Source organism: uncultured Caulobacter sp. (genome assembly GCF_947036865.1).
Classification (GTDB): domain Bacteria; phylum Pseudomonadota; class Alphaproteobacteria; order Caulobacterales; family Caulobacteraceae; genus Caulobacter.
On the sequence record NZ_CAMQSF010000002.1, the window covers coordinates 1 to 108,882 of the forward strand.

Consider the following 108,882-nt stretch of genomic DNA (forward strand, 5'->3'; position numbering starts at 1 on the left):
TGTTCGCCGACGACCTGTCGCACCTGAAGGACCGGCTGGCTCCCTTCCCGCTCGCCGAGGCGCGGGCCGAGATCGCCCGCAATCTCGGCAAGCCGCTGGAGGCGATCTTCGCCGAGATCGGCGAGCCGGTCGCCGCCGCCTCGCTGGCCCAGGCCCATCCGGCGACGCTGGTCGACGGGCGCAAGGTCGCGGTCAAGGTGCTGCGCCCGGGGATCGAGCGTCAGGTCGAACGCGACAGCGCGGTGCTGCGTCTGGCCGCGCGGCTGGCCGAAACCCTGGCTCCCGCCTCGCGCCGCCTGCGGCCCACGGCCTTCGTCGAGGTGGTGATCAGGGCGCTGGCGCTGGAAATGGACCTGAGGTTCGAGGCCGCCGGCTGCGCCGAGCTGGGCGAGGCCATGGCGGCCGATCCCTATATGCGCGCGCCCCGGGTCTGCTGGGAGGGCGTCGGCAAGCGGGTGCTGACCCTGACCTGGGCCGAGGGCGTTCCGCTGTCCGATCCGGCCGCCCTTGAGCTGCCTGGCCTCGACCGCAAGGCGCTGGCCGAGAACGTCACCCGGGGCTTCCTGGCCCAGGCCCTGGACCATGGCCTGTTCCACGCCGACCTGCACGAGGGCAATCTGTTCGTGGCCGCGCCGGCCTCGATCGTCGCCGTCGACTACGGCATCGTCGGGCGCCTCGGCCCCGGCGAGCGGCGCTATCTGGCCGAAATCCTGTACGGCTTTCTCAATCGCGACTACGCCCGGATCGCCAAGATCCATTTCGACGCCGGCTACGTGCCGGCCCACCAGGACATGGACGCCTTCGCCCAGGCCCTGCGCGCCGTCGGCGAGCCGGTGTTCGGCCGGGACGCCCGCGAGGTCTCGATGGGCCGGCTGCTGGCCCAGCTGTTCGAGATCACCGCCCTGTTCGACATGGCGCTGCGCCCCGAACTGGTGCTGCTGCAGAAGACCATGGTCACGGTCGAGGGCGTCGCCCGCCGCATCGACCCCGCCCACGACCTCTGGGCCGCCGCCGACCCGGTGGTGCGCCGCTGGATCGCCCGCGAACTGTCGCCCGCCGCCAAGGCCCGCGACTTCGCCGAGGAGGCCCTGCGCGCGATCAAGGCCCTGGCCCGGCTGGCGGAAGCGCCGCCGACGCCCGCCGTGGTCGTCGAGCGCGCCCACACCGGGCCGCTGCTTTGGTTCCTGGTCGGCGCGGCGGCCGCCGGCGCGGCCTTCGTGACAGGCCTGCTGCTGGCGCGCTGACGCCGATCAGCCGGCCGCCGGCGCCGGCCCCCCCGCCCGGGCGGAGGTCGGGCGCGACACCTCGGCCGCGAAGTTTCGACGATCGCCTCGAGCAGCGCCTCCGGAGGACCCGTCCCGGGGCCGCTCGGAGCCCGTCTGCTTCAAATGGGCTCATTCGAAACAGATGAACAGGCTCGATTTCTTACATTCAGAGCGTGCTAGCCGCCGAAGCCGCTCACACTTTCGGCTACCACGCTCTAACCGTCCGCCTGGTCACGGCGCTTCGCGGCGGTCGCCCGTTTGGCCTCGCGGGCCTTCTGCTCGTCCCAGTAGGCCGCGCCCTCGTCCGGCTTGAACATCGTACGCGGCGCGCCCTCGCGCGAGACCACCGCGAAGACATTGCTCTTGGGATCATAGATCAGCAGGTCGCCATTGGGCCGCTTCAGGGTCTCGGCGCCCTTGGGCGGATCGCTGATGAAGGCGTGGACCTTGGCGACATAGTCGTCGGCGCTGCGCGCTCCGAAGGTCCGGCCGTTGCGCTCGAACGATCGCTGGGCGTTCTCCTCGGCCGAGCGGGTGCGGTTGGCCGCCCAATAGGGCTTGCCGCCCACCAGCTTGACCGGCGCGTCGCGCGGGTCGTCGCGATCGCGCCCGCGCTCGGCCGTGGCGGGCTCGCTCCCCGGCCCCGAGGTCGAGACGCCGGCCTCCGCGCGCTCGCCGGCTTTCGGCGCCTTGACCGCCGAGCCGCCGTTGTCGCACGCGGCCAGACCCGCCAGCAGCAGAACCGCCGCCGCGCCGACCGAAACTCGTCTTACAATCTTCATGATCGTATTGGCTCCTCTTCTCTACCTGTGCGTTTATTGAACGAAAGCGGAACAAGAGTCGAGTCCCGATCTTTGCCTCTGGCGCTTTGCCGCGCGGGTAGGCATCTGCTGGGGTCGAGAGCGCCAGACGCGGAGCGGAAAGTGGCCGAGAAACGGGTTCTTCTGATCGTCGGCGGCGGGGTGGCGGCCTACAAGGCGCTGCTGCTGACCCGCCTGCTGCGCAAGGCCGGGATCGGCGTGCGGCCGATCCTGACCAAGGCCGGGGCCGAGTTCGTCACGCCGCTGTCCCTGGCCGCCCTGGCCGAGGACAAGGTCTATCAGGACCTCTTCTCGCTGACCGACGAGCACGAGATGGGCCATATCGAGCTGTCGCGCTCTGCCGACCTGATCGTCGTGGTTCCGGCCACGGCCGACCTGATCGCCAAGGCGGCCCAGGGCCTGGCCGGCGACCTGGCCTCGACCACCCTCCTGGCCACCGACAAGCCGGTGCTGATGGCGCCGGCGATGAACGTGCGCATGTGGCTGCATCCGGCCACGCAACGCAATATCGCGACGCTGAAGGCCGACGGCGTGACCTTCGTCGGCCCCGAGGAGGGCGCCATGGCCTGCGGCGAGTTCGGGCCCGGACGCCTGGCCGAGCCGGAAGCGATCTTCGCGGCGATCACGGCGATGCTGGCGGGTCCGGCGGCGCGGCGGCTGGCCGGCAAGCGGGCCCTGGTCACCGCCGGGCCGACCTTCGAGCCGATCGATCCGGTGCGCGGGATCACCAACCGCTCCAGCGGCAAGCAGGGTTTCGCGATCGCCGAAGCCCTGGCCAGGCTGGGCGCCGAGGTCACCCTGGTCGCCGGACCGGTCGCCCTGCCGACGCCGCTCGGCGTTAGCCGCGTCGATGTCGAGACGGCGCGGGAGATGCTGGCCGCCAGCCAGGCCGCCCTGCCCGCCGACGTCGGGGTCTTCGTGGCCGCCGTCGCCGACTGGCGCGTGGACGAGGCCTTCGGGACCAAGCTGAAGAAGGAAAAGGGCGGTCCGCCGGCCCTGACCTTCGTCGAGAACCCCGACATCCTGGCGACCCTGTCGGCCAGCGGGCCTCGTCGCCCCAAGCTGGTCGTCGGCTTCGCGGCCGAGACCGACCATGTCGAGGACCACGCCCGCGCCAAGCTGGCCCGCAAGGGCTGCGACTGGATCATCGCCAACGACGTCAGCCAGCCCGGCGTGATGGGTGGGTCGGAGAACGCCGTGCTGCTGATCACCCGGGACAAGACCGAACGGTGGGAGCGCGCGGCCAAGGACGAGGTCGCCGATCGGATCGCCGAGCGGATCGCGACGGCGTTGGCTTAAGGGCGGCGACAACCACGGAAAACGGCCAGGCGACGCCTGGCCGTTCCCACAGGTGTCGAAGACGGAACGCCTAGTACTTGATCTTCAGCCGCGCGTACCAGAATCCGCCGTTCATGCCGAACGGACCGCCCGAGCGCGGATAGATCTGGCCGTCCGCCGTGCTGCCGGTCAGGGCGTAGATCGGGTTGGCCGTGGTCGGCGCCAGCTTGTCCGGGTAGTTGTCGAACAGGTTGTTGGCGCCGAGCGTCAGCGTGTACTTGTCGGCGAGCGTGTAGCTGACGTCGAAGTCGGCGGTGACCTCCGAGCCGAAGATCTGGCCCGGATAGTCCTGCTCGGTGCTCCAGCTGCTGTAGTAATTGCCGCGGGCGTTGAGCGTGAAGCCGCCGACCGAATAGCTGGCCGACAGGTTGGCGCGATGCTTGGGCGTGATGTTCTCGATGTCGTAGATCCGATCCGCGCCGATGGCGGCCGGGTCGAACTTGGTCACGGTGCTCTTGTTGTAGCTGTAGGCCAGGGTGAGACTCAGCGGGTTGCTCAGCAGCTCGGTCCTGTAGCTGGCCACCGCGTCGACGCCCTTGGTCTTGGTGTCGAAGCCGTTGGTGAAATAGGCCACCGCGCCCCCGACCCCGACCGCCGAAAGGGCGGGCTGAGCGACGATGTCGGCGGACGTGACATCGAAGGTGCTGGTGATGCTGATGCGGTCCCTCACCTTGATCATGTAGCCGTCGACGGTGACCGTGAGGTTGCTGAGCGGATTGAGGATGAACCCGACGCCAAGGTTGGTGGACTTTTCCGGGGTCAGGGTCTTGGCGCCGAAATACTGGGCGATGGCGCTGGTCACCGGATAGGTGCCGGTCTGAACCTGTTCGCCGCCGGGGGCGAAGGCGGTCGTCAGGATCTCGGTGTTGCTCTGGCCGGGCGACGGGGCGTGGAAGCCGGTGCCCACGGTGCCGCGCAGCGAGACCGTGTCGGAGAGCTTGTAGAGGGCGTTGACCTTGCCCACCACCGTGTCGCCGAAGGTGTTGTACTTCTCGTAGCGGCCCGCGACGCCGACCGTGAAGGCCTTGGTGACGTCGGTCTCGGCGCCCAGATAGACGCCGAAATTGCTCTGGGTGGAAGTCTTGGCCGAGGCGGGGCTGGTGCCGCCATAGCCGCTGGCGCCGGGCGACTTGGTGGCCGATTCCGGCGCGCCATTGACGATCGAGCGCGTATAGACGCCGGGCGAGACCTGCACATAGAGCGGCTGCACGGCGTAGGGGCCGGCGGCGTAGGACTGCAAGTCCCCGGCCGTGGCCTCGTACTCCTCGTGCCGGTATTCGCCGCCGCCCGACAGGGTGACCGGACTCGCGAGGCCAAGCTCCAGCGGATAGGTCAGGTCGAGGTTCAGGTTGACCTCGCGCTGGATCAGCTTGCCGAACTTGAACTCCGTCTGGCTCTTGGGGCCGAACGAGGCGTTCAGCGACTGGGTCATGGCCAGATCGAGCGAGTTCTTGGCCACCGTGCCGGACAGGTCGTAGGTCAGGCCGCTGTCGGCCTTACCCTTCACGCCCATCGTGCCGTAGAACTGTTCGACGACGCCCTGGAAACGCGGGGTGAAACCCGCCGGATACAGTGTGGTGAAGCTGTAGGTGTTGGAGTCCTTGACGAACCCGCCCGCCGGGCAGGTCGCGTTGCCGGTCGGGCACGGGGTCAGATAGATCGGCGCGAAGGCGCCGTTGCGACCCGGTGAGCCCGTGGCCGGCTTGCCAGTGCCGTTGTCGATGGCCAGCGGCGTCGGGGCCGAGATCGGCGAGCGATAGTTGAAGCTCTGGTCGGCGTCGCGGTGGCCGACATTGGCCGTCAGATAAAGGCTGGTGTTCTCGTTGACGTCGTAGCCGGCGTTCAAGAACAGCTTGTAGCCGTTGGTCGGCGACGTGCCCCAGATCTGAGCGGGACCCGGATAGTTGGGGATTTTCGACGCCAGGCTGGGGTTGGTGGCCGCCAGAACCGCCGCTATGGGCCGGGTCGCGCCGCGGCTGGTCTGACCGTCGTCGAAATACTCGCCCGACACATTGACGAAGCCGGAGTCGAACAGCTTGAAGCCGGCGTTGACGGCGAACTGATAGCTGCGGCCGTCGCCGGCATAGGTCTTTCCATAGCGCGCCTGCGCCTCGAGGCCGCTGTCGCTGTCGCGCAGGCTGTAATTGATCACGCCGCCGATGGCGTCGGAACCGTACTGCGCGGTCGCGCCGTCCCGCAGGATCTGCAGATCCTTGATCGCGATCGACGGAATCATCGACAGATCGACCGCCTGGGCGCCCAGCGACAGGGCGGTGTCGCCGCCGGTGACGACCTGAACCAGCGCCGAGCGGTTGTAGCGCTTGCCGTTGATCATCACGAGCACCTGGTCCGCGCCGAGGCCGCGCAACGACGGCGCGCGCACGAAGGTCGAAGCGTCCGAGATGGTGTTCTGCGGCACGTAGAACGACGGGACGATGTTCTTGACCACGTCCAGCATGTCGGCCGCCGGCTGACGGGCGAGCTCCTCGCCGCCGAAGACATCGATCGGGGACGGCGAGTCCGCCACCGACCGGTCGGTTCTCCGTGTCCCGAGAATGATGACCTTTTCGACCTCGGTGTTGCCCTGTTCGGCGGTGGCGATGGGTTTATCCGGCTCTGCGGGTAAACCCGCCGCCTGGGCCACATCCGTGAAAGTCAGGCTAAGAGAGAAAGCAGAGATACTCGAAAGCAGTACAGTTCGTAAGCACTTGGTCATGCCAACCCCCTCTTTGCGCTATTTCGCGCGGTTGCTATGACTCTGTTTTGTTCCCGACGTGATTTTGTTGTTCTTTAATAAGATAGTTGGCGACGCATTCGCATGACGCCGCCTGGGAACATTTCGTCAGTCGCAAAAGGTTCGCAATGGTTACGGCGCCTGTCGGGTTGTAACCGGGCGTTGAAGGGCGCGGGCGCCCCTTTGCGCGGCGCCTTGTCCTGGACTTCGCCGCGCGATGACCATGATTGTGGCGCCCGGACCCCTGACCCGGCGATCCGCGTCGGTGGCGGCGCTCGCGAGGAGTCGGCGTCAAGCCCTGGCCCCGAACCGGCCAAATCGGCTACAGGCGGCCTGTCGCCAGAACAGGAACGTCCGCATGTCCGCCATCCCCGCCGGCCTCGCCATTCGCTTCAAGCGTTGGGACGGCAACGCCGATCTGCCGATCCCCGCCTATGCCAGCGCCGGCGCGGCCGGATTCGACCTCAGAGCGCATGTGCCCGACGAGGCGCCGCTGACCCTGAAGCCCGGCGCGCGCGCCATGGTGCCGACCGGGTTTTCGGTGGCGGTTCCGGACGGCTACGAGATGCAGGTGCGCCCGCGCTCGGGCCTGGCCTTCAAGAACGGGGTGACGGTGGTCAACGCGCCGGGCACCGTGGACAGCGACTATCGCGGCCAGGTCTGCGTGCTGCTGATCAATCTGGGCGAGGAGGACTTCACGATCCGCCGAGGCGACCGCGTCGCCCAGGGAGTCATCGCCGCGGCCCCGCAATGGCCGCTGGTCGAGGTCGAGGATCTGGACGAGACCGACCGCGGCGCCGGCGGGTTCGGCTCGACCGGCGTCTAGGCCTGTCTGGTTCGAATGGAGTCGTTCGAAACAGATAAACAGGCTCGATCTCAAGCCTTCAGAGCGTGCTAGCCGCCGAAACCGCTCACATTTTCGGCAAGCACGCTCTAGTTCACGGCCGGGTGGATCGCCCGCAGGCCCAGCATCAGATAGCCGCCAAAACCGGCGGCGAAGGCGGCCGCGGCCATCCACAGGATGGGCCGGATCATGTCCAGGGGCGTCTCGCCGATCGGGGGATGGGTCTTCATCGGAACCTCCTGCAGCCTCGGGGCGGAACCGGCGGACACTGAACGCCGGAGGAGATACGCGCTCCCGAGCCGTTGGTTGCGATGGGGAGCGGCTAATACTCTGTCGTGATTCCGACGCAAGCGGAAATTGTGGCGTGGTGTCGCATGGCGAAGCTTCGCGATCACCGTGGCCGCGCGGACACGTCCGGCGGCGGGAACTTCCCCGGCGGTATTGATTTCTGGACGGGTGCGTCCATTTATCCCTTGAAGGGCGAGCCGGACCTTTGTATCCGGCGCGCTCGAAACCTCTCGACATGGGTCCGTCATGGCGTCGTCGGAAAATTCCGCGGATAAGAAGCGTAAAATCGTGCCGATGGTGGCCGGTGGCGTGATCCTGGCCGGCGTGGCCGTGGGCGGCGCCTTGTGGTTCCTCGACAAGCAGCACTTCGAGACGACCGACAACGCCTTCGTCCAGGCCGACACGGTCGCGGTCAGCCCGCAGGTGTCGGGCTATGTGGCCGAGGTGCTGGTGACCGACAACCAGCGCGTCCAGGCGGGCCAGGTGCTGGCCAAGATCGATCCGGCGACGTTCCAGGCGCGGGTCGATCAGGCGATCGCCAACGCCGGCGCGGCCGACGCGGCGATCCGGGCCATCGACGACAAGTCGAGCCTGGAACAGGCGATGATCGCCCAGAAGGCCGCCGGCGTGACCAGCGCCCAGGCCGACGCCAGCCGCGCCAAGGCCGACCTCGACCGCTACAACAGTCTGGCCACTCAGGGCTGGGTCTCGCAGCAGAAGGTGCAGACCACCCGGGCCGCCGCCACCCAGTCGGCCGCCGGCGTCAGCAGCGCGCAAGCCGCGCTGGAAGCCGAACGGCGCGCCGCCCAGTCGCTGGGCTCGGCCAAGGCCCAGGCCGTGGCCCAGGCCGCCGCCGCCCACGCCGCCGTCGAACAGGCCAAGCTCGACCTGGAGCGCACGGTGATCCGCGCGCCGGTCGCCGGCGTGGTCGGCGCCCGCTCGGTCCGTCCGGGCCAGCTGGTTCAGCCGGGCGTGGCCCTGATGTCGGTCGTGCCGCTGGGCCAGGCCTATATCGTCGCCAACTTCAAGGAGACCCAGGTCGCCCGCATCCGGGTCGGCCAGCCGGTCGAGATCAAGGCCGACGCGTTCGGCAAGCAGAAGATCGTCGGCAAGGTCGACAGCTTCGCCCCCGCCACCGGCCAGGAGTTCGCCCTGATCCCGGTCGAGAACGCCGTGGGCAACTTCACCAAGATCACCCAGCGTCTGCCGGTCAAGATCGCCGTCGACCGCAGCCAGCTCGGCGCGGCCCTGCGTCCCGGCCTGTCGGTCGAGATCAAGGTCGATGTCCGCGACCGCTCGGGTCCGTCGTTCGCCGAGGCCGCCCAGGTGGCGCCGCAGGTCGCCCGCCAGGGCGTGGACCGCTAGGCGGCGGCGCGTCATGACCGACGCCGCCCTGCCCGCCGCCGCCGCCGTTGCTCCGCCCAAGCCCGAAGTCGATTGGGGCAAGCTGTTCCTCGGCTTCGGGGCCATGGTCATCGGCCAGTTCATGGCCATCCTGGACATTCAGATCGTCGCGGCCTCGCTGCCGCAGATCCAGGCCGGCGTCGGCGCCAGCACCGACCAGGTCAGCTGGATCCAGACCGCCTATCTGATCCCCGAGGTCGTGATGATCCCGCTGTCGGGATATCTGTCGCGGCTGTGGGGGACCCAGCGCCTCTATCTCGCCTCGTGCACCGGCTTCATCGTCATGAGCGTGCTGACGGGCCTCAGCTCGTCGATCGACATGATGATCCTGACGCGCGCCCTGCAGGGCTTCATCGGCGGGGCGATGATCCCGACGGTGTTCGCCGTGGCCTTCACGGCCTTTCCGCCCGAGCGGCGCGTGACGGCCAGCGTGATCATGGGCCTGATCGTCACCCTGGCCCCGACCGTCGGCCCGACCCTGGGCGGCCACCTGACCGAGGCGCTGTCCTGGCGCTGGCTGTTCTTCATCAACGTCCCGACCGGTCTGCTGGTGCTGTTCGGCGTCGCCCGCTGGGGCGCTTTCGACAAGGGCGATCCGAGCCTCGCCAAGGGCTTCGACTGGTTCGGCCTGGCGGTGATGGCCGTCTTCCTGATGAGCATGCAGTTCGTGCTGGAGGAAGGCGCCAAGAACGACTGGTTCGACGACGCCGGCATCCTCTGGCTCACCGTGCTGGCCGCGATCGGCGGCATCGTCTTCGTCTGGCGGCAGCTGACCTACAGCAACCCGATCGTCGAGCTTCGGGCCTTCGCCAACCGCAACTTCTCGGTCGGGGTGGCGATGACCGCCGTTTCCGGCGCCAGCCTGTTCGGCGGCACCTTCCTGCTGCCGCAGTTCCTGGGCCGCGTGCGGCACTATTCGGCGTCGGAGGTCGGCACGACGATGATCGTCTCGGGCCTGTCGATGTTCATGACCGGACCGCTCGCCGGTCGTCTGGTGCGCAAGACCGACCCGCGCATTCCGATGTTCGTCGGCTTCCTGCTGGCGGGCTTTGGCATGTACATGGCGCACGGCGTGACAGCCAACTGGGGCTTCTGGGAGTTCGCGGGCGTCCAGGCCTGCCGCGGCGTCGGCGTGATGATCGCCATGATCGCCACCCAGCAGATCACCATGAGCACCCTGCCGCCGCAGATGGTCAAGAACGCCTCGGGCCTCGTGAACCTGGCGCGCAACACGGGCGGGGCCATCGGCCTGGCCCTGCTGGCCACCTCGATCAGCCAGCAGACCGCGCTCTATTACGACGACCTGACCTCGAAGGTGACCCAAGGCAGCGCCGCGGCCGGCATGATGGCGGGTCTGCACGAGCGCATGATGCAGCTGGGCGTTTCCGACCCCGGCGGCGCGGCGCGCAAGGCGATCGGCGGCATGCTGCAGCAGCAGGCGACCGTGCTGGCCTTCGGCGACAGCTTCACCCTGCTGGCGATCGGCTGTTTCCTGGCCGCGTTCGTCTCGCTGTTCGCGCGGCCGGCCAAGAACGCCCCGCCACCGCCGTCGGACGCCCACTGATGCCCGGGTTCCGCTGATGCCGAGGGTTCCGGGACAGATCGACGTCGTCAAGACCGAGGCCATTCTCGACGCCGCCGTCGAGGTGATCGGCGAGCGCGGCCTGGCCGCGCCCATGGAGGCGATCGCCCGCCGCGCGGGGGTCTCCAAGCAGACGGTCTACAACCATTATGGCTCGAAGGCCGAGCTGATGCGGGCGCTGATGCAGCGGCGGGTCGAGGCGATCACCTCGGCGCTGCGCGAGCCCGGCGCCATGGACAATCCGGCCGAGGCCTTGGAAGCCTATGCCCGCTCGATGCTGGAGACCGTGACCACCGGCAAGAGCTATTCGATGATGCGCGTGGTGATGCTGGGCGCGGGCGAGATGCCGGACGTGGCCCAGGAGGTGTTCGAGTCGGGACCCCGCGCCGCCCGCCGGCAGCTGGCGGAGTTCCTGCGGATGGAAACCGAGCTGGGCCGTCTGAGGGTCGAGAATTTCGAGCAGGCGGCGGAGTTCTTCACCGGCATGGTCATGGGCCACAGCCAGATGCGCTCGCTGCTTCGCCTGCCGTCGGAAAAGACCGTCGAGGAGTACGGCCGCTTCGCTAAGGAAGCGGCCGAAAGGTTCATCCGGGCCTACGCGCCGTAGGGCCTGTCTGTGCTAGCCGCCGAAACGCTCGCACTTTCGGCTATCACGCTCCCAGGATCACGCCTCTTCCTGATCCGGCATGCCCATCATATGGAAGCCGGCGTCGACGTGGACGACCTCGCCGGTGGTCGACTTGCCGAGGTCCGAGGCCAGCCACAGGGCGCAGCCGGCGACGCCTTCCATCGAGGTGTCTTCCTTCATCGCCGAGAACGCGCGGCCCTGGGCGATCATGCTGCGGCCGCCCGAAATGCCGGCCAGGGCCAGGGTGCGCATGGCCCCCGCCGAGATGGCGTTGGCGCGGATGCCCTTGGGACCCAGGTCGCGAGCGATATAGCGGGTCGCCGCTTCCAGCGCCGCCTTGGCCACGCCCATGGTGTTGTAGTTCGGGATGGTCCGCTCGGATCCCAGATAGGTCATGGTGATCAGCGAACCGCCGTTCGGCATCAGCTTCGACGCGCGCTTGGCGACGTCCACGAAGCTGAAGGCCGAGATGTTCATGGCCAGCAGGAAGCCTTCGCGGGTGGTGTTGTCGACGAACGAGCCCTTCAGCTCGTTCTTGTTGGCGAAGGCCACCGAGTGGACGACGAAGTCGATCGTGCCGAATACCTTCTCGATCTCGGCGAAGGCCGCGTCCATCGAGGCGTCGTCGGTGACGTCGGCGGGGATCATCGTCTTGACGCCGATGCTCTCGGCCAGCGGCCGCACGCGGCGCTCCAGTTCCTCGCCCTGATAGGTGAAGGCCATCTGCGCGCCCTGGGCGGCCAGTTGGCTGGCGATGCCCCAGGCGATCGAGTTGTGATTGGCCACGCCCATCACGAGGCCCTTCTTGCCCCGCATCAGCTCGCCCTTGGGGAACGCGTAATCGTCGGCCATGTGTGGGCCCTCTTTGGCAAATCGTTGTCCGCTGGTTAGCAGGGGCCGGCGCGGGGCGGAACCCTTCAGCGACCTTTCGGCCCCGGGGCGAGCCGGGCATAGACCGCCTCCAGCGACCGGGCGAAGGCCACGGGATCGAACAGGGTCGAGGCCCGCACGGCCTCGGAGACGCGACGCTTCAGGCCTGGCTCCCCCGCCAGGGCGAGCGCCTTGGCGACATAGTCGGCCTCCGAACCCGCGATCAGCTCGGTCAGGCCAAGGGCGGTCAGGAGACTGGCCCCGACCCGGCTGGCGAAGCTTTTTCCCGGCAGGGTCAGCACCGGCAGGCCCATCCGCAGCGCGTCGCTGGCGGTGGTGTGGGCGCCGTAGGGCCAGGTGTCGAGGACGAGGTCCGCCAGGGCGTGCCGCGCCAGGTGCCGATCGTTCGGAACGGGCTCGGCGAAGATCAGGCGGGCCGGATCGATCCCCGCCTCGCCCGCGTGGACGCGAAGATTGTCCGCGGCCCCCGGCGCCCCGGCATAGAGCCAGAGCACGCTGTTCGGCTCGGCTCGCAGGATCGCCATCCACACGGCGAACACCTCCGGCGTGATCTTGGCCGGGTTGTTGAAGCAGCAGAACACCGCCGCGCCCTCCGGCAGACCGGCCTCCGCGCGGCTCGGCGGCGGCGGTAATACCGAGCCGAGGCTGTCGTTGGGCTGGTAGCGCGGCAGGCGCGCCACCGTCTCGGACCAGTCGGCCTCCGCGCCGGCCGGGAGGGTGACGGAGTCGGCGAGGACGATATCGGCGTGGGTCCCGAGGGTTCCGGGGTAGCCCAGCCAGCTGACCTGCACGGGCGCGGCGTGATGGGCCAGGATCCCCGGACGGCTGTCCTGGGTGTAGCCCTTCAGGTCCACCGCGATATCGACGCCCAAGGCGCGGCACGTCTGGGCGATCGCCGCGTCCGACAGAGGCCTCGCGTCTAGCCAGTGCTCGCAGGCCGCGCGCAGTCGCGCTTGCATCGGTCCGCCGGTCTGGGGTCCGTACGAGACCGCGTGGACCTCGACCCTTGACCGGTCGTGGGCTTCCAGAACGCCGGCCAGCAGCCGCGCCGTGGCGTGCTCGTGAAAGTCCGAGGACAGATAGGCGATCCGGATCCGCTCGCCGGCGGGTCTGACCGGCCATACCGGCTCGGGGCCCCTCGGCGGCGCGGCCAGTTCGGCGCAGCGGCGGTGCAGGGCCGGATCGTCGAACACGGCCAGGGCCGCGAACGGGGCGATGGCCAGGACGCCGGACCGCAGCGCCGCCTCGACCCGCCCCTTCAGCTCGGCGTCGTCGCGCCAGTCGCAGGTCTGGCGGCGCGCCCACAGGAGATCGCCGATCGCGCGGGGATGGCGCGGATCGATCGCGATCACGCGCGCCCAGTCGCTGGCCGCCTCGGCCGGGCGGTTCAGGAGCGACAGAAGGACGGCGCGGTTGGCCGACGGCCCCGCCTCCCCCGGCGCCGTCAGAACCGCGCGATCGGCCGCCGCCAGGGCCCCCTCGAACTGGCCCAGACGGCGCAGCGAGACGGCCAGCGCGTTGAAGACGGGCGGGTTGTCCGGATCGGCCGCCAAGGCCGCCCGCGCCGCCGCGACGGCCTCGTCGTCGCGATCGAGCGCCGTCAGGGCCAGGGCTCGCGCCGAGAGAAGTCCGGGCCGACGGGGGTCGAGGGCCAGGCCCGCCTCCAGCGCGTCGAGGGCCGCCTGGGCCTGGTTCAGGCCCAGCCGAGACACGCCGAGCAGGTGCCAAGCCTCGACCGTCGGCGTGACCTCGACCAACCGCTCGCACAGGGCGGCGGCTTCGGCCAGCCGGCCGGCGCGATAGAGGGCGAAGGCCTCGCGGGCGGTCGCCAAGCTCGCCTTAGTCGACGCGGCTGAAAATCAGCGTGCCGTTGGTGCCGCCAAAGCCGAAGCTGTTGGACATCACCGTCTCCAGCGGCTTGTCGACGCGCTGGCGCAGGATCGGCAGGTCGGCGAACTCCGGGTCCAGCTCCTCGATATGGGCGCTCTCGGCGGCGAAGCCGTTCTTCAGCATCAGCAGCGAATAGATCGCCTCCTGCGCCCCGGCCGCGCCGAGGCTGTGGCCGGTCAGGGACTTGGTCGAGGAGATCATCGGCGCCTTGTCGCCGAACACCTCGCGCACCGCGCCCATCTCCTTGCTGTCGCCAACCGGCGTCGAGGTGCCGTGCGGGTTCAGATAGTCGATGGTCCGGTTGCCGGCCTCGGCCATGGCCAGCCTCATGCAGCGCACGGCGCCCTCGCCCGACGGCGCGACCATGTCGTAGCCGTCCGAATTGGCGGCGTAGCCCACCAGTTCTGCATAGATCTTGGCGCCCCGCGCCTTGGCGTGCTCGTACTCTTCCAGCACCACGATGCCGGCGCCGCCGGCGATCACGAAGCCGTCGCGGGCCTTGTCATAGGCGCGGCTGGCCACGGCCGGGCGGTCGTTGAAGTTGCTGCTCATGGCGCCCATGGCGTCGAACAGGTTCGACAGGGTCCAGTCCAGCTCCTCGCAGCCGCCGGCGAAGATGATGTCCTGCTTGCCCAGCTGGATCTGCTCGGCGGCCGCGCCGATGCAGTGGGCGCTGGTCGCGCAGGCCGAGCTGATCGAATAGTTGATCCCGCGGATCTTGAACCAGGTCGACAGCACCGCCGACGGGCCCGAGCTCATCGCCTTGGGCACCGCGAACGGGCCGATGCGCTTGGGACCCTTCTCCAGGGTGGTGGCGGCGGCCTGGACGATGACGCTGGTCGAGGGGCCGCCCGCGCCGACGATCAGGCCGGTGCGCTCGTGCGAGATCTCGCTCTCGGCGAGACCCGAGTCGGCGATGGCCTGCTCCATGGCCACGTGGGCGTAGGCCAGGCCCGGCGACAGAAAGCGCGCCGCCCGGCGGTCGACCAGGCTTTCCCAGTCGATCTGGGGCGCGGCGTGGACCTGGCAGCGGAACCCCCGCTCGGCGTAGTCCGGGGCTGCGACCACGCCCGACTTGGCTTCCCGCAGGGACGCCAACACCTCATTGGCGTTGTTGCCGATGGACGAGACGATTCCCAGTCCGGTGACGACGACGCGACGCATGCCTCTAATTCCTCTTCTCCCCCCAAAACCCGTCAGGGGCCGGCTCTTTCGATGCTGGAGGGACGCTGAAACCGGTCTCGATTTTCAGCGACTGCCCTCCAAGTAACGACCGGTCTCGTCTAACGGATCAACCCATCTGCTCGGCGGTGAACAACCCGACCTTCAAGTCCTTGGTTTCGTAGATGACCTTGCCGTCGGCTTCCATCACCCCATCGCCGATTCCCATGACGAGCTTACGCATGATCACCCGCTTCAGGTCGATCTTGTAGACGACCTTCTGGATGTCCGGCGTGACCTGACCGGTGAACTTGACCTCGCCGACGCCGAGGGCGCGGCCTCGGCCCGGCGCGCCGGACCAGCCCAGGAAGAAGCCGACCAGCTGCCACATGGCGTCCAGCCCCAGGCACCCCGGCATGACCGGGTCGCCGATGAAGTGGCAGGCGAAGAACCAGAGGTCGGGCTTGATGTCGAATTCCGCCTCGACATAGCCCTTGCCGTACTTGCCGCCCTCCGCCTCGATCCGGACGATCCGGTCGAACATCAGCATCGGCGGCACGGGCAGCTGGGCGTTGCCGGGGCCGAACATCTCGCCGCGGCCGCAGGCCAGGAGTTCTTCGAAGGTGTAGGCGTTCTTCTGCATGAGGACGCCCTAGCACGGCGGCGGGGCGGGCCTCAACGGTTCCTGTCGCGGCGCGTTCAGGCCCGACCTACCCCGCGTGACATTGGACGGCGGGATCGGCGCCCCAGATGTCGCTCTCCCGCGCCCAACCGGCCGAGCCGTCGGCGCGCAGCTTGCACCAGCCCTTCTCGCATTTGTCGAGCCCGGCCACCGCGCGGGCCTTCAGATAGGCGCTGACCTTGGCCCCCGGCTTGGGGGCGGCCAGCAGCGGCAGGGCCGTCGGCTGCGCCCGCATGGCCGTCCGGCGGCCGTCGGTGGTGCGCTTGTGCACCCAGGCCAGGCCGCCCTCCGGATCGCAGATCCGTCGCCACTCGCGCGTTTCGGCCACCACCTGCACCGGCAGCCCCTTGGCGTGATAGATCCACAGCAGCTGGTGCGCCTCGTCCGGGCCGTTGCGGGCGTTGACCTCGGCGTATTTCAGCGAGACGTAGCGCGGCACGTCCAGGCCCGAGGGCGTGATCCTCGGCCCCTCCGCCCGCGCCGGTCCCGTCGCGATCAGAAGCGAGAGAGCGACCAGAAGCGCGCCTTGTTTCAAATTCGACGGCATGTTGCTTGGCCCCCTCGGGCCCCTTTGATACAGCTTTTCAAACGCCCGTCAGAGAGAGCTTTTCAAACGCCCATGGCCGCCCGCAAGCTCAAAGTCATCGTCACCCGCAAGCTCCCCGATCCGGTCGAGACGCGGATGTGCGAACTGTTCGACACCGAACTGAACGTCTCCGACAAACCCTTGACGGCGGATGAACTGGTCGACGCGATGGGCCGCGCCGACGTGCTGGTGCCGACGATCACCGATCGAATCGACTCGCGTCTTCTGTCGCGATCCGGCGATCGGCTCAAGCTGATCGCCAATTTCGGAGCCGGGGTCGACAATATCGACGTCGCCACGGCCAACGCCCGCGGCATCATCGTGACCAACACCCCCGGCGTGCTGACCGAGGACACCGCCGACCTGACCATGACCCTGATCATGGCCGCCTCGCGCCGGATCGTCGAGGGCGCCGAGGTGGTCAAGGCCGGCGGCTTCCACGGCTGGTCGCCGACCTGGATGCTGGGCCGCCGCCTGTGGGGCAAGCGCCTGGGGATCATCGGCATGGGCCGCATCGGCCAGGCCGTCGCCCGCCGCGCCAAGGCCTTCGGCATGCAGGTGCACTATCACAACCGAAAGCCCGTCAGCCCCCGCATCGCCGAGGAGTTGGGCTGCACCTACTGGGAAAGTCTCGACCAGATGCTGGCCCGGATGGACTTCGTCTCGGTCAACTGCCCGCACACGCCGGCCACCTACCACCTGTTGTCGGCCCGGCGCCTGAAGCTGCTGCGTCCGCACGCGGTGCTGGTCAATACCGCCCGGGGCGAGGTGATCGACGAAGGCGCCCTGGCCAACATGCTGGCCAAGGGCGAGATCGCCGGCGCCGGTCTCGACGTCTACGAGCACGAGCCGGCCATCAACCCCAAGCTCCTGAAGCTGCCCAACGTGGTGCTACTGCCGCACATGGGCTCGGCCACGGTCGAGGGCCGCGTCGACATGGGCGAAAAGGTCATCGTCAACGTCAAGACCTTCATGGACGGGCATAGGCCGCCGGATCGGGTGATCCCGGCGATGCTTTAAGGCGTAGCCGTCGCCGGCGGATGCGCCGCCAGCCAGGCCATCAGGTCGGCCGCGGAGCGGTCCGGAATCTGCTCCATCGGCACATGGCCGACGCCCGGATAGAGGATCAGGGTCGCGCCGGGGATGGCCTTGTGGAACTTCGCTCCGTCGGCGGCCGGGATGATCTTGTCCTCCTGACCGACCATGACGAGGGTCGGGACGTGGATCCGCGACAGGTCCTCGGCGGTCGCGATCCGGCGGGCGCGCTGGCCCAACAGGATGTCGCGGTGGCCGGGCGCGCGCGCCAGGTCGACATAGCGATCGACCAGGGCCGGGGTCACCAGCCTGGGATCGACATAGCCCGCGTGCAGACCCTGCCGCGCCAGCGGCCGGATCTCGATGTCGCGCAGCAGGCGGCGGCCGAGCGGGTTGCCGAGGATGTTGAACACCGCCGCGCCGCTCTTGCGCGTCGAGGGCCAGCCGGCGGCGTCGACCAGAACCAAGCGCTCGACCCGTTCGGGATGATCGAGGGCGTAGGTCCAGGCGACCTGCCCGCCCATCGAATTGCCGGCCAGGGTGAACCGCGAGACGCCGAGCCGCGCGGTGAGCGTATCGACCACCGCCTCGAAGCCGTTGGCCGGCAGGACATAGCCTGGCGGCGTCCGCGTCAGGCCGTGGCCCGGCAGGTCCAGCACGATGACGCGATACGAGCCCGACAGCGCCTTGACCCAGCCGTCCCAGGCCTGGACCGAGGCCGCGAAGCCGTGGACCAGTACGATCGCCGGCGCGTCGCGGGGGCCAAGGTCGCGATAATGGACCCGCGGCCCGCCCGGCAAGTCCATGTAACGGGAGTCCGGATAGGCGTAGCGCGCCTCCAGCGTCGCGTAGGGGATGTCCGGCCGCTGCAGCAGAAACCAGGCGCCCGCCGTCAGCGCGACGATCACGCCCAGAGCGATCAGCAGACCGCGACCCAGCCTTTTCATGCGTCTCCCCCGATCTCGAACGATCGTATGAGGGATAACGAACGGCGTTAGCCCAGCGGCGTCAAGCGCAGGCGGGACAATGCGGGTCCGCGCCGATCCGCACCGTGCGGGTCTCGGCGGCGAGGGCGTCGTAGATCAGCAGCTTGCCGGACAACGGTTCGCCCGCGCCGGCGATCAGCTTGACCGCTTCCAGCGCCATCATCGCGCCAATCACGCCCGCGAGCGCTCCAACGACGCCGACCAGGGCGCAGGTCTCGGCGTCCGGCGGAACCTCGGGCACCAGGCAGCGGTAGCAGGGCTGGCCGTGGAACACGCCGACCTGACCGGTCCAGCGACCCAGCGCCCCGCTGACCAGGGGCTTGCCGTGCGCCAGACAGGCGTCGCTGACCGCGAAGCGGGTGGAAAAGTCGTCGGTCCCGTCCAGCACCAGGTCATACCGGGCGACCAGGGCGCCAGCGTTGGCGGCGTCCAGCCATACCGGATGGGCTTCGACAGCCAGGTGCGGGTTCAGCGCGATCAGCCGCTCGGCCGCCGCCTCGACCTTGGGGCGGCCGACGTCTGTCGTGGCGTACAGCACCTGGCGCTGCAGGTTCGACAGCGAAACGGCGTCGGGATCGACGAGCCCCAGGGTTCCGACCCCGGCCGCGGCCAGGTAGAGCGCGGCCGGCGCGCCCAGCCCGCCCGCGCCGATCATCAGCACGCGGGCGGCCTTCAGCTTCTGCTGGCCCGGGCCGCCGATCTCGCGGAGCACCAGATGGCGGGCGTAGCGCTCGACCTCGCTGTCCGAAAAACTCACGGCGCTTGACCCTCCGGTCCGGCCTCGCCACATGCGAGGGCATGCAAAACAACAGCTCTTCGTTTCCGGACTGGCACGGCACGACCATTCTGGCGGTGCGCAAGAACGGCTCGACCGTGATCGCCGGCGACGGACAGGTCTCCATGGGCCCAACCGTCGTCAAGGGCAACGCCCGCAAGGTGCGTCGCCTGGCGGGCGGCAAGGTGGTGGCGGGCTTCGCCGGGGCCACGGCCGACGCCTTCACGCTCATCGAGCGGCTCGAGGCCAAGCTGGAGCAATATCCCGACCAGCTGGCCCGCGCCTGCGTCGACCTGGCCAAGGACTGGCGCACCGACCGTTATCTGCGGCGCCTGGAGGCCATGCTCTTGGTCGCCGACAAGACCGCCATCTACACCGTCACCGGCGTCGGCGACGTGCTGGAGCCGGGCGAGAGCCCGGGCGGCGCGGCCGTGGCGGCGATCGGCTCGGGCGGCAACTACGCCCTGGCAGCCGGCAAGGCGCTGATCGACCAGGATCTTTCCGCCGAGGAGATCGCCCGTAGAGCCATGGGCATCGCCGCCGAGATCTGCGTCTATACGAACGGTAACCTGACCGTCGAAAGCTTGTAGGCTTTACTCCCGCCGGGAGGATTTCCGCATGCTCAAGACCGTTCTCGGCATCGGCCTGACGGCCATGCTCGTCGCCTCGGCGCAGGCCGCCCCCAAGCGCGTTCAGACGCCCGCCGCCGAGGTCGAGGCCGCCGAGCGCGCTTTCGCCGCCGACGGCTTGGCGCTGGGCGTTCGGGACTCGTTCCTCAAGCACATGGCCGACGACGCGATCGTCTTCGCCCCTGGTCCGGTCAGCGCCAAGGCGCTCTACCAGAAGCGCCCCTCCCGCAAGACGCCGAAGCTCGAATGGTGGCCGCGACGCATCGTGGCGGCGCGGTCGGGCGACCTAGCCTTGTCGGTCGGTCCGTGGGCGCTCAACGACAAGCGCGGCGGCTACTACGCCACGATCTGGCGGCGTGAGCCGAGCGGCGCTTGGAAGTGGATCTATGACGGCGGGGCGGCGGCCGATCCGAGCCCCGCGCCGGGCCCGGAAGCCCGCACCCTTCTGGACGCGGCCGCCAGGACCGGAGAAGCCTCGGCGGCCATGGCCTTCGACAAGGTTCGCGCCAGCGAAGCGCGCCTCGCCGAGGCGGCCGCGCAGGACCCGCCCGGCGCCTATCGCGCCGTCCTCGCCGCGGACGCTTGGCTGCTGGGCCCCGAGGGAACCGAAGGCCTCACGCCGAATGTCGTCGCCAAAAGGCTCGAGGCCCGCCCCGAGCGCCTGGTCCTGACCCTGCGCGGCGGCGGCGCGTCGCGAGGCGGCGACTTGGTCTGGACCCACGGCGAGGCCGGTTGGGTCAACCACGCGGAAACGATCGAACACGCGCACTATATGCATGTCTGGCAGAAGCGCCCCGAAGGGTGGCGCCTGATCTTCGAGGCCCTGATCAACGACCCATGACCGAGTTTTCCCCCCGAGAGATCGTCTCCGAACTCGACCGCTACATCGTCGGCCATACCGAGGCCAAGAAGGCCGTCGCCGTGGCCCTGCGCAACCGCTGGCGCCGCCGCCGCGTCCCGGCCGATCTGCGCGACGAGGTGACGCCCAAGAACATCCTGCTGATCGGCCCCACCGGCGTCGGAAAGACCGAGATCGCCCGGCGCCTGGCCAAGCTGGCCCAGGCTCCGTTCCTGAAGGTCGAGGCCACCAAGTTCACCGAGGTCGGCTATGTCGGCCGCGACGTCGACCAGATCGTCCGCGACCTGGTGGAAAGCGCGCTCGCCATGGTCCGCGACAAGCGCCGCGCCGCCGTGCCCGCCAAGGCCGAGGCCGCGGCCGAGGACCGCATCCTCGACGCCCTGACCGGTCCCGGCTCGACCGCCGCCCGCGACGCCTTCCGCAAGAAGCTGCGGGCCGGCGAGCTGGAGGACAAGGAGATCGAGCTTCAGCTGGCCGACACCGGCGGCCAGAGCTTCGAGATCCCCGGCCAGCCCGGCGCGGCGGTGTTCAACCTGTCGGAAATGATGAAGTCGTTCGGCGGCGGCCGCACCAAGACCCACAAGACCACGGTCGCCGGCGCCTGGGCGCCGCTGATCGCCGAGGAAAGCGACAAGCTGCTGGACCAGGAGGCCCTGACCCAGGAGGCCCTGGAGCTGGCCGAGAACCACGGCATCGTCTTTCTGGACGAGATCGACAAGGTGGCCAGCTCGTCGCAGCGCTCCGGCGCCGACGTCAGCCGCGAGGGCGTGCAGCGCGATCTGCTGCCGCTGATCGAGGGCACGACGGTCTCGACCAAGCACGGGCCGGTCAAGACCGACCACATCCTGTTCATCGCCTCGGGCGCCTTCCACGTCGCCAAGCCCAGCGACCTCTTGCCCGAGCTGCAGGGCCGGCTGCCGATCCGGGTCGAGCTGAAGGGTCTGTCGCGCGACGACATGCGCCGCATCCTCACCGAGCCGGAAGCCAATCTGATCCGCCAGCACCAGGCGCTGATGGCCACCGAGGGCTTGACCCTGGCCTTCACCGACGAGGCGATCGACGCCCTGGCCGACGCGGCCGTCGCCGTCAACGGCTCGGTCGAGAACATCGGCGCGCGCCGCCTGCAGACCATTCTGGAAAAGGTCGTCGAGGAGATCAGCTTCACCGCCGCCGACCGGAGCGGCGAAACGGTGACCGTCGACGCGGCCTATGTGAACGAGCGGGTCGGCGCCCTGGCGGCGAACACGGATCTGAGCCGGTTTATTTTGTGATCTAGAAATCCTCTCCCCGAGGGAGAAGATTTTTGCTCACCCCGCCGCCGCCACCGCCTCCATTCCCAAGATCGCCGCCTTGCGGGCCAGGCCCCAGTGGTAGCCGGTGAGCCGGCCGCTCTTGGCGATGGCGCGGTGGCAGGGGATCAGCAGCGAGATCGGATTGGCCCCGATCGCGCCGCCGGTGGCCTGGAAGGCGCCCGGCTTGCCGGCCCAGGCCGCGACCTGGGCATAGGTCGCCGTCTCGCCGGCCGGGATCCGCAGCAGCGCCTTCCACACCTGGACGTGGAACGGCGAGCCGATCAGCACGACCGGCAGGGGTCCGTCCCCGCCCGCGAAGGCGCGCAGGGCCATGGCCTTGGCCGCCGCATCCTCTCGCGTCCAGTCGGCGGCGGGAAAACGGCGGTGCATGTCGGCGAAGGTCGCCGCGTCGTCGCCGTCCGAGAAGGCCAGGCCCGCCAGGCCCCGCTCGGCGATCACGAACAGGCCCCGGCCGAACGGCGTCGGCGCCCAGCCCCAGGAGAGCTTCATGCCCGCCCCGCGCCGGCGCACCTCGCCCGGCGTGACCGCTTCCTGGGCGATGAAGAGGTCGTGCAGGCGCGAGGGGCCCGAGAGGCCCGCGTCGAAGGCCGCGTCCAGCACCGTGCCGCCGGCCTCCAGCGAGCGGCGGGCCTCGGCGTGGGCGATGGCCGCCACGAAGGCCTTGGGGCTGACCCCGGCCCAGCGGGTGAAGATCCGCTGGAAGTGGAACGGCGACAGACCCACGGCCTGGGCGGCTTCGTCCAGCGACGGATGGTCGGACCACCGCTCGGCCAGCCAATCGAGGGCCCTCGCCATGCGCTGGTAGTCGGTCGAGCGCTCGGCGAGACGGACCAGCGCCTGGCTCGCCTCGTCGGAGATCGAAATGGGGGATGCGTCGTAGGCCATGCTCATAGGCTAGGACCTTCGCCCCAGGCCGTCCGCCCGGTTCTTGCGGTTCCGGTCACGACCACCGCTCGTTACGCGCCGCGCGGATGGCGTCGCGCAGGGCGTCGGCGAACTTCATCCGTTCGTCGGGACTGAGCGCCCGGCCCACGGTCAGGCGGCGGCGATGGATCATCAGCCGCACGCGGGTCTCGTGCTCGCCCGGCTGCTCGACGTCGACGCGGGTGAAGGCGGTCGGCGAGGTCCAGATCGTGCGCGCGCCGCGCTCGTCCTCGCGGCTGACGGTGACGGCCTCGGCGGTGACGTGGACCCGCTCGGCCCGGCGCGCGGCGCGGGCGCTGGCCCGCAGCGCCAGCCACACGGCCAGCACGTCGAGGCCCAGGAACGGCAGCACCGGCGGCGCGCCCAGCACCAGCAGGAACACCGCGATCACCAGGTTGAAGGCGATGACCACGCCCAGCACGACCTTCATGCCCCGATCGCTCAGCGAGCGGTTCGGCTGGATCAGGGCGTCCATGTAGATCGGCATGGCCATGGCTGGGCAATCTAGGCGGCGCGCCCCCGCTTTGCGAGCCTCCGCCGTTGGCGACCCCCACGGATCGGGGCATATGCTCCGGACCATGGCCAAACCCGCCTCCGTCAAGAAGAAGCCCGCCGTCAAACGGATCAGCGCGGTCCAACGCGCGCGGGTCCAGGCGTTGTTCGAGCGGTTCGAGAGCCTGGAGCTTCGGCCCAAGACCGAGCTCCATTACGCCAATCCCTATGAGCTGGTCACCGCCGTGGCGCTCTCGGCCCAGGCCACCGATGTCAGCGTCAACAAGGCCACCGACAGGCTGTTCAAGGTCGCCAACACGCCCGAGGCGATGCTGGCGCTCGGCGAAGCGGGTCTGATCCCCTACATCGCCTCGATCGGTCTTTATCGGACCAAGGCCAAGAACGTGCTGGCCACGGCCCAGATCCTGGTCAGCCAGTATGGCGGGGAGGTCCCCCTGAACCGCGCGGCGCTGGAAAGCCTGCCCGGCGTCGGCCGCAAGACCGCCAGCGTGGTGCTGAACGAGCTCGACATCGAGCCCGCCATCGCCGTCGACACCCACGTCTTCCGCGTCGCCCACCGGCTGAAGCTGTCGGCTGGCAAGACGCCGGACGCGGTCGAACAGGACCTGATGCGGATCGTGCCGGAGCCCTACCAGACGCGGGCGCACCACTGGCTGATCCTGCACGGGCGCTATGTCTGCGTGGCGCGGCGGCCCAAGTGCGAGATCTGCGAGATCAGCGACCTGTGTCCGTCGCGGGAACTGTTCGTGGGGGCTTGAGGCACGGTCAAATCCTCCCCCCCCCCCCCCAGCGGGGGAGGATTTTATGTCTGCTCCATCGCCCGGATCACCGCCCGCGCGAAGGTTTCGCCGCCGTCGTGCGCGTGCTCCAGGAAGAGGTCGGGCTCGATCGCCTCCAGCTCCATCAGCTGCGGCGTATGATCAAGCCCCCGGATCAGGTCGACGCGGGCATAGGTCAGCGGCGCGCCGGCGGCCTCCAGCACCATCTCGGCCGCGCGCAGGGCCTCGGGCTCGGGGGCGATCTCGGTGACCTTGCCGCCGAACCGCGGCTGGACGCGGAAATCCCCCGGCTGGGCGACCTTGGTCACCGCGTGGCTGAACCGGCCGTCGAAATAGAACAGCGACAGCTCGCCCTCGTCGCCGACGGCCGGCAGGAACGGCTGGATCAGGGCCGGACCGCCGGGGCCGCCGTCCAGCGTCCCGCCGCGCCTGACCCGGATCGTCTCATGCGAGCTGGCGGAGATCTGCGGCTTGACCACCACCTCGTCGACACCGAAGGCGTCGAAGGCGGCCTCGACGGCTTCGGGCGTCAGCCGGTCGGGGGCGTGGGTCGGGACGACCGGCGCGCCACGGGCGGCCAGCGCGACCAGATAGGTCTTGGTCGAGTTCCAGCGCAGCACCGCCGGCGGATTGACCATACGCGCGCCCGAGGCCTCGAACGCGTCGAGCTGGGCGAACCAGTCCGCCTGGCGCGCGTAATAGCCCCAGGCCAGGGACGGCATGACCAGCCGCGCCTGGTCCGCGGCGACCGGGTCGGTCCAGGGCTGGACGGCGACCGACAAGCCGTGGCGGCGCAGCGGTTCGGCCAGGCGCTCCAGCTGCGGCGCCCAGCGCTCGCCGTGACGATGCTCGTCGCGGGCGGGGACCAGGATCAGGACGTCGGTCATCGGCTGGGTCTCGGTCTCGAGGGGCTTCGGAGCTAGGATGTCGCAGGTCTGGCGGCAAGGCTCGCGTTGCCTTGCGGCGTCACTTCCTCTAATCGCCAGAAGACTTGGGCTTTTCTATCCCGTTCTTTCAAAGGTTTGCTCCGCTCCATGACCGCGCTCTACGACGTCGCCGGCATCGGCAACGCCATCGTCGACGTCATCGCCCAGTGCGACGACGCCTTCCTGGAGAAGGAAGGCCTGGTGAAGGGCTCGATGGCCCTGATCGACCCGGCGCGCGCGGCCAGCCTGTACGACGCCATGGCCGCCGGCATCGAGGCCTCGGGCGGCAGCGTCGCCAACACCATGGCGGGGATCGCCAGCTTCGGCGGCAAGGCCGCCTATATCGGCAAGGTGGCCGACGACCAGCTGGGCCGCGTGTTCCGCCACGACATGAAGGCGATCGGCTGCGTCTTCACCACCCCGCCCCTGGCCGAGGGCCCGGCCACGGCGCAAAGCCTGATCAACGTCACCGCCGACGCCCAGCGCACCATGTCGACCTATCTGGGCGCCTGCGTGGAGCTGACCAGCGCCGACGTCGACCCCGAGATCATCGAGGCGGCCCAGATCTCGTATCTCGAGGGCTATCTGTTCGACCCGCCCGAAGCCCGCCGCGCCTTCGCCAAGGCCGCCGCCCTGGCCCACGGCGCCGGTCGCAAGATCGCCATCACCCTGTCGGACAGCTTCGTCGTCGAGCGCCACCGCGCCGCCCTGCTGGGCTTCATCGAGACCCAGTGCGACATCGTCTTCGCCAACGCCTCGGAGGTCTGCGCTCTGTTCGAGACCGACGACTTCGCCGCGGCCACGAAGGCTCTGGCGGCGCGGGTCGACGTCGCCGCCGTCACCCGCAGCGAGAAGGGCTCGGTCGTGACCTCGAACGGGCAGTCGCACGAAATCTCGGCCTATCCCGTGGAAAAAGTCGTGGACACGACCGGCGCGGGAGACCAATACGCGGCCGGTTTCCTCTATGGCCTTTCGCGGGGCCGCCCGCTGCCTATCTGTGGCCAGCTGGGCAGCCTGGCCGCCGCCGAGGTGATCGACCACTACGGTCCGCGCCCGCAGGTCTCCCTGCGCGACCTGGCCGAGAAGAACGGACTGTAAGATGGCCCGCACCGCTGAAGTGGTCCGCGAGACGAAGGAGACCCAGATCCGGGTCTTCGTCGATCTCGACGGGACCGGCGCCTCGACGATCTCCACCGGCATCGGGTTCTACGACCATATGCTGGAAAGCTTCGCGCGCCACGGCGGCTTCGATCTCCAGGTCGAGACCAAGGGCGACCTGCACATCGACATGCACCACACGGTCGAGGACACCGGCATCGTGCTGGGCCAGGCGATCCACAAGGCGCTGGACGGGTTCAAGGGCATCCGCCGGTTCGGCCACGCCTATATCCCGATGGACGAGACCCTGACGCGCTGCGCCATCGATCTCTCCAACCGGCCCTATCTGATCTGGAAGGTCGAGTTCAAGCGGCCGAAGGTCGGCGAGATGGACACCGAGCTCTTCAAGGAATTCCACCACGCGTTCGCCATGAACAGCGGCGCCTGCGTGCACCTGGAAACCCTCTACGGCGACAACACCCACCACGTGGCCGAAAGCGGCTTCAAGGCCCTGGCCCGGGCGCTGCGTCAGGCGGTCGAGCTCGACCCGAAGACCGGCGGCCACGCCCCCTCCACCAAGGGCGTGCTGTAGGAACCCTCTCCATGCAGACCGTCGCCCTGATCGATTACGGGTCGGGCAACCTGCGCTCGGCCGAGAAGGCGTTGCGCGAGGCCGCCCGCCGCCGCGCGCTCGACGCTCGGATCGTCGTCACCGCCGATCCCGAGATCGTGGCGAGCGCCGATCGCGTCTTCCTGCCTGGGGTCGGGGCCTTCGCCTCGTGCCGCGCGGGCCTGGACGCGACCGGCGTCTATCAAGCGATGAACCAGGCCGTGCACGGCCGGGGCGCGCCCTTCATGGGCATCTGCGTGGGCCATCAGCTGCTGGCCACCGAGGGCCTGGAGTTCGGCGTCACGCCGGGCCTCGACTGGATTCGCGGCCAGGTGAAGAAGCTCGAGCCCGCCGATCCGGCGCTGACCATTCCGCACATGGGCTGGAACGCCATCCAGTTCACCCGCGCTCACCCCCTGTTCGCGGGGATCGAGGACGGCGCTCACATGTACTACGCCAATTCGTTCGCCCTGACCGCCGCCGATCCGGCCGATCTGGTGGCCGTCACCGACCACGGCGGTCCCTTCACCGCGGCGGTGGCCAGGGACAATGTCGCGGGCGTACAGTTCCACCCTGAAAAGTCACAAGCCTCGGGGCTCGCCCTGCTCGCCAACTTCCTGGAATGGCGCCCATGATCCTCTATCCCGCCATCGACCTGAAGGACGGCCAGTGCGTGCGCCTGCTGCACGGCGACATGGAGAAGGCCACGGTCTTCAACAGCTCGCCCGCCGACCAGGCCCAGCGCTTCGTCAAGGACGGCTTCTCGTGGCTGCACGTCGTCGATCTGAACGGCGCCATCGAGGGCAAGTCGGTGAACACCGCCGCCGTCGAGACGATCCTGGAGTCGATCTCGATCCCGGTGCAGCTGGGCGGCGGCATCCGCACGCTGGAAGGCGTCGAGGCCTGGATCGAGGCGGGCGTGTCCCGCGTGATCCTCGGCACCGTGGCCGTGCATGATCCGGATCTGGTCCGCAAGGCCGCGCGCCTGTGGCCCGAGCAGATCGCCGTCGCCGTCGACGTGCGTGACGGCAAGGTCGCGGTCGACGGCTGGACGGGGCTGTCGGATCTCTCGGCCATCGACCTGTCGCGCCGCTTCGAGGACGCCGGCGTGGCGGCCCTGATCATCACCGACATCAGCCGCGACGGCGCCCTGACCGGCGTCAATGTCGAGGGCGTGGGCGAGCTGGCCGACGCGGTTTCGATCCCGGTGATCGCCTCGGGCGGCGTCGCCTCGGTGGCCGACATCGAGCGGCTGAAGGCCCGCCCCGGCGCCCCGATCGCCGGCGCCATCCTGGGCCGCTCGCTCTATGCCGGCACGATCAAGCCGGCCGAAGCCATCAGCGCGGCGGCCGCCTGATGCTGAAGACCCGGATCATTCCCTGCCTCGACGTGAAGGACGGGCGGGTGGTCAAGGGCGTGAACTTCGTCGCCCTGCGCGACGCCGGCGATCCGGTGGAGCAGGCGAGAGCGTATGACGCGGCCGGGGCCGACGAGCTGATGTTCCTGGACATCACGGCGTCGAGCGAGGGCCGGGGCCTGATCCTGGACGTCATCGCCCGCACCGCCGAGGTCTGCTTCATGCCCGTCTCGGTGGGCGGCGGCGTGCGCCAGGTGTCCGACATGCGCCGCCTGCTGCTGGCCGGCGCCGACAAGGTCTCGGTCAACACCGCCGCCGTCGAGAACCCCGACCTGATCGCCGGCGGGGCCGACGCCTTCGGGGCCCAGTGCGTCGTCGTGGCCATCGACGCCAAGGCGCGCGAGGACGGCTCGGGCTGGAACGTCTGGACCTACGGCGGGCGCAAGGACACCGGGATCGACGTGGTCGAGTGGGCCGCCCGGGCGGTGGAGCGCGGCGCGGGCGAGATCCTGTTGACCTCGATGGACCGCGACGGGGCCAAGATCGGCTACGACATCCCGCTGCTGAAGGCCGTGACGGCCGAGGTCAATGTTCCGGTGATCGCCTCGGGCGGGGCCGGCAAGACCGAGCATCTGGTGGAAGCCGCGCGCGACGGCCACGCCGCCGCCGTGCTGGCCGCCTCGATCTTCCACTTCGGCGAGATCTCGATCGGCGAGGCCAAGCGGGCCATGGCCGAGGCGGGCGTCCAGGTGCGCCTCGACAAGCCGGCGGAGGCCGCATGAGCCAGCGCCTGACCGAGGTCCTGCAACGCCTGGCCGCGACGATCGAAGCCCGCAAGGGCGGCGATCCGTCGGTGTCCTATACGGCCAAGCTGCTGAACGACCCCGCGCTCGCCGCCAAGAAGCTGGGCGAGGAAGCGGTCGAGACGGTGATCGCCGCCGTCGCCCAAGGCCCGGACGCCCTGGCCGCCGAAAGCGCCGACCTCCTCTACCACTGGCTGGCCCTGATGGCCGCCTCGGGCGTCTCGCTGGACGCCGTGGCCGAGAAGCTGGAAGCCCGCGAGGGGACGTCGGGCATCGCCGAAAAGGCGTCCAGAAAGTCCTAGATCACAAGACCTCGTGTCATCCCGGCCGAAGCGTAGCGTAGAGCCGGGACCCAGGGGGTGAAAGAGCGCGGCGCTTGTGGCCCCTGGGTCCCGGATAGCCTCTGCGAGGCTTCCGGGATGACACGGATTTGGCGGCGTCGAATTAAACCCGCCGCTTCAGCGCCACGTACAGCGCGCCCTCGCCGCCGTGGCGGCGGTCGGCGGTCGAGACGCCGGCGATCATCTCGCGCAGGGCCGGGTCGGCCAGCCACTCCGGCGCGCGGGTGCGCAAGACGCCCTGCCCCACCTTGCCCTTGCCGGTGATGACCAGCACCGCCCGGTGGCCCTGGCTGTACGAACGGCGAATGAAGGCCTCCAGCGTGGCGCGGGCCTGGTCCTGATCCAGGCCGTGCATGTCCAGCCGCGCGCCGATCGGGTCGCGTTCCTTGACGATCCGCAGCTTGCGATTGGGCTCGATGTGACCAGCCGGGCCCTTGAGCGGCTTGGGCGGAGCCGGCTTCAGGTCCTCTGGCCGCACCCGCAGCGGCGCGATCGAGACTAGCCGCGTCGGCGGCTCGGCCGGCAGGGCGGTGTCGGACTTCAGCGACGGCCGGATCCGCGCCTTGGACCGCATCTTCTCGGGCTTTTCCGGCGCGCGGGGGGTCACGGTCGAGGCGACCAGCCGCCAGAGGCGCTTGTCGTCGTCCGGTCCGGGCGGCGGCTTCCTGCTCACCTTAGGGCGTCGGAACGAGACGGTAGAGGCGCAGGGCATGGCGCACGCGGCCCGCCTCCGCGCCCGCCTGAGGGCCTCGGCCGAGATAGAGGTCGGCGCGAACGTCGCCCTTGATCGCCCCGCCGGTGTCGAGCGCGACCACCAGCCGGCGATAGACGGGGAAGGCCCCGGCCAGGGCCGGCGCGCTGGCGTCCAGCCAATAGAGCGCGCCATAGGCGTGGCGGCCAGGATCGACGGCGATGGCGCGGCCGGGCGGCAGGGAGACGCCCGCCGAGCCCACGGGCTCTTGGCCGTCGTCCTCGGCCATCTTGAAGAACACGTAGCGCGGGTTCAGCCGCATGATCGCGTCGGCCTCGGGCCCGCGATGCGCGGCCAGCCAGGTCCGGATGGCGTCGCCGGAGGTATTGTTGTCGGGCAGCAGGCCCTTGTCGCGCATGGGGGCCGCGATCCCGACGAAGGGCCGGCCGTTGGTTCCGGCGAACACAGCCTTGACGCGGCGGCCGTCGGGCAGCGCCAGCACGCCCGAGCCCTGGATCTGCAGGAAGAACAGGTCCTCCGGCCGCATCCAGGCCAGGGGCTTGTCGGTCGGGACGGCCTCGATCTCGGCGCGGTCGGGATAGGGAACGAAGGCCCTGCCCGCCACGCGGCCCATGATCTTTCGGCCCGCCAGCGACGGATCGAAGGCGCCCAGGTCGACGACGGCCAGGTCCTCGGGGGCCGCGCGAACGGGGGACGCGAATTCGGCGTTGCGCGACATCCGCGCCGGATATTCGGGGGCGAAATAGGCGGTGAGCAGGCCCTGGTCGCCGACCGCCTCCGGCCGGAAGTTGGCTTCGAAGAAGGCCTGGGCGGCGGCGGCGTCCGGGTCCTTGACGGCCCGCGCCAGCGCGCAGACGCGGCTGATCGCCGGATCCTTCGAGACGCCGCATCCCGACTGAAAGGCCTTCAGCGCGGCGAGATGATCCTCCCGCGCCCAGCCGGGAAGATCCCCGAAGGTCAGAACCGCGCCAGGCGGCGTGACGGGCGGCGGCAGAACCGGGTTCTGGGACGGGACTTGGGGCGCGTTCGGAGCCGGCGGCGGCGCGGCAGGCTTCGGCGGCGGCGGCGGCGCGACGGCGCTGGCGCAGGCGCTCAGCAGCAGAACCGCCAGCGCCAGCGGGGCGATGGCGGTCGAAGCGGTCCGGACGCGGGCCATCACGCCTCGGCGGCGGCGACGAACGACAGCAGCCAGTTGGGATTGGCGCTCTTGACCTCGCGCTCGAAGGTCCAGAGCTCGGCGGTGCGGCGGTCGTCGACGCCCTCGCCCCGCTCGTCCTTGGTGCGCGTGCGGACCTCGGCCAGGATCCGCACCACCGCCTGGGCGATGTCGCCGATCAGGTCGATCTTCTCGAGATCCAGGCGCGGCGCCGCCAGGAACTCGACCTTTTCGCTGCGGCCGGCGGCCTCGCGGGCGACCATGGCCTGTTCGAAATTGGCCATCACCTCGGGCGCCAGCAGCGGCCGCAGGGTCTCGCGATCGCCCTCGGCATAGGCCTTGACGATCTGCTCATAGGCCGTGCGGGCCCCCGCCAGGAACTTGGCCGGGTCGAAGTCGGGCTGGCGGGCGCGCAGCGCCGTCAGCCCGTCCGAACGAAAGCTGGCCGCGGCGTCGGGAACGGGGGCGCCCGCGCTGGGCTGGGCCGGCGCCGGCGCGTCCTCCGGCAAGCGGCCGACGCGCCGCCCGAGGGTGGCGTAGAGCTGGTACAGGACGACGGCGGCGACCGCGGCGAGAAACAGGATCTGGAGCACTTCGGGGTCCGTTGATGGGCTTTTGGCCCTGATGATCATGTCTATATAGGCGAGACGGCTTCTCTCGTCAGGCGCCTGGCGTTGCGCCAGACGGACCCTCATGGTAGCAGCGCCCACCTTTCTTTTTGGCGTTCTAGGCGCCGATTACGGATATTGTCCTAATGACCGACACCACCGCCCCCAACGGCGCCCCCGAAACCGTTTCGGACGAAAACGCCGCGGCGCAATCGGGCATCCGGATCCTGGCCCAGTTCGTGCGCGACTTCTCGTTCGAGAATCCGCTGGCGCCGGACAGCCTGCGCGCGGGCGCCAGCCAGCCGGCGATCGACATGGGCGTCGAGATGAACGCCCGCGGCCGTCCCGACGGCCTGTTCGAGGTTGACCTGAAGCTTTCGGCCCGCGCCCTGCGCGAGGACCAGGCCGTGTTCCACGTCGAGATCGTCTATGGCGGCCTGTTCCATATCGAGGGCGTCAGCCAGGAAGACCTGGAGCCGGTGCTGCTGATCGAGTGCCCGCGCTTCCTGTTCCCCTATGCCCGCCGACTGATCTCGGACGTGACGGCCGAGGGCGGCTTCCCGCCGTTCCTGATCGACCCGATCGACTTCGCCGGCGTCTACGCCGCGCGCAAGGCGCAAGCCGAGGCCGGCGGCGTGGTCGGCAACGCCTGATTATCAGGCGTACAGAGTTTCGGAGGGGCTCGGCCGAAAGGCCGGGCCCTTTTCTTTCGCGCCAACCCCAAACCCGCCGATCTTCCCCGCTTTCGCGGGGATGATCGGCGCGGCGTCACGGCTGCAGCCGGTACCCGCCCATCTCGGTGATCAGGATCTTCGCCACCGTCGGATCGGGCTCGATCTTCTGGCGCAGGCGATAGACGTGGGTTTCCAGCGTGTGGGTCGTGACCCCGGCGTTGTAACCCCAGACCTCGGTCAGCAGCTCCTCGCGCGACACGGGCTTGGAGCCGGCGCGGTAGAGGTACTTGAGGATATTGGTTTCCTTCTCGGTCAGCCGCACCTTCTTCTGCTTCTCGTCGACCAGGAGCTTGGCCGAGGGGCGGAATTCGTACGGACCGATGCGGAACAGCGCGTCCTCGGAGGCTTCATAGCTGCGCAGCTGGGCGCGGATGCGGGCCAGGAGCACCCCAAAGCGGAAGGGCTTGGTGACATAGTCGTTGGCGCCGGACTCCAGGCCCAGGATCGTGTCGCTGTCGCTGGCGGCGGCCGTCAGCATGATCACCGGCGCGGTGACGCCGTTCTTGCGCATCAATCGGCAGGCCTCGCGGCCGTCCATGTCGGGCAGGTCCACGTCCAGCAGGATCAGGTCGGGCTTGATCTCGCGCGACATCCGCGCGCCCTCGCTGGCGCTGGCCGCCTCGGCCACCGCGAACTCCTCGTGCAGGGCCAGCTGCTCGGCCAACGCGCCGCGCAGGTCGTCGTCGTCGTCGATCAGCAGAAGGGTCTTGCGTTGCGCCATGCGGCGAAACATGCACCGCTGCGGGCCTCGGGGACAACCCCGGCGAAGGCCTTAAGTCCGGGAGTCGACGATCGATGCTGTTTCGGGCCTTTGCCGACGGCCGTTTCGCGCTGAACGGCCAGACCCCGCGCTGCGCCCTGGGCAAGTCCGGCGTCATCGCGGCGGCGGACAAGCGCGAGGGCGACAACCGGAGTCCGCTGGGGACCTGGCCCATGCGCGAGGTCTGGTATCGGCCGGACGTCTATCCCGACGGCCCGGTCACCGCCCTGCCCAAGCGCGCGACGCGGCCCGAGGACGGCTGGTGCGACGCCCCCGGCGATCCGAACTACAACCGCCCCGTCGTCCTGCCCTACCCCGCCAGCGCCGAGCGGATGTGGCGCGACGACGCCGTCTACGACTTGGTGGTGATCCTCGGCCACAACGACGATCCGCCGGTTCCGGGCCTGGGCTCGGCGATCTTCATGCACCTGGCGCGCGAGGGCTACCCAGGCACCGAAGGCTGCGTGGCCTTGGCGCGCGAGGATCTCGAGGCGGTGCTCGCCCTCGCCCGCCCCGGCGACGCGGTCGAGATCGTCGCGGCCTAGGGTCTGTCTGTTTCATTCGAAACAGATAAACAGCCTAGGTTTCAAACATTTAGAGCATGGTCGCGCGCGCCGAAGATCGCCGAACCCACCCGCACCGAGGTCGCGCCCTCGGCGATGGCGATCTCGAAGTCGTCGCTCATGCCCATCGACAGCTTCTCGACCCCATGGCGCTCGGCGATCGCGCGGAGGGCGGCGAAATGCGGCGCGGGGTCCTCGCCTACGGGGGGGATGCACATCAAACCCTCGACGGCGAGATCATAGGTCGTCCGGCAGGCGGCCAGGAAGGCGTCGGCCTGTCCGGGCGCGATCCCGGCCTTTTGCGGTTCCTCGCCGGTATTGACCTGGACATAGAGGCGCGGCGCCCGGCCGGCGCGCTGGATCTCGTCGGCCAGCACGCGGGCCAGCTTCTCGCGATCGACCGTCTCGATGACGTCGAAGAAGCCGACGGCCTCGCGGACCTTGTTGGTCTGCAACGGTCCGATCAGGCGCAACTCCAGACCCGTGCGGCGAGGGCCCCAGCGCTCCATCGCTTCCTGCACGCGGTTCTCGCCGAACACTTTCTGTCCCGCCTCGAGAACAGGCGCGATATGCTCCCAGGGCTGGGTCTTCGAGACCGCGACCAAGGTCACCGAGCCCGCCGGCCGGCCGGCGCGCGTCTCGGCGGCGGCGATGCGGGCCTGGATCGCGGCGAGGGATCGGGATGACGCGGGCGACATGGGGGGCGGCCTTGCACGAGATGAGCGAACTTCAGGTCCTGTCTAGAGCGGCGGCCCACCTTCCGCCAAGAACCGCGCGGGGCCTGACCTTGCCGTCCCTGCTGTTTTTCACCGACCCCGATCGCGTCCCCCGGCCGGAGGCCGTGGTCGAACGGCTGCCGCCCGGCGCCGGCGTGGTCTATCGGGCCTTCGGCGCGCTCGACGCGGTCGAGCGCGGTCGGCGGCTGCGCGAGATCGCGGAGGCCAACGGCCTGATGCTGCTGGTCGGCGCGCATCCGGGGCTCGCCGAGGGCATCGGCGCGCACGGCCTGCACATGCCCGAACGTCTGGCGGCGGAGATTCCCCGTCTGAGGGCCGAGCATCCTCGCTGGCTGATCACGGCGGCGGCGCACGATCTGGGCGCGGTGGCGGCGGCCGAGCGCGCCGGCGCGGACGCGATCGTCGTCTCGCCGGTGTTCGCCAGCAATAGCCCCTCGGCGGGCCAGCCCATGGGCGTGGAGGGTCTTCGGCGCTGCGTCCAGGCGACGTCTCTGCCGGTCTATGCGCTCGGCGGCGTCCGGGCGAGCACGGTCGAGGCGCTGACGGGATCGGGCGTGGTCGGCTTCGCGGCCGTGGAAGCCCTGGCGGTCTAACCGCCGGACCTTAGAACTTGAAGGCGGTTTCCAACCGCACGCGCGGCGCGGGATCGGCCTGCTGGGCCTTGCGGGCGGCCAGGGCCGGATTGGTTTCGCCCAGGCTCACGGCGCCGCCGACGCGGATCGACGGGGTGACCTTGAAATAGGCGCCGGCCTGAACGTCCTGCATCTCCATCTCGCGGTTGGAGGGCTGGTCCAGATCGAGCTTCAGGCCCCAGCGGCCCTTCTTGGCGTCCCAGCGCAGGGTGCGCTTGTCCTGAGGATATTGCACGGCGGCGGTGGAGCCGGTGAAATCGTTCTTGACGGTGAAGTCGGGCGTGACCGAATGCGGCTTGGCTTGGGCGAACGCCATCGACGCCGATCCCGTCAGGATCAACGCGGCCGTCCCCGCCAGTAGAAAACGCGTCGCGACCATCGTCACTGCCGCCTGTACTCGGTTGTCCCCATCCATTCCATAAATAGGAACGGACACCTTGATTTGCGATTAAAGGCTCGACCGGAACGCGGTCAACTGGCGTTCGGTCGCACCTCGGGGCGAATTCCGCGATTCAATCGCGTCCTGTGGCGACGAGGTCACGCGATTCCTGTTTTGAGGCGGCGCGGCCATGCTATAGACCGGCTCCCGGCCGCGGGGGCGCGCCTGGATGCGTGTTCGCGCCGGCGAGACATTGGAGCGAGGTACTATGGCGTTTGAGCGTGGGTCTGTGATGCGCGGCGTCGCCGCGGGCGTCCTGGCTCTGTCGATGCTGGGCGTTACGGCGTGCGCCAGCAACAAGGCCCCCAAGACGTTTGACGCCGCGAGCCAGAAGAAGGGCTTCCTGGGCCTGGGCGGCTCCAAGGCGCCGGTCGCGCAAGGCTCGATCGGGGTCAACGGCTATCTGTGGCGCGCCAGCCTGGACACCCTGGCCTTCATGCCCCTGGCCTCGGCCGACCCGTACGGCGGCGTGATCGTCACCGACTGGTACACCAATCCGGAGACGCCCGCCGAGCGCTTCAAGGCCACGGTCTATATTCTCGACACCCGCCTGCGCGCCGACGGCCTGAACGTCACGGTGTTCAAGCAGACCAAGGACATCAACGGCGCCTGGGTCGACGCCTCCGTCGCCGACCAGACCGCCACCGACATCGAGAACGCCATCCTGACGCGCGCCCGTCAGCTTCGTCTCTCGAATATCAAGAACTAGTTTTCCTGGGAGAAGGCCCCGCCGCCCGGGCGGACCTTCTCCCGGATCCCCATATTCCTGCGCGCTCCGGCCGCGAAACCGCTTAATTTTGTCGCGGACGCGCGCGGAGCCTGCCTTGGCGGGCTCCGTTTCCAAGAGTTGGGGCGCCTTTCGCATCCAAGACCCGGTTTCCGATGGCCCGCTACAATCCCAAAGACACCGAGCCCAAGTGGCGTGAAGCCTGGGCCAAAGCCGACGTCTTCAAGACCGGCGAGATCCACGACGGCCGTCCGAAATACTACGTCCTCGAGATGTTCCCGTACCCGTCGGGCCGCATCCACATGGGCCACGTCCGCAACTACGCCATGGGCGACGTGGTCGCTCGCTACAAGCGCGCCCAGGGCTTCAACGTCCTGCACCCGATGGGCTGGGACGCGTTTGGCATGCCCGCCGAGAACGCGGCCATGGAGCGCGGCGTCCACCCCAAGGGCTGGACCTACGACAATATCGCCGCCATGCGCGAGCAGCTGAAGGCGCTGGGCATCTCGGTCGACTGGTCGCGCGAGTTCGCCACCTGCGACCCGGAATACTACGGCAAGCAGCAGGCCTGGTTCCTGCGCCTGCTGAAGCGCGGCCTGGTCTATCGCAAGGAGGCCTCGGTCAACTGGGACCCGGTCGACATGACCGTGCTGGCCAACGAGCAGGTCATCGACGGCAAGGGCTGGCGCTCGGGCGCGACGGTCGAGAAGCGCAAGCTGACCCAGTGGTTCCTGCGCATCACCGACTACGCCGACGCCCTGATCGACGGCCTGAAGACCCTGGAGCGTTGGCCCGACAAGGTTCGCCTGATGCAGGAGAACTGGATCGGCCGCTCCAAGGGCCTGCGCTTCCGGTTCCAATTCGACGGTGAAGCCCCGGATGGCCTGGCCGAGGGACTGGAGGTCTACACCACCCGTCCCGACACCCTGTTCGGCGCCAGCTTCGTCGGCATCGCCCCCGAGCACCCGCTGGCCGAGGCGCTGGCGGTCGAGAACCCCGACATCCAGGCCTTCATCGCCGAATGCCGCAAGGGCGGCACCTCGGAAGCCGAGATCGAGAGCGCCGAGAAGCTGGGCTACGACACCGGCCTGCGGGTCAGGCACCCGCTGGACCCGTCGATCACCCTGCCCGTCTGGATCGCCAACTTCATCCTGATGGACTACGGCACGGGCGCGATCTTCGCCTGCCCGGCCCACGACCAGCGCGACCTGGACTTCGCCCGCAAGTACGGCCTGCCCGTAAAGCCCGTGGTGCTGCCGAACGGCGAGGATCCGGCGACCTTCACGGTCGACAAGGAGGCCTATGTCGGTCCTGGCAAGATCTTCAATTCCGACTTCCTGGACGGGATGGACGTCGAGACCGCCAAGGCCGAGGCCGTGGCCCGCATCGAGGCCGCCGGCCAGGGCCAGGGCGCGACCGTCTATCGCCTGAGGGACTGGGGCGTCTCGCGCCAGCGCTACTGGGGCTGTCCGATCCCGGTGATCCACTGCCAGGCCTGCGGCGTCGTGCCCGTGCCGGAAGACCAGCTGCCGGTCGCCCTGCCCGACGACGTCACCTTCGACAAGCCGGGCAACCCGCTGCTGCGCCACCCGACTTGGCGGCACACGACCTGCCCGTCGTGCGGCGGCGCGGCCGAGCGCGAGACCGACACCCTGGATACGTTCATCGACTCCAGCTGGTACTTCGCCCGCTTCGCCGACACGCAAGCCGCCGAGCCGGTCGGCAAGGCGGCGGCGGACCATTGGCTGCCGGTCGACCAGTATATCGGCGGGGTCGAGCACGCGATCCTGCACCTGCTCTATGCCCGCTTCATCACCCGCGCCCTGAAGGACGAGGGTCTGCTGTCGGTCGAGGAACCGTTCGCGGGCCTGTTCACCCAGGGCATGGTCACCCACGAGGCCTACAAGAACGAGGCCGGCGACTGGATCGAGCCCTCCGAGGTCGAGATCGTCGTCGAGGGGAACAAGCGCACGGCCAGGCACGCCAAGACCGGCGCGCCGATCGTCATCGGCGACGTCGAGAAGATGTCGAAGTCCAAGAAGAACGTCGTCGCCCCCGAGGACATCTTCGAGGCCTACGGCGTCGACGCCGCGCGCCTGTTCGTGATGTCCGACAGCCCGCCCGAGCGCGACGTCCAATGGACCAACGCCGGCGTCGAGGGCAGCTGGCGCTTCACGCACCGTCTGTGGAACGAGTTCGACAGCCAGCCGGCCGGCGACTTCGCCCATGACGCCTCGGACGAGTCGGCCCTGACCCTGCGCAAGGCGGCCCACAAGCTGATCGGCTTCGTCTCGGACAGCATCGAGGGCTTCCGCTTCAACAGCGGCGTGGCGCGGCTCTATGAGTTCCTGAACGCCCTGAAGGCCGCTCCGGCGGAGGGCGCGAGCGACGCCGTCCTGGCGGCGCGCGCCGAGGCCCTGCACATCCTGGCCCGCCTGGTCGCGCCGTTCACCCCGCACCTGGCCGAGGAAGCCTGGGCCAAGATCGGCGGCGAAGGCATGGTCGTGAATGCGCCCTGGCCCAAGGCCGACCCGGCCCTGGCCGCCGACGACGAGCGCGTGCTGCCGATCCAGATCAACGGCAAGCGTCGCGGCGAGGTGAAGGTCAAGGCCGGCGCGTCGGACGACGAGGTGACCAAAATCGCTCTGGCGGATCCGAACGTCATGGCCCACCTTGAGGGCGTCACGGTCCGCAAGGTGATCGTGGTCAAGGACCGCATCGTCAACATCGTGGCCAATTGAGACCGATGAAACGCATCCTGCTCGCCGGCGCGCTGGCCCTTTCGACGACCGTGCTGTCGGCCTGCGCCGGCTTCACGCCCCTCTATGCCCGTCCGGGCGTGGAAGGCGGCCTCTCCAGCATCGAGACCGAGGCGGCCGAGGGTCGCGGCGGCTATCTGCTGCGCGAACAGCTCGACGACGCGTTCAACCATCATCAGGGCGGGCCGGCGGCCTACAAGCTCGTCTTCGCGGTCAACGAGACGCGGTTCGCCCGCGGCGTGCGCCTCGATAACGTCGCCAACCGCTATGAACTGAAGATGTCGGTGACCTGGAAGCTGCTGGACGCCAAGACCCGCGCCGAGCTGCACAAGGGGCTCACCGACGTGTCGGTGACCTACGACTCCGCCGACCAGCCCTATGCGGCGATCGCGGCCCAGCAGGACGGTCAGGAACGGGCCGCGACCGAGGCGGCCCGCAAGATCCAGCTGGACCTCGCCACCTGGCTGGCGGCCAAGAGGCCGGCTTAGAGCGCGTGGCGGCCGAGGGCGTGAGCGGCTTCGGCGCCCGCCACGGCGCAGGAGGCGCGTCATGATCCTGTCCAAGCGTCCGGACGTCGAGCGCTTCCTGAAGGAGCCGGCGCCGGACATCCGGGCCGTAGTCATCTACGGCAAGGACCGGGGCGTGGTGCGCGACCGCGCCAACGCCCTGGCCAAGCGCGTGGTCGAGCGTCCCGACGACCCCTTCGACACCGCCCAGCTGACCGACGGCGATCTGGAGGCCGACCCGGCCAAGCTGGAGGACGAGCTGTCGGCCCTGTCGCTGATGGGCGGACGGCGGCTGGTGCGGCTGCGCCTTTCGACCGACAAGGCCGGCCCGGACAAGGCCGCCGCCGAGGCCCTGACCCGCCACGTCGAGGGCCAGCTGAATCCGGACGCCTTCTTCCTGGTCGAGGCCGGAGCGCTAGGCCGCGACTCGACGCTGCGCAAGGTCGGCGAGAAGGCCAGCGGCTGCGCCGTCATCCCCTGCTACGAGGACGAGGCCGGCGACCTGGCTCGGCTGGCGCGCGACACCCTGGCCCAGGACAAGGTCGGGCTTAACAGCGAAGCACTGGAGCTGTTCGTCTCGCGCCTGCCCAAGGAGCGCGGCGTGGCCCGCGCCGAGATCGAGCGGCTGGCGCTGTATCTAGGCCCGGGCAGCGGGGTCAACGCCACGGCGGCCGACCTGACCGACTTTCTCGGCGTAGAGCCCGAGGCCTCGCTCAGCGACGCCGCCGCCGACGCCTTCGGCGGCAAGATCGGCCCGGCCCAGCAGGCCCTCCGGCGCGCGGCGGCCGAGGGCGAGGGCGGACCGGCGGCGGTCCGCGCGATCAGCTTCTATCTGAACCGTCTGCGCCGCGTGCTGACCCTCCACAAGAACGGCGTCGACCTGCAGGCCGCCGCCAAGGCCGCCGGCGTGTTCTGGAAGCAGGAGCGCGAATTCCTGCGTCAGGCGCGCGGCTGGAACCTGGAAGCGATCCTCGAGGTCCAGGGCGAGGTGCTGGCCGCCGATCGCGCTTGCAAGACCTCCGGCTCGCCCGACCAGCTGATCGCCGAGCGCCTGGCGCTGATGATCGCCGGCCGCGCCCGGCGCCTGGGGCTCTGAGGGCCGCCGACCTCGAAAATCGAGGCCTTTGCGGCCCTGTGGACGGTTCGCGAGAAAGCGTTACTAGACAAAAGCTTGCGGCCGAAATCGGCGGGAACCGCCCTCGCCTCACGAAAATGGCGCCATCCAGCATACGGAAAGGCGCTGCTCCGCGCGCGACAGAGGCGATTTTCGCGCGCCGTTTTCGGGCCAGAAAATCGCGCATCCGCACTCATTTAAGTGCAAGCGACCAGATCGCTCAGACCCCGCGGGTCAGGCGGTTGCAGAGGTCGTCGAGCTGCTCGAGCGTCGCATAGCTGATGGTCAGGGTCCCGGCCGCGCCGCGATGGTCGATCGAGACGTCCAGGCCCAGGACCGACGACAGGTCCGCCTCCAGCGCCTGGGTGTCGGTGTCCTTGACGCGAGCCGGCCGCCCGCCCTTGTTCTTGGCCGGCGTCGCCGACGGCGCTTTGCGGGCCAAGGCCTCGGTCTCGCGAACCGACAGCCCGCCTTCGATGATCTGCTTGGCCAAGGCCACCGGATCGGCGGCGGCGGCGATGGCGCGGGCGTGACCGGCCGACAGCTCGCCGCTGACCAGGTACGACTGCACCTCGTCCGGTAGGGCCAGCAGCCGCATCGTATTGGCCACATGGCTGCGGCTCTTGCCGATCGTCTGGGCGATGGCGTCCTGGGTGCGCTCGAACTTCTCCATCAGCACCTTGTAGGACAGCGCCTCTTCCAGGACGTTCAGGTCGGCCCGCTGGACGTTCTCGATGATGCCGATCTCCAGCACCGCCAGGTCGTCGAGTTCGCGCACCATGATCGGCACGCTGCGCAGGCCCGCCCGCTGGGCCGCCCGCCAGCGACGCTCGCCCGCCACGATCTGGTATTCGCCGGCCGCCCCCGGGGCGGGCCGCACCAGGATCGGCTGCAGGACCCCCTTCTCGCGGATCGAGTTGGCCAGGTCTTCCAGGTCGTCCTCGCGGAAGGTCCGGCGGGGCTGATCGGGATTGCGCTTCAGCAGCTCGATCGGCGCGTCCCGCGACCCGGCGCTGGTGTCGCCCGGCGCCTGGGCCGGCGCGGCGTCGACCTCGCCCAACAAGGCGGACAGACCGCGACCCAGACCACGACGCCCCTCGGACATACCGGGCTCTCCCACCACGACGGACTCCATCACAAGCTCACAAGTTCACGGGAAAAAGACGGCGCTGGGCCTCAGGCGGCCTGGGCCTGGCGATCGCGCTCGCGGCTGATCACCTCGCGCGCCAGCTTCAGATAGGCTTGGCTGCCGGCGCACTTGAGGTCGTAGAGCAGCACCGGCTTGCCGAAGGACGGCGCTTCCGACACCCGCACGTTGCGGGGGATGACCGCGTCATAGACCTTGTCGCCGAAGTGCTCGCGGACGTCCTTGGCCACCTGTTCCGACAGGCTGTTGCGGCGGTCGTACATGGTCAGCACGACGCCCTGGATCTCCAGGCGCGGGTTCAGGCTGCCGCGCACGCGCTCGATGGTGCGCATCAACTGGGTCAGGCCTTCCAGGGCGAAAAACTCGCACTGCAGCGGCACGAAGACCGCGTCGGCGGCGGTCATCGCGTTGACCGTCAGCACGTTCAGCGACGGCGGGCAGTCAATCAGCACATAGGTGTAGGGGCCGCCGGCCCGCAGCGGCTCCAGGGCGTCGCGCAGGCGGTAGGACCGGCGGGCGGTCTGACCCAGTTCGATCTCGACCCCGGACAGGTCGGCGTCGGCCGGTATGACGTCGAGGCCCGGCAGCTCGGTCTTCACGGCGGCGTCCAGCACCGGCGACTCGCCCATCAGCACGTCGTACAGCGTGGTTCGCCGAAGCGTGCGACCGATGCCGAGGCCGGTGGAACAGTTGCCCTGCGGGTCGGCGTCGATCAGCAGCACCCGCTCGCCGCAGGCGGCCAGGGCGGTGCCCAGATTGATCGCGGTCGTGGTCTTGCCGACCCCGCCCTTCTGGTTGGCGATGGCGAGGACGCGGAGAGGATTAGCGGACACGGGAAAGCCTCTTCACTTGAACGACGCGGCCGCGAGGGTCGCTTTGACTGGGGCGCAGCTCGGACTCGAAGGTCCAGGCCTTGGCGGCCTCGGACAACTCGGCGGCGACATCCTGGCCCTTCAGGAACAGGCCCGTGGCGCCGGCGCGCAGATAGGGTTCGGCGAAGCCGAGAAGCTTGGTCATCGGCGCGCAGGCCCGCGCGGTCACGATGTCGACCTTCAGCTTCAGGTCCTCGGCCCGGGCGTTGTGAATCTGGACCGGCAGGTCGAGGTCCTTGGCGACCACCTCGAGGAAGCGGCAGCGCTTGGTCATCGACTCCACCAGGTGAACCTTGGCCCCGGCCCTACCCTTCAGCAGTATGGCCAGCACGACGCCGGGAAGCCCAGCCCCGGCGCCGAGATCGGCCCAGGTCGTCGCCTCGGGCGCCAGGGCCAGCAGCTGCGAGCTGTCCAGCGCGTGCCGCGTCCAGTAGGTCGCGATCGTCAGCGGCCCGACCAGGTTCATGACCGCGTTCCACTCGGCCAGCAGCGTCTGGAAGCGCGCGAGGTCGGCGATCTGCGCGTCGGACGCCCCGGTCAGGGCTTGGTAGCCCGCCGCGTCCAACACGGGTTCGGGAACGAGAGCGAGATCAGGCGGCACGGCCGCGCCGCACGTGCGCCAGCAGCGCGGTCAGCGCCCCCGGCGTCACGCCCTCGATGCGGGCCGCCTGGCCCAGGGTCAGCGGGCGCACGCGCTCCAGCTTCTCGCGCACCTCGTTCGACAGACTGCCGATCGCCGCGTAGTCGAGATCGGCCGGCAGCCGAAGATCCTCGTCCTTGCGCAGCGATTCGGCGTCGGCGCGCTGGCGGTCCAGATAACCGGCATAGGCCGCCTCGATCTCGATCTGCTCGCGCACGTCGGCGTTCCACGTGAAAACCTCGGGCCAGATCCGGCCGAGATCGTCGAGCGTCACGTCCGGATAGGCCAGCATGGCGAACACGTCACGGCGGACGCCGTCGCTATTGACCTTGAAACCGGCTTGCACGGCCTCCTTGGGCGTCAGGGTCACCGACCGGGCAAAGGTCCGCGCCGTCTCCAGCCGCGCCTTCTTCTCCGCCCAGGCTTGGGCGCGGCGCTCGCCAACGACGCCAAGCGCGACGCCGCGATCGGTCAGCCGCTGGTCGGCGTTGTCGGCGCGCAGGGTCAGCCGGAATTCGGCGCGGCTGGTGAACATCCGATAGGGCTCGGTGACGCCCCGTGTGACGAGGTCATCGATCATCACCCCGATATAGGCCTCGTCGCGCGCGAACAGCGCCGGCTCGCGGCCTTGCGCCGCCAGCGCCGCGTTCAGGCCGGCGACCAAGCCTTGCGCCCCCGCCTCTTCGTAGCCCGTGGTGCCGTTGATTTGCCCGGCCAGATAGAGACCTGGCAGGCGCTTGGTCTCCAGGGTCGCGTAAAGCTCGCGCGGATCGACATAGTCATATTCGATCGCATAGCCGTAGCGGATGACCTCCACGGCCTCGAGCCCCGGAATGGTCCGCAGGAACAGCAGCTGGGTCTCTTCCGAAACCGAGGTCGAGATGCCGTTCGGATAGACGGTGGGATCGTCCAGGCCTTCGGGCTCCAGGAAGATCTGGTGGCTGGTCTTGTCGGCGAAGCGGACGACCTTGTCCTCGATCGACGGGCAGTAGCGCGGGCCGATCCCCGTGACACGACCGCCATAGACGGCGGATTCGCCGAGTCGTTCGGCGATGATCCGGTGGGTCTCCTCGGTCGTGTAGGTGACGCCGCAGGCGATCTGGGGAACGTCGATCCGGTCATTGAGATAGGAGAACGGCACGGGCTGGTCGTCCGCCGCCTGGCTCTCCAGACGATCCCAGGCGATGGTGCGGCCATCGAGCCGCGCGGGCGTGCCTGTCTTCAGCCGACCCATCTGGAAGCCGAGACCATACAGGCGGTCCGACAGGCCGATCGCGGGTTGATCGCCAACCCGGCCAGCCGGGATACGCTCTTCGCCCCGATGGATCACGCCTTTCAGGAACGTGCCGGTGGTGAGGATGACCCGTGGAGCGGGGTAGGTCCGCCCCTCCCCGTCCACGGCCCCCACGACCTTGCCGTCCTTAACGATCAGGTCTTCCGCGGCGGCGGCGATGATGTCGAGATTGGCAGTGGCGGCCAGTTCAGCCTGCATCGCCTCGCGATAGAGCTTGCGGTCGATCTGGGCGCGCGGCCCCCGGACGGCGGGTCCCTTCGAGCGGTTCAGCATCCGGAACTGGATGCCGGCCTTGTCGGCCATCCGCCCCATCAGGCCGTCCAGCGCGTCGATCTCCCGCACCAGATGCCCCTTGCCCAGGCCACCGATGGCCGGGTTACACGACATCTCGCCGATGGTTTCGAGCTTGTGGGTCAGCAGCAGGGTGCGCGCGCCCGCGCGCGCCGAGGCGGCCGCCGCCTCGCAGCCGGCGTGGCCGCCGCCGATGACTATGACATCCCAGGACTTGGACAAAGAACGCGCCTCAATGCGAACGCCCCCGGACGAGCGGGGGCGTTGGACTCGCAATATACGCCAAACAGGCGAGACGGTCGATGTGACTCATCGACGTTTCACGTGAAACGCCTGGACAGCCTCTGTGAACGTCCTGTGGATGGAGGTGGGATCGACTCTGTTTCGTCACTTCCCGATACAGAAGGTCGAGAAGACGCGGCCCAGGACATCCTCGGGATCGACGCGGCCGGTGATCTTCTCCAGCGCTCGTCCGGCCAGCCGGACGTCCTCGGCCGCCAACTCGACCTCAAGCCCGATCTCCGAAAGCGCGCGCTCGAGGTAGGCCCGCGCCTCGCCGAGGCGTTCGGCGTGCCGCAGGCGCGTGGCGGCGGGAAACTCTGCGCCAGCCAGGGCGGACGCGACGTGCTCGCCCAGGGCCAGCCGGAGGGCGCCCACCGACTGGGCGGACGCCGCCGAGACACGCTTCACGTGGAGATCCTCGGACAGCCCCCACGCTTCCGCCTCATCCAAGGCCTGGGCGTTGGCGATGTCGGTCTTGCTGAGCACGAGCCAGTCGCCGGGCCGGATGGTCGCGTCCCGCGTCGCGGGATGTTTCACGTGAAACCCATCGACGACCCATAGCCTAAGGTCAGCCTCGTCCGCCCACGCTCGTGCTCGACGGACCCCCTCAGCCTCGACAAGGTCCGACGTCTCCCTCAGCCCCGCTGTGTCCGCGATCAGAACGCGGTAGCCGGCGAGCGCCATCGGGACTTCGATAATGTCCCGCGTCGTCCCGGGAATATCCGTGACGATCGCGGCGTCGCGTTCGACAAGCGCGTTCAGCAGCGTGCTCTTGCCGGCGTTCGGCGCGCCGACCAGAGCGATCCGATAACCGTCGCGCACACGCCGCCCTCGCTCCGCGTCCGCCAGGGCCGCGTCGAGCTCGGCCTTCAGCTTGCGAAGACCGGGACGCGCGCGCTCCGCCACCGCTTCCGGCAGCTCCTCGTCGGGAAAGTCGACGGCGGCCTCCAGCATGGCCAGGGACTGCACCAGAAGCTCTCGCCAGTGATCATAGCGCCGGCTGAGCGCGCCGCCGACCTGCCCCAAAGCCTGTCGCCGCTGGGCCTCGGTCTCGGCGTCCACCAGATCCGCCACCCCCTCGGCCTGGGCGAGATCCAGTTTTCCATTCTCGAACGCGCGCCGCGTGAACTCGCCGGGCTCGGCCAACCGAAGGCCCAAGTCCGCCAGAGCCGCCATCAGCGCCTCGACGACCGCCCGTCCGCCATGCACGTGAAACTCGGCGCTGTCCTCGCCGGTAAAGCTGGCGGGGCCCGCGAAGCGCAGGACCAAGGCTTCGTCGATCGCCTTGCCGCCATGGCGCAACGTCCGCAACGACGCCACGCGCGGCGCCGGCGCCCGCCCCGCCAGAGCCTCGATCACCGTCACGGACTTGGGGCCGGAGATGCGCACCACGGCGACCGCCGCGCGCCCGGCCGCCGTCGCCGGGGCGAAGATCGTGTCGCTCATGCCCTTAGGGTTTCCCGACGGCCGCGCCGGCCGCCGCGGTCATCAACTTGCGGAACGACTCCTGGGCGCCGGCGCCGAACGCCATCCAGTTCTTCATCAGCTCTTCCGGGGCCAGCATCGCCATGTTGGCGTCCATCCGCGCCTGCATCTCCTGGACCAGATGGTCGTTCAGGGCGCTGACATCGGGCAGGCCCAGGAAGGCGCGCGCCTCCACCGGCGTGCAGTCGATCTCGATCGTCATCTTCATCACGGGTTCCCTTCGGTCAGGGCACGATATTGTTATGGGCGAGGGTCGCGTCGGCAGGTTAGAGCGCTTCGGTCGAAAGTCACATCGGTCCTGTTTTTCAAAGGACCTGGCACGGACGGAGAGCCCCGATGAGCGAGACCCTCACCATCACCACGCCGGACGGCGCGTTCTCGGCCTATGTCGCCCGCCCGCCCGCGAGCGCGGCGGCGCCGGCCATCGTCGTCATCCAGGAGATCTTCGGCGTCAACAAGGTCATGCGCGATATCTGCGACGGCCTCGCCGCTCAGGGCTATGTCGCGGTCTGTCCGGACCTCTTCTGGCGGATCGAACCGGGCATCGACATCACCGATCAGAGCGAGGCCGAGTGGAAGCGCGCCTTCGAACTGTTCAATGCGTTCGACGTGGACGCCGGCGTGTCGGACATCGCCGCGACGATCGCGGCTGTCCGCCAGCTCCCCGGCGTGAACGGCAAGGTCGGCGCGGTGGGCTATTGCCTGGGCGGCCTGCTGGCCTTCCTGACCGCGACCCGCACCGATGTCGACGCCAGCGTCTCCTATTATGGCGTCGGCCTGGAGCAGCGGGTCGGCGAGGCCGAGAAGCTGAACAAGCCGCTCCTGATGCACATCGCCGAGAAGGATCAGTTCGTGCCGCCCGAGGCGCGCCAGGTGATCCTCAACGCCTTGAAGGACCACCCGCAGATCGAGCTGCATACCTATGCCGATCGCGATCACGCCTTCGCCCGGGAGGGTGGCGCGCACTATGACGCCGCCGACGCCGCCAAGGCCAATGGCCGGACCCTGGCCTTCTTCCAAAAGGCGCTCGGCTGATGCGCGCGGTCCAGATCACCCAGGCCGGCGGGCCGGAGGTTCTGGAGGTCGTCGACCTTCCCACCCCCACCCCCGGCCCTGGGCAGGTGCTGATCCGGCACCAGGCGATCGGCCTGAACTATATCGACACCTACCACCGTTCCGGCCTCTATCCGATCAAGCTGCCCGCTACCCTGGGCCTGGAAGCGGCCGGCGTGGTCGAGGCCGTCGGGGACGGCGTCACCCGGTTCAAGGTTGGCGACCGCGTGGCCTACAACGGCGCGCTGGGCGCCTATGCCGAGGCGGCCGCCGTCGCGGCCGATCGCGTGGTCGGCGTTCCGGACGCGGTCAGCCTCGAGGTCGCCGCCGCCGTTCTGCTGAAGGGCATGACGGCCGAGTTTCTGGTGCGGCGATGTTTCCACGTGAAACAGGGCGACACGGTGCTGGTCCACGCGGCCGCGGGCGGCGTCGGCCAGATCCTGGTGCAGTGGTGCAAGCATCTCGGCGCGACCGTCATCGCCACCGTCGGCTCCGAGGCCAAGGCGGCGATCGCCCACGATCTCGGCGCCGACCATGTCATCGACTACAGCAAAGAAGAGGTCGCCGGACAGGTCGCCGAGATCACCGGCGGCCAGGGCGTGGCCGTCGTCTATGACGGGGTGGGCAAGGACACCTGGGCCGCCAGCCTCGCCAGCCTGGCGCGTCGCGGCGTGATGGTGACCTTCGGCAACGCTTCGGGGCCCGTGCCGCCGTTCGCGCCGCTGGAGCTGGGCGGCAAGTCGCTGTTCGTCACGCGGCCGAAACTGTTCGACTATATCGCCACCACCGAGGAGCTGGACGACAGCGCCGACGCCCTGTTCGGGGTGCTGGCCAGCGGAGCCGTGAAGATCGACATCGGCCAGACCTTCCCCCTCGAAGAAGCCCGGGCCGCTCACGAGGCCCTGGAGGGTCGCCGTACGACCGGCGCCACCCTGCTGCTGCCGTAGGGCCAAACCGGGTAGCACCGAACAAAAAAGGCGCCGGGTAGCACCGGCGCCTTTTCCGTCTCGGCTGAGTCCGGCTGGACTCAGGTGTTCATCGACTGGAAGAAGTCGCCGTTGGTCTTCGACTGGCGCAGCTTGTCCAGCAGGAACTCGATGGCGTCCGAGGCGCCCATCGGATTGAGGATGCGGCGCAGGACATAGGTCTTCTGCAGCTGGTCGCGCGGGGTGATCAGCTCTTCCTTGCGGGTGCCGGACTTCAGCACGTCGATCGCCGGGAAGATGCGCTTGTCGGCGACCTTACGGTCCAGGACGATTTCCGAGTTACCGGTGCCCTTGAACTCTTCGAAGATGACTTCGTCCATGCGGCTGCCGGTGTCGATCAGGGCCGTGGCGATGATCGACAGCGAGCCGCCCTCCTCCACGTTGCGGGCCGCGCCGAAGAAGCGCTTGGGCCGCTGCAGGGCGTTGGCGTCAACGCCGCCGGTCAGCACCTTGCCCGACGACGGGACCGTGGTGTTGTAGGCCCGGCCCAGACGCGTCACCGAGTCCAGCAGGATGACGACGTCGCGCTTGTGCTCGACCAGGCGCTTGGCCTTTTCGATGACCATCTCGGCCACCTGGACGTGACGCGTCGCCGGCTCGTCGAAGGTCGAGGCGATGACCTCGCCCTTCACCGTGCGCTGCATGTCGGTGACTTCTTCGGGGCGCTCGTCGATCAGCAGGACGATCAGGTAGCACTCGGGGTGGTTGGTCTCGATCGACTTGGCGATGTTCTGCAGCATGACCGTCTTACCGACGCGCGGCGGGGCGACGATCAGGCAGCGCTGACCCTTGCCCAGCGGGGCGACGATGTCGATCACCCGGCCCGACCGATCCTTCACGGTCGGATCGGGCAGCTCCATGTTCAGGCGCTCTTCGGGATAGAGCGGCGTCAGGTTGTCGAAGTGCACCTTGTGGCGCACGTTGTCCGGGCTTTCGAAATTGATCTTGCTGACGCTGGTCAGGGCGAAATAGCGCTCGCCCTCGCGCGGCGACCGGATCGCGCCCTCGACGCTGTCGCCGGTGCGCAGGCCATACTTCCGGATCTGCGACGGCGAGACATAGATGTCGTCCGGACCCGGAAGATAGTTGGCTTCCGGCGAGCGCAGGAAGCCGAAGCCGTCCTGCAGCACTTCCATGGTGCCCGAGCCCGAGATCTCCACGCCTTCCTCGGCGAGGGTCTTCAGGATCGCGAACATCATGTCCTGCTTGCGCATGGAGTTGGCGTTCTCGACCTCGAAGGTCTCGGCGAACGCCAGCAGGTCGGCCGGGGACTTCTCCTTCAGCTCCTGCAGGGACATGGACTTCAGGCCCAGGGCCGCGACGGCCTCGGCGATGCCGGAGCCTTCGTCCTCGCCCTCGCCTTCCGCTCCATTCTCCGGGGAATCGACGGCGGCTTCGGTGGCGATATCGGCGGTGTCGGCCACGGTGGCCTCGATGGTCGCCTCGTCGGCGCCCGGGATCTGGTTTTCGGTTTCTTCGGTCATGGCAAGACTCAAGAGTGGGCGCGGGCTCCAAGACGGAGTCCGGCCGGTAGAACTTCAGGGGTCACGCCCGGCGGCGCCGGGACATGCGCGTCGCTTGACGATGACGCGGATCGTTCGGGGAACGGACCTTGGAGCGGAGGGCTCGCGGGGCGCGCCAGGACGGGCGCCGGTCCGTGAGGGAAGAGGGTCCGCCGACAGCGAACCTATCGGCGATGCAAATCACGCGGCGGGCGGCGGGTCAAGCGCCTCACTAAGGCGCGGGACCAACATCCATTCCGTCGTACCGAACGCCTGCGAATTTTCGAGCCAATCCGTAGAGCTCGCTGTTGCGAGCCTGAAGGCTATCCACCGTGTGTTTTTCGACGCGCTCAACGCGTAACCACCACACATCCGGATCACCAACGCCCGCCTTGTCTCCGAGATAGATGCCAACGGGCCGATAGCCACGATCGGCAAGCATCTTTGCAATCGGCTCCAACGAGGCCTGCTTCGGCGCGGTGAAGAAATATCCCCAGAGCAGCGGACCATCCACGTTCCATGATAGGTTCGCCCGCATGCTGGAGAACATTTCGACAAGCCGTTCGCGAGAAATGGTCTCCGCAAACGACGGCTCGGCTACCACCAGACTGGCCGACAAAATCGCAGAGATCAGAAGTCGCTTCGCGGCCACGATGGATCTCAATGGTTCAGGAACTTGGTCGTCACCGACAGGACAATCACGATCGCCAGCACGAACGGGATCTCGTTGACCATCCGCCAGAACTTTTCCGAGCGGGGATATTCGCCTCTCTCGAACTTCTTGCGCGAGGCCGACAAGAAGCCGTGGAAGCCGTAAAGGCCAACGAGGGCGACTAGCTTGGTGGCCATCCAGGGCTCGGCGAGGAAGCTCCAGCCGCGGATCTGGCTGTCGGCGAGGATCAGGCCAAGGCCGAACAGCGCCGTGGCGATCGAGGCCGGATTGATGATGCCGCGCAGCAGGCGCCGCTCCATGACCGCGAAGGTCTCGGCCATCTCCGAGCCGGGGGCCGCCTTGGTGTGATAGACGAACAGGCGCGGCAGGTAGAGCATCCCGGCCATGAAGGCGATCACCGACAGGATGTGAAGCCCGCGCACCAGATTGAAATGCGCCACCAGGAAATCCATCACGCCGCGGCTCCTTCCCGACGGGGGCACTTCGACCATTCGGCGCCGCAACGCCAGCCGCAGGCGGGGGCAACGGAACGCGCCCGCTCACTCAAGGCGTTCCGAACGGCGGCGGCGAGGCCGTCGATGAACGACGGCGCGCCGCCCAGGGCCGGAACGCGGACATAGGGCGCGACGCCCACGGTCTTGGCCAGTTCGGCGTATTCGTGATCCAGCTCGACCAGGGTCTCGACGTGCTCCGACACGAAGGCGATCGGGGTGATCATCACGCCCTTGCCCTCGGCGCCGGCGCGGCGGATCTCCTCGTCGCTCGACGGCCCGATCCATTTCAACGGTCCGACCCGGCTCTGATAGCAGACCGTCCACTCGATCTCGGCGGGCAGCCGGGCGGCGACCGCGGCGGCCGTGGCCTCGATCTGCTTCTGATAGGGATCACCGCTCAGGATCACCTTCTCCGGCAGGCCGTGGGCCGAGAACAGCAGGCGGATGTTGGTCGGCGACCCGGCCTTCTCCCAGGTCTCGCGGATCATCCGCGCGTGCGCGTCGACCAGGCCCGCCTCGGTCGGATAGCAGCAGACCGTCGTCTCCGCGCCCGAGCCCTTATAGGCCTTGCGCCAGGCCTTCAGAGACGAACCGGTCGTGGTGGTCGAGAACTGCGGATAGAGCGGCAACAGCACGACCTCGTCCGGCCCGAAGGCCGCGACGTCCCGGGCGGTCTCTTCCGTCAACGGATGCCAATAGCGCATGGCGATGAAGCACTTGGCCTCGACGCCCGGCAAAGCGACCGCGAGGGCTGTTTCGAGCGCTCGCGCCTGCATCCTGGTTTCCGGCAGCAGCGGCGAGCCGCCGCCCATGATCGCGTAGTTGGCCTTGGCCAACTTCTCGCGCGTGGTCGATATCAAGGCCGCCAGCGGATAACGGATCAGGGCCGGCGCGCCGATGATCGCCGGATCGCGGAACAGGTTGAACAGGAACGGCCGCACCGCGCGCGGGCCATCGGGTCCGCCCAGATTGAACAGAACGACGGCGAGTTTCTTGGTCACTGAGCCACCTTCTGGCCGGTCACCCGCTCCAGCACCGCCTCGACGTGCGCGATCGGCGTGTCCGGCAGGATCCCATGGCCCAGGTTGAAGATATAGGGACCCTGGTTCCATTGCTCGAGCAGTTCGTCCACCCGCCTGAGCAACGCATCGCCGCCGGCGCGGAGCAGCAGCGGATCGAGCGCGCCCTGGATGGTCTTGGATTTCTGGATGACCTGGCCCAGCTTGGCGCTGGCCTGGGTGTCGAGCGCCACGCCCTGCACCGGGACCTCGGCGGCATAGCCCTCGACCAGGGCGCCGGCCCCGCGCGGGAAGCCGATGATCGGCACGGTGACGCCGCGGGCCCGCAAACCCTCGACGATCTTCTTGTGCGGCTGGGTGACCAGGCGATCGAACAGCGGCTCGGACAGGCCCTCGGCCCAGCTCTCGAACAGCTTCACCGCCTGGGCGCCGGCGTCGACCTGCATGGCCAGGTAGTCGATCGTCGAGTCGACCAGCACCTGGATCAGGGCGTCGATCTTCTCCGGGTTCTGGTAGGCGTAGGTCCGCGCGCCGCTGCGATCGCTGGAGCCCTTCTCGATCATGTAGGTCGCCACGGTCCAGGGCGCGCCGGCGAAACCGATCAGGGCCTTCGACGGATCCAGCGCCGAGCGAACCCGCGTCAGCGTCTCCCCGACGAGCGATAGGGCCTTGCCCGCCTCGCCGGCCTTCTCGGCCATGGCCTCGATCGACGGCATATCGCCAAGCTTGGGACCCTCGCCCGCCTCGAACCAGACCTTCTGGCCCAGAGCTCCCGGGATCAGCAGGATGTCGGCGAACACGATGGCGGCGTCGAACGGAAATCGCCGCATCGGCTGCAAGGTGACCTCGGCGGCCTTCTCCGGATCAAAGCAGAAACTGATAAAGTCCGGCGCGGTGGCCCGGACCGCGCGGTACTCCGGCAGATAGCGGCCCGCCTGACGCATGAACCAGATCGGCGGGTGGGCATGGCTCTGCCCCGACAGCGCGGAGAGAAATTTCGGAGTCGAGGTCGAGGACGTCATGGCTCGCTTAAAGCCCGGCCCGCGCCCAGGCTCAAGTCCGTAAGCCTCCTATCATTTCTTAATAAGAAATTAAGATTGAAGGAGGGTGCGGAGGGGCAACTGCGAAGCGGGGACAAAGGCCTTAGCCCGCCTGATTCCCACACGCGATCGATCCTTGCCCCCAGCCCGCCCCACAGGGGGTTAACGCTTTGTTAATCATGGGGACAGTCGACCAGCCGCTTGAAGACCTTAATGAAATCTTAACGCGTATGGCCGTGACATCGGCTTCCCGCCGATCTCGTCCCCGGCGCCTGGACAGCCAAGATTAACGCTTCGGGGATGCGGGGCGCGCTTGGGGATGGTAGGCGAGCAATGCGGCCGTTGATCACAGCGGCGCCGTGTCACGACGCCCGGAGGTCGCTTTGGCGCCCCGGCGTCCCCAGAGGCAGGACAAGTGGTTAAGCAACCGTTAACGGACGATCCACAGGAGAGTCTGGCCCAGGGGGACGCCGACCGGCTGCCGCCGCGCTTCGCGACCTATTTCCATATCCATCTGGTGTCCGACTCCACGGGCGAAACCCTGAACGCCATGGCCCGCGCGGTATGCGCCCGCTTCACCGACATTTTGCCGATCGAGCACATCTACGCCCTGGTTCGTTCGACCCGGCAGCTGGACCGGGCGCTGGAGGAGATCGCCGGCGCGCCGGGGGTGGTGATGCACACCATCGTCGATCCGGGCCTGCGCGCGGCGCTCGAGGAGGGGTGTCGCAAGCTCGAGATGCCCTGCATCGCCGCGCTGGATCCGGTGATCAGCGCCATGTCCCGCTATCTGGGCGCGCGGATCTCAACGCGGGTCGGCGCGCAGCACGCCCTGACCAACGACTATTTCGACCGCATCGAGGCGCTGGACTACGCCATCGCCCACGACGACGGCCAGGGTGGCCAGGACCTGACCCAGGCCGACGTGATCCTGGTCGGCGTCTCGCGCACCTCCAAGACCCCGACCTGCATCTATCTGGCCCATCGCGGCGTGCGGGCCGCGAACGTGCCGCTGGTGCCGGGCCGGCCGCCGCCGCCCGAGCTGTTCGAGCTGAAGAACACCCTGATCGTCGGCCTGATCACCTCGCCGGACCGCCTGATCCAGATCCGCCGCAACCGCCTCCTCTCCCTGAAGGAAAACCGCGAGAGCGACTATGTCGACGCCGACGCGGTGCGCCAGGAGATCATCGCCGCCCGCCGCCTGTTCGAGCGAATGAACTGGCCGGTGATCGACATCACCCGCCGTTCGGTCGAGGAGACCGCCGCGGCGATCATCAACCTGCTGTCGGGCGGGCGCGGCAAGGTCGAGGTGCTGGGGTGAACGCCACCGAACCGACCCCCGTCACCCTGGCCTCGACCAGCGCGACGCGGCGGATGATTCTGGAAAACGCCGGGGTCGCCTTCGAGGCGGTCAGCCCGGGCGTCGACGAAGCCGCCGCCAAGGCCGCCCTCTTGAGCGAAAGCGTCTCGCCGCGCGATGTCGCCGACGCCCTGGCCGAGATGAAGGCCGTCAAGGTCTCGATGCGGCGACCCGGCCTGGTGATCGGCGCTGACCAAACGCTGGATCTCGACGGACGGCTGATTGACAAGGTGGACACCCTGGCCGAGGCCCGCGACCGTCTGCTCGACCTGCGCGGCCGGACCCATAAACTGCATTCGGCCGTGGTCGTGGCGCGCGACGGCCAGCCGATCTGGCGCCGGGTCGAAACCGCCAAGCTGTCGGTGCGACCGTTCAGCGAGGCCTGGCTCGACGCCTATATGGCGCGGCGCGGCGAAGCCTTGCTGTGGTCGGTCGGCTGCTACGAGCTGGAAAGCGAGGGCGTGCAGCTGTTCGACCGGATCGACGGCGACTACTTCGCCATCCTGGGCCTGCCGCTGGTGGGCCTGCTCGATTTTCTGCGTCTGCACGGAGCCTTGGCCTCATGACGATCTCGGGAGCCGCCATCGTCGGCGGCGTCTGCGGCCAGCCGATCAAGCATTCCCTGAGCCCGATCCTGCACAACGCCTGGATCGAAGCCGCGGGGCTGGACGCGGCCTATGTTCCGTTCGCGCCGGCCGAGGACCGGTTCGAAGCCTTCGTCGATGGCCTGCGGGGCGGGGCCGCGCGCGGGATCAATGTGACGATCCCGTTCAAGGAGCGGGCCCTCGCCGTGGCCGACACCGCCAGCGATCTGGCGAGGATGGCCGGGGCCGCCAATCTCCTGATCCTCAACGCCGACGGATCGGTTCACGCCGACAACACCGACGGACCCGGCCTGATCGCGGCGATCGCCGTTCAGGCGCCCGGCTTCGACATGGCCGCCGCGCCCGTGGTCATCCTCGGGGCCGGCGGCGCGGCGCGGGGCGCGGCGGCGGCGCTGCTTCTGGCGGGCGCGCCGAGCATCGCCATCGTCAACCGCACCCTGGCTCGCGCCCGGGACCTGGCCGAGGCTTTCGGACCCAAGGTCATCGCGGCCGAGGAAAGCGCCCTCCCCGACCTGCTGCCGCGCGCGGGCCTGGTGATCAACGCGACGTCCTTGGGCCTGGGCGGCGGCGAGGGTCCCGCCGCCGACCTGGCCCTGACCCCGAACACCGCCGTGATCATGGACATGGTCTACAAGCCGCTGCGAACCGAATTCCTTCGCCGCGCCGAGGCGGCCGGCCGCCGCACGGTCGATGGCCTGGAGATGCTGCTGCGCCAGGCCGTTCCGACCTTCGAGGCCATCTACGGCGTCGCGGCGCCGGCCGAAGTCGACGTCCGCGCCATCGCGCTCACCCTGCTCGGCGAGGCCTGAGCCATGCTGGTGCTGGGCCTCACCGGATCGATCGGCATGGGCAAGTCGACCACGGCGGCGATGTTCGAGGCCGAGGGCGTTCCGGTCTACGACTCCGACGCCGCCGTCCACGCGCTCTATGCCGCCGGGGGCGCGGCGGTGGCGCCGGTCGAGGCCGCCTTCCCCGGGGTCGTCGTCGACGGCGCGATCGACCGCGCCCGCCTCAGCGCCCGGGTGGTCGGCGATCCGGAGGCCCTGGCCAAGCTGGAGACGATCGTTCACCCGCTGGTCGGCGCCCACCGGATCGGCTTCTTCGAGAAGGCCCGAGCCGAGGGCCACGAGATCGTCGCGCTGGACGTCCCCTTGCTGTTCGAGACCGGCGGCGAAAGCAAGGTCGACAAGGTGGTCGTGGTTTCCGCCCCGGCCGACGTCCAGCGGGCGCGCGTGCTGGCGCGACCGGGCATGACGCCCGAGAAGTTCGAAGCCATCCTGGCTCGCCAGACGCCGGACGCAGAAAAGCGCGCCCGGGCCGACTTCGTCATCGACACCGGCCATGGCCTCGACCACGCCCGACGCCAGGTGCGCGACCTCGTGACCCTGTTGAGAACCGCCCGCTCCGCTTGATGCGCGACTCGAACCGGCTCAAAAGAAGCTCATGGCCCGGGAAATCATCCTCGACACCGAAACCACCGGTTTCGACCCCAAGACCGGGGACCGTCTCGTCGAAATCGGCTGCATCGAGGTGGTCGACTTCATGCCGACGGGCCGGTCGTTCCACGAGTATTGCGACCCGCTGCGCGACATGCCGGCCGAGGCCGAGAAGGTGCACGGCCTGTCCAGCGCCTTCCTGACCGGCAAGCCGAAGTTCCATGAGATCGCCGACCGCTTCGTCGACTTCGTCGGCGACTCGCCGGTGATCGCCCACAACGCCGCCTTCGACCGCCAGTTCGTCAATTTCGAGCTGGAGAAATGCGGCCGCGCCCCGATCCACGAGGACCGCTGGATCGACACCCTGGCCATGGCCAAGAAGCGCTTTCCGGGCATGTACAACTCGCTCGACGCGCTGTGCAAACGCTTCAAGATCAGCCTGGAAAGCCGTGACAAGCATGGCGCCCTGATCGACGCCCATCTGCTGGCGGAGGTCTATCTTGAGCTGCAGGGCGGCAAGGAACGCGCGCTGGAGCTGACCCACGCGGTGGAGGCTCTGGCGGTGTCGGCGGCGGTCCAGGGCGCCTATGGCGCGCGGCCCCGGCCCCTGGCCCCCCGTTCCACCGAGGCCGAGCGCGAGATCCACGCGGCCTGGATCCGCAAGAACTTGAAAGATCAGGCTTTGTGGATCCAGCAGGGCGTGGTGGCGGCGGAGGGTTAGCTCGCCGCGACCAGCGCCCGCACCCGCTCGCACGCCTCCGGCGTCGCCGGGTTATAGACGATCATCCCGAGGTCCGGCCGGCCGTCGACTGCGAAGGCCGAATACTCGAACGCGATCGGCCCCAGAGCCGGATGCCGCAGGTGCTTGACGCCGTCGCCGTGGTAGCGGACGTCGTTCTCGGCCCAGAGGCTCACGAAGTCGGGGCTGCGGTGGGACAGCTCCTCGACAAGGGCGTTGACCGACGGGGCGGCGCCCGCCCCGGCGCGGGCGACGTCGGCGCGAAAGGCGGCGACCACGAAACGGGCTACCTGCTCCCATTCGGTATTGAGCGCCCGCGCGCGAGGGTCGCAGAAGATCCGGCGCAGAATGTTGCGCTCTTCCATCGGCAGAGAACCGTAGTCGGCCAGCACCACGGCCGCCGCCCGGTTCCAGGCGATGACATCCCAGGTCAGGGTCTTGATCATGGCCGGACTGGCCTCGAAGGCGTCCAGCACCCGCTGCAGTCGCGGCGACACGCCTTCGGTCTCGCGGTAACGGAGCTCGGGCGGGCGGCCCAGGGCCAGCAGGAACAGATGCTCGCGCTCGACCTCGGTCAGCATCAGGGCGCGCGCGACGCGGTTCAGCACATCGGCCGAGGGCGCGCCGCCCCGCCCCTGCTCCAGCCAGGTGTACCAGGTGGCGCTGATGTTCGCGCGCTGGGCCACTTCCTCGCGGCGCAGGCCGGGCGTGCGGCGGCGCGATCCGGAGAACCCCAGGGCGGCGGCGTCCAGCCGCGCCCGGCGATCCCGCAAATAGGCGCCGAGGCGACTTTCCGGCCGGCTCTCCGAGACGACGGGCGCGTTCATGCTGTTAGGCCTTATACCTGTATAATGTCTCGACTTTAACAGGATGACCTTAATCCGCAGTCTGGCCGAAGTGAAATCCCCGAGGTCATTTCCATGCGCGTTTTCGTCACCGGCGCCACCGGCTTCGTCGGCTCGGCCGTTGTCCAGGAGCTTATCGGCCACGGACACCAGGTGCTGGGCCTGTCACGGTCCTCGGCCGGCGCGACCCAACTCGAGGCCGGGGGCGCGGAGGCCGTGCTGGGAACCCTCGACGACCACGACATTCTGGCGGCGAGCGCGGCGGCCTGCGACGGGGTGATCCACACCGCCTTCAACCACGATTTTTCCCGGTTCGCTGAGAACGCCCGGCAGGACGGCCGCGCCATCGGGGTCCTCGGCGAGGCGCTCGAGGGCACGACCAAGCCGATTTTGGTCACCTCGGGCACGGCGATGCTGGCGACCGGGCGGCTGGCGACCGAGGACGACCGCCCCTCGGGGGTCTCGCCGCGGATTTCGGAACCCTCGGCCGACGCGCTGGCGGCCAAGGGGGTGCGCGCCTCGGTCGTCCGCCTCGCGCCGACCACCCACGACGCCGGCGACCACGGCTTCGTGCCCATGCTGATCAATCTCGCCCGCGAGACCGGCGTGGCGGCCTATATCGGCGAGGGGGAAAACCGCTGGGCGGCCGTGCATCGCTCCGACGCCGCCCGCCTCTATCGACTGGCGCTGGAGCGCGGCGCCGTCGGCGAGCGCTATCACGCCGTCGCCGAGGAGGCCGTGCCGATGAAGGCCATCGCCACGGCGATAGGCAAGGGTTTGGGCCTGCCGGTCGAGAGCCGCCCGGCCGAGCACTTCGGCTGGTTCGCCATGTTCGCCGGGATGGACGCCGCCACCTCGGCGGCCTGGACCCGTGACACGCTTGGCTGGACGCCGACCGGGCCCAGCCTGATGCGGACCTGGAGACCGCCGGCTACTTCTAGACCTTCAGGTCCGCCGTCACGGGCGCGTGGTCGCTGGGTCGCTCCCATTCGCGGACGTCGTCGTGAACGCGCGAGGAAACCTTGCCGTCCACGATCGCCGCGTCGCGCAGGCCCGGGCTCGCGAGAATGTGGTCGAGGCGCAGGCCCCGGTTGGACTTGCGGAAATCGGCCGCGCGGTAGCTCCACCAGCTGAACAGCTTTTCCGGCTCCGGCGTGGCCAGGCGCGGCAGGTCCAAAAGGTCCATCGATTTCACGAGCGCTTCGAAGGCTTCCAGCTCCGGCGGGGTATGACTGACGACCTTCAGCATCTGCCGGTGGCTCCAGACGTCGTTTTCGCCCGGCGCGATGTTGAGGTCGCCGGTGACGATCAGCGGCTCCCGGGGATCGCGCCGCTTCAGGGCGGCGGTCAGGGTCTCGTAGAAATCGAGCTTATGGTCGAACTTCGGATTGGCCGCCCGGTCCGGCAGGTCGCCGCCGGCGGGGATGTAGAAGTTCTGGATCTCGACCCCGGCGACCTTGGCCGCGACGCAGCGCGCGTGGCCCTCGCGGCAGTTCATCAGGGTCGGGACGTCCTCGAACGGCAGGCGTGAGGCGATCGCCACCCCGTGCCAGCCCTTTTGGCCCGCGATCTTCAGGTGCGGCAGGCCCATGGCCGCGAAGGCTTCGCGGGGGAACTCACCCTCCTGGCACTTGATCTCCTGCAGGCAGAGGACATCGGGCGCCTGCTCGTCGACGAAGCGGGCGACCTGCTCGGCGCGCAGGCGGACGGAATTGACGTTCCAGGTGGCGAGACGGAGGCGCATGGCCCGCCTCTAACGCGGTTTCCAGTGGCGGAAAAGAAATGGCTGAGCGTGGGCGCGGGTCCGGATGGAAATCCTCGTCCTTCGACAAGCTCAGGATGAGGATTTTGAGCGAACGAGACCGACACCCGTCCTCACCCCGAGCCCGGCGAAAGGCGAGGACGGCTCCGAAGAGGCCATCAACACGCGAGGCTGGCGGCCCAAGAAAAACGCCCCGGCGCATCGGCGCCGGGGCGAAAGTCTAGTCTCTCATGCCGCCGCCGGGAGGGGATAGGATCCGGCACGGTTCGCGAGGAGCGGGTCGGTCGCTCTTCGCCATGCGTGTTAAATATGCCACGTCCTAATTTTTAGTCAAGAGCATCGAAGGTTGATTCTTGCCTGTTGTGAGAATGTCACAAACCGACACCTAGGGCTTGCCCACCTTGCGCCGGGGGTCCGTGAGCACGAAGAGCTTGGGATCGAGATCGCCGGTCTCGGCGAAATCGCTGAGCCGCACGCGGATCTGGCCGCCCTTCAGGTCGGTGACGGTCCAGCCCATCAAGCCGACCGGCGCGTTCGAAAAGTCGATCGAGATGCGGCCCAGCGCCTGGCGCTTGGCGTCTTGGGCGACGATCGTGAAGCCGTCCGCCAACGGCCTGATGTCGGTGATGACCACGCCGCGATCTAGCCGAACCTCGCGCGCCAGCAAAAGGTTCAGCGGCGTTCTGCCCAGCGGGTAGCTCTCATAGGTCTTCAGCCGGCTGTCGAAGATGTTGACGTTATGGCCGTTGCTGACGACCAGCAGGCCGGCGGGCGGGTCGTACTGGAACCGCGCCTTGCCGGGACGCTGCAGGTAGAAGGTCCCTTGCGTCACCGTGCCGCGCGCGTCGGTCTGGACGAAGCGGCCCTTGGCCGACGACAGGCCCTGGATATAGGCGGTGGCCTTGTCCAGCAGCGCCTTCTGGTCGGCGGTCAAGGCGGCGGGGACGGGCCTGCCGTCCTGGGCCAGGGCGACGGTCGCGAAGGACGTCTGGGCGAGAGCGGCGGCCAGGCCGGCCGCGAGAAGGAAACGGCGATTGGTCATGGGAACTCCTTAGCCGCAACCTTGGCCCGCGCGAAGGCCGCCGCGAGGCCATTTTCCGGCGCCCCGATGAAGCGCCGTTCAGGTTGGAAGGCCAAGGAACGCTGCATCAAAGCCAAGGTTGCCACCCTCATCCGACTTCCCCGGCGTTCGCCGGGACCCAGATCGTGTGGCTTTGAGGTCCATGCAAGAACGCCCGCGACCTTCCGGGTGCGCGGGCGCCTTGGCATCTGGGCCCCGGCATTCGCCGGGGAAGTCGGAGGAATCAGAGCGGCGGCGGGGGCGGGGCCAGGATCTCGCGCTTGCCGGCGTGGTTGGCGGGGCCGACGACGCCTTCCTTCTCCATCCGCTCCATCAGCGAGGCGGCGCGGTTGTAGCCAATCTGCAGGCGGCGCTGGATATAGCTGGTCGAGGCCTTGCGGTCGCGGGTGACCACGGCCACCGCGTGGTCGTAGAGGTCGTTGGACCCGCCCTCGCCGGCGAAGGCGCCCTCGATGGCCTCTTCCTGCTCCTCGTCGCCGCCGGCGGTGACCTCTTCCAGATACTGCGGCGTGCCCTGGTCGCGGAGGAAGCGGGCCACGGCCTCGACCTCGCCGTCGCTGACGAACGGGCCGTGCAGACGGGTGATGCGGCCGCCGCCCGCCATGTAGAGCATGTCGCCCTGGCCCAGCAGCTGCTCGGCGCCCTGCTCGCCCAGGATGGTGCGGGCGTCGATCTTGCTGGTGACCTGGAAGCTGATCCGGGTCGGGAAGTTGGCCTTGATGGTGCCGGTGATCACGTCGACCGACGGGCGCTGGGTGGCCATGATCAGGTGGATGCCGGCGGCGCGGGCCATCTGGGCCAGGCGCTGCACGGCGCCTTCGATGTCCTTGCCGGCCACCATCATCAGATCGGCGACCTCGTCGATGACCACGACCAGATAGGGCATGGGCTCGGGCCGGATCTGCTCGGTCTCGTAGATCGGCCGGCCGGCGTCGTCGAAGCCGGTCTGCACGGTCCGCTCGAAGTGCTCGCCCTTGGCCGCGGCCTCGTTGGCCTTCTCGTTGTAGCCGCCGATGTTGCGCACGCCGATCTTGGACATGCGGCGATAGCGGTCCTCCATCTCGCGGACCGTCCACTTCAGGGCCACGACGGCCTTTTTCGGATCCGTCACGACGGGGGCCAAGAGGTGCGGGATGCCGTCGTAAACGCTCAGCTCCAGCATCTTGGGATCGACCATGATGAAGCGGCACTTGTCCGGCGGCAGCTTGTACAGGATCGACAGGATCATGGCGTTGACGCCGACCGACTTGCCCGAGCCGGTGGTGCCGGCGATCAGCAGGTGGGGCATCTTGGCGAGGTCGGCCACATAGGGCTCGCCGCCGATGGTCTCGCCGAGCGCCATGGGCAGGATCTGGCTGGCCTTCTCGTAGTCGGCGCTGGACAGGAGGTCGCGCAGATAGACGGTCTCGCGGCGCGAGTTCGGCAGCTCGATGCCGATGGCGTTGCGGCCTTGGGCCACGGCCACGCGGCACGAGATCACGCTCATCGAGCGGGCGATGTCGTCGGCCAGGGCCACGACGCGGGCGGTCTTGACGCCGGGCGCGGGGGCCAGCTCGTACATGGTGACCACGGGACCGGGGCGGATCTGGTCGATCTGACCCTTTACGCCGAACTCGGCCAGGACGCTTTCCAGCAGCCGGGCGTTCTGGCGCAGGGCGGCGGCGTCGACCTCGGACGAGCGCGGCTTGGCCTTGGCCAGCATGGCCAGTTCGGGCAGTTGGAAGCCGTCCTCGTCGTCGAAGGCGAAGGCCTTCTGCTGCTCGCGCTGTTCGCGGCCGGACTCCTTGGGCGTGGTCTTGGGCTTGGCGATCGCCATCGGGCGAGCGTCGAGGGTGTCCTCGAAATCGTCCTCGTCGGTCTTGGGCGGCGGCGCGTAGGGACGCTCCGGCGCGGCGGCGGTTCTCGGGGCGACGGGCGTGTCGACGGCGTCCTCGGGCTCCAACGGCGGCAGGCCGCGTTCGCGCCGAGGGGCGGGCGGCGCCTTTTCCTTCCTGGCGCGAACCGGCTTGGGCGCCGGCGCGGGCGGCGGTTCCGGCTCGGGGCGGGCGCGGGGTTGCAGGGCGGTGGCGACGGCGGCGTGGATCGCGTCCGGATCGACCTCGCGCACGCCGATCGCGAAGCCCAGCGCCGCCAGGGCGGCGACGGCGAACAGCAGGGCGGCGATAATCGTCGCGCCGGGGATGTGGGCGTAGTGCAACGTGCCGGCGACCATGTGCAGCAGCGCGTCACCCCAGAACCCGCCGAGACCCTTTTCCAGCTGCCAGACCGCCGGCGGCGGCGGGGCGGCCAGCACCGCCGACAGGGCCAGGAGGCCCAGCGATCCGATGATCGCCCGCTGGCGCAGGTCCTTGCGCTCGGCGTCCGGATCGGCCTGGGCCACGCGGGTGACGCCGAACACCAGCATCAAGAGGGCGACGCCCCAGGCCGACAGGCCCAGCGACTGCATCAGGAGATCGGCCACCGCCGCGCCCGGGCCGCCCAGCGCATTGCGGGCCGGCTCGCCGGTCGCGGCGTTCCAGCTGGGATCGGTCGCGCTGTAGGTGGCGATGGCCAGCAGCAGGACCCCGCCGACGACGGTGACGATCCCGCCCCGGAACCGAGCCGTCCAGGGCTGCGCCCAGCCGTAACGGAGGGCCTCCCACAGGAGCTCCGTCGTGGATCGCCGCGCGGCTCGCGCCATCAAAAGTCTCCGAACTCAACTCGTCTTCCGACCCCCAGAATGGGTCGAACCGCGATGTTGTGCCCGAAGAGGGTTAAGGGGCGTTTACGGCGTTGGTGGAAGAGCGATTAAGGATGGCGAGCCCAACGCCGATCTCCCTCCTCCTTGATGGGGGAGGGTAGGGTGGGGGTGACGCGGCGTTTGAAGCGGTGCTGGCGGCAAGTCGGCGGCCACCCCCATCCCCGGCCCTTCCCCCATCAAGGGGGAAGGGAGGAAGAGCCTAAGCCGCCTCGAACGTCACCGGACCGCCCCAGAAGCCCTGGACCAGACCGTTCTGCGGCCCCGGCGTTCCGGTGGTCAGGAAGACCCGCCCGCCGCCCGATCCGGTCGAGTACTCCGGATGCCGCGCCAGGTAGAGCTCCAGCGCATCGGCCGTGGCCTCCGGCTGCTGGATCAGCGGCGTGCCGGCGGGGAGGGCCGCGCGGAAGAGGTCGGCGATGATCTCGTAATGGGTGCAGCCCAGCACCACGCGGTCCGGGAAGCGGCCGATGCGGGTCTTCAGCGCCTGCACGTGCGCCTCGACGGCCTTGGCCAGCTCGACGACGGATGCGTCCTGCTCGATCAGCGGCACGAGCTCGGGGCAAGGCTCGGAGAACACCGCCAGGTCCTGCTTGCGCTTGTCGATCTCGATCTCGTAGACGCGCGAGCGCACCGTGGCCGGGGTGGCGAAGACGCCGAGGATGTCCAGGGCCTCGACCTTGTCGCCGCGCCGCTCGGCCTCGTGCTCCCACGGCAGGCCGGTCGCCTTCTCGATGGTTGGTACGATGATGCCCAGCACATTGACGGGTCGGCCGAGCTCGCGCCGATAGCCCGGCAGCCAGGTCTGCTGCAGGCGACGCAGCGCGATGGCCGAGGCGGTGTTGCAGGCCAGGACGATCAGGCTGGCGCCGCGGTCGAACAGGCGCACGCAGCCGGCCTTGGTCAGCTCGACGATCTCCTCGCCGGTCCGCACGCCGTAGGGGGCATGGGCCTGGTCGGCCAGATAGGTGAAGTCCGCCTGGGGCAGACGCTGCACGAGGGCGCGGTGGACCGTGAGACCACCCACGCCGGAGTCGAAGACGCCGATCATGCGAGAGCTTTAGCGGCCCCGGCGGCCGGCGTCACGCGCGGCTTGCCGCTCGCGCCGAGAGCGGGTCGATGGCGCGGGCCCTTCTCGCGCGGCGGGAGACGGGTTAAATCGGCGGCGGGGCTAAAGGAGTTTCGATGGCTGCGACCGCTCTCGCCTTTTCCCTGCTGCTGGCCGGCCAGGCCGCGCCCCCGCCCACGGTCGAGCTCGGCGCCGCGCCGGCCCAGGACGAGAGCGCGGTGGTCGCCGAGCTGACGGTCGTGGCCAAGCCGCCGGGCCCGGCGATCTGGCTGGTCGAGAAGGACGGCGCCAAGCTCTATATCCTCGGCGCGGCCCAGCCCTTGCCGCACCGCCTGAACTGGTCGAGCCCGCGTCTCGACAAGGCGCTGTCCAAGGCCAGTCTCGTTCTGGTCCCGCCCGAGGCGGCGGTCGGCGTCACCCAGGTGGCGGGCTTTATTCTTCGCTTCGGCGGCGGCCTGCGCCAGCCGCTCGGCAAATCCCTCGAAAACGAGCTGCCGCCGGATCTGAAGGCGCGGTTCGTCCAGTCGCGCGAGCAGGCTCGCAAGGGTCCGGGCGACTACAGGAACTGGAAGCCGGCGGTCGCGGGTTTCCTGCTGCTGTCGGATTTCCGTCAGGCCGCCGGCCTGTCCGAAGCCAAGCCCGTCAGCACCGTCGAGCGGATGGCCAAGGCGCGCAAGCTGAAGGTCAAGGCGGTCGGCCAGTACCGGATGAGCGCGGTGACGTCGATCGCCGGCAAGCTGTCGCCGGAGGACCAGCTCTATTGCCTGCGCGTGGCGCTGGACGAGATCGCCTATGACGGGGCCCACTCCACGACCATCGGTCAGGACTGGGCCGAGGGCGATCTGGCCTCGGTGCGCGCGCGCTACCGCGCCAGCGCCGCCCAGCGCTGCCTGACCCACGTTCCGGGCGGCCAGGCGCTGCTGGAGAAGGGTCTGGCTCAGACGACCGACGCGATGACCGAGGCGCTGAAGCGGCCCGGCGTCACGGTGGCGGTGGTCGATCTCGGTTTCCTGCTGCCGGCCAATGGCGTGCTCGACCGGCTGAAGGCATCCGGGGCGGTGGTGTCGTCGCCGGTGGAATGAGGTTCGGAGGGGAGGGGACCATGAGGAAGACCGCGATCGCCGCGACGGCCTTGACGCTGCTGGCCGCGGGCGCGGCCCGGGCCGAGGTGGTGGACGCCCAGGCCAACGGGTTCGAGATCAAGCACGAGGTGGTGGTGGCCGCGCCGGCCAGCGTCGTCTGGGCCACGCTGGTCCAGCCGGCCAAGTGGTGGTCGTCGACCCACACCTGGTCGGGCTCGGCGGCGAATCTCTCGCTGGGCGCATCGTCCGGCGGCTGCTTCTGCGAGAAGCTGCCGAACGGCGGCTCGGTGCTGCACATGACGACGCTATACGCCGCGCCCGGCCAGAAGCTCGTCTTGTCCGGCGCGCTGGGGCCGATGCAGAGCTCGGGCGCCACCGGCGCCCTGACCATCCTGCTCAGCGAAAAGAACGGCCGCACCATCGTCACCGCCACCTACGATGTCGGCGGATACTTCCGGGGCGGCCTCGACAAGGTCGCCGGGGTCGTCGACCTGGTGCTCGGCCAGCAGGTGGCGGGCCTGAAGAGCGCCGCCGAAACCCGCTAGCTTTAGGCGCTCTCGGCCAGGTCGCCTTCGCCAGCGCCGAGCAACGCCATCTGCAGGCGCGAGCGGTCGCGGCGGGCCGCTTCCAGAGCGCCCTCGGCGAGGGCGGCCTCGGAGGTGAGGCGTTCGATCGTGGCCTGCAGCTCGGCGACCTTGTCCTCGTGCTCGCGACGGATCTGGTCCTGCGCTTCCTGCATGGCGTCGAGGCGGGCGCGCAGCTGCTGGGCCCGTTCCTCGGCGCGCTTGAGCGCCTTTTCCTGGGCGAGCGCGCTCTTGGCCATCTGGTCGGCGCGCTCGATGGCGGTGGCGCGGGCGGTGTCGACGCCGGCGTGGCGCTGACGCAGGCCCTCGGCCTCCTCCTCCAGCGCGCGGATCCGCTCCAGCGCGCGCTCCAGCGCGACATTGAGATCGCCGGCGCGGCGCTCGACCGCCTTCTGGTGCGCGCTGGATTCCGCCAGGCGAGCCGACAGCTGGGTGTTCATCTCCTCGAGCTTCTCGGCGCGACCGGTCGCGGTCTCCAGACGGGTCTGCAGGGCCGAGATCTCGGCGCGGTTGGCCTCGACCTGGCTTTCCAGGCCGCGGATCGTGCGCCCGCTGTCGGTCTGATGGGCCGCCAGGGCGTTCTCCATCGCCTGGACCCGCGCCCGCTCGGCGGCGAGCTGGGCCTCCAGATCGGTTTCGATGCGCGACAGGCGCGCGAGGTCGAGGCCGGCCTGGTCGACGCGCTTCTTCAGAGTCGCGGCTTCCTCGCCCAGCAGGGCGTTGTCCTGGTTGGCGCGGGCCAGCGCCGCCTCGGCGTCGCCGCGGCGGGCGTCGATCTCCTGGGTCTGGACCCGCAGGCCCTCGAGATCCTGCACCAGGTGCTCGATGCGCGCCGTCGCGTCGCGCAGGGACGCGTCGAGGCTGGAGACCTTCAGGTCCGACTGCAGCAGGGTGTTGCGCAGGCGGTCGATCTCCAGGGCGTTGTCCTCGAGCGCGGTGTCCTGGGTCTGACGACGGGCTTCGGACTCGCCGAGCGCGGTTTCGGTCGCGGCGAGGCGGGCGCTGACCTCGCGCTCCTCGGCCTGGATCTGGGCGATCTGGCGCTGGGCCTGCTCGTAGTTGGCGCGGAGGGCGATCAGTTCGGCGTGTTCGGCGCGACGGGCCTCGAACTCCTGGCTGACCGGACCGCGGATCTCGGCGATCAGCGGCTCGATGGCCTTCAGGTGCTCCATGACCCGGCCGATGCTGTCGAGGCCGCCATGGATGGTTTCGTAGCGCTGGCCGATGGCCTGGGTGGACTCTATCCGGTGCTGGACGCTTTCGGCCGGGGCGTCGCCGACCAGAACGGCTGGCTTGACGCCCTTGTTGTCGCGAGAATTCTTCGACAGCAGTCTCATGTCGCCACCTTCGCCCCATGCGTGTCCGCGGCGACCTGACAGGACGCTCGGCCGGACGCCGCGAATCTCTTACCCAGAGGTTAACAACCTAGTTTACGGACAAGATGAATGTCGAGGGGGCGACACCGCGACGCGGCGTCGCGCTTAGGTTTATAGGCCCGAAAACTGGGGACGATCCGCCAGCTCGACCGCCAGCACCCGCGCGACGGCGTGGACGACCGCGGCGATGCGCAGCGCCGCTTGGATTTGAACCGCCGCGACGCCACGCCGCCGCAGCTCGGCTTGGTGGCTGTCGAGGCAGGCGGCGCAGCCGTTGATCGCCGAAACGGCCACGCACCAGAGCTCGTAGTCGACCGGCTCGACGCCGGGATGGGTCAGCCGGTTCATGCGCAGCCGCGAGGGCAGGGCGCGGTACTCCGGGTCGTCCATCTGGTGCAGGGCGCGGAAATAGACGTTGTTCATGGCCATGATCGCCGCGGCGGTCTTGGCCGCCTCGATCGCGGGCTCGGACAAGCCGGCCTCCCGCGCCGCGATCGTGATCGCCTTGAGGGTTTCCGGTTCGCCCGCCGCGCAGGCGCTGGCCAGGAAGCAGCCCCATTTGGCCTGATCGCTCAGCACGCTTTCGCCCGCCAATGCCTTGAGATTAAGGGCGATGTCGCGGGCGTAGGCGGGCAGCTGGGCCTTCAGGGCTTCGATCGGCATGGGCGCGCTCCGTCACACGGAATAGGCCTTAACATCGCGGGCGGGCCGCGTCCCTCGGCCGCGTCGATGGTTCGTGGATTTTCCATAGGGCGCGCCTATATTGCCGCCATGCTCCTGCCCACGCTCCGTCAGCTGCAATATCTGAAGCTGCTCTCCGAACACGGCTCGTTCAGCCGCGCGGCGGAGAGCGCCTATGTCACCCAGCCCACGCTGTCGGCCGGCATCCAGGAGCTGGAGAAGATCCTGGGGGCGCCCGTGGTCGACCGGGCCCGATCGGGGGTGATCCTCACCGCCGCCGGCCAGGAGGCGGTGCGTCGGGCCGAGGACATTCTGGCCCGGACCGAGGATCTGGTGCAGGCCGCGCGCGGCGCCGGGCAACCGCTGGCGGGCCGCTTCCGCCTCGGGGTGATCCCGACCGTGGCGCCCTATCTGCTGCCGCGCGCCCTGCCGGTGCTGCGCGACCGCTTCCCCAAGCTGAAGCTCTTTCTGCGCGAGGACCTGACCCAGCGCCTGATCGCGGCGCTGAAGACCGGGGCCCTGGACGCGGCCCTGATCGCCTTGCCCTACGACATGACCGGTCTGGACTGGGCCCATGTCGAGGACGACGAGCTTCTGGCCGCCGCGCCGGCCAACCATCCGATGACGGCCTCCGCGCGGGTCGATCCCGACAGCCTGCGCGACGACGATCTGATCCTGCTGGAGGACGGTCACTGCCTCCGCGACCACGCCCTGGCCGCCTGCGGCCTGGAGCCGCCCAAGGGCGGCGGGGACGACGAGAGCTTCGCGGCCACCTCGCTGCCAACCCTGGTGCAGATGATCGGCTCGGGTCTCGGCGTCTCGTTCCTGCCGGCCATGGCGGTGGAGGCGGGCCTGGCCGACAAGGCCGCGATCACCGTGCGCCCCTTGGCGACCGAGCACCCCAGCCGCGAGATCGTGGTGGCTTGGCGAGCCGGCTCCAGCCGAGGGGTCGAGGGCCGGCTGCTGGCCGAGACCCTTCGGACGGCCGCCTAGACCGTGTGGGCGATCGGGCCGTCGGCGCGGCCGTCGACGAACTGCCGGGCATAGGGATTGTCGGTCGTCGTCAGCTCGGCGGCCGGGCCGCGCCAGATGATCTTGCCGTTGTGGAGCATGGCGATCTCGTCGCCGATCGTCTGGGCCGAGGCCAGGTCGTGGGTGATCGACACCGCCGTCGAGCCCAGCCGCCGCACCTGGTCGGAGATCAGCTGATTGATCGCCGCCGCCGTGATGGGATCAAGGCCCGTGGTCGGCTCGTCGAAGAACAGGATTTCGGGGCGCGCCACGACGGCGCGGGCCAGGCCCGCGCGCTTCTGCATGCCGCCCGACAGCTCGGAGGGATAGCGATCGGCCACGGCCGGCGCCAGACGCACCTGGTCCAGCGCCTCGATCGCCCGCTCGCGCGCGTCCTTGCGCGAGACGCCATCGGCGTTGAGCAGGCGGAAGGCGACGTTCTCCCAGATGGTCAGGCTGTCGAACAGGGCCGCGCCCTGGAACAGCACGCCGATGCGGGAGAAGAGCTTGCGACGCGCGCCCTCCGACAGGCCGACGACGGTCTTGCCGTCCAGTTCGATCTGGCCGGCCTCGGGCCGCATCAGGCCCAGGGCCGTCTTGATGGTCACCGACTTGCCCTGGCCGGAGCCGCCGATGATCACCAGGGACTTGCCCGGCGCCACCGACAGATCCAGGCCGTCGAGCACGCGGCGGCCCTCGAAGCTCTTGGTCACGCCCTTCCAGGCCAGCTTGGGGGTCGCGTCGGTCATCGGGCCGCGTGGGTGAAGACGGTGGTCAGGAGGTAGTCGGAGGCGAAGATCAGGATCGCCGACGACACGACGGCGTGGGTGGTGGCGCGCCCGACCCCCCGCGCGCCGCCCGAGGCGTTGTAGCCATGATAGCAGCCCATCAGGGCGACGATGAAGCCGAACACCGAGGCCTTGATCAGACCGGACACCACGTCCCAGGCCTGCAGGAAGTCCAGCGTGTTGCGGATATAGACCGTCGGGTTGAACGCCAGGACCCGCGTGGCCACCAGCCAGCCGCCCGCCACGCCGATCGTGTCGGCGACGGCCGTCAGCAGAGGCAGCATCAGGACCCCGGCCAAGAGGCGCGGGCCGACCAGATAGCGGAACGGATCGGTCGACAGGGTCCGCATGGCGTCGATCTGCTCGGTGGCGCGCATGGCCCCGATCTCGGCGGCGATGGCGGCCGAGACGCGCCCGGCCAGCATCAGGGCGGCCAGCACCGGCCCAAGCTCGCGCGTGATCCCCAGAGCGACGATCTGCGGCATCACCTGCTCGGCGTTGAAGCGTCCGCCGCCGGTGAAGATGTTCAGCGCCAGGGCCGCGCCGGTGAAGACGGCGGTCAGGCCCACGACCGGCAGCGAGAAGAAGCCGATCGCCCCGAACTGGCGCCAGATCTGGCCAGGAAACCACGGCGGGGTCAGCGCCGTGGCGACGCCGCGCACGGCGAAGACGGCGACCGCGCCGACGGATCGGATCGCCGCCAGGGTCGAGCGCCCCAGCGCGCGGATCGGGTTGGCGGCGACCCGCCGGGTCGCCTCGGCCGGCGCCATCCTAGTAGCTCTCGGCCGGCTGGGTGGCGGGATTGGCCGGCGCCGGAGCCGAGGGCGCGGCGGCGCCGCCGCCCTGAGGCCGGATCACCGAGCCGATCAGGCCGAAGATGTCGACCGCGCCTTGGGTGTTCTGGATCTCGCCGCCGGGCTTGAGGTCCTCCAGCGCCGCGCCGGGCGCGATGGCGACGTGCGCGCCGCCCAGCAGGCCGTCGCTGGTGATCTTGGCCGTGGAGTCGGCCGGCAGCTTGACGCTGGGATCGATGCTCAGCTTGGCGACGGCCAGATAGGTCTTCGGCTCCAGCGTGATGCGCGACACCGTGCCGACCTTGACGCCGGCGACGCTGACCGCCGCCCCGGGCGCCAGCGAACCGGCCTCGCCGAACTTGGCGCTGATCTCATAGTCGCCGCGCGAAGTGCGCACGCCGCCCACGCTCAGCGAATAGGTCAGAAAACCCGCCGCCAGGGCGAGCACCACGACGCCCATGGCCGTCTCGGCCCAGTGTTCGCGCAAAGCCATATCCCCTTGAGGTCCAGGTCCCGGCGTCGCCCTAGCGGCGCGAGGAGCCCGTCCCGCCCTTCTGAAGCTGATTGATCAGAACATCGATATTGCCGCCGGCGTTGTCGATGGTCGAGACGAAGTCCTGTTGCTGGGTGATCGCCAGCCAGACGCCCTTGAACTGGACGTCGACGACCTTCCAGGCCTGGCCGCCGCCCAGCACCCGCCAGGAGACCTGCACCGGCTGGTCGAGTTGGCCGCCGGAGACCACGGTGTTGACGATCACGTCGCCCGGCTTGCGGACGACCGAACCGGTCACCTTCAGCTGTTCGCCGTGATAGTCGTCGATGCGGCTCTGATAGACGTTCTCGGCATAGGTCCGGAAGACGGGCGCGAAGCGGGCGCGTTGCTCGGGCGTGATGGTGCGGGCGTACTTGCCCAGCACGAAGTTCGTGATCTTCGGCACATCGGCCAGCTCGTCCACCGCCTGGTGGAAGACCTGCTTCTTCTGGGCGTCGTTCATGCCCTTGTTGGCCAGGACGGAGATGACGCGTTGGGCCTTGGTCTGGACGAAGGCCTCGGCGCCGGGATCGCGGGCGCCGCCTTGCGCCAGGGCGGGCGTCGCGGCGGCGAGGGCGGCGGCGCCGAAGAAGGCCATGAACGCGGCGTTGGCGCCGCGCCGGGTGATGGAAGTCTCGCGCATGGATTTGACCGTCATGGTTTGGGCGCCGGCGGCGCGTCGAAATCGGGAAGATCCTCGGCCTCGCCGGTGGCCTGGCGGACCACGGCCTCGCGGTATTGGGCGTAGGCCGATCGGGTGGTGACGTAGGGGTCGGACGCGTCCTTCAAGGCATGGAACGCCGGATCCGTCGCGGCGCGCAGGTCGACGATCGTCAGACCGGTGCGGGCCTTGCCGAAGTCGGTGCTCAGGCCGCCGACATAGAGCGAGACCGGGTCGGTGACGATGTCCAGGACGCGCCCGACGCCGTCGCGGACATTCAGCGGGCCCATCACCGGCACATAGACATAGGCGCCCGGCTTGACCCCCCACTTGCCGAAGGTCTGGCCGAAATCGGCGTCGCGCCGCGGCAGGTTCAGCTTTGCCGCGACGTCGAACAGGCCCGCCACCCCGACCGTGGAATTGACCACGAACCGCGCCGTCGAGCGCATGGCGCGGGTGGGCTTGCCCTGAAGCATCAGGTTCACGACCGTGCTGGGCTCGCCGAGATTGTAGATCGCGGCGCTGACCCGATTTCTCACGACGCGGGGGGCGACCGCCATATAGCCATGGGCGATCGGGGCGAGGATCACGTGATCCAGTCCCATGCCCAGCTTGAACGAGGCGCGGTTCAGACCCTCCAGCGGATCGTGCGCCGCGGTCGCCGCCGGCGCCGCGACCTGCGGGTCCTGGGCGCGAGCGGCCGGCGCGAGGACCGCCAGGCCCGCGGCGGCGACCAGACCGATAGCGGCGATTCGCCGCCCGGCGGCCCCGTGGCCCGGGCTTTGGTCCTGACTGTTCAAGCGTGCGCTCCTGCTGATCTCACGCGGCATGTATTCATGACGACACGGGTATCAAGATTGCCTGCGTGGTATTTCGGTCACGTTGGTCTGGTCTTGACCAAATAGCGCTTGGCTTGCCTGTCGGGCCTGCTCGGCGCGCGCTCGCGCGGCCGTCTCGCGTCCATAACATCTCGATATATCGAAATAGGTCTTGACCGTCGCCAGTTTCGATATATCTAGAAATCCGATATAACGAAATAGGATCTAAAGACATGTTTGGACGACACCATCACCACCACCACGGCCGCTGGGGCCAGGGCGACGAGCACTACGGCCGCCACCCCTTCGGATTCCATGGTCATCATCACGGCCCACGCGGCCGGGGCGGTCGCATGGGCCGCTTCTTCGATCACGGCGACCTGCGTTTCGTGGTTCTCAAGCTGATCGCCGAGAAGCCCAGCCACGGCTACGAGCTGATCAAGGCGATCGAGACGGCGGCCGGCGGCGCCTATACCCCGAGCCCCGGCGTGGTCTATCCGACCCTGACCCTGCTGGAGGAACTGGGCTACGTCACCGCCAGCGAGGCCGGCGGCGGCAAGAAGCTCTACACCATCACCGCCGAGGGCGAGGCCTTCCTGGCCAGCAACGAGCAGCCCGTCCGGTCGCTTTTCGAGCGCATGGCCGAGGCGGCGTCCGCCAGCGCGGCCTTCTCGCCGCAGATCCTGCGGGCGCGCGAAAACATCAAGACCGCGCTGCGTCTGAAGCTGCACGGTCAGCTGACGGCCGAGCAGATCGCGGCGGTCGCCAAGGTCCTCGACGACGCCGCGGCGGCGATCGAGGCCGTCTGATCCGGGAGGGCAACGGAATGGAAAGCCACGCGCGCGTCGCCACCGAGCGGGCGGCCCGCTACATGACCCAGCTGGCCAAGCACTGGGCCCACAAGTTCGAGGTCACCTACGACGCGACCTCGGCCTTTTTCCCGCTGCCGGCGGGGACCTGCCGGATGACCGCCTATCCGGACAGCCTCGACATCACCGTCGAGGCCGGCGACCTCGACAGCTTGGCGCGGCTGGAGGACGTCGTGGCCAGTCATCTGAACCGCTTCGCCTTCCGCGAGGGCGAGCTGAAATACGGTTGGACCCGAGCCTGGGCGGCCGGCATGGTCGATCCGCGCGCGGTGCGGATCAACGCGGTCCACTGACGCCGGGCTTCAGGTCTTTCGGCCGGAGATGGCCCATCCAGGCCGGACAGGCTCTAGTGAAGGCCGCGCAGCAGGTCCATCCGGCGCATGGCCTTGCCGGGGATCTCCGAAATCCGTCCCAGCGGCAGGGCCTCGGCCACCTGTCGCACGCCATAGACGGCGTGGCGGACCAGGGTCGGGACCGAGGGCGAGCCGAGGAACCCGAACACCACCGTCTGCTGGGCGTTGGACAGCTCTCGCTTGAAGCGATAGTCGCCAGTGCCCAGGTCCAGGCGCGTATAGGGGGTGCCGTCCATGCTCTTCAGGATGTCCTGGAACAGCATCAGGCCGGGCGAATAGCGCTCCAGGTCGGGATTGTGGGCGATCAGCCAGCCGTGGATCGTATGCGCCCCGCGCAGGTGCAGGTGCACGGCCGCGAGGCGCTCGCCCAGGTGCAGCGTATAGAGCCCGCCGCCGAACTCGGGGTCGCGGCGCTCGAACAGATGGTCGAGCAGCTTGTTCACCCAGGGCGTCTTGAAGAGGTCGGTCTGGTGGGTCAGCAACAGCTGCACCCGCTTCCAGGCCACCAGCTGGTCGAAGGCCGCGCGGCTTTCCGACATGGCGGTGAACCGGCAAGGACCCACCTCGCGCTCGGCCTTCCGGCGCTTCTTGTCGATGTCCTTGAGCACCCCGACGCCGGCGGCCTTGCGCTCGGCGGCATAGGCTTCGTAGCCGTCGGGCGTCTCGATGACCCAGCTGTCGGCCTGGCCGCGTCCGTGACGGGCCAGGGTCACGTCGTCGGCCATCATGTGGCAGAAGTCGATCCGCCCGGCCCCCAGCGCCGACAGCAGTTCGCGCGGGTTCATGGTCACGCCGGGCGCGGCGATCAGGGCCTGGTAGTCGCACATCGGCGAGCCGACCGGCATGGCCACGTCGTGGCGCACCCGCGCGGGCAGGAAGCCGATGGCCTCGCCTTCGGCGCCGCGCTGGATGGCGACCTTGACCTCTTGACCCTTGTCGCCCTGGGCCCTGGCCACCGCCAGCGTCCATTCCGGCGACAGGAACGGCGAGTCCAGCCGGGTCTGCCCGCGCCTCAGCGCTTCCCACCGCGCGAGGTCGGCGGGTGAAAGGTCCAGGGCTCTGACGACTTCGATAGGCAAGGCGGCGTTCCGACCATGTGTCGAGACGCATCCTGACGCCGATAACTTTCCTTAGGGTTGACGAGACGCCGTTATGCGAGCCCTGGCCATCAGGGCTCGCCCCCATCCGTCAATCCATCAGCTTGCGCGTCAGATAGGTGTATTCCAGCGCCTGACGCCGCGCGGTCTCGGCCAGGTTGGCCGAGGCGGCGTGCCCGCCGTCGACGTTCTCGTAATAGAGCACCGGATAGCCCAGCGCCTCCAGCTTGGCGGCGGCCTTGCGGGCGTGCGCCGGGTGGACGCGATCATCCTTGGTCGAGGTCTCGATGAAGACCTCGGGATACTTCATGCCCGCCTTCAGGTTGGAATAGGGGTCGTACTTGGCGATCACCGCCCGTTCGGACGGTATGGCCGGGTCGCCATACTCGCCCACCCACGAGGCGCCGGCCCCGATCTGGCTGTAGCGGATCATGTCGAACAGCGGCACCTGGATGACGATGGCGTTGTAGAGTTCCGGACGCTGGGTCAGGGCCACGCCCATCAGGAGGCCCCCGTTCGAACCGCCCATGATGCCGAGCCGGCGGGGCGAGGTGATCTTGCGGGCGATCAGGTCCTGGGAGACGGCGAAGAAGTCGTCATAGACCTTCTGCCGGTTGGCCTTCAGGCCCGCCTCGTGCCAGGCCGGGCCGAACTCGCCGCCGCCGCGGATGTTGGCGACCACATAGGTCCCGCCGCGCTCCAGCCACAGCTTGCCCATCACGCCCGAATAGCCGGGGGTCATGGGCTGTTGGAAGCCGCCATAGGCGTAGAGCAGGGTCGGGGCCTGGCCGTCATACTTCACGTTCTTCGGGCGGACGACGAAGTAGGGGATCTTCACCCCGTCGGACGAGGTCGCCTCGAACTGCTCGACGACGTGGGTCGAGGCGTCGAAACGGGCCGGCGAGGCCTTGACTTGCTCCAGCTTCAGCGAGCCGGCGTCGGCCAGCCAGTAGGTCGTCGGCGTCAGATAGCCGGTGACGGTGACGAACAGACGGTCGGTCTTGTCGTCGTTGGAGCCCAGGCCGATCGCGCTGTTGGCCGGTAGGTCCAGGGTCTGGCTGGTCCAGCCCTTGGGGCCGTGGGTGAAGACCTTGGCCGCGCCCTTGACGTTGTCCAGCATGCCGACGACGAGCTTGGTCCGGGTCGAGGCGACCTGCTCCACGGACTGACGGGGGGTCGGACGCAGCACCAGGCTCGCGACGGCCTTGTCCGGCGCGGCCTTCAGCTTGGCGAGATCGAAGCTGATCAGGTCGCCGGTCTTGAAGCCCTTCGCCGGCCAGTCCTGTTCCATCAGGACGACCATCTGGCCGTCGACATAGCCCTGGATCGAGCTCTTCAGCGGCATGTCCAGCTTCACGGGCCGCTCGCCCTCGAGCAGATAGACCTCGCTCTCGAAGAAGGTGACGCCCCGGTGGGCCATCACCGCCACCACCTTGCCGTCGGCGTCGCGCAGCACGAAGGGGCTCACCGAGACGTCGGTGTCGGTCCCCCGGAACACCTCGGTCGCCTGGTCCAGCGACTGGCCGCGCTTCAGCGTCTTCAGCACATAGGCGTAGCCGGACTTGGTCAGCTCGCCCGGCTTCCACTCGCGCCCGACCAGCAGCGTGTCCTTGTCGAGCCAGGTATAGTTCTGCTTGCCCTCGGGCAGGGCAAAGCCGCCGGGGACGAAGGTCTTGGTCGTGGTGTCGAACTCGCGGACGGTGACGGCGTCCTTGCCGCCGTTCGACAGCGAGACCAGGCAGCGCGTCTCGTCCGGCGGCAGGCAGGCCGCGCCCTTGAACACCCAGTTGGCGTTCTCGGCCTTGGACAGGGCGTCGATGTCGAGGATCGTCTCCCAGGCCGGCGTCTCGGTCCGATAGCTGTCGAGCGTCGTCTTGCGCCAGACGCCGCGCACGTGGTCCTTGTCCTGCCAGAAGTTGCGCAGCGACCCGTCGCCGGCGAACGACACGCCGGGCACCCGGTCCTTGGCGTTCAGGATGGCCAGGGCCTTGGCCTCCAGGTCGGCGTAGCGGGCGTCGCCTTGCAGGACCGGCAAGCTCTTGGCGTTTTGCGCCTTGGCCCAGTCGAGGGCGCGGGTCCCTTCGATCTCCTCCATCCACAGATAGGGATCGTCCTTGCCGAGCTCGGACAGGGGCGTGCGGGCTTCGGCGGGCTTGGACGCGTCGGCGGCGATCGCGGGAGTGATGGTCATCAGGCTCGTGGTGGCGAGGAGAAGGGTCAGCAGCTTGCGCATTTAGGGATCCATCAGCTGGCGCGACAGGTACGTGTAGTGCAGGGCCCAGCGGCGGGCGTTGTTCTTGGGGTCCGCGCCGTTGGCGTGGCCGCCGTCGGTGTTCTCGAAATAGAGATGATCGACCTTCAGGTCGTCCAGCCTGGCCGCGAACTTGCGGGCGTGGCCGGGATGCACGCGGTCGTCCTTGGTCGAGGTCGTGATGTAGGCCAGCGGGTATTTCACCCCGGCTTTGAGGTTCTGATAGGGGCTGTATTTCTCGATCCAGGCCCGTTCGGCCGGGATGGCCGGGTCGCCGTACTCGCCGATCCACGAGGCGCCGGCCGGCAGCTGGGTGTAGCGGATCATGTCCAGCAGCGGGCTTTCGACCACCACCGCGTTCCACAGGTCCGGACGCTCGGTCAGGGCGACGCCCATCAGGAGCCCGCCGTTAGAGCGGCCATAGGCGCCGAGGTGACGCGGCGAGGTGGCCTTGTCGGCGATCAGCGTCTCGGCCACGGCGAAATAGTCGTCATAGGCCCGCTGGCGATTGGCCTTCAGCGCCGCCTCGTGCCAGGCCGGGCCGAACTCGCCGCCGCCCCGGATATTGGCCACGGCGTAGGCGCCGCCGCGCTCCAGCCACAGCTTGCCGATCAGCGGGTCGTAGACCGGCAGCTTGGAGAGGTTGAAGCCGCCATAGGCGTGCAGCAGGGTCGGGTTCTTGCCGTTCAGCGTCCAGCCCTTCTTGTGGACCACGAAATAGGGGATGGCGGTCCCGTCCTTCGAGGTCGCCGACTTCTGCTCGACGACCAGGTCCTTGGCGTCGAACTGGGCGGGTAGGGCCTTGACCGCCTCGGAAGCCCCGGTCGCCGCGTTGGCCAGGCGCAGGGTCGTCGGGGTGGTGAAGCCCTCGACCGAATAGAACATCTGTTCGCCCTCGTCGGCGTGCGAGCCCAGGGACACCGAGGCGTTGGCCAGGCCCGGCAGGGCGGCGCGGGTCCAGCTCGAGCCGGTCGGCTTGAAGACCGCCACCTCGCCCCGGACATTGTCGTAGATGGCCATCACCACCGCGTGGTCGGTGACCGCGATCTGGTCGACCGATTGGCGCGGCCCGGGCGAGAAGATCACCTGGCCGGCCGTGGCCGTCGGGCCGACGGCCACGACATCGCCGGCCTTAGCGCCCAGACCGTCCTCCAGAACCCGGAGGATCAGACGGCCGTCCAGCAGACCGGCGATCTGGGCCTTTTGCGGGATCGGCAGGCGATAGGCCTGGTCGCCGTCCCACAGATAGATCTCGTCGTGGAAGAAGTCGGTGGCGCGCGTCAGCAGCACGACCCGCGTTCCCCTGGCGTCGCGCAGCACCGTCGGCCGCACCGAGACGTCGCTCTTCTGTCCCCGACTGATCTCGACGGCCTGGTCCATGGTCTGGCCGCGCTTCAGCGTCTTGATCACGAAGCCGTAGCCGCTGTCGGTGGTCGTGCCCGGGCCCCAGTCGCGGGTCAGGATCAGGGTGTCGCGGTCGAGCCACTCGATGGTCTGCTTGCTCTCGGGCAGGACGAAGCCGCCCTGGGCCGGATCGACGAAGGTCTTGGTCGTCAGGTCGAATTCACGGACCGTGACGGCGTCCTTGCCGCCGTTGGACAGGTTCACGAGGCACCGGTCGTGGGTCTTGGGCCGACAGTCGGCGCCCTTCCAGATCCAGTTCTTGCCCTCGGCGGCGGCCAGGGCGTCGAGATCGATCACCGTCTCCCACTGAGGATCGGCCGACTTGTAGGAACCCAGGCTCGTTCGCCGCCAGATTCCACGCACGTGGCTGGCGTCCTGCCAGAAGTTGAACACCGTCTGGCCGACGAAGCTCGGCATGGCGATCCGGTCCTTGCTCGACAGGATCTTCAGCGCGTCGGCCTGAAGCCCCGCGAACCGGGGATCGCCGGACAGGACCGGCAGGGTCTTGTCGTTCTGAGCCTTGACCCAGGCCAGGGAAGAGGGGGTCTCGACGCCTTCGAGGTCGAGATGCGGATCCTGAGCCTGCGCGCGGGCGGAACCGGAGGCCAGGAGGGCGAGGGCCAGGGCGGCGGCCGAGCCGTTTCGGAGCGTGAGCATGGTGGCGGACGGTAGCCAACATTCGTCCGGACGCCAGCCCATTTTCCCCAGCGAAGCCGCGCGCCGGCGCCACCGGGATGCTCGCGAGACCCGCGTCGCCGCGTCCCCTGACTCTTCTGCCCGTTTGCCCTATATAGCCGCCTATGAGCCGCACCTTCGTGAAGATGAACGGGCTCGGCAACGACTTCGTCGTCATCGAGACCCTGACCCAGCCGTTCGAGCCGACCCCGGATGAGATCCGCGCGATCGCCAAACGGGATGGCGGAATCGGCTGCGACCAGGTGATCGCCATCGACCCGCCGCGCGCCGAGGGCGCTTCGGCCTATGTGCGGTTCTGGAATTCCGACGGCGAGGAAACCGGCGCCTGCGGCAACGGTACGCGCTGCGTGGCCTGGCTCTTGATGCAGTCGGCCGGCAAGAGCGCGGTGGCCTTCGACACCGTCGCGGGCCGTCTGTCGGGCGTCGCGGCCGGCGAGAAGCGGGTGACCGTCGACATGGGCCGGCCCGGCCTCGACTGGAAAGAGATCCCGCTCGCCGAGGAGATGAACACCGAGCGCGTCGAGCTGCAGGTCGGCCCGATCGACGCGCCGCTGGTCCACACGCCCGTCTGCGTGTCGATGGGCAATCCGCACGTGGTGTTCTTCGTCGACGCGCCCGTCTCCGACGACTTCGCGACCAAGACCGGCAGCCTCGTCGAGCATCACCCGCTGTTCCCGGAAGGGGTCAATGTCGGCTTCGCCCATGTCGAGAGCCGCGACCACATCCGTCTGAAGGTCTGGGAGCGCGGCGCGGGCCTGACCGCCGCCTGCGGCACCGGGGCCTGCGCCGCCCAGGTGGCCGCCGTGCGCCGCGGCCTGACCGACCGCAAGGCGCGCGTCGCGTTCGACAGCGGTTCGCTGGAGATCGAATGGCGGGAAACCGACGGCCACGTCATCATGACCGGGCCGATCAGCCTGGACTTCACCGGTTCGCTGCCGGACCGGGCGGCCGCCTGAGGCATGGCGACCTACACCGTCATCAAGGCGAGCCCCAAGCCCGCGCCGGTCGCCGGCGAGGAGGGCGGGCCGGCGACGACCCTGTCGGGGCCGGACGGCGTCGACGTCGTCACCTTCGGCTGCCGGCTGAACGCCTATGAGAGCGAGGCCATTCGCGCCCGCGCCGCCGCCGACGGCCTGTCCGACGCGGTGGTGTTCAACACCTGCGCGGTGACCGGCGAGGCGGTCCGCCAGGCCCGGCAGGCGATCCGCAAGGCGCGCCGCGAGCGTCCCGACGCGCGTCTGATCGTCACCGGCTGCGCGGCCCAGATCGATCCCGCCGCCTTCGCCGCCATGCCCGAGGTCGATCTGGTGCTGGGCAACGCCGAGAAGGCCGCGCCGGGCGCCCTGCTGGAAACCGGCCGCGTCCGCGTCAACGACATCATGTCGGTCAAGGAGACGGCCGGCCACCTGATCGACGGCCTGAAGGACCGCGCCCGCGCCTATGTCGAGGTGCAGAACGGCTGCGACCACCGCTGCACCTTCTGCATCATCCCCTATGGTCGCGGAAACTCGCGCTCGGCCCCCGCCGGCGAGGTGGTCGAGCAGGTCCGCAAGCTGGCGGCCGAGGGCTATCGCGAGGTGGTGCTGACCGGGGTGGACGTGACCTCCTGGGGGGCGGACCTGCCCGGACAGCCGACCCTGGGCCAGCTGGTCGGCCGCATCCTGCGGATGGTCCCGGACCTGCCGCGCCTTCGGCTGTCGTCGATCGACGCGGCCGAGATCGATCCCGACCTCTTCGCCCTGCTCGAGACCGAGCCGCGCCTGATGCCCTATCTGCATCTCAGCCTGCAGGCTGGCGACAACCTGATCCTCAAGCGCATGAAGCGCCGCCACAGCCGCGAGGACGCGCTGAGGCTGGTGTCCGAGGTGCGCCGCGTGCGTCCCGACACCGCCTTCGGCGCCGACCTGATCGCCGGCTTCCCCACCGAGACCGACGAGGCGTTCGAGAACACCTTGAAGCTCGTGGAGGAGGCGGACCTGGCCTTCCTGCACGTCTTCCCCTACAGCGCCCGCCCCGGCACGCCGGCCGCGCGGATGCCGCCGGTCAAGGGGCCGCTGATCAAGGACCGCGCCCGCCGTCTGCGCGAGGCCGGGCAAAGGGGCCTCGAGCGCCACCTGCAACGCCAGATCGGCCGCACGCTGTTGGGCCTCGTCGAACGCAACGGCGTCGCGCGGGCCGAGGACTTCACCGAGATCCGCTTCGAGGGCCTGGCGCCGCTGGGCGAGATCGCCCGCTTCACGGTCACCGGCCATGACGGGTCGCGGGTGATCGCCCGCCGGACAGAGGAGCGCGCGGCCTGATCCGGCGGCTTCTCCTGGCGCTGGCCTTGATGGCGACGGCGCTTCCGGCCCGGGCCGACGCGCCCGGACCCGTGACGTTCAGCGTCATGACCTACAATGTCGAGGGCCTGCCCTGGCCGGTGCGCCACGGGCGCGGCGCGGCGCTTAGGAAGATCGGCCACGAGCTGGGGGCCATGCGCGCCAAGGGCGTCCAGCCCGATGTCGTTCTGGTGCAGGAAGGCTTCCGCGACGAGATGTGGGCGCTGATCGACGCCAGCGGCTATCCCTATGTCGCGCGCGGCCCGCGCAAGGGTCAGCGCGACGAGAACTATCTGCGGGATGAGAAGACCGACTATCGGCGGGTGAAATACCGCGATCGCGGCGAGGGCCTGGGCAAGTGGGGCTCCAGCGGCCTCTGGGTGCTCAGCGACCACCCGATCGAGTCGGTCAAGTCGCACGCCTATCACTACTGCGCCGGCCTCGACTGCCTGGCCAACAAGAGCGTGATGCTGGTGGCAGTGCAGGTCGCCGGCCTGTCGACCCCCGTCGAGATCGCCAACACCCACCTCAATTCTCACGGCGCCTCCAAGGTGCCGAGCAGCCGCTTCAACGCCGCCCACCACCTGCAGGCCGAGGAGCTGGGCCGCTTCCTGCAGGCCTCGCGGACGCCGGGCGCGCCGCTGATCGTCGGCGGCGACTTCAACGTCCGGCGCTCGCCGGGCCGCTTCGACTACATGATGAGCGAGTATCCGTTCATGGTGGTCAGCCGTTGGTGCCACGAGCGTCCGGGCGCCTGCGACACCCAGATCTCCTATGACGGCGACGCGCCCTGGCTGAACACCCAGGACCTGATCGGCTTCCTGGGCGGCGACGCGGTGGAAATCACCCCGACGGCGGTGGAGGCCACGTTCGACGGCGCCGCCGAGCCGGTGCTTTCGGATCACGATGGCTACAAGGTGACGTTCAAACTGGTCCCGAAAGGCTGAGACGGTGCATCTGAGCGGCGGCTGCCAGTGCGGCGCGGTGCGGTTCCGAGTCGAGGGCCAGCCCCCCAAATCTGGCGTGGGGCGGGCGTCGATCTGCTGGTGCCGCATGTGCCAGAAGGCCTTCGCGGGTCCGTTCGGGGCGCTGGTCACGGTCGAGGTCGGCCAGCTGACCTGGACGCGGGGCGAGCGCGCGATCTTCCAGAGCTCGGACAAGATCCAGCGCGGCTTCTGCGCCGCCTGCGGCACGCCGCTGACCTATGAGTGGAGCGAGGATCGCATCGACCTGGCGGTCTTCGCGTTCGACGATCCCTCGGCGGTGGAGCCGGCGGTGCAACTGGCCACGGAGAGCCGTCCGGCCTGGATGGAGCACTTGGCCGACATGGCGGCCCGCCCGGCGCTTGGGCCGAGTGGGCCGGTGGTCAGTCGGCAGCATCCGGATCACGATACCTGACCCTGTCCTCGCCCTCGGCGAAGCCCGGCAGGCTCCAGCCGAACAGGATCGCGCAGGCGCGCAAGGTGAACGCGGCGGCGAAGCCGGCGATGCCGGCCGGCCAGAACGGCGCGCCCAGCAGCTTCAGCACCGCGAAGACGCTGGCCCCCAAGAGAGCGGCGGTGATGTAGATCTCCCGGCGCAGCAGCAGGTTCGGCTCCTCGGCCAGCACGTCGCGGATCACCCCGCCGAAGGCGGTGGTCAGGACGCCCATGACCACGGCGCTGAACGGATGGACGCCCAGGCCCAGCGCCTTGGCCGTGCCGACCACCGCGTAGGCGGCCATGCCGAGGGCGTCGAGCCAGAGCAGGGCGCGAAACCGCCAGCCGCGCTTGCCCAGCAGCCAGACCACCGTGGCGGCGACGAGGCAGGCCAGGATGTAGCCCGGCCGTTGCACCCAGAACACCGGCGCGCCGATCAGCAGGTCGCGCAGCGTGCCGCCGCCCACCCCGGTGATCGCCGCGAAGAATCCGAAGGTGATGATGTCGTGCTTGCGACGCGCGGCCGCGAGGGCGCCGGTTGCCCCGAAAACGGCCGCCGCAGCGTAGTCGAGCCAGAAAAGCGCGGTCCCCAGCGGGTCAAGCTGCACGTCCATGCCCCTTCATGCCACGCGCCCGCGCCCGGCGCTAACCACGGCCGGTTAAATCCCGATTTACACTTTCGCCCGGTCGGCTAAAGGGGCGCGGATGAGCGACAAGCCCGAGCAGAAAAAAGGCTGGTTCCAGCGCCTGACGTCCGGCCTGACCCGGTCGTCCCAGGCGATGACCGAGCAGGTCACCGGGGTCTTCACCAAGAAGCCCCTGGACCAGGACCAGCTGGACGCGCTGGAGGAGATGCTGATCGAGGCCGATCTTGGCCCGCAGATCGCCGCCCGCATCACCGAGGCCTTCGGCAAGGCGCGGTTTGGCAAGTCGTCGACCGACGACGAGGTCAAGGAGGCCCTGGCCGAGCTGATCGCCGCCGAGCTGGCCGACCGCCAGGGCGACTTCGATCCGTTGAGCGGGCCACGCCCCTATGTGGTGCTGTTCATCGGGGTCAACGGCTCGGGCAAGACCACGACGCTGGGCAAGATCGCCGCCGACCTGACCGAGAAGGGTGCCCGGGTGCTGATCGCCGCCGGCGACACCTTCCGCGCCGCCGCCGTCGAGCAGTTGAAGGTCTGGGCCGACCGGGCCGGCGCCGACTTCATGTCCAAGCCCACCGGCTCCGACGCCGCCGCCGTGGCCTACGAGGCCGTCGAGCGCGCCAAGGCCGAGCACTACGACGTCGTCTTGATCGACACCGCCGGCCGCCTGCAGAACAAGCAGGGGCTGATGGACGAGCTGCTGAAGGTCATCCGTGTCGTGAAGAAGGTCGACCCGGACTATCCGCACGAGACCCTGCTCGTTCTGGACGCCACCGTGGGCCGCAACGCCCTGGCCCAGGAGAAGATCTTCGGCAACCAGGTCGGCGTGTCCGGGATTGTCATGACCAAGCTGGACGGCACGGCGCGCGGCGGGGTGCTGGTGCCGGTGGCCCGCGCCTCCGACAGCCCGATCAAGCTGATCGGCGTCGGCGAGGGCGTCGAGGACCTGCAACCGTTCGACGCTCGCGCCTTCTCGCGCTCCCTCGTCGGCCTGAAGGACTGATCCGTGAGCGAAGCGCCGGAAAAGGGCCGCCAAAAGAGCAACGGCTGGGTGCGGACGGTCGTCGACTACGGCGCGACGATCGCCTTCGGGATCGGCTATTTCATCACCCGTGATTTCCAGAAGGCGACCTGGGTTCTGGTCGCCGCCTCGGTCGCCGCCTTGGCGATCGGCTTCGCGGTCGAGCGCCGCTTGGCCCTGCTGCCGCTGTTCTACGGGGCCATGGCCCTGCTGTTCGGGGTGCTGGGCCTCGTCTTCCACTCGGACGTCTTCGTGAAGGTCAAGGTCACGGTGATCAACCTGGCGCTGGCGGTCTTTCTGTTCGGCGGCGTGCTGACCGGCCGGGCGCCGTTGAAGATGATGATGGGCGAGGCTCTGCACATGCCCGACCCGGCCTGGCGGACCTTGACCCTGCGCTACGGCGCCTATTTCGCGCTTGTCGCCTTGGCCAACGAGGTGGTCCGCAACACTCAGCCCACCGACACCTGGGTGAAGTTCCGCCTGGGCCTGCTGCCCTTGGCGCTGGTGTTCATTATCAGCCAGGCGCCCTTCATCATGAAGCACATGGCCAAGGACGACGACGTGGCCGCCGCCGAGCCGCCCGACGCCGGCTTCTGAGGCCGGCCTTCCACCGTCCACGGACCGTCTGTCGTCAAATCGACGCGTATCGGTGCTAGCCTTGGTCCGTCGGCCGAGCACGGCCGTGCGGACAGGGGGCGCGACGGATGGCCAAGAGCAAGGGCGACAAGCCGGTCGGGGGTCTGCTGGAGCGCTCGCCCAGCCACCTGCTTCACCGCGTCCTGCAGCTGGCGCTCGACATCTATGCCGAGGAATGCGGCGAGGCCGGGGTCACCCAGCGCCAGTTCGCCGTCCTGGCCGCCGTGGCCGAGAACGAGGGCGTCACCCAGACGGCCCTGGTTCGCGCCACCGGCATCGACCGCTCCACCCTGGCCGACATGGTCGCGCGGATGATCACCAAGGGGCATCTGGAGCGCCAGCGCTCCAGCGAGGACGCCCGCGCCAACAGCGTGCGCCTGACCGACGCCGGCCGCGAGGCGCTGGAGGCCATCCGCCCGATGGTGACCATGGCCGACGCGCGCATCCTGGCGCTGCTGAAGCCCAGCAAGCGCGAAGGCTTCCTGGATCTGCTGGCCGACATGGCCGGCGCCGAGCTGCACCCGGCCGAGCCGGAGCCCAAGGCCAAGAAGGTCAAGGCGCCGAAGGCCGAGAAGGCGGACAAGGCCAAGAAGGACAAGAAGCCGAAGAAGGACAAGGCGGCCAAGAAGGCGGCCTGAGGCGCCTTTCCTCCGCCCCTTCCGTGGTCCTCCTCGCGGCGGTGGCGAGGACCCGCGATCGGCTTTCCTCTCAAATTCCCAAATGAAGCGGCGCCGGGCCGGCGCGATTTCGCCGCCTTCACGCGGGCGCGGTCCCTTGCCCGATATCGGCCGGCTCTCCCAACGGGCGAACCGATCATTGCGCCGGACTGCTCGAAGGACCATCTTGGCGCTCGAGCGTTACCCTGACTTGAGTACACGAGAGACCCGATGTCCCTGATCGGCGAAAAGCCCGCGCCCTCCGCGAAAAGCGAACACATCAAGGACGGCACGGACGCCAGCTTCATGGCGGACGTGATCGAGGCTTCCAGGACCCAGCCCGTCATCGTCGATTTCTGGGCCACCTGGTGCGGCCCCTGCCGACAGCTGACCCCCGCGCTGGAAAAGGTCGTCGGCGCGGCCAAGGGCGCGGTCAAGCTGGTCAAGATCGACGTCGACAAGAATCCGGGCTTCGCCGGCCAACTGCGCGTGCAGTCGATTCCGACCGTCTACGCCTTCGTGGATGGGCGGCCGGTGGACGCGTTCCAGGGCGCCTTGCCCGAGAGCCAGGTCAAGGCCTTCGTGGACAAGCTGGCCGGCGCGGGCGGCGGCGGCGCGCTCGACGATCTGATCGCGATGGGCAAGGAGTCGCTGGAGATCGGCGACATCGGCGGCGCGGCCCAGGCCTTCGCCCAGGCCCTGCAGATCGACCCCGCCAACCTCAAGGCCCTGGGCGGCATGGCCCGCGCCTATCTGAGCGGCGGCGATCTCGAAGGCGCGGCCGAGGTGGTGGCCATGGCGCCGGCCGACGCCAAGGATCCCGACCTCGACGCCGCGCGCGCGGCGCTCGCCCTGGCCGCGGAAGCCCCGTCCGAGACCGCCGCCTTCGAACAGCGGTTGGCCGCCGACCCCGACGACCACGAGGCCCGGTTCGAGCTGGCCAAGGCGCTGGCCGGTCTGGGACGCCTGCAGGACGCCGCCGACCACCTTCTGACCATCATCGCCCGCGACCGGACCTGGAACGACGAGGCCGCCCGCAAGCAGCTCTTGACCGTGTTCGAGGCGGCCGGGCCGACCTCGGAGGTGGCCAAGCAGGGCCGGCGGCGACTTTCGACGATCCTGTTCAGCTAGGCCTTGGCAGCCGACGGCGAATGTCGCTTGATGCGTTCGCCCCGGCTTAGGATGAGGAGACCCGGATGCCGGCCGCCTACCGAAAGCTCGGCGACCTTCCGCTGGTGATCCCGGTGTTCCCGCTGGACGGGGCGCTGCTGCTGCCCGGCGGCCAGCTGCCGCTGAACATCTTCGAGCCGCGCTATCTGAACATGCTGGACGACGCCATGTCGGGGGAGCGGATCATCGGCATGATCCAGACTCGCCCCTCCCCGGGCGGAAAAGGCGCCGATCCGCAGCGGCCCCCTCTTGCCCCGGTCGGATGCGCCGGCCGGGTGACCAGCTTCGCCGAGACCAGCGACGGCCGCTATCTGATCACCCTGACCGGCCTCTGCCGCTTCCGGGCGGGCGACGAGCTGCCGACCCGCACGCCCTATCGCCAGGTTCGCGCCGATTTCGCGCCTTACGAGGCCGACCTGCGCGAGGATCCGGCGGGAGCCCGCACCGCGGCCGACATCGATCGCCTGCTGGCGGCCCTGCGCCGTTATCTCGACCAGCGGGGCCTGGCCATCGACTGGGGCGACGCCCAGAGCGCGCCGTCCGACGCGTTGATCAACAGCCTGGCCATGGCCCTGCCGTTCGACCCGATGGAAAAGCAGGCCCTGCTGGAGGCCGAGACGATCTTCGAGCGCAAGGCGACCCTGACGGCCTTGCTGGAGATCGACGCGGCCGGCGGCGACGATGACGAACCCACCTCGATCCAGTAAGCAGCGTCCATGACCGAAGCAGCCCCCACGCCCCTCATCGATGTCGACCCGCGCCTGCTGGAGGTGCTGGTCTGTCCCGTCACCCGCGGCCCCCTGGAATACGACCGCGCCAAGGGCGAGCTGATCAGCCGCTCGGCCAAGCTGGCCTATCCGATCCGCGACGGCGTGCCGATCATGCTGCCGGAAGAGGCGCGCGAACTGGAGGGGTAGATTCTCCCCCGCGCCGACGCCTCTCCGACGGGGCGAGGACCTAAAGCGCCAGGCCCCGCAGCAGTTTCGGCAGATCGCCCACGCCGCCGCCGGCCTCGTGCATGAAGAACCGGCGGGCCGGGGCGATGCGGTTAACCACCGCCAGCCCCGCGCCGCGCGCCGCCCGCAGCAGCGGGTTGTCATTCGAGAAGATCCGCACGAAGGCGTCGAAGGCCAGGGCGTTGGTCACCGTGTCGAACCGCCGCCAGCGCGCATAGCGCTCCAGCACCGCCTCGGCGCCGATGTCCTCGCCGTTGCGCACGGCCTCGACCAGAACCTCGGCCAGGGCCGCGGCGTCCTTAAGGCCCAGATTCAGCCCCTGGCCCGCGATCGGGTGCACCCCGTGCGCCGCGTCGCCGATCAGCGCCAGGCGCGGGGCGACCATGCGCTCGGCCAGCAGCAGCGACAGCGGATAGACGAAGATCGGTCCTTCGACGCTCACGGCGCCCAGGAAGTCGCCGAACCGGCGCATCAGGTGCGCGTGGAAGGCCTCCGGCGCGGCGTTTCGCAGCGCTTCGCCGCGCGCCGTGCTCTCGGTCCAGACCAGGCTGGCGCGATTGTCGGTCAGCGGCAGGATCGCGAACGGACCGCTGGGCAGGAAGTATTCGTGGGCCACGCCCCCGTGCGGGTGTTCCAGGCGCACGGTGCAGACCACGCCGCTCTGGCCGTAGCCCCAGCCGATCTCGCCGATGCCCGCCGCCTTGCGCAGCACCGAGCCGCGCCCCTCGGCGCTGACCGCCAGCGGCGCCGACAGCACGCGGCCGTCCGACAGCGTCAGCCGCGCGCCGCCCGCCTCGACCGCGAGGGCCTTGGCCGCCATCGGCGCGATGACCGGAATGGCCTTGTCGATCACCGCCTGGGACAGGGCCGCGCGGATCTGGCGGTTCTCGATCAGATAGCCCAGCGGCTCGCCGTCGATCCGGCCCGAGATCTCGCTGGAATCGAAGCGCAGGAACGACGGGAGCGGCTTGCGGGCGGCCGCGCCCGGCGTCCGGCCGTCGGTGACCAGGATCTGCTCGATCCGCTGGGCGTGCGGCTCCAGCGCCTCGCCGGCCCCGATCGCCCGCCACTGGCGGAACGAGGAATAGGCGATGGCCGAGCTGCGCCCGTCGAAGGTCGGCGCCAGCTGAGCCTCGAACGGCTGCGGGTCGACCAGCAGGGGTCTGAGACCGCCCGAGGCCAGGGCCAGGGCCAGGGTCGCGCCGGCCATGCCGGCGCCGGCGATGATCACATCGGCATCGTGAGCGCGCATGGCGACGGATATGGGCCTCGCCGCGTAGGCCTGTCCAGAGCAGGGCCCCTACTTATGGCCCTCGGCATAGGGCGCCTGGGCCTCGCTCTTGATCAGGCCGCGCGTCGCGTCGCCCACCCCCACCAGCACGAACTGCACGGCCAGCGCGCACAGGATCAGGCCCAGCACGCGGACCACGATGCTCATGCCGATCCGGCCCAGCGCCCGGCTGATCAGCGGCGCGGCCCAGAAGGCGGCGACGACCACCACCGAGACGGCGGCGATCACCGCCACGCCGATGCCCGCGCCGGTCAGGCCCAGGGGCTTGGCCTCGGCGGCGTAGATGATCACCGTCGAGATCGCGCCGGGTCCGATCAGCAGCGGCATGGCGAACGGCACGATCAGCCGCTCGAACCGCTTCTTGGCGTAGACGCGCGGCGACTGGTCCTCGATCCCCTCGGCCGCGTCGGCGAACATGGTGGTGAAGTCGTCGCGCACCATGTCCAGGCCCAGCATGAACAGGATGATGCCGCCGGCGATCCGGAACGCCTGCATCGAGATGCCGAAGAAGGCCAGGAGGCCCACGCCCGTGAAGAAGAAGAAGATCAGGAACGCGGTCATGAACAGGCCGATATAGACGGCCACCATCCGCCGTCCGGCCGCGGCCGCGCCCAGGGTGGCGGCGGCGAACAGCGGCACGTTGCCGATCGGGTCGATCAGCGCGAACAGCGCGACGAAGAAGTTGACGGCCAGCTTCGCCTCGTCCATTCGACGTCCTCGCCTTTCAATTCGCGTCCAGAGCTTGGCCCTTCCTAGGGCCGGCGGCGTCGCGCGCCAACCCCCGGGGACCAGACATGACCGCCGACCCGCGCCTGATCGTGCCGCTCGACCTGCCGACCGTCGACGAGGCCCGCGACATGGTCGAGCGCCTGGGCGACGCGGTCGGCTTCTACAAGATCGGCCTGGAGCTGCTGGCCAGCGACGGCATGAGCCTGGCGCGGGCGCTGAAGGCCAGCGGCAAGTCGATCTTCCTCGACTGGAAGCTGCACGACATCGGCGCGACGGTGGAGCGTTCGGCCCGCGTACTGGCCCAGAGCGGCTGCGACCTCTTGACCGTCCACGCCGAGCCCCAGGTGATGAAGGCGGCGGTGCGGGCGCGCGGCGCCTCGTCGCTGAAGATCCTGGCGGTGACCGTGCTGACCAGCCTGACCGACGCCGACCTGATCGAAATGGGCTACGCCTTCGGGGCCCGCGAGCTCGTCGAGCGCCGGGTGCGCCAGGCCATTGAAGCCGGCGTCGATGGCGTCGTCTCCTCGCCGCATGAAGCCGCCCTGGCCCGAGAGATCGCCAAGGCGGCCGGCAGGCCGGAATTCCTGATCGTCACCCCCGGCGTGCGCCCCTTCTGGGCGGCCAAGAACGACCAGGCCCGCGCCGCCACCCCCGAGGCCGCCCTCCGCGCCGGGGCCAGCCACCTGGTCTGCGGCCGCCCGATCACCGCCGCCAACGATCCGCGCGAGGCGGCGCTGAAGGTCATCGAGGAGATGGCGGGGGTATAGGCGCTCGGGCGTGCCGGCTTTTCAGATCGCGTCCTCCAGCGAAAAGCGGTCCGCTCCCTCGTCATACGAGAAGGCTTCGGCGTAGCGCGCCCAGTTGGTCACCGCGCGCAGGGTCTGGTCGGCGTAGTCGGGGGACATGAAGTCCTCCAGCTCGTCGCGGAACCGGCTGGCCGGCGCCAGATGGCTGGGCCGATCGTCCAGCACGCGCCGCACGTGCGCGGCCAGCGGCACGTGGGCCAGCAGCTGCTGGGCGAAGATCGACTTGCGCGCGTCGACATCGGCCTCGGCGTAGCGGCGGGCGGCGGCGGTCAGCACCAGGTCGCCCTCGCGCAGCTCGGCCAGCCGCAGCAGCTGCAGGGTCTCGGCGATGGGGAACAGCTCGTCGGCTTCGTACTGCAGGTCCTGACCCAGGTCGGACATCGGCGCGCGACCGTCGAACGGATCGGCGTGCACCGTCTCGATCAGGCCGGCCAGGACGTTGGTCGAGACCCGCGGCAACACCATGCCGAGCCCCATGCCCGGGAAGACCCCGTCACGCGCCGCCGGCGCCTGATCGGGCTGGGTCATCTGGGCGTAGATCCGCTCGACCAGCGCCCGGAAGGCCGGGTCCTGACGGTTGCGCGGCTGCGGCAGATCGACCTTGATCGTCGACACCACCCGCCCCGGATTGGACGAGAACACCAGGATGCGGTCGCACATCAGCACGGCCTCCTCGATGTTGTGGGTGACCATCAGGATCGACTTGATCGGCATCCGGCCCTCGCTCCACAGGTCGAGCAGGTCGGTGCGCAGGGTCTCGGCCGTCAGGACGTCCAGGGCCGAGAACGGCTCGTCCATCAGCAGGATCGAGGGATCGACCACCAGGGCGCGGGCCAGGCCGACGCGCTGGCGCATGCCGCCGGACAGCTCCTTGGGATAGGCGTTCTCGAAGCCGTCGAGGCCGATCAGGTCGATGGCCGCCAGGGCCCGCTTGCGGCGCTCGTCGGGCCGCACGCCCTTGGCTTCCAGACCGACCTCGACGTTCTGCAGCACGGTCAGCCACGGAAACAGCGCGAAGCTCTGGAACACCATGCTGACGGTGGTCGCGCCCTCGGGGCGGGGCGGGAAGATGATCTGGCCGGCCGTGGGCTTGATCAGGCCGGCGATCGAGCGCAGCAGGGTCGACTTGCCCGAACCCGAGCGGCCCAGCAGGCCGACGATCTCGTGCTCGTTCAGGGTCAGATCGACGTTGTCGAGGACCAGGAGGTTGGCGCCCTCGGCCTTGCCGTAGAGATGGCGGACGGCCTTGGCTTCGACGAGCGGGGCTTGGACGGGGGTCATGCAGGTCATGGGACGGTTCTCCCTTAAGCCAGGCGAAGACGGCGTTCGGCGTAGCGGTACATCGGCCGCCACAGCACGCGATTGAAGGCGATGACGAAGACGGACATGACCGCCACGCCCAGGGCGACGCGGGCGCTGTCGCCGGCGGCCGTGGCCTTGGCGATGTACGCGCCCAGGCCGGCGGCCTCGAGATGCTCGCGCCCCCAGCTGACGGCCTCGGCCACGATGCTGGCGTTCCACGACCCGCCCGAGGCGGTCAGGGCGCCGGTCACGTAGTAGGGGAAGATCCCCGGGATCGCGACCTGACGCCACCACTGCCAGCCCTTGAGGCCGAACATGCCGGCGGCCTCCTTCAGGTCGCTGGGAATGGCGCTGGCCCCGGCGATGACGTTGAACAGGATGTACCACTGGGTCCCGAACACCATCAGGGGCGACAGCCAGATGTCCGGGTTCAGGCGCAGGGCGACGATCGCCGCCACCGCGAACGGGAACATCACATTGGCCGGAAACGCCGCCAGGAACTGGGCGATCGGCTGCAGGCGCTCGGCCCAGGCCGGGCGCAGGCCGATCCAGACCCCGATCGGGACCCAGATCAGCGTGGCGAGCGCGATCAGCACCACGACCCGAACCAGGGTGGCGAGGCCCAGCAGCAGAGCCTGGCCCAGGTCGCCGAAGGTCAGCTTGGCGCTCAGGAACGACCACAGCAGCCAGACGCCGCCGGCCAGCGTGACCAACACCAGGGCCAGCCACAGGATGTCGGACGCCTTGACGAGCGCGGGATGCGGCGCGGGCAGGCGAGGCAGGGGCAGGCGCGCGGGCGCGCGCACGCGGGCGGCGATCCGGCTCAGGCCCATCAGGGGCCGGCTCAGCGATCGGACCCAGACGGCGCGACGCAGCAGATCGTAGAGCCAGGAAGCCGGACGCTGCTGGCTGGCGGTCTGCTCGAAGCGGAACTTGTCGGCCCAGGCCACGATCGGCCGGAAGATCAGCTGGTCGTACAGAACGATGACCACGGCCATGGCGCCGACGCCGATGGCCACGGCCTTCATGTCCTGACGCGCGATCGCCACCGACAGCCACGAGCCGATGCCGGGCAGGGTGACGGTGGTGTCGCCGACGGTGATGGCCTCGGAGGCCACGACGAAGAACCAGCCGCCCGACATGGACATCATCACGTTCCACACCAGGCTGGGCGTGGCGAAGGGCAGCTCCAGCCGCGTGAACCGCCGCCAGGGCGAAAAGCCGAACTGGCGGCTCACCTCGTCGAGGTCGGCCGGCAGGGTGCGCAGCGACTGATAGAAGCTGAACGCCATGTTCCAGGCCTGGCTGGTGAAGATGGCGAAGATCGCCGCGCACTCGACGCCCAGCTGCCGGCCGGGAAACAGGCCCATGAAGAAGGTGACCGTGAAGGTCAGGAAGCCCAGCACCGGCACCGACTGCAGGATGTCCAGGGCCGGCACGATCAGAAGCTCGGCCTTGCGGCTCTTGGCGGCCAGGGTGGCCACGGTGAAGGTGAAGATCAGCGAGGCGCCCAGGGCCAGGAACATGCGCAGCGTCGTGCGCAGGGCGTATTCCGGCAGCCGGGCGGGGTCCAGCGTCACCGGCGTGGCGTGCAGGGCCGCGAGCGGCTGGCTCATGTCCTCGGCCCCGCGCGTCACCAGGACGGCGCAGGCGGCCAGCAGCAGGAACGCGACCAGGTCCGCCCATCTGGGGACGGTCCCGGTGCTTCGAAAGCGCGCGATCGGACGCGCGTCCTTAAGGTCTCCGGAGAGGAAAACCATGGGGCTTGACCTTGTGACTGTGGCCGCGATCGACCGTCAGCAAGGAGCCCTCGGAACCCCTAGCGCGACGCCTTTCGCGGCTTGATGGATCGACTACGACTGTCGCTGGGCATGGGGTTTGGGTTTCCGTTTGAAGCGTTCATGTTGCATCGCCGCATGAAGCGCGGCGGCGGAATGCGCCTGTCGCGCGGCCTTGTCAAGCTGGTCTGACGAGGGGCGATGAAATGCGCGCCGCGCGGGCGCGAATTTCAGAAATCGACCGCCACGCCCTTCTTCTCCCAGTCCCCGAAACGGGTCGGCTCGGGACCCTCGCGGCCGCCCTCCTCGGGCGGCAAGCTCAGCGCCGCCTCGGCCGCGCGACGGGCGGCGGCCTCCTCCAGGGCGCGACGGGCGGCGGGGGTGAGGGTCTTGCCGGGGGCGGCGCCGGGGACCTCTGGCGCGGCGTCCGTCTCGGGGGTCGGGGTGTCGGTCATGGCGGCTCCTTGACCTGTCGATATAGAACGATCCGGCCCGCCGACAATCGTCGCGGCGGGTGGGGGCGGGCGGGCGACCAGCGACAAGGGACTTGCGTCGCGCCGCATCCCGAGGCACGGCGGGGCGGTGACTCAAGAATTGAACGACGGCCTGCCCGCGCGCGAGGCCGCCCTGACCCTGATCGACGCCGCCCTGTCGCGGCGCGGCGGTCTCGACGAGGCCGCTTCCGCCAACGGCTTCCGCTTCTTGGAGCCGCGCGAGCGCGCCTTCGCCCGCGCCCTGGCCATGGCCGTGCTGCGCCATCTGGGACCCATCGACCGCGCCCTGGCCGCGCGCCTGCAGAAGGCGCCGCCGGACCGGGTCATGCACCTGCTGCGCCTCGGCTCGGCCCAGGCCTTCTATCTGGACGTCCCCGCCTTCGCCGCCGTCGCCACCTCGGTCGAGCTGGCGGGCGCGAACAAGACCAGCCGGCCGTTCAAGGGCCTGGTCAACGCCGTGCTGCGCGGGCTGCTGCGGGACGAGCCGCCCGCCGACGACCCGAGCCTGCTCGCCCCGCCCTGGCTGCTCTCGCGCTGGACCGCCGCGTTCGGCGAGGCGACCGCGCGGGAGATCGCGGCCCAGATCGCCGAGGAGCCGGCGACGGACCTGTCCCTCAAGCCCGACCTCGACGCGGCCGCGTTGGCCGAGGCTCTGGAGGGCGAGATCCTGTCCGGCGGGTCGCTGCGCGTGCGCCGCAAGGGCGACGTCGCCGGCTGGCCGGGCTTCGACGCCGGGACCTGGTGGGTGCAGGACGCCGCGGCGGCCGTCCCGGCCCGCCTGCTGGATGTCCATCCCGGCGAGGCGGTGCTGGATCTCTGCGCCGCGCCCGGCGGCAAGACCCTGCAATTGGCCGCCGCCGGCGCCACGGTGGTGGCCCTGGACCGCTCCGCCGCCCGCCTCAAGCGGCTTGAGGAAAACCTCGCCCGCAGCCGTCTCGCCGCCGAGACCGTGGTCGCCGACGCCGGGGCCTGGGAGGACGCTCGGACGTTCGACGCTATCCTGCTGGACGCGCCGTGCAGCGCCACCGGCACCTTCCGCCGCCATCCGGACGTCCTGTGGGCCGCGCGGCCGGGCGACATCGCGTCGCTGGCGACGGTCCAGGCCCGCGTTCTCGACAGCGCCGCCGATCGCCTGAAGCCGGCCGGCCGGCTGGTCTATTGCGTCTGCTCCCTGGAGCCCGAGGAGGGCGAGGCCCAGGTCGAGGCCTTCCTGGCCCGCCGGCCCGACATGGCGCTCGATCCGATCCAGGCCGGCGAGGGCGGCGCGCCGCAGGCCAGCCTCACCGCCCGAGGGACCCTGCGTCTGCTGCCGCATCATCGCGATGGCGGCCAGGACGGCTTTTTCGCCGCGCGGTTTCGCAAAGCGAAATAGCTGACAGATTCAGCGGGGGCGGCTATCCCAGGACCATGACCGCGCCCCTTATCGCCCCGTCGATCCTCGCCTCCGACTTCGCCCGCCTGGGCGAAGAGGTGGCCGCCATCCAGGCGGCTGGCGCCGACTGGGTGCATGTCGACGTGATGGACGGCCACTTCGTGCCCAACATCACCCTGGGTCCGGACATCGTCCGGGCGATCCGGCCGCACGCGACCATCCCCTTCGACGTCCACCTGATGATCAGCCCGGCCGATCCGTATCTGGAGGCGTTTCGCGCCGCCGGCGCCGACCTGATCAGCATCCACCCCGAGGCCGGCCCGCACCTGCACCGCTCGCTGAAGCGCATCCGCGAGCTGGGGGCCAAGGCGGGCGTGGTGTTCAATCCCTCGACGGGGATCGACCACGTCGAGTGGATCCTGGAGGACGTCGACCTGCTGCTGGTCATGTCGGTCAATCCGGGCTTCGGGGGCCAGAGCTTCATCCCCGGCCAGCTGCGCAAGGTCGAGGCGCTGCGCAAGCTGGTCGACAAGGCCGGCCTTGACATCATCATCGAGGTCGACGGCGGCGTGACGCCCGTGACCGCGCCCCAGTGCGTGGCCGCCGGCGCCACCGCCCTCGTCGCGGGCTCGGCGGTGTTCAAGGGCGGGCCGGCGTCCTACGCCGACAACATCCGCGCGCTGAAGGGCGGCTGACCGCGCGCGATGGCCGGCAAGCGTTCCGTCCAGGCCCGCTCTTCTCCCGCGTCCAAGCGCGGCGGCGTCCTATGGCGCGCCATCGGCGCCGAGCTTTCCGGTCATGTGGCCCGCGAGTGGTACGGCAGCGGCCCGCACCGCCTGACCCTGGCCTTCCCGCGTCCCGAGGGCCTGTCCGCCCGGCCCCACGATCCGCGCCCGGCCGATCCGGAGCGCGGGCGCAAGATTCTCTCCGGCCTTCTGGCCCTGGACGGCGGCTCGTTGCGCCTGGGTCCGGACGGCGACCCCTTCGATACGGCCAGCCCGTCGCGCCGCTTCGCCGTCGCCCTGCACCGCTTCGACTGGCTGCCCGACCTGGCGGCCGCCGGCTCGGACGGGACCCGTCGGGCGCTGCGCCTGATCGACGACTGGCGGCGGGTGTTCGGCAAGTGGAACGCCTTCTCGTGGGGACCCGACTGCCTCGAGCGCCGGGTCTTTCACCTGGCCTGCGCCGCCAAGACCCTGGCGGCCGAGGGCAGCGACGCCGAAATCGCCGACCTGACCCTCGACATCGCCCGGCAGGGCCGTCACCTGGCCGAGCTCCGGAGCGCGCCGGAGCGGGCCCTGGAGCGCGCCGCGGTGGCGGCCATCGCCGGCTGCGTCCTGGCGGGCAAGCCAGGCGAGGCGCTGATCGACAAGGCGCTGATCGCCTTCGCCCGACATATCGACGCGATGGTCCTGCCCGATGGCGGCCACGCCACGCGCAGCCCCGAGGCGGGCGTCGAGCTGCTGTTCGACCTGCTTACCCTGGACGACGCCTTGGGCCAGCGCGGGCGGCCCTCGCCGGAGACCCTGTCGCGGGCCATCGACCGCCTGTCGACGGCCACCCGCTTCTTCACCCTGGGCGACGGACATCTGGCGGCCTTCCATGGCGGGGAGACCGTCGGCCCGGCCCGCATCGCCGCCGCCCTCGCCCATGACGATGGCGGCCCGCGCCCGCTGAACGCCGCGCCGCACAGCGGCTATCACAAGATGATCGGCGGCAGCCTGGAGGTCATCGCCGACGCCGGCCCGCCGCCGGTCGGCCCGCTCAGCGTCCATGCGTGCGCCCAGCCGGCGGCCATCGAGATCGTCTGCGCCAAGGACCGCCTGATCACCAGCTGCGGCTGGAGCCCGGAGGCCGCCGGCGCCCACGCCTTCCGCCTCTCGGACGCGGCCTCGACCGTGTCCGTGGGCGACGGCTCGGCCGGACAGCCGCTGTCGGGCTTCAAGGCCAGGACCCTGGGTCCCTGGTTGGTCGACGGCGCGACCGAGGTCGAGGCCAAGCGTCACGACGATGTCGGCGGGGTCTGGCTGGACATCGTCCACGACGGCTGGCGCCACCTGGGCCTGACCCACGCCCGCCGACTGTTCCTCGACGCCGTCAACGACGAGCTGCGCGGCGAGGACAGCCTGACCCCGCGCGACGCCGCCGACCCGAACGGGCCCAGGCGCTACCTGCCCTTCGCCGTGCGCTTCCACCTGCATCCCGACGCCCGCGCCTCGATCGCCCGCGACGGCAAGAGCGTGCTGATCCGGGGTCCCAACACCATCGGCTGGTGGCTGCGCAACGACGCGGTCGACGTGGAGATCGCCCCCTCGGCTCACTTCGACCACGGCCTGGCGCGCAAGGCCGGCCAGATCGTGCTCAAGAGCCAGGTGCGTCCCGAGGTCGGGGCGAAGATCCGCTGGAAGCTGACACGGGCGGAGGGCTAGAGACTCTAGCGGCGTCGCTTCCGGGCCGCGCGCTCGCGATTTCCCTCGACCCGAAGGGCGACGATGTCGCGGATCAGGTCCGGCGGCAGGGGATGGTCCGGCTGAAACCGGATCGTGCCCTTGGCGGTGTCGAAGCCGGTGAGGCGGTCGGCGAAGGCGTCCACGACGGCGCCGGGATAGAAGGCGCAGTGCCCGGCGGCCCCGCCGAAGTGCGCCAGATTGCCGTGCAGCTTGAAGGTCGGCAGGCCATAGCTGATCGCCTCCTCGGCCTCGGGGACCAGGGCGCGGATCTGTTCGCGCAGGGCTTGCAGCGCCGCCCGCTGGTCGGCGGGCAGCGCGGCCAGATAGTCGTCGACGGACGCGGCGGGCGCTTTCATGCGTCGCTCCTCAAGCCTTTGGCCCAAGGACGTCCGACGAAGGCCCCCGCCGACATCGCCTCGGCTATTTCGCGCCGTACAGCGCCATCACGTCCTTGCGGAACGCCGCGCCGCTGTCGGGGCGGCTGTAGAACATGTGGCCGCCCGGATAGAGGGCCAGGTTCACGCGGCCGCTGGCCGTGGCCGGCATGGCGTCGACGATCAGGCGCGAGGCGAAGAACGGGCACGACAGGTCGTTGTAGCCGTGCACGATCAGCACCTTCAGCTTCGGGTCGACCGACACGGCCTTGCGCAGGTCGGTGACCGACTCGGTGTCGCCGCCGCGGCCGCGATCCCACAGGCGGTTGACCGTGTTCGACAGCGCCTCGTAGCGGGCGTCCGGCTTCCAGCCGACGATGCGGGTGGTGAAGTCGACGATCCCGCTGGTGGTCGGGGCGATGATCGCGTCGAGGATCGGGTCGTTGACCTCCTGCTCGGGCGAGAACGGGAAGGGATCCAGCGAGGTGACGTTGCTGTCGTAGCGGCTGCCCAGGCGCCCCTTGTCGCGGAACACCTCGCGCAGGAACGACTGGGTCTCCAGCCGGCCGCCGGCGCGGCGGACATAGTCGGGCGAGAGGCCGGTCATGGCCGAGACCTTGGTGGTCAGGCGCTCGAGGGCGGCCGAGTCGGAGCCCTTCATCAGGTCGACCATGTATTCGCCGCGCGTATAGTCCTCGACGGCCTTCATGTTCTCAGGCGTCAGCTTGCCGTCGCGCTCCAGCTTGGCGGCGGCGATCGAGGGCAGGGTCCACATGGCCGGCAGCGGCGAGATCTCGCCCGCCATGCGGCCCGCGCTGGTCAGCAGCGGCGAGACCAGCACCACGCCCTTCACGGCCACGCCCAGATCCGTCTGCAGCTCGTAGGCCAGGCGCGGGCCCCGGAAGCCGCCATAGCTCTCGCCGACGAGATATTTGGGCGAGGCCAGGCGCTCGGTCTTGACCAGATAGTCGAAGACGATCCGCGACAGGTAGTCGATGTCCTGCTTGACGCCGTAGAAGCGGCGCTTGGTCTCGTCCTCGCCAACCAGCGAGCGCGAGAAGCCGGTGCCGACCGGATCGATGAAGACGAGGTCGGTGAAGTCGAGCCAGCTGGCGGGGTTGTCCTCCAGCTTGGTGAAGGCCGACGGGCTGTCGCCCTCCGCGCCGAACTGCACGCGCTTGGGGCCCAGGGCGAAGTTCAGATAGACGCTGGCCGCGCCCGGCCCGCCGTTGAAGGCCACGGTGATCGGCCGGCTCGGATCGCGCGGACCGTTCAGGACGTAGGAGGTGTAGACCACCTCGGCGACCTTCTTGCCCTTTTCGTCGCGCACCGGCAGCACGCCGACGGTCGCGGTATAGGCGATGGTCTTGCCGGCGATGACGGTGGTCTGCTGCACGGACTTGTCGGCCGGCAGCGGCGGCAGGTCGCCCTTGGCCTCGGCGGCGGGCTTGTCGCCGCCCTTGTCCTGCGCGAACGCCGGCGCGCCGCCGATCGCCGCGACCGCCAGGAGGGCCGCCACGCCGGCCCTGAAAGACTCTTTCATGTTCACCCCTCCGATGAGGGAGAAATTGCTAGGCCAAGCCGTCCGGCTTCACAACCGCGCGCCGACGTGATGCTGTGCGCGCAACGCAAGGGAGGCGGCGCGATGGCCCTGACGAACACCATGACCCCGCGCCAGGCGGCGGGGATCCGTCTGGCCATCGGCCTGGCCCAGGGGATCGCCCTCTTCCTGCTGCAGAAGGCCGACGAGGCCAAGGCCTGGCCGGCGACGACGCCGATGCTGTACGCGCCGCTGCTGGTCTGCGCGCTGATGGTTCCGCTGTTGCCGCTGGCCGCGCTGTCGGCGATGCGCAGAACGGCCCTGATCGCCTGGACCGCCGTCGCGGCCGCCTTGTCGGCGATCCTGGCCGTCCACGCCGCCTGGACCGGGGCCGAGCCCGGCCGTCTGGGGGCGGGTCCGCTAACGCCGCCGCTGTTCGTCGCGACCGCCGCCATGCTGTTCATCGCCCACCACCTCGTTCAGCCCGCCGACGCGGCCCGCAAGCCGATCGCGCCCTATGCGGACTATTTCGACCTCACCTGGACCAACGGCGTGCGACTCGCGCTGTCGTTGGCCTTCACCGGCGCCTTCTGGCTGCTGCTCGCGCTCGCGGCGGCGCTGTTCAAGCTGATCGGCGTCACGGCCATCGGCAAGCTGATCGGCGAGACGGCCTTCGCCTTCCCCGCTACCGGCCTGATGTTCGCCGCCGCCGTGCACATGGCCGTACAGTTGACCGAGGCCCGCGCGGGCCTGGTGCGCGGCGCGCTGACGGTGGGCCTGACCCTGCTGGGATGGCTGACGCCGCTGATGGTGCTGATCGGCGGCGGCTTCCTGGCGACCTTGCCGTTCACGGGCCTCGCGCCCCTGTGGGGGACCAAGGCGGCCACCGCCATCCTGCTGACGGCGGCCGCGGCCCTGGTCATCCTGATCAACGCCGCCTATCAGGACGGCGAGGAGCCGCCCCACGCCCTGCCCCGCGCCGCCGCGCGGGTCGCCGGCCTGCTGTTGATCCCGATCGTGATCCTGGCCGGCTACGCCCTATGGCTGCGGATCGACCAGTATGGCCTAACGCCAGAGCGCGTATTCGCCACGGCCTACTGGGTGGTCGCGGTCGGCTTCACCGTCGGCTACGCACTGGCGGCCGTGAAGCCGGGCCCGTGGATGAAGCCGCTGGAGCGCACGAACCTCGTCATGGCGGCGGTGTCGGTATTGCTGCTGATCGCTTTGTTCACGCCTCTCGCCGACCCGGCGCGCCTGTCGGTGGCCAGCCAGGTGAAGCGACTGGAAACTGGAAAGGTGTCGGCGGAGAAGTTCGACTTCACCTTCTTGTGGTTCGACGCCGGACGGTACGGGCGCGAAGCGCTAGAGCGGCTGAAGACCAGCCGCAACGCCGATATCGCGGACCGCGCCCGCAAGATGGCGATCACCAAGGAAAAGCCCTTGATCACCCCCGCCAAGCGCGGTCCGGACTTCGCTCAGATGGCCGTCTATCCGGCCGGCAAGACCCTGCCCGATAGCTTCAAGGCTCAGGACTGGACAAGCTCGGGGACGGACGCGGCTTGTACCATCACTGGCATGCGTTGCTCGGCTCTGATCATCGATGTCGATGGAGACGGTGCGGACGAAGTACTGCTGGCCAGCGGATCGACCTTTGACATCTTCAAGTCCTCAAACGGCGTCTGGCGGCGCGTCGCCATGGCGACCGGGATTTGCGCTGACGCGAACATCGAGAGCGCGCTGAAGTCCGGCGCGGCTCAGATGGCCGAGCCAGAGCCTCGCCGCGATTTGAAGATTGGCGATCAGCGTCTGACTATCGTGCCTATGGGCGACGGTTGCCGCAACGGCGTTCCGATCGGTCCCGTTTGGTACAAGACCGGTGTCATTCAAGAGGACATCCGCTAACCCACCCCCGCGCTGATCGCGTTCAGCCGGGCATAGACCCCGCCGGCCGCCGTCAGCTCGGCGTGGCGGCCTTCCTCGACGACCTGGCCCTTCTGGAACACCAGGATGCGGTCGGCGCCGCGCACCGTCGACAGCCGGTGGGCGATGACGATCGTGGTGCGGCCTTCCATCAGGGCCTCGGCGGCGGCCTGGACCTGGCCTTCCGTCTCGACATCCAGCGACGAGGTCGCCTCGTCCAGCACCAGGATCGGCGCGTCGGCCAGGAAGGCGCGGGCGATGGCGACCCGCTGGCGCTCGCCGCCCGACAGCTTGACGCCGCGCTCGCCGACCAGGGTGTCGTAACCCTGGGGTAGACGCAGAATGAAGTCGTGGGCGCGCGCCTTCTTGGCCGCCGCCTCGACCTCCTCGCGCGTCGCGTCGGGCTTGCCGTAGGCGATGTTCTCGAACAGCGAGCGGTGGAACAGGGCCGGATCCTGCGGCACCACCGCGATGGCGCGGCGCAGGGACCCTTGCGTCACGGCCGAGACGTCCTGGCCGTCGATCAGGATCGCGCCGGCCTGCAGATCGTGTAGCCGCTGGATCAGCTTGACGAAGGTCGACTTGCCCGAGCCGGTCGGTCCGACCAGGGCCACGCGCTCGCCGGGCGCGATCCTCAACGAGAACTGGTCGTAGAGCGGCGCGCCCGCCGCCTTGTAGCGGAAGGTCACGTCCCGGAACTCGATCGCGCCGGGACCGGGCTTGAAGTCCGGCGCGCCGGGGGCGTCGGCGATCTGCGGCGACAGGCGCGCCCAGGCCGCGACATCCTCGGCGTCGTCCAGGCCCTTCTGCAGCATGCGGATGTTTTCGCCGAGATTGCGCAGGTAGCCGCTCATCAGCATGAAGGCGGTGATGGCGAAGGCGACGTCGCCGGGCGTGGCCTGGCCGCGCGACCAGCTCCAGACCATGGCCCCGGTCAGGCCCGCCTGCAGCGCGACGAGCAACAGGTTCTGGCCCAACCACACGTCGGTGAAGCGGTTCCAGGTGACCATGACCGCCGCGCGCCAGGCGGCGGTGACCTCGGCAAGCCGCTCGGCCTCGCGCGCCTCGGCGCCGAAGCTCTTGACGGTCGGGTTCGAGGTCACGGCGTCGGCCAAAGCGCCGCCGATCTTGGAGTCGAGCGCGTTGGACTTCAGGTTGCTAGGGCGGACATAGCGCTCGGTGACCGCGAGGTTCACGGCGAGATACGCCACGACCACGACCAGCGAGATCCCGCCCGCCAGGGGCTGGCGCAGCAGCATGGCGATCGACAGGCCGACCAGCACGATGATCCCCGGTCCCAGCCAGATGGTCACCGCGTCGGTGACGCTGTCATAGCCCCACATGGCGCGGGTCAGCTTGCGCACCGTCGCGCCGGCGAAGCTGTCGGCGTGCCAGTCCGACGAGAAGGCCTGCACCTTGGCGAAGCCCTCGTTGGTCATCTCCTCCATGTTGCGGGCGGCCAGCGGGATCCAGAACCGCATGGCGATGTTCCGCACCAGCGAGAAGCCGAGATAGACGCCGACGAAGGCCGTCCAGGCGCTCCAGGCGGCGCTGGCCGCGCCCTGGCTGGCGACGGTGTCGACCAGCCGCCCCGACGCCCAGGGCAGGGCCAGGTCGAAGCCGATCGCCACCAGGGTCAGGCCGACGCCCAGCCCGAACAGCAGCGGCCGCCGCTTCCAGAAGCGGGCGATGAAGGCCAGCACCTGGCGGTTCGACAGCGCGCGCTTGCGCGGGCCGGTTTCGTCCTCGTCGTCGTCGGAAAAGTCGCTCATGGCCGGCTAGATAGGCGCTTTGGTCCGGCCTTGCGACCCGTCAGCGGCGCCGACGCCTTCGCCCGCCGCCGAAAGGCCGCCAGCGCAGGAACCAGACGATGGCCGGCCCGACCACCGGAACCCGCAGCATCGGCCGCACCGCGTGGGGCCTCGTCTTCAGGAAGCACAGCACCGCCCCGATCCAGAACACCGTGGTCGGCATGCCAGGCGTGACGATCCCCACCGCCCCGGTCGCCAGCAAGGCCCCGCCCACGCCGTCCAGCGCCCAGCGTTCGAGGCGGGACAGGCGACGGCGCGGCTTGCGGACGGGCTCGGCGGTCATGGGGCGAGGCTAAGCCCAGCGGCGGCCCGACGCTAGAAGGCCCGCGCGAGGCCGCCGAGGCGCGCGGGTCGCGGCGCCAGGCCACGCCGGATTCTCGGCCCGAACTTGGTCGCCGAGGTCAGACGGGCGACCATGGCTTCGTCGCCCGCCCGCCGGAACAGGCGCGCGGCGGCCGTCCACAGCGCGGTGGTCGCCGGATGCGGCAGGGCGATTCCGGCGAGCGCGCCGATCAGCAGCAGAGCCCAGGCGGACAGGCGGAGCGTGGCGGTCATGATTTCGGTCCTGCGAATGACTTGCAAGAAGACCTTCGCCGATCGCGGCCAGAAAGGCCAATCGATGTTTTTTCTGGACGGCATCGATCTTCCCTATGGGCCGATCGGCGGCCCGCGCGGTAAGCCTCGCGCCATGACCACCGCGATCCTGCCCGACGCCGCCGCGACCAACTGGGTCGACCGCCACGCGCCCGAACGCCTGCGGCCGTGGCTGAAGCTGGGCCGCTTCGATCGGCCGGCGGGGATCTGGCTCCTGATGCTGCCGGGCTGGCAGGGGATCGCCCTGGCCGCCGCCGAGAAGGGCCGCTGGCCGAACCCGCTGCTGCTGCTGGCCGTGTTCGCCGGCGCGGCCCTGATGCGCGCGGCCGGCTGCGCCTTCAACGACATCGTCGACCGCGACTTCGACGCCCAGGTGGCTCGCACCGCCATGAGGCCGATCCCGGCGGGGCTGATCAGCGTGAAACAGGCCTGGCTGTTCCTGGTGGGCTGCAGCGTGGTGAGCCTGCTGATCCTGTTGACGTTAGGCTGGGTGGCGATCCTGCTGGGCGTGCTGTCGCTGGGTCTGGTCGCGGCCTACCCCTTCATGAAGCGGATTACCTGGTGGCCGCAGGCTTGGCTGGGCCTGACCTTCAACTGGGGCGCCCTGCTCGGCTACGCCGCGGCCACCCATCACCTGGCGTGGTCCGCCGCGCTGCTCTACGCCTCCGGGATCTTCTGGACCCTGGGCTATGACACGATCTACGCCATCCAGGACATCGAGGACGACGCCCTGGCCGGGATCAAGTCCTCGACCCGGCGGCTGGGCCAACATGTCCAGCTCGGCGTGGCCGGGTTCTATCTGACCAGCTTCGTCCTGGTGGTCGCCGCCGGCTGGGTCGGGAACATCGGGCCGCTGTTCCTGCCGCTGGCGGCGCTTTTCGCCCTGCACCTGTCGCGCCAGGCCGCCGCCGTCCGCGTCGACGACGGCGCCGGAGCGCTGAAGCTGTTCAAGTCCAACGCGGTGGCGGGGCTGATCGTCTTCGCGGGACTCGTGGCGGGGCTCTGGAAGCCCGGGGTGCGGTTCTAGAACGGCCCCTGGCGGTACACCCGGTCCATCACGCTGTTCAGCTCGCCCAGCCGCTGGTCGTAGCTGCGCGCCAGGCACGCCCGGTTGGCGCCGCAGGTCTGGCGCGCCTTCAGCCACGCGCGCTGCTGGTCCATGATCGCGTCGCGGCCGCCCATCGGCACGAGGTGGCGGGTGATGCCGTAGAGCTGGTCGACGCGGACGTCCTGGTCGTTGAGCTCGCGATGGGCGCAGATCGCCCGCTCGTCCGGCTTGCGGGCCTTGGCGCAGTCGAAACTGGCGGCGGCGGCCGGCAGGGCCCCCATCGAGACCATTTCGGCGAGGAGGGCGGCGAGGATCAGGCGGCGCATGGGCGGCTCCGGGTTGTGACGTCGGGTCAGGCTGTCAGCCCTAAGCTGAATGTGCGATGATCGTTCCATGGCCGTCGCCTCGCGCGTCAAACCCCAGGACCTGTTCACGCCCGAGGAATGGACGCGGCTTTCCGCGCGCTCGTCTTGGCGCGGGATCGCGATGGTCGCCCACGCCTGGGCGGTGATCCTCGCCGCCGGCGCGCTGTTCGTGGTCTTCCCCAATCCGCTGACCTATGTGCTGGCCGTGATGCTGATCGGCGCGCGGCAGCTGGGCCTGGCGATCCTGATGCACGAGGCCGCGCACGGGGGCCTGCACCCGAACCTGAAGATCAACGACTGGCTGGGCGAATGGCTGTGCGCCGCGCCGACGGGCGCGTCCCTGGCCAAGTATCGGCCCTATCACCTGACCCATCACAAATACGCCCAGCAGGCCGAGGACCCCGATCTCATCCTCTCGGCCCCGTTTCCGACCACCCGCGCTTCGCTGTGGCGCAAGGTGGTCCGCGACCTGACGGGCCAGACCTTCTTCAAGCAGCGGTTCGGCCCGCTGCTCGGCAAGATGAGGGGCGCGGGAGATCAGCCGAAGGGCGCGATCTTCGCCGGCGAGGTGGCGCGGCAGGGGCCGTTCCTGCTGTGGAACCTCGGCCTTTTAGTGGCCCTGTCGGCGATGGGGCTCTGGTGGGCTTGGCTCGCGCTATGGATCGTGCCGATGGCCACCTGGTTCCCGCTGGTCACCCGCCTGCGCAACATCGCCGAGCACGCCTTGGTCGCCAAGGACGAGCCCGATCCGTTCCGCCACGCCCGCACCACCCGGGCCAACCTGATCGAGCGCGCCCTGATCGCGCCCTACTATGTGAACTTCCACGCCGAGCATCACCTGTTCATGCACACCCCGTGCTGGAACCTGCCCCTGGCGCACAAGCTGCTGGAGAAGAAGGGCCTGACCGACGGCATGCTGACCGCGCCGGGCTATCTCGCCGTGCTGAAGGCCGCTTCGAGCAAACCGGTCGCCGCCTGAGCGCGCGCGTGCTCTAAACCTGTCCATGATCGTCCAGACCCTGGAAGGCCGCCGGGCCTTCATCCGCGACAACACGCGCCTGCAGGCGCCGCCGCACACGCCGGAACTGGCGCTGCATCTAGCCGACGAGATCACGCCGATCTGGAAGCTGACCGAAGAGGCGCTGGAGGAGATCGGCCTGCCGCCGCCGTTCTGGGCCTTCGCCTGGGCCGGCGGCCAGGCCCTGGCCCGCTACATCCTCGATCATCCCGAGACGGTGGCCGGCAAGCGGGTGATCGATTTCGCCACCGGCTCGGGCATCGTCGCCATCGCGGCGCTGAAGGCCGGCGCGGCGTCGGTGCTGGCCGCCGACATCGACGTCTTCTGCGAGGCGGCCGTCGGGCTGAACGCCGAGGCCAACGGGGTGTCGGTCGGCTTCACCGACCGGAACCTGCTGGACGCGCCGCCGCCGGACGCCGACGTGCTGCTGGCGGGCGACATCTGCTACGAGCGGCCCATGGCCGAGGCGGTGATGGCGTGGCTGGGCCAAGGCCGGGCGGCGGGCGCGTCGGTGTTCATCGGCGACCCGGGGCGCACCTACTTCCCCAAGGACGGCCTCGAGAAGCTGGCGGAATACCAAGTGCCGACGACGCGCGAACTCGAGGACTTCGCGGTCAAGCGCACCTGCGTCTGGACTCTTCCCTGACGCGGGACTAGAACAAAGACAGAACATTGGTTTTGGAGGACGCCATGCGCGAGGACGGCAAGATCGACTATATCGAATGGCCCGGCGGCGACCTGCCGGCCACCAAGGCCTTCTACTCGGCCGCGTTCGGCTGGCGTTTCACCGACTACGGTCCCGACTATGTCGCGTTCGAGGGCGAGGGCGCCGACGGCGGTTTCGCCAAGCCTCAGGACGGTTCGAGCGACCGGCCGCTGGTCATTCTCTACGCCCACGACCTGGAGGCCATGCTGGACAAGGTCGTCGCGGCGGGCGGGACGATCACCGCCCCGATCTTCGGCTTCCCCGGCGGCCGCCGGTTTCACTTCACCGACCCGTCGGGCAATGAGCTGGGTGTCTGGAGCGCGGCGGCGGGCGCCTAGCTATCGCGCTGGATCGCCGGAGGCGTCCATCCGCGCGTATTAAGACGAGGGGCGACGCAAGGCGCTGGCGCGCCGCCCCTCAGCCGTTGGATCAGAAGAAGCGTTCGCCGATCCGGATCGTATCGCCCGGGGCGACGGCGGTGGACGGCGTCAGCTCGCCCTTGGATTCGGTCGTCTCGCCGTTGTGCTTGATGTAGACGTTCTTCTTG

Annotated in this window: 111 protein-coding genes and 4 pseudogenes (1 of these 115 only partly in view); 57 read left to right on the plus strand and 58 right to left on the minus strand. The window is 69.4% G+C overall.

The annotated features are described in order from the left end of the window. A partial coding sequence (locus Q0V34_RS02015) for an AarF/UbiB family protein (RefSeq protein WP_297506993.1) occupies window positions 1-1,244 on the plus strand: 1,244 nt, incomplete at its 5' end. A 236-nt stretch (window positions 1,245-1,480) separates the two neighbouring features. On the opposite strand, the gene Q0V34_RS02020 is transcribed toward Q0V34_RS02015, so the two are convergent. Then, window positions 1,481-2,047: a hypothetical protein gene (locus Q0V34_RS02020; RefSeq protein ID WP_297506995.1), complete on the minus strand. Its 567-nt coding sequence runs from the start codon at window positions 2,045-2,047 to the stop codon at window positions 1,481-1,483. A gap of 141 nt (window positions 2,048-2,188) precedes the next feature. On the opposite strand from Q0V34_RS02020, the gene coaBC reads away from it, so the two are divergent. After that, complete coding sequence (coaBC, locus tag Q0V34_RS02025) at window positions 2,189-3,385, plus strand: bifunctional phosphopantothenoylcysteine decarboxylase/phosphopantothenate--cysteine ligase CoaBC (protein ID WP_297506997.1); 1,197 nt, start codon at window positions 2,189-2,191, stop codon at window positions 3,383-3,385. Window positions 3,386-3,455: 70 nt separating this feature from the next. Here coaBC and Q0V34_RS02030 read toward each other — a convergent pair whose 3' ends face one another. Continuing rightward, window positions 3,456-5,951, minus strand: coding sequence for a TonB-dependent receptor (locus tag Q0V34_RS02030; RefSeq protein WP_297506999.1), 2,496 nt, complete (start codon window positions 5,949-5,951; stop codon window positions 3,456-3,458). A gap of 565 nt (window positions 5,952-6,516) precedes the next feature. Here Q0V34_RS02030 and dut point away from each other — a divergent pair. Then, window positions 6,517-6,984, plus strand: coding sequence for a dUTP diphosphatase (gene dut, locus Q0V34_RS02035; protein WP_297507001.1), 468 nt, complete (start codon window positions 6,517-6,519; stop codon window positions 6,982-6,984). A gap of 107 nt (window positions 6,985-7,091) precedes the next feature. On the opposite strand, the gene Q0V34_RS02040 is transcribed toward dut, so the two are convergent. Further along, window positions 7,092-7,232: a hypothetical protein gene (locus Q0V34_RS02040; RefSeq protein WP_297507003.1), complete on the minus strand. Its 141-nt coding sequence runs from the start codon at window positions 7,230-7,232 to the stop codon at window positions 7,092-7,094. Window positions 7,233-7,536: 304 nt separating this feature from the next. Here Q0V34_RS02040 and Q0V34_RS02045 point away from each other — a divergent pair, with 304 nt between their 5' ends. From Q0V34_RS02045 to Q0V34_RS02055, 3 genes are read left to right on the plus strand one after another with little or no spacing between them, the layout of a single operon-like run. After that, window positions 7,537-8,655, plus strand: coding sequence for an HlyD family secretion protein (locus Q0V34_RS02045; protein ID WP_297507005.1), 1,119 nt, complete (start codon window positions 7,537-7,539; stop codon window positions 8,653-8,655). A gap of 13 nt (window positions 8,656-8,668) precedes the next feature. Next, on the plus strand, window positions 8,669-10,258 hold the full coding sequence (locus Q0V34_RS02050; RefSeq protein WP_297507007.1) for a DHA2 family efflux MFS transporter permease subunit: 1,590 nt from the start codon (window positions 8,669-8,671) through the stop codon (window positions 10,256-10,258). A gap of 16 nt (window positions 10,259-10,274) precedes the next feature. Continuing rightward, window positions 10,275-10,883 (plus strand): TetR/AcrR family transcriptional regulator, encoded by a 609-nt coding sequence (locus Q0V34_RS02055; RefSeq protein ID WP_297507009.1) that lies wholly within the window; start codon window positions 10,275-10,277, stop codon window positions 10,881-10,883. A 57-nt stretch (window positions 10,884-10,940) separates the two neighbouring features. Here the strand turns inward: Q0V34_RS02055 and Q0V34_RS02060 are convergent, their stop codons facing one another. The 5 genes from Q0V34_RS02060 to Q0V34_RS02080 all read right to left on the minus strand — a co-directional run bounded on the left by Q0V34_RS02060 (window position 10,941) and on the right by Q0V34_RS02080 (window position 16,075). Continuing rightward, on the minus strand, window positions 10,941-11,756 hold the full coding sequence (locus tag Q0V34_RS02060) for an enoyl-ACP reductase (RefSeq protein ID WP_297507011.1): 816 nt from the start codon (window positions 11,754-11,756) through the stop codon (window positions 10,941-10,943). A 65-nt stretch (window positions 11,757-11,821) separates the two neighbouring features. After that, window positions 11,822-13,627: a tetratricopeptide repeat protein gene (locus Q0V34_RS02065; RefSeq protein ID WP_297507013.1), complete on the minus strand. Its 1,806-nt coding sequence runs from the start codon at window positions 13,625-13,627 to the stop codon at window positions 11,822-11,824. A 7-nt stretch (window positions 13,628-13,634) separates the two neighbouring features. Continuing rightward, entirely contained in the window at window positions 13,635-14,849 is a 1,215-nt protein-coding gene (gene fabB, locus Q0V34_RS02070) for a beta-ketoacyl-ACP synthase I (protein ID WP_297507015.1), read from the minus strand. 127 nt (window positions 14,850-14,976) lie between these two features. Continuing rightward, on the minus strand, window positions 14,977-15,489 hold the full coding sequence (gene fabA / locus Q0V34_RS02075) for a 3-hydroxyacyl-[acyl-carrier-protein] dehydratase FabA (protein WP_297507017.1): 513 nt from the start codon (window positions 15,487-15,489) through the stop codon (window positions 14,977-14,979). Window positions 15,490-15,556: 67 nt separating this feature from the next. Further along, window positions 15,557-16,075, minus strand: coding sequence for an SH3 domain-containing protein (locus tag Q0V34_RS02080; protein ID WP_297507019.1), 519 nt, complete (start codon window positions 16,073-16,075; stop codon window positions 15,557-15,559). Window positions 16,076-16,147: 72 nt separating this feature from the next. Here Q0V34_RS02080 and Q0V34_RS02085 point away from each other — a divergent pair, with 72 nt between their 5' ends. Next, window positions 16,148-17,134, plus strand: coding sequence for a D-glycerate dehydrogenase (locus Q0V34_RS02085; RefSeq protein WP_297507021.1), 987 nt, complete (start codon window positions 16,148-16,150; stop codon window positions 17,132-17,134). Here Q0V34_RS02085 and Q0V34_RS02090 read toward each other — a convergent pair. Both Q0V34_RS02090 and Q0V34_RS02095 read right to left on the minus strand, forming a co-directional pair. Continuing rightward, window positions 17,131-18,096, minus strand: coding sequence for an alpha/beta fold hydrolase (locus tag Q0V34_RS02090; protein WP_297507023.1), 966 nt, complete (start codon window positions 18,094-18,096; stop codon window positions 17,131-17,133). The two genes, Q0V34_RS02085 and Q0V34_RS02090, sit on opposite strands and share 4 nt — an antisense overlap. Window positions 18,097-18,157: 61 nt before the next feature. Further along, a complete protein-coding gene (locus Q0V34_RS02095; RefSeq protein ID WP_297507025.1) occupies window positions 18,158-18,892 on the minus strand; it encodes a molybdopterin-synthase adenylyltransferase MoeB in 735 nt (244 codons plus the stop codon). Between the two features lie 5 nt (window positions 18,893-18,897). On the opposite strand from Q0V34_RS02095, the gene hslV reads away from it, so the two are divergent. Genes hslV through hslU form a run of 3 tightly spaced genes read left to right on the plus strand, consistent with a single transcriptional unit; the run spans window position 18,898 to window position 21,669 of the window. Continuing rightward, window positions 18,898-19,500 carry an ATP-dependent protease subunit HslV gene (gene hslV, locus Q0V34_RS02100; RefSeq protein ID WP_297507027.1) on the plus strand — a complete coding sequence of 201 codons (603 nt, stop codon included), beginning with the start codon at window positions 18,898-18,900 and terminating at the stop codon, window positions 19,498-19,500. Between the two features lie 28 nt (window positions 19,501-19,528). After that, complete coding sequence (locus Q0V34_RS02105) at window positions 19,529-20,380, plus strand: DUF4440 domain-containing protein (RefSeq protein ID WP_297507029.1); 852 nt, start codon at window positions 19,529-19,531, stop codon at window positions 20,378-20,380. Further along, window positions 20,377-21,669, plus strand: coding sequence for an ATP-dependent protease ATPase subunit HslU (gene hslU, locus Q0V34_RS02110; RefSeq protein WP_297507030.1), 1,293 nt, complete (start codon window positions 20,377-20,379; stop codon window positions 21,667-21,669). Before Q0V34_RS02105 ends, hslU begins: the two co-directional genes overlap by 4 nt. A 36-nt stretch (window positions 21,670-21,705) precedes the next feature. Here the strand turns inward: hslU and Q0V34_RS02115 are convergent, their stop codons facing one another. Next, the gene (locus Q0V34_RS02115) at window positions 21,706-22,602 is read right to left on the minus strand and encodes a methylated-DNA--[protein]-cysteine S-methyltransferase (protein WP_297507032.1); all 897 of its coding nucleotides are present in this window, start codon (window positions 22,600-22,602) and stop codon (window positions 21,706-21,708) included. Between the two features lie 49 nt (window positions 22,603-22,651). After that, on the minus strand, window positions 22,652-23,128 hold the full coding sequence (locus Q0V34_RS02120; protein WP_297507034.1) for a DUF2244 domain-containing protein: 477 nt from the start codon (window positions 23,126-23,128) through the stop codon (window positions 22,652-22,654). Between the two features lie 73 nt (window positions 23,129-23,201). On the opposite strand from Q0V34_RS02120, the gene nth reads away from it, so the two are divergent. Next, window positions 23,202-23,906: an endonuclease III gene (nth, locus tag Q0V34_RS02125; RefSeq protein WP_297507036.1), complete on the plus strand. Its 705-nt coding sequence runs from the start codon at window positions 23,202-23,204 to the stop codon at window positions 23,904-23,906. Between the two features lie 44 nt (window positions 23,907-23,950). On the opposite strand, the gene Q0V34_RS02130 is transcribed toward nth, so the two are convergent. Beyond that, a complete protein-coding gene (locus tag Q0V34_RS02130) occupies window positions 23,951-24,814 on the minus strand; it encodes a transporter (protein ID WP_297507038.1) in 864 nt (287 codons plus the stop codon). Window positions 24,815-24,961: 147 nt separating this feature from the next. Here Q0V34_RS02130 and Q0V34_RS02135 point away from each other — a divergent pair, with 147 nt between their 5' ends. From Q0V34_RS02135 to Q0V34_RS02160, 6 genes are read left to right on the plus strand one after another with little or no spacing between them, the layout of a single operon-like run. After that, window positions 24,962-25,951, plus strand: a complete 990-nt coding sequence (locus tag Q0V34_RS02135) for an adenosine kinase (protein ID WP_297507040.1) — start codon at window positions 24,962-24,964, stop codon at window positions 25,949-25,951. A 1-nt stretch (window position 25,952) separates the two neighbouring features. Further along, the gene (gene hisB / locus Q0V34_RS02140) at window positions 25,953-26,543 is read left to right on the plus strand and encodes an imidazoleglycerol-phosphate dehydratase HisB (RefSeq protein WP_297507043.1); all 591 of its coding nucleotides are present in this window, start codon (window positions 25,953-25,955) and stop codon (window positions 26,541-26,543) included. An 11-nt stretch (window positions 26,544-26,554) separates the two neighbouring features. Then, entirely contained in the window at window positions 26,555-27,196 is a 642-nt protein-coding gene (hisH, locus tag Q0V34_RS02145) for an imidazole glycerol phosphate synthase subunit HisH (protein ID WP_297507044.1), read from the plus strand. Beyond that, window positions 27,184-27,918 carry a 1-(5-phosphoribosyl)-5-[(5-phosphoribosylamino)methylideneamino]imidazole-4-carboxamide isomerase gene (hisA, locus tag Q0V34_RS02150; RefSeq protein ID WP_297507046.1) on the plus strand — a complete coding sequence of 245 codons (735 nt, stop codon included), beginning with the start codon at window positions 27,184-27,186 and terminating at the stop codon, window positions 27,916-27,918. Before hisH ends, hisA begins: the two co-directional genes overlap by 13 nt. Further along, on the plus strand, window positions 27,918-28,700 hold the full coding sequence (hisF, locus tag Q0V34_RS02155) for an imidazole glycerol phosphate synthase subunit HisF (protein ID WP_297507048.1): 783 nt from the start codon (window positions 27,918-27,920) through the stop codon (window positions 28,698-28,700). Before hisA ends, hisF begins: the two co-directional genes overlap by 1 nt. Further along, the gene (locus Q0V34_RS02160; protein ID WP_297507050.1) at window positions 28,697-29,023 is read left to right on the plus strand and encodes a phosphoribosyl-ATP diphosphatase; all 327 of its coding nucleotides are present in this window, start codon (window positions 28,697-28,699) and stop codon (window positions 29,021-29,023) included. Before hisF ends, Q0V34_RS02160 begins: the two co-directional genes overlap by 4 nt. A gap of 142 nt (window positions 29,024-29,165) precedes the next feature. Here Q0V34_RS02160 and Q0V34_RS02165 read toward each other — a convergent pair whose 3' ends face one another. From Q0V34_RS02165 to timA, 3 genes are read right to left on the minus strand one after another with little or no spacing between them, the layout of a single operon-like run. Then, window positions 29,166-29,735: a Smr/MutS family protein gene (locus Q0V34_RS02165; RefSeq protein ID WP_297507052.1), complete on the minus strand. Its 570-nt coding sequence runs from the start codon at window positions 29,733-29,735 to the stop codon at window positions 29,166-29,168. Window position 29,736: 1 nt separating this feature from the next. Then, a complete protein-coding gene (locus Q0V34_RS02170; protein WP_297507053.1) occupies window positions 29,737-30,930 on the minus strand; it encodes an MltA domain-containing protein in 1,194 nt (397 codons plus the stop codon). Continuing rightward, window positions 30,930-31,562, minus strand: coding sequence for a TIM44-related membrane protein TimA (gene timA / locus Q0V34_RS02175; RefSeq protein ID WP_297507055.1), 633 nt, complete (start codon window positions 31,560-31,562; stop codon window positions 30,930-30,932). The genes Q0V34_RS02170 and timA overlap by 1 nt, the downstream gene beginning before the upstream one ends. Before the next feature lie 122 nt (window positions 31,563-31,684). Between timA and secB the strand changes: the two genes are divergently transcribed. Further along, on the plus strand, window positions 31,685-32,191 hold the full coding sequence (secB, locus tag Q0V34_RS02180; RefSeq protein WP_297507057.1) for a protein-export chaperone SecB: 507 nt from the start codon (window positions 31,685-31,687) through the stop codon (window positions 32,189-32,191). Window positions 32,192-32,306: 115 nt separating this feature from the next. Here secB and Q0V34_RS02185 read toward each other — a convergent pair whose 3' ends face one another. After that, window positions 32,307-32,993, minus strand: a complete 687-nt coding sequence (locus Q0V34_RS02185; protein WP_297507059.1) for a response regulator transcription factor — start codon at window positions 32,991-32,993, stop codon at window positions 32,307-32,309. Window positions 32,994-33,067: 74 nt separating this feature from the next. On the opposite strand from Q0V34_RS02185, the gene Q0V34_RS02190 reads away from it, so the two are divergent. After that, window positions 33,068-33,577: a L,D-transpeptidase family protein gene (locus Q0V34_RS02190; protein ID WP_297507061.1), complete on the plus strand. Its 510-nt coding sequence runs from the start codon at window positions 33,068-33,070 to the stop codon at window positions 33,575-33,577. Window positions 33,578-33,618: 41 nt separating this feature from the next. Here Q0V34_RS02190 and Q0V34_RS02195 read toward each other — a convergent pair whose 3' ends face one another. Then, window positions 33,619-34,293 carry a YggS family pyridoxal phosphate-dependent enzyme gene (locus Q0V34_RS02195; RefSeq protein ID WP_297507063.1) on the minus strand — a complete coding sequence of 225 codons (675 nt, stop codon included), beginning with the start codon at window positions 34,291-34,293 and terminating at the stop codon, window positions 33,619-33,621. A gap of 11 nt (window positions 34,294-34,304) precedes the next feature. On the opposite strand from Q0V34_RS02195, the gene Q0V34_RS02200 reads away from it, so the two are divergent. Continuing rightward, entirely contained in the window at window positions 34,305-34,925 is a 621-nt protein-coding gene (locus tag Q0V34_RS02200) for a thiamine phosphate synthase (protein WP_297507064.1), read from the plus strand. 10 nt (window positions 34,926-34,935) lie between these two features. On the opposite strand, the gene Q0V34_RS02205 is transcribed toward Q0V34_RS02200, so the two are convergent. Continuing rightward, a complete protein-coding gene (locus Q0V34_RS02205; protein ID WP_297507066.1) occupies window positions 34,936-35,343 on the minus strand; it encodes an NtrZ family periplasmic regulatory protein in 408 nt (135 codons plus the stop codon). A 253-nt stretch (window positions 35,344-35,596) separates the two neighbouring features. Here Q0V34_RS02205 and Q0V34_RS02210 point away from each other — a divergent pair, with 253 nt between their 5' ends. From Q0V34_RS02210 to holA, 4 genes are all read left to right on the plus strand, one after another. Then, window positions 35,597-36,112 (plus strand): DUF3576 domain-containing protein, encoded by a 516-nt coding sequence (locus Q0V34_RS02210; protein WP_297507725.1) that lies wholly within the window; start codon window positions 35,597-35,599, stop codon window positions 36,110-36,112. 173 nt (window positions 36,113-36,285) lie between these two features. Then, window positions 36,286-38,871: a leucine--tRNA ligase gene (leuS, locus tag Q0V34_RS02215; protein ID WP_297507068.1), complete on the plus strand. Its 2,586-nt coding sequence runs from the start codon at window positions 36,286-36,288 to the stop codon at window positions 38,869-38,871. A 5-nt stretch (window positions 38,872-38,876) separates the two neighbouring features. Beyond that, complete coding sequence (gene lptE, locus Q0V34_RS02220; protein WP_297507070.1) at window positions 38,877-39,377, plus strand: LPS assembly lipoprotein LptE; 501 nt, start codon at window positions 38,877-38,879, stop codon at window positions 39,375-39,377. 61 nt (window positions 39,378-39,438) lie between these two features. Then, window positions 39,439-40,491, plus strand: a complete 1,053-nt coding sequence (gene holA, locus Q0V34_RS02225; RefSeq protein WP_297507072.1) for a DNA polymerase III subunit delta — start codon at window positions 39,439-39,441, stop codon at window positions 40,489-40,491. 238 nt (window positions 40,492-40,729) lie between these two features. Here holA and Q0V34_RS02230 read toward each other — a convergent pair whose 3' ends face one another. From Q0V34_RS02230 to Q0V34_RS02255, 6 genes are all read right to left on the minus strand, one after another. Next, the gene (locus Q0V34_RS02230; protein WP_297507074.1) at window positions 40,730-41,644 is read right to left on the minus strand and encodes a ParB/RepB/Spo0J family partition protein; all 915 of its coding nucleotides are present in this window, start codon (window positions 41,642-41,644) and stop codon (window positions 40,730-40,732) included. A 41-nt stretch (window positions 41,645-41,685) separates the two neighbouring features. Then, window positions 41,686-42,489, minus strand: a complete 804-nt coding sequence (locus Q0V34_RS02235; RefSeq protein ID WP_297507076.1) for a ParA family protein — start codon at window positions 42,487-42,489, stop codon at window positions 41,686-41,688. Next, a complete protein-coding gene (gene rsmG / locus Q0V34_RS02240; protein ID WP_297507078.1) occupies window positions 42,479-43,129 on the minus strand; it encodes a 16S rRNA (guanine(527)-N(7))-methyltransferase RsmG in 651 nt (216 codons plus the stop codon). Before rsmG ends, Q0V34_RS02235 begins: the two co-directional genes overlap by 11 nt. After that, the gene (mnmG, locus tag Q0V34_RS02245; protein WP_297507080.1) at window positions 43,119-44,975 is read right to left on the minus strand and encodes a tRNA uridine-5-carboxymethylaminomethyl(34) synthesis enzyme MnmG; all 1,857 of its coding nucleotides are present in this window, start codon (window positions 44,973-44,975) and stop codon (window positions 43,119-43,121) included. Before mnmG ends, rsmG begins: the two co-directional genes overlap by 11 nt. A 165-nt stretch (window positions 44,976-45,140) precedes the next feature. Next, window positions 45,141-46,481: a tRNA uridine-5-carboxymethylaminomethyl(34) synthesis GTPase MnmE gene (mnmE, locus tag Q0V34_RS02250; protein ID WP_297507082.1), complete on the minus strand. Its 1,341-nt coding sequence runs from the start codon at window positions 46,479-46,481 to the stop codon at window positions 45,141-45,143. 4 nt (window positions 46,482-46,485) lie between these two features. Next, window positions 46,486-46,728: a DUF6489 family protein gene (locus Q0V34_RS02255; RefSeq protein WP_297507084.1), complete on the minus strand. Its 243-nt coding sequence runs from the start codon at window positions 46,726-46,728 to the stop codon at window positions 46,486-46,488. Between the two features lie 128 nt (window positions 46,729-46,856). Here Q0V34_RS02255 and Q0V34_RS02260 point away from each other — a divergent pair, with 128 nt between their 5' ends. Both Q0V34_RS02260 and Q0V34_RS02265 read left to right on the plus strand, forming a co-directional pair. Further along, window positions 46,857-47,555: a dienelactone hydrolase family protein gene (locus tag Q0V34_RS02260; protein ID WP_297507086.1), complete on the plus strand. Its 699-nt coding sequence runs from the start codon at window positions 46,857-46,859 to the stop codon at window positions 47,553-47,555. Continuing rightward, on the plus strand, window positions 47,555-48,520 hold the full coding sequence (locus tag Q0V34_RS02265; RefSeq protein WP_297507088.1) for a quinone oxidoreductase: 966 nt from the start codon (window positions 47,555-47,557) through the stop codon (window positions 48,518-48,520). Before Q0V34_RS02260 ends, Q0V34_RS02265 begins: the two co-directional genes overlap by 1 nt. Window positions 48,521-48,600: 80 nt before the next feature. Here the strand turns inward: Q0V34_RS02265 and rho are convergent, their stop codons facing one another. The 5 genes from rho to hemE form a co-directional block, all read right to left on the minus strand. Continuing rightward, window positions 48,601-50,043 carry a transcription termination factor Rho gene (rho, locus tag Q0V34_RS02270; RefSeq protein ID WP_297507089.1) on the minus strand — a complete coding sequence of 481 codons (1,443 nt, stop codon included), beginning with the start codon at window positions 50,041-50,043 and terminating at the stop codon, window positions 48,601-48,603. Between the two features lie 250 nt (window positions 50,044-50,293). Further along, window positions 50,294-50,713, minus strand: a complete 420-nt coding sequence (locus tag Q0V34_RS02275) for a ribonuclease E inhibitor RraB (protein ID WP_297507091.1) — start codon at window positions 50,711-50,713, stop codon at window positions 50,294-50,296. A gap of 8 nt (window positions 50,714-50,721) precedes the next feature. Beyond that, window positions 50,722-51,237 (minus strand): CopD family protein, encoded by a 516-nt coding sequence (locus Q0V34_RS02280; protein ID WP_297507093.1) that lies wholly within the window; start codon window positions 51,235-51,237, stop codon window positions 50,722-50,724. Next, a complete protein-coding gene (gene hemH, locus Q0V34_RS02285) occupies window positions 51,186-52,229 on the minus strand; it encodes a ferrochelatase (RefSeq protein WP_297507095.1) in 1,044 nt (347 codons plus the stop codon). The genes Q0V34_RS02280 and hemH overlap by 52 nt, the downstream gene beginning before the upstream one ends. Next, window positions 52,226-53,269, minus strand: coding sequence for a uroporphyrinogen decarboxylase (hemE, locus tag Q0V34_RS02290; RefSeq protein WP_297507097.1), 1,044 nt, complete (start codon window positions 53,267-53,269; stop codon window positions 52,226-52,228). The genes hemH and hemE overlap by 4 nt, the downstream gene beginning before the upstream one ends. Window positions 53,270-53,702: 433 nt before the next feature. On the opposite strand from hemE, the gene Q0V34_RS02295 reads away from it, so the two are divergent. From Q0V34_RS02295 to dnaQ, 5 genes are read left to right on the plus strand one after another with little or no spacing between them, the layout of a single operon-like run. Continuing rightward, window positions 53,703-54,608: a pyruvate, water dikinase regulatory protein gene (locus tag Q0V34_RS02295; RefSeq protein WP_297507099.1), complete on the plus strand. Its 906-nt coding sequence runs from the start codon at window positions 53,703-53,705 to the stop codon at window positions 54,606-54,608. Then, complete coding sequence (locus Q0V34_RS02300) at window positions 54,605-55,213, plus strand: Maf family protein (RefSeq protein ID WP_297507101.1); 609 nt, start codon at window positions 54,605-54,607, stop codon at window positions 55,211-55,213. The genes Q0V34_RS02295 and Q0V34_RS02300 overlap by 4 nt, the downstream gene beginning before the upstream one ends. Continuing rightward, window positions 55,210-56,061, plus strand: a complete 852-nt coding sequence (gene aroE, locus Q0V34_RS02305; protein ID WP_297507103.1) for a shikimate dehydrogenase — start codon at window positions 55,210-55,212, stop codon at window positions 56,059-56,061. Before Q0V34_RS02300 ends, aroE begins: the two co-directional genes overlap by 4 nt. 3 nt (window positions 56,062-56,064) lie before the next feature. Beyond that, complete coding sequence (gene coaE, locus Q0V34_RS02310; RefSeq protein WP_297507106.1) at window positions 56,065-56,664, plus strand: dephospho-CoA kinase; 600 nt, start codon at window positions 56,065-56,067, stop codon at window positions 56,662-56,664. A 31-nt stretch (window positions 56,665-56,695) separates the two neighbouring features. After that, the gene (gene dnaQ / locus Q0V34_RS02315; RefSeq protein ID WP_297507109.1) at window positions 56,696-57,409 is read left to right on the plus strand and encodes a DNA polymerase III subunit epsilon; all 714 of its coding nucleotides are present in this window, start codon (window positions 56,696-56,698) and stop codon (window positions 57,407-57,409) included. Here dnaQ and Q0V34_RS02320 read toward each other — a convergent pair. Then, complete coding sequence (locus tag Q0V34_RS02320) at window positions 57,406-58,254, minus strand: helix-turn-helix transcriptional regulator (protein WP_297507112.1); 849 nt, start codon at window positions 58,252-58,254, stop codon at window positions 57,406-57,408. The genes dnaQ and Q0V34_RS02320 overlap by 4 nt on opposite strands. Window positions 58,255-58,347: 93 nt before the next feature. Here Q0V34_RS02320 and Q0V34_RS02325 point away from each other — a divergent pair. Next, a pseudogene (locus Q0V34_RS02325) lies at window positions 58,348-58,584 on the plus strand (NAD-dependent epimerase/dehydratase family protein); the annotation flags it as partial. 625 nt (window positions 58,585-59,209) lie between these two features. Here the strand turns inward: Q0V34_RS02325 and xth are convergent. After that, the gene (xth, locus tag Q0V34_RS02330) at window positions 59,210-60,016 is read right to left on the minus strand and encodes an exodeoxyribonuclease III (protein WP_297507115.1); all 807 of its coding nucleotides are present in this window, start codon (window positions 60,014-60,016) and stop codon (window positions 59,210-59,212) included. 64 nt (window positions 60,017-60,080) lie between these two features. On the opposite strand from xth, the pseudogene Q0V34_RS02335 reads away from it, so the two are divergent. After that, window positions 60,081-60,199, plus strand: a pseudogene (locus Q0V34_RS02335) (hypothetical protein); the annotation flags it as partial. Between the two features lie 220 nt (window positions 60,200-60,419). Here Q0V34_RS02335 and Q0V34_RS02340 read toward each other — a convergent pair. The 3 genes and pseudogenes from Q0V34_RS02340 to Q0V34_RS02350 all read right to left on the minus strand — a co-directional run bounded on the left by Q0V34_RS02340 (window position 60,420) and on the right by Q0V34_RS02350 (window position 64,903). After that, window positions 60,420-61,076, minus strand: a complete 657-nt coding sequence (locus Q0V34_RS02340) for an outer-membrane lipoprotein carrier protein LolA (RefSeq protein WP_297507118.1) — start codon at window positions 61,074-61,076, stop codon at window positions 60,420-60,422. Window positions 61,077-61,338: 262 nt separating this feature from the next. After that, a pseudogene (locus tag Q0V34_RS02345) lies at window positions 61,339-63,814 on the minus strand (DNA translocase FtsK 4TM domain-containing protein). A 240-nt stretch (window positions 63,815-64,054) separates the two neighbouring features. Then, window positions 64,055-64,903 carry a glutamate racemase gene (locus Q0V34_RS02350; protein WP_297507121.1) on the minus strand — a complete coding sequence of 283 codons (849 nt, stop codon included), beginning with the start codon at window positions 64,901-64,903 and terminating at the stop codon, window positions 64,055-64,057. Between the two features lie 134 nt (window positions 64,904-65,037). Between Q0V34_RS02350 and Q0V34_RS02355 the strand changes: the two genes are divergently transcribed. Together Q0V34_RS02355 and Q0V34_RS02360 are read left to right on the plus strand one after the other, a co-directional pair. After that, window positions 65,038-66,003, plus strand: a complete 966-nt coding sequence (locus tag Q0V34_RS02355; RefSeq protein ID WP_297507124.1) for a TraB/GumN family protein — start codon at window positions 65,038-65,040, stop codon at window positions 66,001-66,003. Between the two features lie 20 nt (window positions 66,004-66,023). Then, window positions 66,024-66,548, plus strand: coding sequence for an ATPase (locus tag Q0V34_RS02360; protein ID WP_297507126.1), 525 nt, complete (start codon window positions 66,024-66,026; stop codon window positions 66,546-66,548). A gap of 2 nt (window positions 66,549-66,550) precedes the next feature. On the opposite strand, the gene creS is transcribed toward Q0V34_RS02360, so the two are convergent. Next, window positions 66,551-67,924 carry a crescentin gene (gene creS / locus Q0V34_RS02365; RefSeq protein WP_297507129.1) on the minus strand — a complete coding sequence of 458 codons (1,374 nt, stop codon included), beginning with the start codon at window positions 67,922-67,924 and terminating at the stop codon, window positions 66,551-66,553. A 150-nt stretch (window positions 67,925-68,074) separates the two neighbouring features. Next, window positions 68,075-68,626: a carboxymuconolactone decarboxylase family protein gene (locus Q0V34_RS02370; protein WP_297507133.1), complete on the minus strand. Its 552-nt coding sequence runs from the start codon at window positions 68,624-68,626 to the stop codon at window positions 68,075-68,077. A gap of 108 nt (window positions 68,627-68,734) precedes the next feature. Here Q0V34_RS02370 and Q0V34_RS02375 point away from each other — a divergent pair, with 108 nt between their 5' ends. Then, window positions 68,735-69,637: a hydrogen peroxide-inducible genes activator gene (locus Q0V34_RS02375; protein ID WP_297507136.1), complete on the plus strand. Its 903-nt coding sequence runs from the start codon at window positions 68,735-68,737 to the stop codon at window positions 69,635-69,637. Here the strand turns inward: Q0V34_RS02375 and Q0V34_RS02380 are convergent. From Q0V34_RS02380 to Q0V34_RS02400, 5 genes are read right to left on the minus strand one after another with little or no spacing between them, the layout of a single operon-like run. After that, window positions 69,634-70,404: an ABC transporter ATP-binding protein gene (locus Q0V34_RS02380; RefSeq protein WP_297507139.1), complete on the minus strand. Its 771-nt coding sequence runs from the start codon at window positions 70,402-70,404 to the stop codon at window positions 69,634-69,636. The two genes, Q0V34_RS02375 and Q0V34_RS02380, sit on opposite strands and share 4 nt — an antisense overlap. Beyond that, complete coding sequence (locus tag Q0V34_RS02385) at window positions 70,401-71,213, minus strand: ABC transporter permease (protein WP_297507142.1); 813 nt, start codon at window positions 71,211-71,213, stop codon at window positions 70,401-70,403. The genes Q0V34_RS02380 and Q0V34_RS02385 overlap by 4 nt, the downstream gene beginning before the upstream one ends. A 1-nt stretch (window position 71,214) precedes the next feature. Continuing rightward, window positions 71,215-71,730: an outer membrane lipid asymmetry maintenance protein MlaD gene (mlaD, locus tag Q0V34_RS02390; RefSeq protein ID WP_297507145.1), complete on the minus strand. Its 516-nt coding sequence runs from the start codon at window positions 71,728-71,730 to the stop codon at window positions 71,215-71,217. A 31-nt stretch (window positions 71,731-71,761) separates the two neighbouring features. Beyond that, window positions 71,762-72,427, minus strand: a complete 666-nt coding sequence (locus Q0V34_RS02395; RefSeq protein ID WP_297507148.1) for an ABC transporter substrate-binding protein — start codon at window positions 72,425-72,427, stop codon at window positions 71,762-71,764. After that, window positions 72,424-73,230, minus strand: coding sequence for a VacJ family lipoprotein (locus Q0V34_RS02400; RefSeq protein WP_297507151.1), 807 nt, complete (start codon window positions 73,228-73,230; stop codon window positions 72,424-72,426). Before Q0V34_RS02400 ends, Q0V34_RS02395 begins: the two co-directional genes overlap by 4 nt. A gap of 251 nt (window positions 73,231-73,481) precedes the next feature. Between Q0V34_RS02400 and Q0V34_RS02405 the strand changes: the two genes are divergently transcribed. Together Q0V34_RS02405 and Q0V34_RS02410 are read left to right on the plus strand one after the other, a co-directional pair. Next, window positions 73,482-74,057: a PadR family transcriptional regulator gene (locus Q0V34_RS02405; RefSeq protein WP_297507154.1), complete on the plus strand. Its 576-nt coding sequence runs from the start codon at window positions 73,482-73,484 to the stop codon at window positions 74,055-74,057. A 17-nt stretch (window positions 74,058-74,074) separates the two neighbouring features. Beyond that, entirely contained in the window at window positions 74,075-74,410 is a 336-nt protein-coding gene (locus tag Q0V34_RS02410; protein WP_297507157.1) for a DUF2218 domain-containing protein, read from the plus strand. A 53-nt stretch (window positions 74,411-74,463) separates the two neighbouring features. Here the strand turns inward: Q0V34_RS02410 and Q0V34_RS02415 are convergent, their stop codons facing one another. The 3 genes and pseudogenes from Q0V34_RS02415 to Q0V34_RS02425 form a co-directional block, all read right to left on the minus strand. Continuing rightward, complete coding sequence (locus Q0V34_RS02415; RefSeq protein ID WP_297507160.1) at window positions 74,464-75,549, minus strand: GNAT family N-acetyltransferase; 1,086 nt, start codon at window positions 75,547-75,549, stop codon at window positions 74,464-74,466. A gap of 109 nt (window positions 75,550-75,658) precedes the next feature. Beyond that, window positions 75,659-77,800: a prolyl oligopeptidase family protein gene (locus tag Q0V34_RS02420; protein ID WP_297507162.1), complete on the minus strand. Its 2,142-nt coding sequence runs from the start codon at window positions 77,798-77,800 to the stop codon at window positions 75,659-75,661. Continuing rightward, a pseudogene (locus Q0V34_RS02425) lies at window positions 77,801-80,012 on the minus strand (prolyl oligopeptidase family protein). A gap of 10 nt (window positions 80,013-80,022) precedes the next feature. Between Q0V34_RS02425 and dapF the strand changes: the two are divergent. The 4 genes from dapF to Q0V34_RS02445 are packed head-to-tail and all read left to right on the plus strand — an operon-like array spanning window position 80,023 to window position 83,634. Beyond that, the gene (gene dapF, locus Q0V34_RS02430) at window positions 80,023-80,874 is read left to right on the plus strand and encodes a diaminopimelate epimerase (protein ID WP_297507164.1); all 852 of its coding nucleotides are present in this window, start codon (window positions 80,023-80,025) and stop codon (window positions 80,872-80,874) included. Between the two features lie 3 nt (window positions 80,875-80,877). Beyond that, complete coding sequence (gene mtaB / locus Q0V34_RS02435; protein ID WP_297507166.1) at window positions 80,878-82,218, plus strand: tRNA (N(6)-L-threonylcarbamoyladenosine(37)-C(2))-methylthiotransferase MtaB; 1,341 nt, start codon at window positions 80,878-80,880, stop codon at window positions 82,216-82,218. 29 nt (window positions 82,219-82,247) lie between these two features. Further along, window positions 82,248-83,183, plus strand: a complete 936-nt coding sequence (locus Q0V34_RS02440; RefSeq protein ID WP_297507169.1) for an endonuclease/exonuclease/phosphatase family protein — start codon at window positions 82,248-82,250, stop codon at window positions 83,181-83,183. 4 nt (window positions 83,184-83,187) lie between these two features. Further along, window positions 83,188-83,634, plus strand: a complete 447-nt coding sequence (locus Q0V34_RS02445) for a GFA family protein (protein WP_297507172.1) — start codon at window positions 83,188-83,190, stop codon at window positions 83,632-83,634. Here Q0V34_RS02445 and Q0V34_RS02450 read toward each other — a convergent pair. Then, complete coding sequence (locus Q0V34_RS02450; RefSeq protein WP_297507175.1) at window positions 83,603-84,268, minus strand: trimeric intracellular cation channel family protein; 666 nt, start codon at window positions 84,266-84,268, stop codon at window positions 83,603-83,605. The genes Q0V34_RS02445 and Q0V34_RS02450 overlap by 32 nt on opposite strands. A 91-nt stretch (window positions 84,269-84,359) precedes the next feature. On the opposite strand from Q0V34_RS02450, the gene ftsY reads away from it, so the two are divergent. The 6 genes from ftsY to Q0V34_RS02480 all read left to right on the plus strand — a co-directional run bounded on the left by ftsY (window position 84,360) and on the right by Q0V34_RS02480 (window position 88,698). Further along, window positions 84,360-85,301, plus strand: a complete 942-nt coding sequence (gene ftsY / locus Q0V34_RS02455) for a signal recognition particle-docking protein FtsY (protein WP_297507178.1) — start codon at window positions 84,360-84,362, stop codon at window positions 85,299-85,301. 3 nt (window positions 85,302-85,304) lie between these two features. Then, entirely contained in the window at window positions 85,305-85,916 is a 612-nt protein-coding gene (locus Q0V34_RS02460) for an inner membrane-spanning protein YciB (RefSeq protein WP_297507180.1), read from the plus strand. Window positions 85,917-86,023: 107 nt separating this feature from the next. Then, entirely contained in the window at window positions 86,024-86,593 is a 570-nt protein-coding gene (locus Q0V34_RS02465) for a MarR family winged helix-turn-helix transcriptional regulator (protein WP_297507183.1), read from the plus strand. Between the two features lie 249 nt (window positions 86,594-86,842). Further along, a complete protein-coding gene (locus tag Q0V34_RS02470) occupies window positions 86,843-87,742 on the plus strand; it encodes a co-chaperone YbbN (RefSeq protein WP_297507186.1) in 900 nt (299 codons plus the stop codon). Window positions 87,743-87,807: 65 nt separating this feature from the next. Beyond that, window positions 87,808-88,488, plus strand: coding sequence for an LON peptidase substrate-binding domain-containing protein (locus Q0V34_RS02475; protein WP_297507188.1), 681 nt, complete (start codon window positions 87,808-87,810; stop codon window positions 88,486-88,488). Window positions 88,489-88,497: 9 nt separating this feature from the next. Beyond that, complete coding sequence (locus tag Q0V34_RS02480; protein WP_297507191.1) at window positions 88,498-88,698, plus strand: Trm112 family protein; 201 nt, start codon at window positions 88,498-88,500, stop codon at window positions 88,696-88,698. A 40-nt stretch (window positions 88,699-88,738) separates the two neighbouring features. Here Q0V34_RS02480 and Q0V34_RS02485 read toward each other — a convergent pair whose 3' ends face one another. Both Q0V34_RS02485 and Q0V34_RS02490 read right to left on the minus strand, forming a co-directional pair. Then, window positions 88,739-89,989: a UbiH/UbiF/VisC/COQ6 family ubiquinone biosynthesis hydroxylase gene (locus Q0V34_RS02485; RefSeq protein ID WP_297507194.1), complete on the minus strand. Its 1,251-nt coding sequence runs from the start codon at window positions 89,987-89,989 to the stop codon at window positions 88,739-88,741. 48 nt (window positions 89,990-90,037) lie between these two features. Then, on the minus strand, window positions 90,038-90,736 hold the full coding sequence (locus Q0V34_RS02490; RefSeq protein ID WP_297507197.1) for a MarC family protein: 699 nt from the start codon (window positions 90,734-90,736) through the stop codon (window positions 90,038-90,040). A gap of 86 nt (window positions 90,737-90,822) precedes the next feature. Between Q0V34_RS02490 and pyrF the strand changes: the two genes are divergently transcribed. Further along, a complete protein-coding gene (pyrF, locus tag Q0V34_RS02495) occupies window positions 90,823-91,524 on the plus strand; it encodes an orotidine-5'-phosphate decarboxylase (RefSeq protein ID WP_297507200.1) in 702 nt (233 codons plus the stop codon). A 21-nt stretch (window positions 91,525-91,545) separates the two neighbouring features. Here pyrF and Q0V34_RS02500 read toward each other — a convergent pair whose 3' ends face one another. The 3 genes from Q0V34_RS02500 to Q0V34_RS02510 form a co-directional block, all read right to left on the minus strand. Continuing rightward, window positions 91,546-92,853 carry an AAA-associated domain-containing protein gene (locus tag Q0V34_RS02500; protein ID WP_297507203.1) on the minus strand — a complete coding sequence of 436 codons (1,308 nt, stop codon included), beginning with the start codon at window positions 92,851-92,853 and terminating at the stop codon, window positions 91,546-91,548. Between the two features lie 14 nt (window positions 92,854-92,867). Next, window positions 92,868-94,625 carry an ABC transporter permease subunit gene (locus tag Q0V34_RS02505; protein WP_297507206.1) on the minus strand — a complete coding sequence of 586 codons (1,758 nt, stop codon included), beginning with the start codon at window positions 94,623-94,625 and terminating at the stop codon, window positions 92,868-92,870. Window positions 94,626-94,873: 248 nt separating this feature from the next. Next, complete coding sequence (locus tag Q0V34_RS02510; protein WP_297507209.1) at window positions 94,874-95,098, minus strand: DUF1674 domain-containing protein; 225 nt, start codon at window positions 95,096-95,098, stop codon at window positions 94,874-94,876. Window positions 95,099-95,225: 127 nt separating this feature from the next. On the opposite strand from Q0V34_RS02510, the gene Q0V34_RS02515 reads away from it, so the two are divergent. The 3 genes from Q0V34_RS02515 to Q0V34_RS02525 are packed head-to-tail and all read left to right on the plus strand — an operon-like array spanning window position 95,226 to window position 98,938. Then, window positions 95,226-96,509 (plus strand): RsmB/NOP family class I SAM-dependent RNA methyltransferase, encoded by a 1,284-nt coding sequence (locus Q0V34_RS02515; protein ID WP_297507212.1) that lies wholly within the window; start codon window positions 95,226-95,228, stop codon window positions 96,507-96,509. A gap of 35 nt (window positions 96,510-96,544) precedes the next feature. Continuing rightward, complete coding sequence (rpe, locus tag Q0V34_RS02520; protein ID WP_297507214.1) at window positions 96,545-97,204, plus strand: ribulose-phosphate 3-epimerase; 660 nt, start codon at window positions 96,545-96,547, stop codon at window positions 97,202-97,204. A gap of 9 nt (window positions 97,205-97,213) precedes the next feature. Further along, a complete protein-coding gene (locus tag Q0V34_RS02525) occupies window positions 97,214-98,938 on the plus strand; it encodes a heparinase II/III family protein (protein ID WP_297507217.1) in 1,725 nt (574 codons plus the stop codon). 5 nt (window positions 98,939-98,943) lie between these two features. Here the strand turns inward: Q0V34_RS02525 and Q0V34_RS02530 are convergent, their stop codons facing one another. Both Q0V34_RS02530 and Q0V34_RS02535 read right to left on the minus strand, forming a co-directional pair. After that, window positions 98,944-99,315, minus strand: coding sequence for a DUF1801 domain-containing protein (locus Q0V34_RS02530; RefSeq protein ID WP_297507220.1), 372 nt, complete (start codon window positions 99,313-99,315; stop codon window positions 98,944-98,946). Between the two features lie 64 nt (window positions 99,316-99,379). Next, window positions 99,380-100,876, minus strand: coding sequence for a S10 family peptidase (locus Q0V34_RS02535; RefSeq protein ID WP_297507222.1), 1,497 nt, complete (start codon window positions 100,874-100,876; stop codon window positions 99,380-99,382). A gap of 120 nt (window positions 100,877-100,996) precedes the next feature. Between Q0V34_RS02535 and Q0V34_RS02540 the strand changes: the two genes are divergently transcribed. Further along, the gene (locus Q0V34_RS02540; RefSeq protein ID WP_297507728.1) at window positions 100,997-102,775 is read left to right on the plus strand and encodes a DUF4153 domain-containing protein; all 1,779 of its coding nucleotides are present in this window, start codon (window positions 100,997-100,999) and stop codon (window positions 102,773-102,775) included. On the opposite strand, the gene Q0V34_RS02545 is transcribed toward Q0V34_RS02540, so the two are convergent. From Q0V34_RS02545 to Q0V34_RS02555, 3 genes are read right to left on the minus strand one after another with little or no spacing between them, the layout of a single operon-like run. Next, window positions 102,772-104,565: an ABC transporter ATP-binding protein gene (locus tag Q0V34_RS02545; RefSeq protein ID WP_297507225.1), complete on the minus strand. Its 1,794-nt coding sequence runs from the start codon at window positions 104,563-104,565 to the stop codon at window positions 102,772-102,774. The two genes, Q0V34_RS02540 and Q0V34_RS02545, sit on opposite strands and share 4 nt — an antisense overlap. Before the next feature lie 40 nt (window positions 104,566-104,605). Then, window positions 104,606-104,887 (minus strand): DUF454 family protein, encoded by a 282-nt coding sequence (locus tag Q0V34_RS02550; RefSeq protein ID WP_297507227.1) that lies wholly within the window; start codon window positions 104,885-104,887, stop codon window positions 104,606-104,608. 32 nt (window positions 104,888-104,919) lie between these two features. After that, window positions 104,920-105,159: a hypothetical protein gene (locus Q0V34_RS02555; RefSeq protein WP_297507229.1), complete on the minus strand. Its 240-nt coding sequence runs from the start codon at window positions 105,157-105,159 to the stop codon at window positions 104,920-104,922. 133 nt (window positions 105,160-105,292) lie between these two features. Here Q0V34_RS02555 and ubiA point away from each other — a divergent pair, with 133 nt between their 5' ends. Next, a complete protein-coding gene (ubiA, locus tag Q0V34_RS02560; RefSeq protein WP_297507730.1) occupies window positions 105,293-106,225 on the plus strand; it encodes a 4-hydroxybenzoate octaprenyltransferase in 933 nt (310 codons plus the stop codon). Here the strand turns inward: ubiA and Q0V34_RS02565 are convergent. After that, window positions 106,222-106,572: a lysozyme inhibitor LprI family protein gene (locus tag Q0V34_RS02565; RefSeq protein ID WP_297507232.1), complete on the minus strand. Its 351-nt coding sequence runs from the start codon at window positions 106,570-106,572 to the stop codon at window positions 106,222-106,224. The two genes, ubiA and Q0V34_RS02565, sit on opposite strands and share 4 nt — an antisense overlap. Window positions 106,573-106,639: 67 nt before the next feature. On the opposite strand from Q0V34_RS02565, the gene Q0V34_RS02570 reads away from it, so the two are divergent. Genes Q0V34_RS02570 through Q0V34_RS02580 form a run of 3 tightly spaced genes read left to right on the plus strand, consistent with a single transcriptional unit; the run spans window position 106,640 to window position 108,673 of the window. Then, complete coding sequence (locus tag Q0V34_RS02570; protein ID WP_297507235.1) at window positions 106,640-107,590, plus strand: fatty acid desaturase family protein; 951 nt, start codon at window positions 106,640-106,642, stop codon at window positions 107,588-107,590. 25 nt (window positions 107,591-107,615) lie between these two features. Then, a complete protein-coding gene (locus Q0V34_RS02575) occupies window positions 107,616-108,275 on the plus strand; it encodes a methyltransferase (RefSeq protein ID WP_297507238.1) in 660 nt (219 codons plus the stop codon). A gap of 44 nt (window positions 108,276-108,319) precedes the next feature. After that, window positions 108,320-108,673, plus strand: a complete 354-nt coding sequence (locus tag Q0V34_RS02580) for a VOC family protein (RefSeq protein WP_297507241.1) — start codon at window positions 108,320-108,322, stop codon at window positions 108,671-108,673. Window positions 108,674-108,764: 91 nt separating this feature from the next. On the opposite strand, the gene Q0V34_RS02585 is transcribed toward Q0V34_RS02580, so the two are convergent. Further along, on the minus strand, window positions 108,765-108,882 hold the end of the coding sequence (locus tag Q0V34_RS02585; protein ID WP_297507244.1) for a polysaccharide biosynthesis/export family protein. It continues 482 nt past the right edge of the window; the window shows 118 of its 600 coding nt (coding positions 483-600); its start codon lies off the right edge, out of view; the stop codon is at window positions 108,765-108,767.

Excerpts from the sequence above, each read along its gene's own strand:
- Q0V34_RS02105 (WP_297507029.1), top strand. The coding sequence starts at position 19,529 with ATGCTCAAGACCGTTCTCGGCATCGGCCTGACGGCCATGCTCGTCGCC.
- timA (WP_297507055.1), bottom strand. The coding sequence starts at position 31,562 with ATGATCATCAGGGCCAAAAGCCCATCAACGGACCCCGAAGTGCTCCAG.
- Q0V34_RS02480 (WP_297507191.1), top strand. The coding sequence starts at position 88,498 with ATGACCGAAGCAGCCCCCACGCCCCTCATCGATGTCGACCCGCGCCTG.
- Q0V34_RS02265 (WP_297507088.1), top strand. The coding sequence starts at position 47,555 with ATGCGCGCGGTCCAGATCACCCAGGCCGGCGGGCCGGAGGTTCTGGAG.
- Q0V34_RS02375 (WP_297507136.1), top strand. The coding sequence starts at position 68,735 with ATGCTCCTGCCCACGCTCCGTCAGCTGCAATATCTGAAGCTGCTCTCC.
- Q0V34_RS02555 (WP_297507229.1), bottom strand. The coding sequence starts at position 105,159 with ATGACCGCCACGCTCCGCCTGTCCGCCTGGGCTCTGCTGCTGATCGGC.
- Q0V34_RS02195 (WP_297507063.1), bottom strand. The coding sequence starts at position 34,293 with ATGTCGCCCGCGTCATCCCGATCCCTCGCCGCGATCCAGGCCCGCATC.
- Q0V34_RS02040 (WP_297507003.1), bottom strand. The coding sequence starts at position 7,232 with ATGAAGACCCATCCCCCGATCGGCGAGACGCCCCTGGACATGATCCGG.
- holA (WP_297507072.1), top strand. The coding sequence starts at position 39,439 with ATGATCCTGTCCAAGCGTCCGGACGTCGAGCGCTTCCTGAAGGAGCCG.
- rho (WP_297507089.1), bottom strand. The coding sequence starts at position 50,043 with ATGACCGAAGAAACCGAAAACCAGATCCCGGGCGCCGACGAGGCGACC.
- Q0V34_RS02530 (WP_297507220.1), bottom strand. The coding sequence starts at position 99,315 with ATGAAAGCGCCCGCCGCGTCCGTCGACGACTATCTGGCCGCGCTGCCC.
- Q0V34_RS02565 (WP_297507232.1), bottom strand. The coding sequence starts at position 106,572 with ATGCGCCGCCTGATCCTCGCCGCCCTCCTCGCCGAAATGGTCTCGATG.
- Q0V34_RS02350 (WP_297507121.1), bottom strand. The coding sequence starts at position 64,903 with ATGATCGGCGTCTTCGACTCCGGCGTGGGTGGTCTCACGGTCCACCGC.
- Q0V34_RS02185 (WP_297507059.1), bottom strand. The coding sequence starts at position 32,993 with ATGGCGCAACGCAAGACCCTTCTGCTGATCGACGACGACGACGACCTG.
- Q0V34_RS02535 (WP_297507222.1), bottom strand. The coding sequence starts at position 100,876 with ATGAAAGAGTCTTTCAGGGCCGGCGTGGCGGCCCTCCTGGCGGTCGCG.
- Q0V34_RS02320 (WP_297507112.1), bottom strand. The coding sequence starts at position 58,254 with ATGAACGCGCCCGTCGTCTCGGAGAGCCGGCCGGAAAGTCGCCTCGGC.
- dapF (WP_297507164.1), top strand. The coding sequence starts at position 80,023 with ATGAGCCGCACCTTCGTGAAGATGAACGGGCTCGGCAACGACTTCGTC.
- Q0V34_RS02090 (WP_297507023.1), bottom strand. The coding sequence starts at position 18,096 with ATGAAAAGGCTGGGTCGCGGTCTGCTGATCGCTCTGGGCGTGATCGTC.
- leuS (WP_297507068.1), top strand. The coding sequence starts at position 36,286 with ATGGCCCGCTACAATCCCAAAGACACCGAGCCCAAGTGGCGTGAAGCC.
- coaE (WP_297507106.1), top strand. The coding sequence starts at position 56,065 with ATGCTGGTGCTGGGCCTCACCGGATCGATCGGCATGGGCAAGTCGACC.
- Q0V34_RS02475 (WP_297507188.1), top strand. The coding sequence starts at position 87,808 with ATGCCGGCCGCCTACCGAAAGCTCGGCGACCTTCCGCTGGTGATCCCG.
- hisF (WP_297507048.1), top strand. The coding sequence starts at position 27,918 with ATGCTGAAGACCCGGATCATTCCCTGCCTCGACGTGAAGGACGGGCGG.
- mtaB (WP_297507166.1), top strand. The coding sequence starts at position 80,878 with ATGGCGACCTACACCGTCATCAAGGCGAGCCCCAAGCCCGCGCCGGTC.
- Q0V34_RS02395 (WP_297507148.1), bottom strand. The coding sequence starts at position 72,427 with ATGACGGTCAAATCCATGCGCGAGACTTCCATCACCCGGCGCGGCGCC.
- Q0V34_RS02355 (WP_297507124.1), top strand. The coding sequence starts at position 65,038 with ATGGCTGCGACCGCTCTCGCCTTTTCCCTGCTGCTGGCCGGCCAGGCC.
- Q0V34_RS02115 (WP_297507032.1), bottom strand. The coding sequence starts at position 22,602 with ATGAGCATGGCCTACGACGCATCCCCCATTTCGATCTCCGACGAGGCG.
- Q0V34_RS02540 (WP_297507728.1), top strand. The coding sequence starts at position 100,997 with ATGACCCCGCGCCAGGCGGCGGGGATCCGTCTGGCCATCGGCCTGGCC.
- Q0V34_RS02080 (WP_297507019.1), bottom strand. The coding sequence starts at position 16,075 with ATGCCGTCGAATTTGAAACAAGGCGCGCTTCTGGTCGCTCTCTCGCTT.
- fabA (WP_297507017.1), bottom strand. The coding sequence starts at position 15,489 with ATGCAGAAGAACGCCTACACCTTCGAAGAACTCCTGGCCTGCGGCCGC.
- hisB (WP_297507043.1), top strand. The coding sequence starts at position 25,953 with ATGGCCCGCACCGCTGAAGTGGTCCGCGAGACGAAGGAGACCCAGATC.
- Q0V34_RS02385 (WP_297507142.1), bottom strand. The coding sequence starts at position 71,213 with ATGGCGCCGGCCGAGGCGACCCGGCGGGTCGCCGCCAACCCGATCCGC.
- Q0V34_RS02205 (WP_297507066.1), bottom strand. The coding sequence starts at position 35,343 with ATGGTCGCGACGCGTTTTCTACTGGCGGGGACGGCCGCGTTGATCCTG.
- Q0V34_RS02170 (WP_297507053.1), bottom strand. The coding sequence starts at position 30,930 with ATGGCCCGCGTCCGGACCGCTTCGACCGCCATCGCCCCGCTGGCGCTG.
- Q0V34_RS02020 (WP_297506995.1), bottom strand. The coding sequence starts at position 2,047 with ATGAAGATTGTAAGACGAGTTTCGGTCGGCGCGGCGGCGGTTCTGCTG.
- aroE (WP_297507103.1), top strand. The coding sequence starts at position 55,210 with ATGACGATCTCGGGAGCCGCCATCGTCGGCGGCGTCTGCGGCCAGCCG.
- dut (WP_297507001.1), top strand. The coding sequence starts at position 6,517 with ATGTCCGCCATCCCCGCCGGCCTCGCCATTCGCTTCAAGCGTTGGGAC.
- Q0V34_RS02360 (WP_297507126.1), top strand. The coding sequence starts at position 66,024 with ATGAGGAAGACCGCGATCGCCGCGACGGCCTTGACGCTGCTGGCCGCG.
- Q0V34_RS02490 (WP_297507197.1), bottom strand. The coding sequence starts at position 90,736 with ATGGACGAGGCGAAGCTGGCCGTCAACTTCTTCGTCGCGCTGTTCGCG.
- Q0V34_RS02255 (WP_297507084.1), bottom strand. The coding sequence starts at position 46,728 with ATGAAGATGACGATCGAGATCGACTGCACGCCGGTGGAGGCGCGCGCC.
- Q0V34_RS02120 (WP_297507034.1), bottom strand. The coding sequence starts at position 23,128 with ATGGCCATGCCGATCTACATGGACGCCCTGATCCAGCCGAACCGCTCG.
- Q0V34_RS02485 (WP_297507194.1), bottom strand. The coding sequence starts at position 89,989 with ATGCGCGCTCACGATGCCGATGTGATCATCGCCGGCGCCGGCATGGCC.
- Q0V34_RS02340 (WP_297507118.1), bottom strand. The coding sequence starts at position 61,076 with ATGACCAATCGCCGTTTCCTTCTCGCGGCCGGCCTGGCCGCCGCTCTC.
- Q0V34_RS02505 (WP_297507206.1), bottom strand. The coding sequence starts at position 94,625 with ATGGTTTTCCTCTCCGGAGACCTTAAGGACGCGCGTCCGATCGCGCGC.
- mnmE (WP_297507082.1), bottom strand. The coding sequence starts at position 46,481 with ATGAGCGACACGATCTTCGCCCCGGCGACGGCGGCCGGGCGCGCGGCG.
- hisA (WP_297507046.1), top strand. The coding sequence starts at position 27,184 with ATGGCGCCCATGATCCTCTATCCCGCCATCGACCTGAAGGACGGCCAG.
- Q0V34_RS02470 (WP_297507186.1), top strand. The coding sequence starts at position 86,843 with ATGTCCCTGATCGGCGAAAAGCCCGCGCCCTCCGCGAAAAGCGAACAC.
- Q0V34_RS02160 (WP_297507050.1), top strand. The coding sequence starts at position 28,697 with ATGAGCCAGCGCCTGACCGAGGTCCTGCAACGCCTGGCCGCGACGATC.
- rpe (WP_297507214.1), top strand. The coding sequence starts at position 96,545 with ATGACCGCGCCCCTTATCGCCCCGTCGATCCTCGCCTCCGACTTCGCC.
- xth (WP_297507115.1), bottom strand. The coding sequence starts at position 60,016 with ATGCGCCTCCGTCTCGCCACCTGGAACGTCAATTCCGTCCGCCTGCGC.
- Q0V34_RS02450 (WP_297507175.1), bottom strand. The coding sequence starts at position 84,268 with ATGGACGTGCAGCTTGACCCGCTGGGGACCGCGCTTTTCTGGCTCGAC.
- Q0V34_RS02050 (WP_297507007.1), top strand. The coding sequence starts at position 8,669 with ATGACCGACGCCGCCCTGCCCGCCGCCGCCGCCGTTGCTCCGCCCAAG.
- Q0V34_RS02570 (WP_297507235.1), top strand. The coding sequence starts at position 106,640 with ATGGCCGTCGCCTCGCGCGTCAAACCCCAGGACCTGTTCACGCCCGAG.
- Q0V34_RS02510 (WP_297507209.1), bottom strand. The coding sequence starts at position 95,098 with ATGACCGACACCCCGACCCCCGAGACGGACGCCGCGCCAGAGGTCCCC.
- Q0V34_RS02085 (WP_297507021.1), top strand. The coding sequence starts at position 16,148 with ATGGCCGCCCGCAAGCTCAAAGTCATCGTCACCCGCAAGCTCCCCGAT.
- Q0V34_RS02370 (WP_297507133.1), bottom strand. The coding sequence starts at position 68,626 with ATGCCGATCGAAGCCCTGAAGGCCCAGCTGCCCGCCTACGCCCGCGAC.
- mlaD (WP_297507145.1), bottom strand. The coding sequence starts at position 71,730 with ATGGCTTTGCGCGAACACTGGGCCGAGACGGCCATGGGCGTCGTGGTG.
- Q0V34_RS02130 (WP_297507038.1), bottom strand. The coding sequence starts at position 24,814 with ATGACCGACGTCCTGATCCTGGTCCCCGCCCGCGACGAGCATCGTCAC.
- Q0V34_RS02405 (WP_297507154.1), top strand. The coding sequence starts at position 73,482 with ATGTTTGGACGACACCATCACCACCACCACGGCCGCTGGGGCCAGGGC.
- Q0V34_RS02410 (WP_297507157.1), top strand. The coding sequence starts at position 74,075 with ATGGAAAGCCACGCGCGCGTCGCCACCGAGCGGGCGGCCCGCTACATG.
- Q0V34_RS02060 (WP_297507011.1), bottom strand. The coding sequence starts at position 11,756 with ATGGCCGACGATTACGCGTTCCCCAAGGGCGAGCTGATGCGGGGCAAG.
- Q0V34_RS02580 (WP_297507241.1), top strand. The coding sequence starts at position 108,320 with ATGCGCGAGGACGGCAAGATCGACTATATCGAATGGCCCGGCGGCGAC.
- Q0V34_RS02380 (WP_297507139.1), bottom strand. The coding sequence starts at position 70,404 with ATGACCGACGCGACCCCCAAGCTGGCCTGGAAGGGCGTGACCAAGAGC.
- Q0V34_RS02440 (WP_297507169.1), top strand. The coding sequence starts at position 82,248 with ATGGCGACGGCGCTTCCGGCCCGGGCCGACGCGCCCGGACCCGTGACG.
- hslU (WP_297507030.1), top strand. The coding sequence starts at position 20,377 with ATGACCGAGTTTTCCCCCCGAGAGATCGTCTCCGAACTCGACCGCTAC.
- ftsY (WP_297507178.1), top strand. The coding sequence starts at position 84,360 with ATGAGCGACAAGCCCGAGCAGAAAAAAGGCTGGTTCCAGCGCCTGACG.
- lptE (WP_297507070.1), top strand. The coding sequence starts at position 38,877 with ATGAAACGCATCCTGCTCGCCGGCGCGCTGGCCCTTTCGACGACCGTG.
- creS (WP_297507129.1), bottom strand. The coding sequence starts at position 67,924 with ATGAGACTGCTGTCGAAGAATTCTCGCGACAACAAGGGCGTCAAGCCA.
- Q0V34_RS02230 (WP_297507074.1), bottom strand. The coding sequence starts at position 41,644 with ATGGAGTCCGTCGTGGTGGGAGAGCCCGGTATGTCCGAGGGGCGTCGT.
- Q0V34_RS02135 (WP_297507040.1), top strand. The coding sequence starts at position 24,962 with ATGACCGCGCTCTACGACGTCGCCGGCATCGGCAACGCCATCGTCGAC.
- dnaQ (WP_297507109.1), top strand. The coding sequence starts at position 56,696 with ATGGCCCGGGAAATCATCCTCGACACCGAAACCACCGGTTTCGACCCC.
- Q0V34_RS02545 (WP_297507225.1), bottom strand. The coding sequence starts at position 104,565 with ATGAGCGACTTTTCCGACGACGACGAGGACGAAACCGGCCCGCGCAAG.
- secB (WP_297507057.1), top strand. The coding sequence starts at position 31,685 with ATGACCGACACCACCGCCCCCAACGGCGCCCCCGAAACCGTTTCGGAC.
- Q0V34_RS02055 (WP_297507009.1), top strand. The coding sequence starts at position 10,275 with ATGCCGAGGGTTCCGGGACAGATCGACGTCGTCAAGACCGAGGCCATT.
- Q0V34_RS02420 (WP_297507162.1), bottom strand. The coding sequence starts at position 77,800 with ATGCGCAAGCTGCTGACCCTTCTCCTCGCCACCACGAGCCTGATGACC.
- ubiA (WP_297507730.1), top strand. The coding sequence starts at position 105,293 with ATGACCACCGCGATCCTGCCCGACGCCGCCGCGACCAACTGGGTCGAC.
- Q0V34_RS02500 (WP_297507203.1), bottom strand. The coding sequence starts at position 92,853 with ATGACCTGCATGACCCCCGTCCAAGCCCCGCTCGTCGAAGCCAAGGCC.
- fabB (WP_297507015.1), bottom strand. The coding sequence starts at position 14,849 with ATGCGTCGCGTCGTCGTCACCGGACTGGGAATCGTCTCGTCCATCGGC.
- Q0V34_RS02190 (WP_297507061.1), top strand. The coding sequence starts at position 33,068 with ATGCTGTTTCGGGCCTTTGCCGACGGCCGTTTCGCGCTGAACGGCCAG.
- Q0V34_RS02260 (WP_297507086.1), top strand. The coding sequence starts at position 46,857 with ATGAGCGAGACCCTCACCATCACCACGCCGGACGGCGCGTTCTCGGCC.
- nth (WP_297507036.1), top strand. The coding sequence starts at position 23,202 with ATGCTCCGGACCATGGCCAAACCCGCCTCCGTCAAGAAGAAGCCCGCC.
- pyrF (WP_297507200.1), top strand. The coding sequence starts at position 90,823 with ATGACCGCCGACCCGCGCCTGATCGTGCCGCTCGACCTGCCGACCGTC.
- hisH (WP_297507044.1), top strand. The coding sequence starts at position 26,555 with ATGCAGACCGTCGCCCTGATCGATTACGGGTCGGGCAACCTGCGCTCG.
- Q0V34_RS02465 (WP_297507183.1), top strand. The coding sequence starts at position 86,024 with ATGGCCAAGAGCAAGGGCGACAAGCCGGTCGGGGGTCTGCTGGAGCGC.
- Q0V34_RS02525 (WP_297507217.1), top strand. The coding sequence starts at position 97,214 with ATGGCCGGCAAGCGTTCCGTCCAGGCCCGCTCTTCTCCCGCGTCCAAG.
- Q0V34_RS02575 (WP_297507238.1), top strand. The coding sequence starts at position 107,616 with ATGATCGTCCAGACCCTGGAAGGCCGCCGGGCCTTCATCCGCGACAAC.
- Q0V34_RS02045 (WP_297507005.1), top strand. The coding sequence starts at position 7,537 with ATGGCGTCGTCGGAAAATTCCGCGGATAAGAAGCGTAAAATCGTGCCG.
- Q0V34_RS02550 (WP_297507227.1), bottom strand. The coding sequence starts at position 104,887 with ATGACCGCCGAGCCCGTCCGCAAGCCGCGCCGTCGCCTGTCCCGCCTC.
- hemE (WP_297507097.1), bottom strand. The coding sequence starts at position 53,269 with ATGACGTCCTCGACCTCGACTCCGAAATTTCTCTCCGCGCTGTCGGGG.